Genomic DNA, 115,343 nt, shown 5'->3' with positions numbered 1-115,343 from the left:
AGTCTGTGTTTATGCTTCGCAAGCCAAAGCTCCTGCTTGGGCGCCCCCATGGCGACGAGTAATACCGATGCCCCTGATTCATTTATCTGTTTGATGACCGCATCATTAAGCTTGGGATCATCGATGAAGCCGTGGTGAGTGCCGGCAACCTTGAGTCTTGGAAATCTGCACTGCATTTTATCTGCTGCCGATGCCGCTATTCCCTCTTCCCCCCCTAAGAGAAACAGGGAGAGCCCGTTATCGGCAAGTTGCTGGCACAATAGGGGGAACATGTCGGTACCGTTCAAATTGTCCTTCGGTGCTAAGCCTTTCCACAGGCTTGCCAGTCTGATCCCTGAACCGTCGGCAAAAACCATGTCGCAGGCATTTTGCAGGCAATGTCGGTACTGGCTGTTTTTTATGCTGATGTTCATGCAATCGGCATTAACAAATGCGTATTGAGCCATGGCTGGTTTATTCATCGCTTGTTTATCCACGGCTTGTTTATACATGGGTAGTGCTCTACTTTGTCTTGCTTGACTTGTGATCCTTGTGAGTAACTCAGACATACTCAAGTTGTTCAACTCGATATCAAACAGAGGGATCGTTTTCGTGTGCTTGTTAGCGTCATGGCTCGAGAATAACCAGATGACGAGAGTTCTGGAGATGGCGAGCAGGTAGCTTAGTGCGCTCCGGTGAGCGTTGATTATGGCGTTATCCTGATTTTCGAAACTTAATCCCACCTGTTGATGCATGAGTTTGAAAGAGAGCAGGCCCGGTTTTATCTCCGTCAGATTTGAGAGCTGGTTGGTTGAGAGCTTGTGGGTTAAGGAAGAGGCTGGGTTATGAGCACTGGCCTCTTCAAAAATATAGCTCTGCTCCGTGCCCAGCAGTGAAATGTCACCCTTTAGTAAGTTGAGCAGATGGGGCCATTGACAACAGATCCCCTCTCCGGTGAATTGATACAGAGTTATCTGTGTATTGTCCAAACCGTAGATGTAGACATATTCAATGGCAGAGCCATAACGACATCTTCTATAGATATACTTGAGTATTAATATCGGTGAGGCCACGGCTATCAGTAATACTGCTACCAGGATGTCGATAGCTCTTACCGAAAACGGTTTAATGCCCGTTTGAGTGATATGAGTCTGAGTTGTCATCCTTGCCTGCCTTAAGCCTATATAGCCGTTTGAGTGCGTTAAACCATTTTCATATAAGAGTAATGCATCGTTCGGGCCAAACCTTATTTATCTATAATTTCAGCTGGTTAGTGTGGTTTGTTCGGGTTTATTATTCAGTGGGGGGATTCAGAGTTGCAGTTTGCAATGCATAAAGGGTTTTGACAGTAGGAGCGTGCTTTAGCTGCTGTAGGAGTGTGCTTCAGCCACGAATTTTTAGTAGTGGGATGGGCGGTTCCCGGCTAAAGCCGGTCTTACATCAAAGCCGGTCCTACACGATATGGCAACAGGTCATATCCTCTTTGTAGGAGCGTGCTTCAGCCGCGAAGCTTTTAATCAGTGAATCGAATCAGCCATGAAATGTTCACGAAACCTTTCCCGGCTGAAGCCGGTCTTACACTATAGCTCTCCAATTCCCCTCCTTTGTAGGAGCGTGCTTCAGCCGCGAATTTTGGGCCGTTCTTATCACCTTTCCCGGCTAAAGCCGGTCTTACAAATAACTGAAGCCGGTCCTACATCAAAGCCGGTCTTACAATATTAGCGACGATTTAACGCCATCTCTGCTTATTCGCATCTTTTGGATGTGCCCCATACCAAACTGGCCTATGTTTTCACACACCTTATACAGTGATGATGGGAGCAGCCAGAGCAGATAGGCGGCGGTTAAGGTGACACAGGTTCTGCCTGTTTCATCGAGCATAATCGATGGTGATACGCTTAGCGCCTTGTTAATCAGTTTAATCGCAGCCTTACCTTGCCCATTGCGAATAGATTGGCGAGCCAGGTATCTGAGCTGATAGGCCCTGGCACTCTGCTCATTTTTCTTGAGTAACTTGGGTGCGAATAGTCTGGCCTTATCGATCATCTGCTCCCACGAGGCGAGCTGCTTCATGATATTTGATGAGAGCCCCTCTTGGTTAAGACGGTAGAAGGTCAGTGGCGCCGGGATCCCCTCCATCTTCCAATTCGTTGTCGCTATGATTCGTAACCAGCACTCTATATCTTCTGATTGACGAAATTTCTCATCGAAGTAACAGCTGTAGTGTTCAGCGTGATCCAGTGGCTGGAAACGAATATCGTTGAGTGTTTCCCGGCGGATCACCGGAGCCGAACCGTTACCAACGGGGTTTCTGCATAGTAAATGCGCTGCGGTGATCCCTGTTAATTGTGGCATCTGAAAGAAGTGGATCAGTTTGCCCTTATGGTTCATAAAGCTTGAGCGAGAGAAGCTTATTCCCACTTGCGGTGACTTATTCAGATGCTCGACATGCATCTTAAGCTTGTCGGCATGCCACATATCGTCGGAGTCGATAAAGGCGACGTATCGCCCGATGGCATGGCGAATTCCTGTGTTACGTGCCGCGGCGAGTCCTTTGTTGGTGACGTGATTGACGACACGGATCCTGTGGTCGAGTATTGTGCGACTGATCTCAAGGCTCTTATCGGTTGAGCAATCATTGACGAGAATGAGTTCAAAATCTGTGAAGGTTTGAGCTAACACAGAGTTAATTGCCTGTTTGACAAAGTGTTGAACGTTATAGATAGGCATAACTACAGATACTTTAGGCGTCATGGTGAACCTCCCGGTTAAAACCCTTGAGTTGATCTTGTTTAGCTCCTTTTCGAGAGCTCAGAATGAAGTGATGGATATAGAGATTAAATGCCGGCATTGCAATCAGGTGGATCACTAAGATCCCCAGGGCTATAGCTGTTAAGCCCCACTGGCTGCATACGCTAATGGTGATAGCCAACAGCAAGGTAAAGCCCAGGTTAAATGAGAGGTTCAATCTACTCTCACCTATGCTGATGAGTAATTGACTTGTCGCCTCTCCGATAGGTCTGACGAGCCCGCTTAAGCAAAGTAAAACAAATACAGGAAGTGCGCCTGCTTCTATCCAGTGGCTTCCGTAGACGAAAGGAAGATAGATGGGGGCGAGTATCGATTGCAGCGCGATAACGGGAACCGTGATCTTCAGGATAAGCTTAAGCGAATGGACATAGCGTTTCTGAAGTTCCACTTCCATGCTATCCCAAGCTTGATTACTTTTATCGCATAGGTGCGAATACAGTGCCGTACCATAACTTTGTATGATCCCTAAACTGATCCCTAAGCTGGTATTGAAGGCGAAAAAGTATATCCCCAGCGCCTCGATGCCAAGAAAATAACCGACGAGGAGGTAATCGATATTTTGTCTTAATGTGATACTAAAATCGCTTAAACCGACCTGAGAACCAAAGCGCAGCATCTGTGTGATAGTCCATGCTGAGCGGGGTTTAGCCTGGTCGGGTTTGGTGAGTGATTGAGCTTGAAAGAGCGGGTTGTGATATCTGTGTATGGCAATCCAGACAAAAATAACCAACACCTTAGGCAGAATAATGGCCCAAATTCCAAGCCCTGATAGCGCAAGGATAGCGGTAAGAATGCCATCTGTGATGGTTTGCCACAAAATTGCGCGACCAACGCGTCGCATGTTGTTGGCTCTGAGATTGATAGCGGCGTAGAGCATACCGAAGGGGAGTAAAAGATAGCTTGTTGCCATGAGTATCATAGGCGCGATGAGTGTCGAATCTTGGTTGAAGAAGGCGAGGGGCCAACTGAGTAAGCTCATGGCAACGAAGGCGGTTATAGCGGCAATCCAATTTGTTCTGTTCGCATTGGGGAGTGAAGCGAATAACGAATCATCGTCCATCTTTATCAATGCGGCAGAAGTGATTCGTCTTGTCGGGGTACAGATAAGCTCGAAACAGGCGAGAATAATAGCGACTTGCCCGAAGACCTCTGGCGTCAATAAGCGTGCTAAAATGATGCTGGAAGCTAATCTTACGATGCGCCCAAGAACCTGAGCCGAACCTAACCAGAAAAGACTCATTGAGAAAGTGCTTTTGGCTGGTTGTTCAATATCAGATGATTGCTTGGATGCATTATTCATTAAAGAGACCTTTAGTGTGGTAATAATGAGTGAATAAAAACGCGTTTTAACGGAGATTTAAATAACTCCTTCAAATCTTCTTAAGATAAGCGTTACAGGTTTCATGCCAACTAACAGCTTTCCTTTAGTGTGCTGATTTTATTGCCTATTTTAATTTATTGGTTAGTGTCTAGGTGAGAGGTCAGTTTGCTTGTTTCTGTTCTGCGATAGATTCGCTGCATGCTGGAGTGATCTGTTTGCAAAATGCGAATTGAAAATGGTTTTTGTAGGAGCGCGCTTTAGCCGCGATGCTTTTGCCTGTGTTTGTATCATCCTTCCCGGCTAAAGCCGGTCCTACACAAGAAATAATCCTCTCTGCACCCTCTGTAGGAGCGCGGTTCAGCTGTTGTAGGAGCGTGCTTCAGCCTCGAAGCTTCTGCCTGTGTTTGTATCATCCTTCCCGGCTAAGGCCGGTCCTACACAAGAAATGATCCTCCCTGCACCCAATGTAGGAGCGCGGTTCAGCTGTTGTAGGAACGTGCTTCAGCCGCGAAGCTTTTGCCTGTGTTTGTATCACCCTTCCCGGCTAAAGCCGGTCCTACATAAAAGCCAGTCCTACACAATACGCCCACTCTTATGTGCTATGCCTATCACGATCAACCCTGGCCAGAACAGGTAGGCGAGAATCTCCAGATTCTCTCCGAAGGTGTATAGAAAAAGCTGCAGCAATACGGCCACTGCGGATGCCGCGATGGGGGCTTTTAAAATTGAACCTATCAATGTGATAAAGCTGACAAGAAAAGGTAAAGCCAGCGAGATGGCTCCCACCAACCCTTTGACAAACAGGAGTCCGTACCAGGTATGATGTGAGCCTATCGGCATATATTCCACCAGATGTGGTCCCCTCTCCACTATGCCATGTCCCCATACCAGTGCTTCGCTGGCCCACCGCTCCAGTGCAATATCGGCCAGATGCTTACGTACTCTGGTTGAGCCCGCTCTGGCAGCTTTTATTGCCGTGATGCTCATCTCTATCTTTTCGATCGCCTGTGTACCAAATATGCCACCTAAGAGAGTCATAGGTGTGGCGATAAAGTAGAGCCAGGGTGACTTGTGGTGACGAATAAAGGAAAAATATCCGAGTAGAGTGAAGTAACAGACTAAGGCTAATCGTGATTGTGAAATAAGCACCAGCAGCAGGCTGCCAAGGATCCCATAGGTTTTAAAGCGCTTATCTTTTTCCTGTATGGCGAAGTTTAAGAAGAGGTTTCCCATCATACCCAGTGCCGGGGCCCAAGGGGTAAAGAGTCGCCATCTGGGGGTGCCACTGCCCGGATCGATCTCATACAGGCTGACACTGAAAAATTCGGGGCCAGGGCCACCTATGATACTGAGTGGCGAGACATATAGGGTGCCGGGTAATCCAACTAACCAGGCGATGACGCAAAAAGGAAACAGGAAGAAGGTATGCTTACATACCACACAGGTGGCACGGTAGATGATTTCGGGTCGAATATTGAGTGAACCAATTAAGGGGAATATCGCGAGTAGTGCCCAGCCTTTTGCCCAGCCTATGCTCGATTTTATCAGTTTAGGCAGGCCGAGTTCATGTTCAAAGTGAGCGATGACTAACGCTATCAGCATGATAAACATGCCTACTATCCAGCATAATTGGGCCGTAGTCATGATGAAGTCTTGTCTATCAAAAATAAAACGTTTGAGCATACGTAGGAGCAAGATCCAGCCAATGACAGGTGCGACAAGATACATGGCGCCAAGCAGCCAAAACAGGTAGGTATAGGTAATGCTATACCAGATGAGCTTCTCATCACTGTTTTCTGGCTTGAGAGTATCTCTGCTCATATGCGTTACCCTTTTGTAGAACCTAGAACCTAGAACCTAGAACCTAGAACCTAGAACCTAGAACCTAGAACCTAGAACCTAGAACCTAGAACCTAGAATCTATTTATCAGCGAATCGAATCAGCTATGAAATGTTCACAAAATCTTTCCCGGCTAAAGCCAGTCTTACATCAAAGCCGCTCCTACACGGTATGGTAATAGGCCATACCCTCTACGTAGGAGGGTGCTTTAGCCCCGAATCTTTGTAGGAGCGTGCTTCAGCCGCGAAGCTTTTGCCTGTGTTTGTATCATCCTTCCCGGCTAAAGCCGGTCCTACACAAGAAATAATCCTCTCTGCATCCTCTGTAGGAGCGCGGTTCAGCTGTTGTAGGAGCGTGCTTCAGCCGCGAAGGTTTTAATAACGCAGAGATCTGCTCCCGGCTTAAGCCTCTTTTGCGGTGAACATTTTCAAGTCGTTAAGATCTTCTGCAGTATCGGTTTTCTGATCCACATGATGCTTAAACCCGCTAGTGAAAAAATGGAAGCTACAATTCCGCCCAGTAAGGTTAAAACCCTTGCCATAGTGTTGGCCTTCAATGGCAAACTTGGTGGAGCGAGTAGTTGAAGTAGAGGGTAGGCCGAGTAGATATCGGCTTTTCCTACATCCATTTTAGCTAGCGCCGAGGTAAATACGGCCGTGGCGACCTGATGTTCCCGGTGAAGATCTTCAAGTTTTGCGGCGTCATCATTACTGTCCTCCAGACGAGTGTCCCAGGCGTTTATCTGTTCTGTAAGGGAGCGGAGCTCGTGGCTTAACCCTTCCGCCTCAGTAGTCACAGAGAGCAGTTGTTTCATTAACTGTGCCCGGCCATCGATATCATCGGCAGACAGCATCAACATAAGGGTGTCGTCCTGATAACCTAATAGAATTTTGCAGCGTTTTCTTAATGCGCGAAAAAGTGCTTGTTGTTGCTGAGTTTGGGTCATGATCTGGGGGTGCTTCTTACCATAACGCCCTGAATATTCTGCGAGAGTAGTGGTCGATTCTGTATAAATCACCAGTAGCTGCTGGTACAACTGATCATTCTTCAGCTTGAGCAGATCGGCAGCCTGTTGGGCGTTAAGGGACAGGTGCATTTCCAGCATTTTCTGGCTTGCTATTACGCCCTGTAACTTAGAGACCATATTAACCTTACTGTGTCTGAGCCTCTCTATTGTGAGCGCAAGCTCCTTAAATTGATCCAGTGATACCAGTCCTATCTGAGATTGAAAGTTGAGTATCTTTGCCTGACTCTGGCTCACCTTAGTGGCAAACCCATCGATGCCCATCTTGATCCCATTCTCTCTTTGATTAATCTCATCTTCTCTGAGTTGAGACAGCAGTGCCTGTAAACTGTGGTAGTGCGCCCACGCCTTATCCTGTGCCTCTTGTGCCGTAGTGCTACTGATATTGAACTGCATCAATCCCGTTTGATTTGGCAGCTTTAACTTGGGCTTTCCCATGGCCTGAGGTGTCAGCTTTACGGTTTTGGCGGCGGCATCGAGTAAGATCTGGCTCATCGACAGTGCCTTATAATTCTCTCTGGGGTCGATGGCCGAGCTTAAGTAGGGAGAGCTGCTTGTGCTGGTGGCCTGACCTATACTGTCTAAGCTGACTAATGCTCCTGCTCCGGCGCCCGGCAGGATAAGTGTCCACTTACTGACAAAACGTGCGGGAGTATTCGCTATCGCAATGATCGCTAGTGTCCAGATCAGTGTTAGAGCCGCTAATGCTGTTTTTATATACACCCAGCGACGCGCATTAACAGGCAAGCTGCTGCCCTTAATCGCGGCTCTTTTTAACCAGAGAAGCTGGCTTGGGTGATGTTTGTTTTTCATCTTCTTCATCCTTGGAACCGATATCTATCAAGAGTTAAAGTAGGCCGAGTAAGGTTGCTGGCAGTAATATTTCGGTGAAAGTTTTGGCAATCTCCCGGATATTGGTGATCCCAGAGTCGTAACAGGCGATACCGTCGCCGGGCAGCAAGATAGGGTTCATGTTGGGCTTCCACGAATGAACCATTAAGTTATCCAGTGACCGTTCGACAACATCGATCTGTTTGGTGAGCGGGTTTTTTGTGATCAAAATAACGTGTCGGCTCGCGTTGGTGCTTTGCGCGCCCCCGATACAGTTTGCACCTATGGCGCCGCTGAGCAGGCGAGTTCCGTAGGGAAAGCGGGTGGCTTCAGTATCGACTGCCGATTGTGAGTTACTGCTGGCGGGCTGAGTCAGGTTGGAGATAAATACTCTGATCCCCGGAGCCGTAATTTGTGAAGGTCTCGCCAGCTCATCATTAAACTGATTTAGCTGAGGTACATGAATATGATCACCAGCCATTAACGTCAGGTGAGGAGTCGAGCTACCATAGATGACTCCCGATAGATCCAGGGTGATTGTTTGCTCGCCACGGGTCACTGTAATGGCCTTGATATCGGCGTCCGGACTGATCCCACCCGATGATCTTAAGGCCGAAGCGATACTCCGCCCCGAAGCCTGATCTCCGGTATGGCCGCCATTATCATCGGTGATCTCGGTGTCTGATTTATGGTTGATAAAGTGAGTGCCGGGTTCAAATACCGCACCTGAGACGCTGACTTCGATCGGCGCCCATTTTAGCGGGGTAATGCTTATCCTGATGGCTCCGGCAAGCATTAACTGCTCATCGATCAATAACTGTCTGATACTGACCTTCAATGATTCAATCTTTAATCCCCGTGCCTTGATTGCCGGAATAAAGGGGAGGTAGATAAAGCCATCGGCGTTGACCTCGACTTCACTGCTAAACTCCTCACCGTTTAAGATCTCGATATTGAGTCTGTCGCCACTGGAGAGGTTTAAGACGTTAAATTGCGCTTTTAAGTCGGTTTGTAGACCCGGCCCTTCGTTTTCTAAGGAGTTTGAAGTGGGATCAGACTCCATTTTATTGACGAGAACTGTCGAGTCATCTTGCCATCTTCTTCTCACATAGGGTGTGGAGCTATCGTAATAGTGGCAAGGCTTAGCCTCTACCTTTGTGCTGTTTTTAACTGCACTGTTGTTTACTGCACTCTTGTTTACTGCATTGGCTGGCTGATGACATAGATCGTTTTCTTGAGTCAGCGTAGGAGTGACACATCCTGAAAGCATAAAGCAAAGGCTAAAAATGACTAGTAGGAGGTCTACCTTAAATGGCTGAATAAAATTAGAAAACATATGGTAACTCCTTGTTAAAACTTTTTAAGTTTAGTGCTATCCAGCTCATTAATTAAGGCATTAGGCATTAGGCATTAGGCATCAGGCATCAGGTATTAAGGTATTAGGGTTTCGAACCTGGAAGCTTACAACTCACAGATATGCTCTATTGCGGCGGCTTCGTCCTCATAGATGGTGAATATCTGATGTAGTCGTGTGAGTTCGATCAATGCGCGCACCCCCGCAGATGGAGAGAGAAGAATGATCTCTCCTGCTTTCTTCTGAGTGAGTTTCAGTGCGGAGACTAAAATGGACAGGCCGCTGGAGTCGATATATTCAACCTGATGTAGGTCCAACACGAGTTTATTACAACCCGCTTCAATTTGACGTGTGATTGCGGCCCTGAGAGTGGGAGTCTGTGACATCACCATCTCTTTCGGGAGTGTAATTAAACAGGCATTGTCGAGCGCTAATGGTGAGAATTTCATATTAAGCTCCTTAGAGAGTCGCTGATATTTATCGTGTTTATGCTTACTTACATTTCTAATTATTCGTTCTTTGCTTATATAAGATTTTTACTTATACAAGCTTGATTGCACAACTTAGGCCAATGTTTATTTGTATGAATTTAAAGGGAAAAAATATGATTTGATCAAATTTCATTAGCGTGATGTTTAAAAGTGAAAAGTTAAAATGAAAATTGCGAGGCAGAATGCAAAGGGTATTTTTTCCGTAGGAGCGTGCTTTGGTCGTTGTAGGAGCGTGCTTCAGCCGCGAGCTTCTGGTTGTATTGTTATCATCCTTCCCGGCTGAAGCCGGTCTTACACAAGAGATCCCCCCCAGCCGCTCTTACATCAAAGCCGCTCCTACACTATCGATTAACCATTCGCCCGTCCTACACGGTATCGTAATAGGCCGTAGCCATCTTTCGTAGGAGCGTGCTTCAGCCGCGAAGCTTTTGGCTGTGTTTGTATTATCCTTCCCGGCGAAAGCCGGTCCTACACAAGATATATTCCTCTCTGCACCCTATGTAGGAGCGTGCTTCAGCCGCGAGCTTCTGGCTGTATTGTTATCATCCTTCCCGGCTAAAGCCGGTCTTACACAAGATATATTCCTCTCTGCACCCTATGTAGGAGCGTGCTTCAGCCGCGAGCTTCTGGCTGTATTGTTATCATCCTTCCTGGCTGAAGCCGGTCTTACACAAGAGATAACCCCCCAGCCGGTCTTACATCAAAGCCGCTCCTACACTATCGATTAACCATTCGCCCGTCCTACACGGTATCGTAATAGGCCGTAGCCGTCTTTCGTAGGAGCGTGCTTCAGCCGCGAAGCTTTTAATAACGGGGAGAGCGATTCCCGGCTAAAGCCGGTCTTATATCAAAGCCGGTTCGACACCAAGGAAACCTAACTTCTCAACAGACTTAATCTAAGGTGTGTGCCGGCCACGGATGCCTGAAACCTCACCTGATCCATCCAGTTTTGAATGATCCACAATCCCCGGCCTGAGATAGAGAAGGGAGAGGGGCATTCGATCTGATCGCCGAAAGGCGCGTAGGGAGCATTGTCTAAAAGATCTATGGTTATGCGGTCTTGATTACAATGCATAATGATGACTATGTCTTCGCATTGATTATCCGTATGTTCGAGGACATTTGATAATGCTTCGAGCACACAGGTGATGACTTTAAACCTCTGCTGAATTTGTACGCAGTTTTGTTGCAGAAATTGCTCCAGCTCCTGGCATAGTAGATTACTGTTCCAGACACTTTGAGATAAATTTAATTGAATACTATTCATAAATCCTCCGAGTACCGACTTAATATCTTCTGTTTATTGGTTTTTTAGCTAATAGATTCGCTACTAAATTTATTACCCGGAAACCTGTTCCTTGTTAATTCAGTAACGATAGGTTCACTATCAATCAGTTCACTATCGATCAGAAGCTCATTTTTGAACGGCTGAGGATAATCGGCCGAATCGATATTAATAGGGGCCGAGTTTACTGTGCGTTCCCGATTATTTGTTCCTGAGACTGAGAGCTTTGGTACGGAGAGCAGCATCATAGAGATGTCATCCTGGGGGACTTTTTCTTGCCAAAGATCGATGGCGTGAGCCAGATAATGAAGTAATGATTCTGGTTTAAGTTGGTGTGCCTTGCTGCAACTATTGATTAGTCTTTGCTGTCCAAACTCACCAAAAGAGGGGTGACGACATTCGTATAGACCATCGGAATACAGGAGTAGCTGCTGCTCAGGGCTTAGAAGAAAGGTGTTGAACTCATAATGGTAATGGCTATCTATGCCTAATGGTATGCCGGAAATGAGATCCATTACCTCTGTTTCATCCCCTTTAATCAGTATGGGAAGTGGGTGGCCGGCAATCGTTAACTTAACTTTGCCGCTAGTCGTATTAACAACCCCCAACACTAACGTAGCAAACCTGCCTGAATGTTCAGGATCTTCAAAGTCAGCGTTTAGTTGAGTGACAATGAGCGCGGGATCCAGGCTCGCCCAATCACAGCTATTACAACTTAACCTTTGAGCTAAGGTGAAGCTCTGCATTGAGGCTGCGATCCCATGACCTGTAACATCTAAGAGGTAAAATCCCAGATGAGAGTCATCGATCTCCAGACATTGAAATATATCACCGGCAAGTTCTTGTGCCGGCTGAAATTGAGTGGCAAGTTTCCAGCCGTTCTGTAGTGTGCTTGAAGTCGGAAGCAGCGAGCCTTGCAATTTAGCGGCGCTATCAATATCTTTCTGTATCTGCTGCAGGTAGGCCTGTTCCTTTGTCAGGGATGTATTGAGTTCACTGTTTCTGTTTTCAAGTTGACGCTGCATGTTCACAATGCGCGCGCCGGCTAATACTCTGGCTTTGAGTATGCTTGGGATAAAGGGTTTCGTCAGAAAGTCATCGGCACCGGATTCAATGCCGATAACTGTATGTTTAGTTTGGTTATTGGCTGTCAGTAGAATAATGTAAAGGCTTGGATCAATGTTTTTCAGATATTGACAGAGCTCAGGTCCGGTCATTCCAGGCATCCTCCAGTCACTGATAATCATGTCAGCCTTTTCTTGTTGATATGACTCGATTGCTTCCTCTCCACTGCTACAGCTTGTTACTTTTAATCCCATCATCTCTAATAAGTGTGTGATAAAGCAGCGTTCACTGTGAGTATCTTCAACCACAAGGACGGAGAGGCCTTCTGTTTGCAGCCTAAATGAAGTCGCAGACTCTTCCATAACCATTGTCATAGTTTCCACTCATTAAATAGAGACACGAGGTGAGATAAGCAAAGTACATGCCTCTATTGATGGTTTTTTGTATCGCACTGTATTAAAAAGACAAATAATCATTGCGGAGGACGGTGGTATGTTTTGTAAAAGTGAAAAACTCCCACCTTATTGCAAAATGCAAACACGTCATTCATATTGGTTATCGAGTCTCTCTTAAAAGTTTCAAATTAGAGTCACCTTTAAAAGAGGCTGGCAGTTTCATCTCGAACGTTTGGGTATGTTCTGGTTTTGATTCTACTTTTTCCTGATGATTTATTCCTTGAAAGGAGGAGGTCAGTTAAAGGGACTTAAGACGAAGCTTGAATTGTGTTGTTTTGGCATAAGCTTTGCTCCTGTATAGGAATACCGACTGCTAAGGATATGCAAAATGAAAATTTCACAGTTCAGTGTCCAGGTTTTGTTTCTATCATGTTTGTTGAGTGTCACTGGAAGTGCTTATGGTGAAAATGACAAACATTCACACAATAGCAATGAGTTAGGTGCTCCTCGCACGATAACATTTGGTGTTGTTCCCCAGCAGGCTGCTAGCACACTCGCGCGCTTATGGTCTCCGGTGTTGGCTGAATTGTCGCAAAATGCAAATTTCAATTTGCGATTTGCAACGGCGCCGGACATTCCAACTTTTGAAAAGCGGCTCGCTTCGGGTGAATACGATGTCGCCTATATGAACCCCTACCACTACACGGTATTTCATGAAGCTCCCGGTTATCAAGCCTTGGTCAAGCAGAAAGGTAAGCAGATCAAAGGCATTATTGTGGTTCGCAAAGACTCACCTATCCTCACTATCGATGATTTGAATAATAAAGATGTAGTCTTTCCCGCGCCCGCGGCCTTTGCCGCCAGTGTTCTCCCCAGAGCAAACTTAAAGGTAAGAGGGCTTGAGAATCGGGTTAAATATGTCGGTTCTCATGATTCTGTTTACCTCGCGGTGGCGCAGGGCTTGGTAGATGCCGGAGGGGGAGTAAAAAGAACCTTCAAGACGATGGATAAGGCGACGACAAGCCAACTTAGAGTTTTATGGGAGACCCCGGGTTATACCCCTCATGCCATTGCCGTTCATCCAAGAGTTCCGGCAGGTATTGTTGAGGAACTTAGACAAGGTTTTGTCGAGTTATCATCATCTTCCCAAGGTGCTGAAGTGCTAAATGTATTGGGCCTTAAAAGTTTTGAGGCTGCTAAAAATAGCGATTGGGATGATGTACGCTCGCTGGGTTTAGGTACGTTTGAAAAACCTTTAGAAAACTCCAGTGACATAGCTGATAAGCCGTCAGTGAAAGGAGAGCTGTAGTGTCTTTTCGACTCAAAACGGTACTCGGTATCGCACTTATCGAGGGCGTTTTATTGCTGCTATTGGTTTATACCAGTGTCGATTATTTAAGAAGCTCCAACGAGGCTGAAATTGAGAAACGAGCCGACTCTATAGTGACTCTTTTTGCCGCGGCGACCAAAGATGCGGTGATCAGCACCGATGTTTCGACTCTGCAAGTGTTAGCCAATGAACTGCTGGTAAATACTCAAGTCCTGTATGTCAATATCTATGATAAAAACTCACTCTTAGTTCAGGTAGGTGAGATTCAATCAGATGAATCGCAGAATATCCAATCCAGCCGGGATCAAGGCTTATCTAGTGTCGATGATGGTGTGTTAGATGTCGAAGCCAATATCATGGAGTCAGGTTATGTATTCGGGCGGATTGAACTCGGTGTTAGCGTGAATGAGTTTGATCAGTTTTTGGTGAGTGCGACAACCCGATTTTTTTCCATTGCCGGATTGGAGATGCTGTTAGTTGCACTTTTTTCCTGGTTGTTAGGTCACTATTTGACACGTAATCTAAGTGAACTTAAAACGGCTTCTAAACGTATTTTAAGCGGTGAGACTGGCATACAGATCCCAGTTACAGCTACCGATGAAATCGGTCAAACAACCCGTGCATTTAACCGAATGATTGAGAAGGTTGAGAAAAACAGAAGTGATCTTGAGAGTGCCAATACCCGTTTAAGTACCATTTTAGAGACGGCAGTCGACGGCTTTATTATTGTCGATACCTCTGGAGTTATCACTCAGGTGAACAGTGCGGTTTGTCGTCTGTTTGAGTATGAGCTTGATGAGCTAATTGGTGAAAATGTTTCGATTTTTATGCCGACACATGAACGGCATATGCATGATGGTTTCATGTCTCGGTTTATTCAGTCCGCTCGTGATGCCAGAAAAGGAAGAGAACTTACTGCACAAAACAGGAGTGGCGAACAATTTCCAATTGAGCTGTCTATCTCACGGATGACCATCGAAAATGAAACTATGTTATTGGGGCTGGTAAAAGACCTGAGTGACATAAAGCGTAAGGAGGTGGCAGCGCTTCGCACCGAGACTATCTTGTTGGCAACGCTGGAAGCCAGTCAGGATGCGCTTATCACAATTGATATCACGGGAAGAATTCAAGAGTTTAATGATGCTGCCTGTAAGTTATTCGGGCATAAGCGTGAACAGGCCTTAGGTGAGCTTCTCGAAGACTTGATTTTTGTCGATATAGAGAAGAAAAACTTTAAACAGGGAATACAGCTATTCAGGCAAACGGGTGAGGGGCCAGCCATTAAGAAAAGTATCGAGATGATGTCTGTCAAGCGTGATGGCAGCTCATTCCCTGTCGAGATGAAGATGATCCCGGTACAGCTTGGCGAGGAGATCTTACTGACCGCCTTTGTGCACGATATTTCTAAGAGAATTGAATATGAAACTCAGTTAAAGCAGGCCAAAGATCAAGCCGAGTCGGGCAGTAAGGCCAAGTCGCGATTTCTGGCAACCATGAGTCATGAGATCCGCTCCCCTCTTAATGCGGTATTGGGGAGTGTCGAGCTTATGTTGGACTCAAAATTGAACAAAGAGCAACGCATCTATGCCCATACAGCAAAAGAGGCTGGAACCGCGCTACTCAGCACCATTAATGACATTTTAGACTTTTCGAAAATTGAAGCCGGACAGATGATGTTGGAGAGTGTGAGTTTTTCACCTGCCAAGATAGTGGCTCAAGTGTTGAGAATATTAGCGCCTAATGCCCATGAGAAGGGCATTAATCTTGCGTGTTTTATCAATCGAAATGTGCCTGAACTTGTCAAAGGAGATCCACAACGTTTACGTCAGGTGATACATAACCTGGTTGATAATGCGATAAAGTTTTCTAGTGGAGGTTGTGTTTCGGTAGAGATGTGGATCCCCGATAGCCATCACGAAGAGGTGCAGTTGTATTGTGCCGTCACTGATGAGGGCATTGGGGTAAGCATGGCGGCTCAAAAGAAACTGTTTAAAGAGTTCAGCCAGGTTCACGATCAACATAACACGAACTACAAGGGTAGCGGGCTTGGCTTAGCTATCTGCGCTGAGCTGATTGAGATGATGGGAGGGAAAATTGAACTAAGCAGCCGATTGGGGCATGGAAGCTGCTTTAGATTCGATGTGTTGTTAAGGCTTGAGGAGCGACAATTAACCTCTCTTACTCACTTGCCTGCGCATGCCAGAGTACTATTGGTACATCCCGATAAAACCTTTTCTCATCTGGTCAGAAAGCAGTATAGCCAGTATGGCGTGAGTAGCGTTAATGTCAGCCGGGTTAGCGATATCCTGAGTGCTAAAGAGGTCAAGGGACGCTTTAACTTTATCTTGATCGATGACACCGGTTTATCTGAGTTAAGTTTAAAGCTAATTAGCCTGTTGAAACGTGACTTTCTATTTGAAGGGGGGGGAATCGCAGTGCTAATTTCAGAGTTAAGGCCTGAAATGTCCGGCTTAGTGTCAGAGATAGGGCTGGAACAGGTGATAAATAAGCCATTGAGCCGCGAGATGATGCTAGGTTTACTAAGTGGCGATGACGTTAACCATGAACAGAAGCCTGAAGTGGAACTCTTACTTCCGGAGTTGACACCCAAGAACAGATTACTTCTTCTGGCCGAGGATAGTCCATCGAATCAAATCGTTGCCGGGGCTATGCTAACCAAATCTGGTTTCGAAGTTGAATATGCAAATAATGGGGTTGAGGCCGTTAATATGGCAGCTCAAAAGAATTATGGTTTGATATTGATGGATATGCGAATGCCGGAGATGGACGGCGTTGAAGCTACTAAAAATATTCTACTTCATCAACCTGATACCATTATATTAGCCATGACGGCCAATGTGCAGCCAGAGGATATTGAAAACTGCCTGTCGGCTGGGATGAAAGATTTTGTGCCTAAGCCCGTTAATAAGATTGATTTAGTGCGAGTTATCAATAACTGGTTGCCGGAAATTCGTAGCACCGATAGTGACATACTCGAAGGTACAGCTAAACTTAGCATGGAAAGTTGTGAAGCTGAGGAGCTCGAATTACACTTGGATAACGACGCTTCAAATGGAGTGGTGATGGAACTTAAAACAGAAAGTGATAAGTGTGATAATGGCGCAAACTCCGATGAGCTAAGCTTGGAGTCACTATTTGATGAGTCTGTACTTGCTGAGCTCACCGATGCGTTAGGTGTAGAGTCCATGAAGGGGATGTTTAGTGTCTATCTTCAAGAAACTCACGAAAGATTGGATACACTTAACGCTTTAATGCAGACGATGGATTTTACCGAAATAGATAATCAGGCGCATACCTTAAAAAGCAGTTCCGGCAGTTTTGGCGCTCAGGCTCTGTATGAGGTTGCAAAAAGCCTTGAGAAGAGCGCCCGAGAGCAAGATGAAAAAGACGTTGAGTCATATATGACAGAGGTTCAACAAGTAGGGCAACAAACTATTAAGGCCTTCAAAGCACGTTTTGCAGCTTGATGCAGTGGGCGAAAGAAACCGGCCTTTGAATCAGATTATTTGAATTTTTTAGGATGGCGTTAAATATGGAAATTAGTCAGTCTTTTACCGCTTTACTTGTTGAAGACAGCATGTCATTAGGTGCGCTGTATACCGAGTATCTTCGCTCTGAAGGTGCTAAGGTCACCCATGTCAACCATGGGGAAGATGCACTAACCGAGTTAGCACAATGGCAGCCCGATCTATTAGTGTTAGACATCAAGTTACCCGACATGTCGGGTATGGAAATCCTGCAAAAAGTACAAACCAGCTATCCTGGTATTACGGTTATCATGATAACGGCTCACGGAACGATAGACTTAGCGGTTGAGTCGATGAAGTCCGGGGCGTTCGATTTCCTGGTCAAACCCTTCGATGCCAAGCGACTCTCTATTACGGTTCGAAATGCGTTAAAACAGCGCCAGCTTGTTAATCTGGTGGAAAGGTACGAGCAAAGCCTACCCAAAGAAAATTATATGGGGTTTGTGGGGGAGTCACTCGCCATGCAGACCGTATATAAAACCATAGACTGTGTCGCTAATAGTAAGGCATCAGTTTTCATCGTCGGGGAGAGTGGGACGGGTAAAGAAGTTTGCGCTCATGCGATTCATCATGCGGGGAATCGAAGCGAGAAACCTTTCGTTGCTCTCAATTGTGCCTCTATTCCAAAAGATCTTATCGAGAGTGAAATATTTGGCCACACTAAAGGCGCTTTCACGGGGGCGGTGGCAAATCGAGAGGGAGCGGCGAGTCGCGCCAACCGAGGCACGCTATTTCTCGATGAAATTTGTGAGATGGACCTTGAGTTACAGAGTAAGTTACTGCGATTTATTCAGACCGGCGTCTTTCAAAAGGTCGGCGGAACGAAAGAGGAGAAGGTCGACGTGCGCTTTGTGAGCGCGACAAACAGGATCCCTTGGGAGGAGGTTAAACAGGGACGATTCAGAGAAGATCTCTTCTATCGGCTTCATGTTATTCCTATCGAACTTCCACCACTCCGAATGAGGGGGAAAGATGTTCTGTTACTGGTAAATAAACTACTTAAAGAGTACAACCGTGAGGAGGGGAAGCAGTTTAAAAGTTTCACTGCAGAGGCCAAGAAATTACTTCAAAGCTATGATTGGCCCGGCAATGTACGTCAGTTACAAAATGTGATTAGACAGGTAGTCGTGCTTAACTCCTCCGATATTGTTGAGGCGTCGATGTTACCTGCTCTGTTTAAGTCTGAGCCGGGTAACAGTCAGGCTCAAATTAGGCCCGTTATCGCGATTGCGAGTGCTAATCAGCCTTCGGTACTCAATAACCATGAGTCACCCGCTATCGATGAGCAGGCCGGAAGCCAAAATCTGCAATCAGCGCCCTCAGAAGCAGATAAACCAGAGGCGATCATTCCACTCTGGCTGTCAGAGAAACAGACGATTGAGGCGGCCATTGAGCAATGTGACGGTAATGTACCTAAGGCCGCGGCGCTGCTGGATATCAGTGCCTCGACGATTTATCGAAAGCGTCAAGGCTGGGATGAACTACAAGGCGCGGTTTCTGAAAACTAGGCTAAGTGGCTATAAAGGCGTAGAATCTCAGACTCTGATATTTTCTCTGTAAAAAGATAAGAAGAGTCATTATGAAGTACCTTGTAGACACTCATGCTCACACAATCGCCTCAACTCATGCCTATAGTACGGTTCATGATTACATCGCTGTGGCGAAGCAGAAAGGGCTCAAGTTATTTGCGATAACCGATCATGGTCCGGATATGGCCGACGCCCCCCATTTCTGGCATTTTGTCAATTTAAGAGTGCTGCCCAGAATTGTAGATGGCGTGGGGATATTAAGAGGTATCGAGGCTAACATTAAGAATGATGCGGGAGAAATAGACTACTTCGGGGATTATCTGCAAGAGTTAGATATCGTGCTGGCAGGTTTTCATGAACCCGTTTTCCCACCTTCAGATAAACAGACTCATACCCAGGCACTGATCAATGCCATCGAGAGTGGTAATGTCGATATTATAACTCATCCGGGCAACCCGGCTTACCCTATCGATATCACGGCTGTAGCGGCGGCCGCGGCCAGATGCCATGTGGCACTCGAAATTAATAACTCATCGTTTGAAATGTCCCGAAAAGGCAGTGAGGCTAACTGTGTAGCAATAGCTAAGGCCGTTCGCGATGCGGGAGGGCAGTTAGTGATGGGCTCAGACTCTCATGTCGCATTCAGTTTAGGCGAGTTCTCACAGGCTCTGGCGATCATAGAGGAAGCGGAATTTCCCGAAGAGCGATTGTTGAATAAAAGTCCGGAGGCGCTACTCACATTTCTCTCTAAAAGAGGGCACAAGACGCTGGATGATTTTGCAGAGTTGTAATTTAATAGAAGGTGATAGATTAATTAAGAGCCTAGGAGCTAGCTCCTAGGTTTTATAAAGCTAAGAAGATGGCCTTCGGCCTATCGCTTTGCGGCTAAAGCGCGCTCCTACATTGGGGCGGGGACGGTTCTATCATGTAGGACCGGCTTTAGCCGGGAAAGATTATTAGGAAAAGAGAAAGAGACTGGCACTCGAGCTCAGTCTCAATTTTTTAACCAGCGATGCTGGTGTCAATTAACTCACGCAGTGAGTGTCGTCTTAGCTTATGCAGTCAGCAAAGCTGACGTCGATTAGCTCACGTAGTGAGCGTCTCAGAGCTTAGACTCTCATACAGACTAAAAACTTCTTTCCCAACCCGCGTATACCGTGCCATCCCAGTCGTTGCCACCGGACGTCATATACTTGCTATAGCCCAGGGTGCCACCAAGCTTCAAGGTTCCTTGATAGAAAGGACGGTGATAGCTGGTGTCAAACTGATACATCTGTTCATACTCGCCGTGTGATACCGGATTTCCACCGGGAGATGCGACATCACTACCATCGATATTGAGCTTAAGCCATCTCAGTTTGTTGGTGATGTTCTGACCACCTCCCAGTTGAGTGATCCCACCGATAACTAAAGTACGGGAGTCATTGTCGTAGGTGCTGCCCAGACTCTTACCATAGTAACGATAACCATCTTTGTAGAAACCATGCTCGTACATGCAGTTGTATATCTTATCATTTGGTCCACATGAGGCCGTGGTATCGGCATATTCGATAAACACACGAGTATTGATGTCACTCAACACAAAATCGATACCGCCCATATTGGATGCGTTAATGAGTTTGTGCTTTTCAGTATGATAATCTTCATGAGTACGCTCATAGTAGATCCCATACGGGATCCCGAAAGCGGTATCTGACCAACGGAAATCATAGCCAGCTAACATGTTCTCCTGACCGTTTTCCAGGTCACCTTCGACTCCGCCGCCATTAAACAGACCATCCCACCAGTCGCCTAAGCTATTACCGTAGCCTTCGCCGCCCCACTGCATGGTCCATGAGAAGCCGACCTCGAGTTTAGATATTGGACGCAGGGTTCCGCGAGCGCCCCAATGTTTGGCCTCGGGGACATAGCGGTCACTCTCCATCTGGCTGAAGCTGGTGGTAAAGGTCCAGGGACCTGCCCAGTTAAGCCATGGTGTTTCGAAAGCCTGGCTGTTATTTCGGCTTAGGGTGATACCTGGCATGGGGCGAGCGTTGGTGGTTTGTATTAATCCCGTATCCCAGCCCGGTCCCCAGAATTTTTGTTGTGCACCAGCGCTGACTATCCAGTTGCCTAGCATGACGGCGGCAAAACTATTATCTAATCTTGCGTTGTTACCGTCGATAGGGTCGTAGTGATAGCTGGCCGAGACGCGTCCACTGAACCAATCTTTAGTGACCTCGGCATTGACTGTCGTTTCCGCCTTGTCGCGGTAGTCCTGACCAAAACCAATAAAGCGCGCTGTATCAGTGGCCGCTGCGACCTCTACCTTGCTGTTGAAGCTTTGATGGTCATGCTTGTAGGCGTTCATGACTCTTTCAAATGCCATCGCCTGGTTTTTTGGTAATTGGCTGATATCGGCCTTATCCATGTCTTGCTTTAAACCCGCCCACATCAATGGGTAGGTTGTAATGGGTTGCACGATAACACCTGTATCGGAAAGCAGCTGTATATCGGCTCTCAGTGCTAAGTCATCGGGCTCAACCCACCATGCAGCTTGTACTGAGCTGCAACTTAATAGTAATAATCCGGATAGTATCTTGAATTTCATTGTGATCCCTTATGTCATTGTCCGGCATCTTAAGTGATTTGAGTAGAGGGTAAAAGAGGCGGTCAGTAAATTATCCGAGCATCATGAATTTTACTCCTAGAGTTGCGAGCCTGTATTGAAGTTGTTACAAACAGCCTTGTGTCATACTTTGGTATTGTTGTGTTTTGGTTGTTATTTTGGGCAGGAGGATTTTGGGTGTAGTCGGTAAAAGGTATTGCTATGTTGATAGCGCTGAACTATCGGTTGAGAGCACAAAACTATCGGTTGAGAGCTTCAGCCATTATTATGAAGGGTTAACACTAATGCAGTTCAGTCGAGATTGCTTTAATTACATAGCCTGCTGATTTAATATCTTAAAATTAGAAAATATGAGTGGAGTCGAGCCGATGTTACGAATAGGCGTAGATTTGGGTGGAACAAAAATAGAAGTTGTTGTGTTAGATGGTGAAGGGAAAGAGCTTTTTCGTAAACGGATCCCGACTCCAAGAGAATATATTGCCACACTTGATGCCATCGAAAGTTTAGTGAATGAAGCAGAGTCGACATTAGCTCAGAAGGGAAGCGTTGGTGTGGGTATCCCGGGGGTTATTTCTCCCTTTTCCGGCTTAGTAAAAAACGCCAACTCGACCTGGATAAATGATCAGCCACTCGATATCGATCTGGGTGAGCGGTTAGGGCGAGAGGTCAGGGTTGCCAACGATGCAAACTGTTTTGCCGTCTCCGAAGCGGTTGATGGAGCAGCGGCCGGCAAAGGTGTGGTGTTTGGCGTGATCATTGGAACAGGTTGTGGCGCCGGTGTTGCGATTAATGGCAAGGTGCATGGTGGCGGTAATGGCATAGGTGGTGAGTGGGGCCATAACCCACTGCCGTGGATGACGATGGATGAGTTCAATACGACCTCCTGCTTCTGTGGCAATCAAGACTGTATCGAGACGTTTATCTCGGGAACCGGATTCGTTAGAGACTTTAAGGCCGCGGGCGGAAATGCCGACAGTGGCATTGAGATTGCTTCATTAATGAAAAGTGGTGACATGCTGGCAAAGGCGGCATTCGATCGATACATAGACAGACTGGCACGCTCATTGGCCCATGTTATCAATATACTCGATCCGGACGTCATCGTATTGGGCGGTGGAATCTCTAATATCGAAGCCATCTACCCTATGCTTCCCGAGCTGTTGTCAAAATATGTGTTGGGCAATGAGTGTCACACGCCGGTGGTGCAGAATATCTATGGCGGCTCATCGGGCGTTCGTGGCGCCGCTTGGTTGTGGTAGACTAGCTTGCGATAATCTAAAAATGGACTTTGATTGCGATGTTTTGGCTAAAAAAAATAATTTCTCAGCTCTTTATGCCTGTGCCTCTGTTGGTGCTATTACTGTTATTTGCGCTCTTGATATTACGCAACAGGAAGTTAGTTCGTTCAATCCTGTCAGTTGCTATTGTGTTACTGGTATTTCTCAGTAGTACCCCTGGCAGTAATTTTCTGAGCTCCCCGCTGGAGAGTCAATATCAGGTTAATAGTGCTCCTATTGCCGATGCCTGTTTGGTTATGGTTTTGGGCAGTGGTCATGATGATTCGATATCTGGAACGGCCATTCAGCAGCTTTCATCTACGGCGCTCGCCAGATTAAGTGAAGGGATGCGCCAGTTTAATCTTGGGAGAGACTGTAAGTTAGTATTTAGTGGTTGGAATGGCGGTACCGGATTACATTCTCATGCTGAGGTGATGGCTGCAGCTGCAGTAGAGCTGGGTATCCCTAAAAACCGTATTATCACCTTCCCGCTGGCAAAGGACACCATCGAAGAGGCACAATTTATGAAATGGGAAATCGGTAATGTTCCCTTTAGGTTGGTCACTTCAGCCAGCCATATGCCCAGATCTATGTCGACATTTGCAAATATTGGGTTAACGCCACAAGCGGCTCCGACAGATTTTATAACCAGAGAAGGCTATTGGTGGCGACTGGATGCACATAACTTGTGGTCTTCTCAAAGAGCGATACATGAATACGTTGGCAAGCTTTGGTTTCAGATAAAGCATCACAGAGATATCGAACTGTCTAATTAAAACTCTCAGATAGTCGATCGATAAAAGCAAAGATTTAGGATCACCCTTGAATATACAAGTCGTACAAATTCGCTCGAGTACTAAGCGAAATGCTTTAACCTTAACATTTCTTGGGATGTTGGGGCTGTTTCTCGGGTTTGGTATGTTTCTCTCTTCCTCCGGGTTATTTGCTCCCGGTATGCTCTGTTTTGCTTTGGGGGCGATATCTGCAGTACTGGGGATATCTAAGCTGATCGAGCCCGAGGTAAGTGTAGAGCTGAATCAAGAAGGGCTTTTTTACCATCATAGACGGGGGAGCCTGTTTATTGGTTGGGATAATGTTCAGCGTTTCGATATTCCAAAGGGCGTGGATGGCATAGAGATGATTGAGCTGCCCTTTATCGGAATAAAGCTCAAACAGATCAATCCGGTTTTAGATATTATTCCCGGGCGACTCGCAACCGGGCTGCTTACAGAGCAGAGACCCTTACTCATGTCGGCAGTCACGTTAGATGAGAATCTGGAAGAGTTGGAGTCCTATATGAACTCTGAGTTTACCCCCTTAGTCGTAAACGAAGAGCGTTATCGAGGTGTGCTGGCTATGTTCGGTCATCGCTGTGAAATGCTCAGCAAAAATTTAGGCTACCATATCTACATTCCTGTCGATTGTTTAGACAGAACATCGGATGAGTTTGTTCGCTTACTTCGGGAGTATCTATTGCGGGTTCGGCAGGTTGGGGATTAGATTGAGCCGAGTGTTTTGGGTTAATAGTTTAGGGCATGTTTTGGGTGAATGGTTTAGGAGAATGTTTGAACGTCCTTGTTCGCTGCTTTCTGTTCACAGAATTTTTCTCTGTAAGGCAGAGTAAATAACATTCAAGTGTTTGAATCAGAATGAAGAACGAAGTTAGCCCGTTTGCAATTCACCTTCAATCTCTGCCTGTTGTGAGTCAAAGTTATTGAGTAGTGCAATATCTTCTTTGACCCGAATACCGATAAATTGTCCACCTTCGAAGATCTCCATTGATTCGCAAGCCAATTCACCTTCGACAGTGCCTGTACTGGTGATGTTAAGCTTGCCGCACTTCAGTTTTCCTTTGAAGTGTCCCGCAACTTTTAATTCGTCACAGTTGAGCTCGCCATCCACATAACCATCTATTTCGATCGTGATTTTACCCGTTGAGCTTATCTTACCGAAGACCTCACCACCGATTAACGCCTCTCCGGCAAAATGGCTTTCACCGGATAATTTGGTACCTGGGGCGACAAAGGTGAGCCCTGATGCTTTCTTTTTTCCGAACATATCTTTTTTCCGAATAAAATTGTCTATCGCAGACTTCGAGATATTCAGATAGTAACCCTAATTTAACAATAAAAAAACCACTAATATTTGGCACTTTAATGTCATTATTTTGGCTCTATTTCTTGTGTTATTTCGCTAAAGATCACAGCTTTTTCTTATCAAGTAGGGTAATTGAATGACTGGGACAGGGGGCTACACAGGCACCGCAACCGTTGCAGATATCGGTATCTATCTGTGGTTGAGGGGCTTTACCAATAGCGGGGATAAAACTGATGGCTCGTGGGTCGCACGCATCTTTACAGCTCTGACACCAGATCTCATTAAGGGCGAGACAAGTATCATTAATTGTGGCCGCTATTTGCCATGGGGAGTCATCTGTAGCTGTAAACAATGGCTCGGGGCATGCCTCGACGCACTTCTGGCAAAAGGTGCATTCATCGATGGAGAAGTTGACTTCGGGAAACCCGCCATCGCCCTTGAAAATAATTTTTGTTTCACAGGTCTGAATGCATTTGTCGCAACGGGTGCAGATATCGGTAAATTCGATATCCTGTCTGCTCCACGGGGGCCTGATTGCATTTGATTTTCTTCGGCTAAACAGTCGACGGCGACTCTGGTTTATATCACTCATTTTTTATCTCTTAAAAGAAGGGCCTGGTGCTCCTCAAGCATTCGCGGCTAAAGCCGCTCCTACGTGGATAGCTGTAGACTTCCAGATCCTTTTTTTTAAATCTATAACCTAACTTGTCTTAGCTCGAATACCCATTAGGGTTAGTCGATTGCCATTTCCAGCTACTATTTGCCATATCTTCCAGCGTATGAGTTGCTTGCCAGCCTAATTCGGTTTTCGCTTTTTGAGGCGCTGCGTAACAGGCGGCAATGTCTCCGGGACGGCGCTCGACAATTTGATATGGAATCGACTTTCCGCAGGCTTTCTCGAAAGCCTTGATCATATCGAGAACACTATATCCTTGACCTGTTCCTAAGTTATAGGTGACCAAACCTGGTTTTGTATTGAGTTTTTCAAGGGCTCTCAAATGACCGGTAGCGAGATCGACAACATGAATATAATCACGTACACCCGTGCCATCATGAGTGGGGTAATCTCCACCAAATACGCTCAATTTTTCTCTTTTACCCACGGCCACCTGAGCAATAAAGGGCATCAGGTTATTGGGAATATCGTTAGGGTCTTCGCCGATGCGGCCACTCACATGAGCGCCTACCGGGTTAAAGTAACGCAAGCGTGCAATATTCCAGCTGGGATCGGCATGATTAAGATCATGTAAGATCTGTTCAACCATGAGTTTTGACTGGCCATAAGGGTTAGTTGCGCCCGTAGGGAAATCTTCTGTAATAGGCAAACTTGCAGGATCGCCATAAACGGTAGCCGAAGAGCTGAATACTAAGTTCTTGATGCCGTGTTCGGCCATGACTTCACAGAGCACCAGAGTGCCGGTGACATTATTTTCATAATATTTCAGTGGCTGGGCGACTGATTCACCTACGGCTTTAAGGCCTGCAAAATGGATGACGGAATGGATCTGGTGATCGCTGAATACCTTCTGAAGCAGTGCCTTGTTGAGTACATCTCCCTGATAGAAGGTCACCGACTTTCCGGTGATACTCTCTACTCTATTTAGAGCTTCGATACTCGAATTGACAAGGTTATCGACGATGACAACTTTCTGGCCTGCGTTTAAAAGCTCAACCACCGTATGGCTACCAATATATCCCGCACCACCTGTGACTAATATGGTCATTAATTCATATCCTTATCGAAGTCTTCTACCAGCTTTCTCAGGTAATTTTTGAAATCAGTTCCAATCTCTTTATGACGCAGGGCGTGTTCGACGCTGGCTTGCATATAACCTTGCTTATTACCGCAGTCGTGGCTCTTACCTTTCATGTAGTAGGCATTAACCGTCTTCTTCTCCATCATCATGGCGATGGCATCGGTTAACTGTATCTCATCGCCGGCTCCGGCGGGCGTCTTAGCCAATAGTGGCCAGATATCTGCGGGTAATATGTAACGGCCCACAACGGAAAGGTTTGATGGTGCCTCATCTATACTGGGTTTTTCTACCAGTTGAACCAATGGCTTAGACTCTCCGGGTTGAAGTTCTAGCCCGTTAACATCGGCGATACCATATTGGTTAACCTGATCTTCCGGCACGCCTTCCACCATTATCTGTCCGGTATCTGTTTGCTCAAACAGCTTGACCATCTCTGCCAGATTGTCTCTATTGAGGTTGCAACTGGCTTCATCGACGATGACATCCGGCAGTAACACGGCAAAGGGAGCCTCGCCTACGACGGATTTGGCACATAAAATGGCGTGTCCTAAGCCCTTAGCCTGAGATTGACGCACGCTGATAACCGTAACTCCTTTGGGGCAAATGGATTGAACCTCTGAGAGTAGCTGACGTTTAACACGGCGCTCTAGCTGAGCTTCGAGCTCAAAACTCGTGTCGAAATGGTTTTCTATGGGGTTTTTACTGGCATGGGTAACTAATACTATCTCATTGATACCGGCCGCAATGGCTTCATTAACAACATACTGTATCAAGGGTTTATCGACGACTGGCAGCATCTCTTTGGGAATAGCTTTAGTGGCCGGAAGCATCCTTGTTCCCAGTCCCGCAACGGGGATAACGGCTTTACGAATTCTATGTGATTTCATTCTTTCCCTTTCATACACTTAAAGCTCAATAGACATATTTTAATAAATTAACACGGAAAAGCCATGTTAATAGTGAACTTACCTAAAATTTGAATACTCAGCCAGTTTTCGTCAATAAATGGTGACGAGGTAATTGATTGTTTTTTAAGGTACTTACCATGTTGCCAAAACCACTTGTAAGCAAATTGTTACACTCAAGGGGTTTTAAAGGGCAGAAAATAAACTGTGATGGAGTTAACAAAAACCTCGGTTTGGTCAAGTATGAATATGGGATCCATAAATGATTAAAACATACTATGAGTAAAATAACTGAGTATGTGGCCCGGCAGCCTGATGCAAACGGTCACATTCATTATCCACAAGAAGAGCATGATATCTGGCAAGAGTTGTATTCGAGGCAAGTGGGTAATTTGTCTCAATATGCCTGCGCTGAATACCGTCAGGGGTTGAAAGACCTGGGCTTATCGGGTGATAAGATACCTCAGCTAACCGACATTGATAACGTGCTCTTAGAGACCGGTGGCTGGAAAACGTCTGCAGTGCCGGCACTGATCTCTTTCGAGCGTTTTTTTGAGCTGCTGGCTAACAGGGAGTTCCCCGTTGCGACCTTCATACGCAGCAAAGAGGAGTTCGACTACCTGAGAGAGCCCGATATATTTCATGAAGTATTTGGTCATTGCCCACTGTTGACTAACCCCTCTTTTGCTCGATTTTCTCACGCCTATGGCCAGCTTGGATTGGCGGCCAGTAAAGAGGATAGGGTTTTTCTGGCAAGGTTGTATTGGTTTACCGTAGAGTTTGGACTGCTTCAAGCTAAAGATGGCTCACTGCAGATCTACGGTGGAGGCATTTTAAGCTCACCCGGTGAGACTCAATATGCAATGGGTGATAAGCCACAGATAAGACCCTTTAACCTGATAGATGTTCTGAGGACGCCTTACCGTATCGATATTATGCAGCCTGTCTACTACGCCATAGAGAGCATAGGGTTCCTCGATGAAATCGTTAAGATGGATATCATGGCTGGCGTGCGTGAGGCTAAGAAAATCGGATTATTTGAACCGCTTTTTGAACCTAAGTCTAAAGCGAGCTAATGCTGCTAATAAAACAACAACTAAAACGATAACTAAAGTAAGTTAGTAAAGGAATTAAGATGACAAAATTAGCCGATATGAAGTGTGAAGCCTGTCAGGCTGACGCCCCTAAAGTGACCGATAGTGAACTTGCCGAACTGATCCGTATGATCCCCGATTGGGGCGTTGAAGTGCGTGATGGAGTTATGCAGCTGGAGCGGGTATATAAGTTTAAAAATTTCAAATTGGCGATGGAGTTTACCAATAAACTTGCCGATCTCGCCGAAGCCGATTTTCACCATCCGGGGATCCTAACCGAGTGGGGCAAAGTCACGGTGACATGGTGGTCTCATTCTGTTAAAGGACTTCACCGTAACGACTTCATTATGGCGGCCAAGACCGACCAGTTGTAAACTTAAAGCTTAAACTTTGATTATCAGTAGGTTAACTCTAACAAGCCTGCTGGTAATTTCAACTTAAACCCATTCTGCTGTAAACAAGACTTGCCACAATAATCATAACCTTCTAGGGTATAAGCGCCTGAGTTGCTGTCTTTCTCTTTGCCGTTTTTATTCTTCGCATATGAGAGTTCAGAGTCAGAGCCTAAAAACAATACTCTTAATAAAGGGAAATATTACAGTATGCGTCTTGAAGTATGTTGCTTGGACCGTGTTGGTCTGGCGAAAGATATTTTGATGGTCTTGGAAGGTTATGGCATTAACTTGATTGCTATCGATGCCAGTAATCAGGGGTTTCTCTATCTGCAATTTGCTGAGGTTAATTTCGATACGCTCAGTGAATTGTTGCCCTCGATCAGAAAGGTTGAAGGCGTTCATGATGTCCGTACCGTCTCCTTTATGCCATCGGAGCAAGAGCACTACGCCTTGAAAACACTTTTAAAAACACTGCCAGACTCGGTGTTTTCTATCGATGTGAAAGGGCGCGTTCGGATCGTTAATGAGTCCGCTCTTATGACCGTGGGCATGAGCGAGCATGAAATACTCGATGAGCCACTCAACCATTGGGTTCAGGGCTTCAATTTCAGTCGTTGGCTAAGTGAAACCTTAGTGCTTGCCCAAGCGACGCGCGTCAACATAGGTCAAAATGAATATTTGGCTGAGATGTTGCCTATTTATCTCCCGGATGAGAGTGATAAATCCATTCTTGCCGGCGCCGTCGTCTCACTTAAATCACCCGCCAGGGTCGGTAAGCAGTTTAACGCTTTACAGAGTCAAACAACGGGCTTTGAAAGCGTACTGGCCACCAGTGACAAGATGAAAGAAGTTCTGGTTCAGGCCAGGCGCATGGCGCAACTCGATGCCCCTTTGCTTATTACCGGTGAAACCGGAACGGGGAAAGAGCTGATGGCACGAGCGTGTCATGATGCCAGCATGCGTAGAGAACACCCCTTCATTGCGATTAATTGCGCCGCCTTACCAGACAGCGCCGCAGAGGAGGAGCTCTTTGGCTTTGTTAGCAACGGAGAGATAGTCAAGAGGGGCTTCTTCGAGGAGGGCAAAGGCGGAACGGTTTTTCTCGATGAGATTGCCGAGATGTCAAAATCTGCCCAGGTAAAGTTACTGCGTTTACTGCAGGATGGCACCTTCAGACGCTTGGGAGAGGATAGAGAGGTTAGGGCCGATGTCAGGATCATCTGTTCGACTCAGAAAAACCTCGCCGAACTGTGCCAAACGGGAGAGTTCAGAGAAGATCTCTACTATCGTATTCATGTATTGAGCTTCCATCTGCCATCGCTTCGGGAACGAAAAGTCGATGTCATCCCCTTAACCGAAATGTTTTTAGAACATTACAGTCAACAACTGTCGATCCCAATCAGACGTATTTCGGCCCAGTGTCGTGAACATCTGCTCAACTATGCCTGGCCCGGTAATGTCAGGCAGCTTAAAAATGCCATCTTTCGGGCGGTATCCATGTGGGATGGATCTGCCGAGTTATCTGTGGAGCAGCTGAAGCTTCCCTCCTACGCCGAAGGATTCGGTTATTTCGATCACCAATTCGAAGGAAGCTTAGATCAAGCCATGAAGCAGTTCGAATCGAGCCTGCTGAGAAGGCTGTATCCGGCTTACCCAAGTACACGTCAGTTAGCCAAGAAGCTAGGCGTATCCCATACGGCGATTGCCAATAAATTGCGAGAATATAAGATCAGCAAGCAAAAATAGATGTAAAAGCTTGTTGCCACAACAATGCCGGGTTTTTCATCAGTTTCAGTGTGAAAAGCCCAAGTTTGAGCCGCATAGATAGAGTGTAACTGTTTATTTACGTTTTAGTGCTTCATGGAGTCGAGCGTGATTCATGTCACACTATTCCTATCTGTCTATGCTTAATGTATTTCTATACCGATACCACCAGCAGAGAGATAAAAATTGTTGTCTGGTGAGATTTTGGACAGGAGCAGGTATGAAGTTAGCCAGTTATAACAATGGTCGTCGCGACGGTCAGTTGATGTTAGTGAGTAAAGATCTATCTAAAGCTGTGGCTGTCCCCGCCATTGCCCATACCATGCAGCAGTTGCTCGATACATGGGAGCTGCTTCAGCCACAACTGCAAGAGTTGTATGAAGCGTTAAATGACGGTTTGATTGACAGTGCTGTCGATTTTGATGAAGCGAAGTGTTTGTCTCCTCTGCCGCGCGCCTATCAATGGGCTGACGGTAGTGCCTATGTCAATCACGTCGAACTCGTACGTAAGGCCAGGGGCGCACAGATGCCAGAGACATTCTGGACCGATCCTTTAGTTTATCAAGGTGGCTCCGACTGTTTTATCGCGCCTAAGGCCGATATCCCATTGGCGAGTGAAGAGTGGGGCATCGATTTTGAGTCTGAAATCGCGGTGGTCACCGATGATGTGCCTATGGGCGTTACAACGCAGAATGCCGAAAAGCACATTAAACTGTTAATGCTTGTCAATGATGTTTCGCTGCGTAACCTAATTCCGGGTGAGTTAGCGAAAGGGTTTGGTTTCTATCAAGCCAAACCGTCGAGCAGCTTCTCTCCGGTCGCGGTGACACCGGAAGAGCTGGGTGCGCGCTGGGAAGACTCTAAGGTACATCTACCTTTAATCACCCATCTGAATGAGTCCCTCTTCGGTCGCCCTAATGCTGGCGTCGATATGACGTTTAACTTCAGCCAACTAGTCTCTCATGTGGCCAAAACTCGCCCCTTAGGCGCCGGTGCCATCATAGGTTCAGGTACTATCTCCAATTATGACCGCAGTGCCGGTTCAAGTTGTTTAGCCGAAACGCGAATGTTGGAAACGATAGCCGAAGGCAAGCCAACGACCTCATTTATGAAATTTGGCGATCGTGTACGTATTGAGATGCTGGATGATAACCAAAAGACTATTTTTGGCTCCATCGATCAGCAAGTTGTCGAGTATAAAGGGTAACAGCCATCGTAGTTTTAAAGAGGCCAATTCATTGAATTGGCCTTTTTTATACTCATTTATATTTATAAGGAATAATTATGTTGAAGCTCTATGGATATTGGCGTTCGAGTGCGGCCTATCGGGTGAGAGTTGCCCTCAACCATAAAGGGCTCGACGCCGAGCTTTTGTCTGTTCACTTAGTTAAAGATGGCGGCGAACAACATAAAGCCGAATATGCCCAGTTAAACCCTCAGGAGTTGGTGCCGGCGCTTATCGATAGTGATCCAAAGGGAGAGGAACAGGAGGCTTTCGTGTTGTCTCAATCCCTTGCCATCATCGAATACCTTGATGAAAAGTACCCCGAAAATGCACTACTCCCTCAAGATCTTCATGACAAGGCGATAGTTCGCGCTATGGCGATGTCTATAGCTTGCGAAGTGCACCCGCTAAACAACCTCAAGGTACTGCAGTACCTATCGAAAGAGCTCGCTCTCGATGATGAGGCTAAGTCGGCCTGGTATCATCACTGGATAGATGAAGGCTTCAGTGCATTTGAAAAACAGTTGGTTAAATACTCGGGTCGTTACTGCTTCGGTGACAATATTACTCTGGCGGATCTGTGCTTGATCCCCCAAGTGTATAACGCCAACCGCTTTAACGTCGACCTGTCGCCATACCCTAATATTGTGCGCATTGTCGAGAACTGTAATCGACTCGATGCGTTTATCGATGCCGCTCCTGAGAATCAGGCCGACGCCGGCTAACGACTTATCAAGCTGGCTGGTCCGCTGGGGGGACGCATGTCCTCCCACCCATCTTATTTCATATTTTGTCTTTTCGCGGCAATGAGTGGCGCAATAGGCTAGCCCGATACCTGCTTTTGTTGTTGTGGAATGTCCCCATTGATTTGGCATACAAGAAACCCAACGACTCCTTGTTATAAGCTTGGCTCTTCTCCCCAAAGCGCTGAGACTTCTACTTCATATTTCTGATCCAATCACTCTGGTAACGACTCGGCCCGCTGCATCAGAGCACCAGAGGCAGTGTATTTTATAAATAAAAAAACAAACCTTTAATTTAAACTGTTTCGGATAGACCTTTAGTTTGGATTAATTCTTTAACAATCCAGAGTTGAAGAATTAATTTCAGTATGTTGAGTTTTGTTTTGGTTATTTGGCTATTCATTGTTTCTCTGTGCGTTGGTGTTGCAATTCTTTTCTTTGTGGATGTTGTAGAATAATATTGCCTGTCTGGTTTATTTGAGTGGTCACTTTGTTCAAGATTATAAATTATGTATTCAGTTTAACTTTTTAGTTTATTGGTTTTAACCTTTGAGTTTGTTGGTTTTATTGTGTTGAATAACGTGCGCGTCGAGTGGTCGTGGCGGCAGTTCATGACCTTCTTTGTAAGCTGCTGTTTATATTGGTAAAGCCTGTATTTCCTGGTTTAAACTTTAATTCTGAAGATTTTTGTTTGTTTGTTTGTGAGTTAATTATTCTTTAATTTCTCGTTTTTGTGGAATTAAATAGTTTTGGTTTTTTGTTCTGCATATTTTTTATATTTAACTTTCTTTGTTTTTACATTTAATTTGCATTTTTAACTGATGTGGATCACGTTTATGTTTGGTTTTCATTGTTTCCTTTTAAATTGATTAATATATTCGCTATCGAAGTTTTACTGGTATTTGTACTAGTGTGTAAGTTTTGTTTGATGTCTGCTGTTAATAAATAAAAAGATTATAAGGTCGGGATGATGATGCGAATTCGTGTAAGCAATATAGTTTATGGGATAGCAACTTTGGTGCTGTTCTCTTTTTCAATACAGGCGGTCCCTTGGGAGGGGTTAACTTCAGAGCGGCTCAGACTGGAGCTGGAGACTAAATTTTCTGAAGGACAATATTCTAAAAAAGGTGCTGATTCCTGTCTTATGTGTCATAAGAAAAACGCCACTGTTATGGCGCTATTCGATGGCGTACACGGACAAGATAGCCCTGCAAACTCACCTATGGCCGGCCTGCAATGCGAAGCCTGCCATGGTCCCCTAGGGAAACACAACAAAGGTGGCAAAGAGTCGATGATTGCTTTCGGTAAAGAGAGCAAGCTTGATGCTGCCAGCCAAAACAGTACTTGCCTTGGTTGCCATAACGACCCGAAACAGATGGCATGGCACAGCAGCAGTCATAACCTTGATGAAGTGGCCTGCGTCGATTGTCATAAAATCCATACTGCCAAAGACCCTGTGATGGACAAACTGAGTGTCAATGACATTTGTACAAGTTGTCATGCCGAGGTAAAAGCGGCGATGAACAAGCGCTCATCTCACCCCATGCAGTGGGACCAGATGACCTGTATCGATTGTCATAACCCCCACGGCTCCATGGGCGAGAGTGCCCTCAATCAGTTAACCGTTAACGATACTTGCTATCGCTGTCATGCCGAGAAGCGTGGCCCATTTTTATGGGAGCACGAGCCTGTTGTTGAGAATTGTAGTACCTGCCACAACCCTCACGGCAGTATAAATTCAACCCTGCTTAAGTCTCGTGCTCCTCTTTTATGTCAGCAATGTCATATGGATGATGGTCATGCCAGCCGAGTGGTACCACAAGATGGTCAAGACGCCTTCGGTGGTGGCAAGAGTTGCCTTAACTGTCATAGCCAAATTCATGGCTCTAACCATCCCGCCGGCAGCAAGCTGCAGCGCTAATTGAGGAGTAATAACATGAAATATCCATTAAACCTCATCACCCTGGCGCTTATCACTGCTTCTGGCTCCATGATGTCAAGTTCAGCACAGGCAGCAGACTTTAGTGTCAACAAGGCCAATACCAGTAGCGTGAACATGGACAAGTTCGAGTGCAAGCGCTGCCCAGATAACACAGGTTATCGCGGCAGTGTTGAGCCTGGTACTGTCTATAACGATAGTGGTGATATTCACAGTGCTAATGCACTGAACAGTGAAGAGGGCGCCCACGGTGTATTGAACGCGGATCTGCAGTATCGCGGTAAAACCGGTTATCAAGCACAAGTTCAGGCTACTAATCTGGGCCTGTCTAACAGCAGCGCACATCTTGAAGCGGGAAAAACAGGCAGTTATCAAGCCGAGTTCGATTATCGTCAGCTAAGCCAATATAAACACGATAGTGCCAAGAGCAACCTTTGGTATACCGATGGTATGTTAACCCCGAGTAGCGATGTGCAAACCCAAGAGCTGTCCCTTAAGCGTCAGCAGATCGGTATGGGGTTGACTGCCGGTCAGCTGTGGGGCAAGCAAGACTACCAAGTATTTGCCCGTTATAGCCAGGAAGAGAAGACCGGTTACCAGGCATCAAGCTTGGTAAGCCCTCGGCCTACCAACTTTGGGCTTCCCGTCGATGCCACAACTGACAAGCTCAGCTCGGGCCTGAGTATTAGTGGTCAAAATTGGCAGACCTCACTTAACTATCAGTACAGCGAATACGATAATCAAATCGATTCACTCAATCTGCCTTATCTCGCCGATGTCTACGCGCCAGCACCGGATAACAGTGCTTATCAACTCAGCCTTGCGGGGCAATATCTGTTTAACCGTACCGCCATCAGTGCACAGCTTGCGACAGGACGCATGATGCAAGATGAGGCGGTCATTCAGACCTCTGGTAACCCTATCCAAAACTGGGACGGCCAGGTGGACACGACCGACGGCAAGCTGGCTATCACCTCGGTTCTGGATAATCGCCTCCGCCTTGGCGGCAGCGTCAGCTATTCCAAGCGTGATAACAAGAGCTCAACTTGGGAGTTTGCTCAACTGGAGTCCGATGGTATCAGCGGTGCCTTCAAACAAAATACGCTTCTGGATACAGAAAAGCTGAATTACAAAGTCAACGTGAGCTATCGCATCAATAGCGACTATCGCCTACAAGCGGGCTATGACCGTGAAGAGTTAGAGCGTAGCCACAGTGACCGCGATCAAACCGATGAGAGCACCGTCTGGACCAAGCTCGATATCCGCAGCTTTGCCAACAGCAATCTCAAGCTAAAAGCCAGCTTCAGCCAGCGTGATGGCAGTGAATATCAAGCCAGCGAACTGACATCCGACATCGATAATCCACAGCTGCGCAAATTCTACCTTGCCGATCGTGACAGAACGGCTTTTGAAGCCAAATTTAATCATGCCCCGGCAGGTTGGATAAACATCAGCTTTAGCGGCCTCTACGCCGAAGATGACTACAGCGATACCACCTTAGGGCTCACATCATCAGAAGACTATAGCTACAACCTCAATGTCGACATGCAGTTTGATAAGCGGCTATCGGGCTATGGATTTGCAGGTCAGCAGTGGTTCGAGTCAAGGCAAAATGGCAGTCAGAGTTTTAGTGCGTCCGATTGGTCAGTCAACGTTGATGATGAGTTTATCAATCTGGGTGCAGGCTTGAACTACACCGGACTCATGCAAGACAAGCTGAGTCTGGGACTGGACTATCTGTTTGCCAATTCAAGCAGCGATAGGCAGGTGGTTTATACCACCACGCAGCCTCAGGGGGATTACTACTCCTACAACCACAGTGTAGAGATGTATGCCAACTATCTGCTGAGCGATCTGATGGCCGTCAGGCTGGGTTACCGGTACGAACGATACTACGACACCGACAATGCGCAGGTCGATGTCAATGCCATAGATGGATTAACGACTCTGGGCAAACTTAACCATAACTATAACGCGCACCAGGTGATGTTGTCGTTTAGCTACCAGTTGCGCTAGTGCCAGCAGCTAATCATTACTAATGAGGAAAAAAATAATGGAACGCAGAAGTTTCTTAAAAATGAGTGCCGCTATGGGCTGCGCCGCGACGGTGGCAGGCTGTAACTCCAGCTCAAGCGATGTCGACGTTGTGCCACCAACGCCTCCGGTCACCGAAGGTGAAACCATGAACTGGTCCTCCTGTCTGGTGAACTGTGGCTCTAACTGCCCGGTCAGAGTCTACTCAAAAGATGGGGTGATCACCCGCATAGAGTCGCAGTTTACCACCGAAGACACTTATGGTAATCACGATGTGCGCGCCTGTCTGCGTGGACGCTCGTTACGAAAGCGTGTGTATGCGCCAGAGCGGTTAAAATACCCCATGAAGCGGGTCGGTCCCCGCGGCAGCGGTCAATTCGAGCGCATCAGTTGGGATGAGGCTCTGAATACTGTCGCCGAAAGGTTGCAGGGCATTATCGACCAATATGGTAACGAGTCTATCTTTGATATGACGGGGACGGGTACTTTTGGACACTTTAAATCACTCGCCATGGTACACCGCCTGCTAAACGCCATGGGCGGTAGCTTGAAGCGCTATGGTGTGTATAGCTATGCACAGTTGTTCGAAGCGTCAAGATATACCTATGGAACTCCCTTCGTGGGGCTGCAGGGGAGTACCTATTCCGAGATGCAACACTCAGATCTGGTGTTATTTGTAGGCCATAACCCGTCGGAGCTGCGCATGAGTGGCTCGGGGCAAGGTTATGACTTCCTGAATCAGAAACAAACTAATAATTTTAAGACCATCATCATAGATCCGCGTTATACCGATACTGCTGTGGGTAAGGAAGATCAGTGGATCGCCATTCGTCCCGGGACGGATGCAGCGTTGTTCGAGGCGCTGGCTTATGAGTGGATCACTCAGGGGAAAGTCGATCAGGCCTTCCTGAACAAGTATTGTGTTGGCTACGACGAGAAGACCCTACCCGAGGGCGTGGACTATGGGGAGAGCTATAAGTCTTATATTTTGGACAATGCCACTATCGGCGAGCTGACCCCGGGAGATAATGCCAAGACGCCGGCTTGGGCGGCGGGTATCACAGGTATCCCCGAGCACACCATTATTGAATTGGCGAGGGAGTTGGCCGCCGCCAAGGCGCCGTTTATCAAGTTAGGGCTCACATTGAACCGTCATGCGGCAGGTGAAAACAATATGCGCGCCGGTTACATGCTCCCCATCCTGCTGGGGCAACTTGGTTTACCCGGGACCAATAACGGTGGAGATAGCTCGGGAGGCCACTGTGTTGTCCCCCGTATCGCGGAACTAGAAAATCCGGTAAAGAAAGAGATCTCTTTCTTTACCTATTTGCAGGCTGTCGAAGACGGCAAGAATATGACCGTGTTAGCCGATGGCGTTCGAGGTGTCGAACTGGATGAGAATGGCGATGGCAAGCTGGGTACCGATATCAAGGCTATCGTCAACTGGTTCAGCAACTCCATGATTAATCAGCATTCAGATGTGCGAAAGTCTGAAGAGGTGATAAAGGATGAAAGTCTGTGTGAATTTATCCTTACGGTCGATAATATCATGACCCCTAGCGCTAAATTCTCCGACATCATCTTGCCGGATACTACCTGGCTGGAGGATGAAGAGCTGGTCAATCAAAACCATGTACCAGGCGATACAGGGACCGTTATTCAGATGAGTTCGGGTATCGAACCTCTGTTTGAGAGCCGTCACTCCTATGATATCTGCACCGAAATCGCCAAGAGAATGGGCTGTGAACAGGCGTTCACCGAAGGCAAGACGATGCAGCAATGGCTAAATGAGATGTATGCAATGTCACAAGCGGCCAACCCTGGTTTGCCCGATAAAGAGGTGATGTTGAAGCAGGGGATCTATCGTAAGTATCTGCCCCACGGCAGTCAGATTGCGATGAAGGGGTTCCGTGACGATCCTGAGGCCAACCGCCTCTATACGCCATCGGGTAAGATTGAGATCTACTCATCACGTTTGGCCCATAAGGCCAAAACCTGGGAGCTCAGAGAGGGGGACGTGATATCGGCGCTGCCCAAATATACCCCCACCTGGGACGGCTATGAGGACAGTGAAACCCGGGAAAAATATCCACTGCAGCTGACCTGTTATCACACTAAGGGGCGGGTTCACTCCAGTTACCATAATATCCCCTGGCTCAGAGAGGTGGTGCAAGATGCCGTGTGGATGAATCCTATCGATGCTCAGGCGAGAAACCTGAAAACCGGCGACTTGGTGCATGTCTTTAACGATCGCGGCACCCTGGAGGTCGAAGTTAAGGTGACGCCTCGGATCATGATAGGTGTCACCGCACTGGGCCAAGGTGCCTGGTCGAAATTTGAGGATGGCATCGATAAGGGAGGCAATGTGAATACTATTACTTCACAACGCCCCACGCCTTTGTCGAAAGGCAATCCACAGCACACTAACCGGGTCGAGATCCGCAGAGCCTGATAGGAGTTAACAATGAGTAATAATGTTCAGTACGGCTTTTATGTCGATTCAAGTAAGTGTACGGGTTGTAAGACCTGTCAGGTAACGTGCAAAGATCGTAAAGATCTGCCCGTAGGTATCAACTGGCGCCGGGTGTATGAGTATGGTGGCGGTCTGTGGACAGAGAATGCCGATGGCACTGTCAACCAGAATGTTTTCGCCTACTATACCTCTATTGGCTGCAACCACTGTAGTGAGCCCGCCTGTGTCAAGGCTTGCCCTGTGGGAGCCATGCACAAACGCAAGCAAGATGGTTTGGTGCATGTGGCGTCTGACCTATGTATTGGCTGCGAGAGTTGTGCCCGTGCCTGCCCATATGATGCGCCGCAAATTGACAAGGCCCGTAAGGTGATGACCAAGTGCGATGGCTGCTTTGAGCGTCTGGCCGAAGGTAAGAATCCGACCTGTGTCGAGTCATGTCCGATGCGCGCCATCGACTTTGGCACTATGGATGCGCTCAAAGAGAAATACCCGGATGCAGTTAAGCCCAACTTCGCTCCTTTACCCAGCAGCAGTATCACATCGCCGAATCTGTTGATGAAACCGAATCGTCATGCTCGCGCCAGCGGCAGCATAGATGGTGTCGTGTTAAACCATTCAGAGGTCTGATCCGTTAGCGGCGTCCTTTGGGACGCCGCTTGTTAAAATTTGCAACCAAAACAGAGGAACCTATGTCAACTTTGACCAGAGATATTTACCTGGAATATCAGGGGCTCGCTCGTATATTGCACAACGTACTCTTCTTTGATCCCAGCGTCGATCTTATCGGTAGTTTTATTGCGTTTAAGACTATAGAGAGTTGGCCAGAATATGGACTGGATGATAATGAGTCACAGACTAAGCAGTTAATTAACAACTACCTGAAACACTGGAGTCAGGAGCAGAGGCTGTCACTAAAGCTGGATTATGGGCAACTTTTTTATGGACCGGGCGATCCCAGTGCCGCCCCTTGGGGCTCTGTCTATTTGAGTGAGAAGCAACTTCTCAACGGTGAGTCCACCCTGTCTTTGATGAATTTCTACCGGGAGAGGGGCATCAGGTTTGAACTGGAATCGAATCAGCCTATCGATCACCTGGGGTTATTCTTCGCCGTACTGGATCCGATCTTCGGTCAACTGGCCGAGGAGGATAACCCTGAGTTAGTCGGCAGTTGCATCATCTTGCTGCAGCAACATCTACTCCCCTGGTCCGATCGCTGCCTCGAGTTAATGCATCATCACGCCGAGAGTGATTTTTATCGCGGTATTGCTCTGCTGACTAAAAGTTATCTGTTACAGCTGACGAAGTCACTGCAAATTGTGCCTATATCGGCTCAGTTGTTTCGTTAATGCCGTCTGGGAGGACTCATGAACTTTATAAGATCTGTGGGTGAGCAGTGGAAGAAGTCTGAGTTTGCTGAAAAAATTGCTTCAGTACTCGAAACTGAGGTGCGACATCTGTTCTGCGGCGCGACTAATATAATGGCAGTGGCAAACCTTATTGCAGCCATGAGCTACTATGGTCTGGATGACGAGTTCCTTGAGGAGAGCCTCGATGATGCTCATATGCTCATCATCTTATTCGATTGCTTCAGGCTGCTGGTGGTCAAACAGATTGAGCACGACAAGCTCAACCAAGCCGAACACCTGATCATCCAAATTGCTAAACACTATGCCTCTAAAACATATGCCTCAGAAACTGAGCTTGGCTATACGGCTGAACTCAAGTTGTTTCAGGAGCATATTAGTGCTCTCTGTCAAAAGCTTGAAAAGCTGCAAAGCCTGCGACGTAGTCAATATCGTAGCATGGGCAGAAACATTTAATGGCAGATACCGTCATCTGTCATAAGGCTGAATATGATGAACAACAAGCTAATTTTTAAATTCGTGGGGATCCCTCAGGCTCTGACCCCAACTAATAACATGAATAGATAAAATTAATATCAAATGACTAATCAAGCAATTAAGAAAATCAGTGAACTCGACGTATTTTGTTTACAGGTATTTAAAATCATTTTTCAAACCGGTCATGCGAATGCAGCAGCAAAAGAGTTGAAGGTATCTGCGCCTAAAATCAGTCGCTGCCTAAACATTTTACGGGCGACGTTTGATGATCAGCTTTTCTATCGTCGTCAGTTTGGGTTGAAACCAACGCCGTTAGCCGAGCATCTTTTTGAGCCCATATGTCGGTTTTGCTACTCGGTGACTAAAATCGAACAAGTGGCGTTTGAAGTAAACCATCGCGACTCAACTCCCATTCTTAATATCGCGGTGACGCCGGGCATCATGGCGAGTCTCTCTCTGATTTTATCCAATAATTATTCTCTTAATCGCATTGGTAAGATTCGGCTCCACCCTTGGAGTGATGACTCAGCCGAGTTAATTCACAGTGGAAAGTTAGACTTAGGGGTGGCCTTAGATACCTCTTGTCACCATGATCTGAATTTTGAACATTTAGGTACTTTAGACTCCGTTTATCTGGCCGGAAATGTGAGACATCCCATTTGGGCGAGGCTTCCTCACTTTACCTTAAATGAGATTTGTAAATACCCCTTTCTTTATCTGGAATGTAAGGGGGTCAATGACAAGATGGCCCCTCTGGAGGTCTATAGCCACCAATCGGGAATAAAGCCTGTCAGTGTTGAAAAGGTTACAGGTAAAGAGCAGTGGTACAGCAACTTACTGACCATGAGTAGTTTGGCATTTACTCCAGCGGTAGAGGCTGAAATTTATAAAAATATGCCCGGGATCCATGTCGAGCGATTACCCGAAGTTGAGGTAAATAAGCTTCATGGTAATGTGCTACCCCCAAAATACTATTTGATTGAAAAACCAGTTTCTCATCGCCGATACACAGTTGAAAACAGGAGGGTAATAATCAATACCATTAAAGAGCTACTGGCTTCTTCATGATTATTGGCATTGATTCTCTTTATCGAAATAACCTTTTGAATATATTGGAATTAATGTATCTGAATCTTTAATTATCAGTCACAATTTAACCACCTGATTACATCATTTATCTTGGGTTCTTTTATATTGGTTCTACTGCGAATGCAGGAAAAACTTATTTAGGGACTGATGATGAACTTAATACATTTTAGAACAACACGTAAGGCGCTGGTGTTTGCCAGTATGCTAGTAATGCTGTCAGCTTGTGGAGATGATGACACTGAGGTGATTATTGTAGAGGTTCCAGTTGAGACACCAATTGAAACACCTGTTGAAACACCAGTTGAGACAGTGCCCGAAGAGGTTGTATTAGAGTATATTGGAACTGAGAAATGCCTTGCTTGTCATTCAGATAAGAAATCATTCTTAGAGACAGGTCATAACATGATGCTAACGGAGGTTGTTAACGATGAGGAGCCTCTATATCCCTTCACATCTGTAAACGGTGCTGCTGATGTTATTGAGGGTCTTTTCAATACACTTGGTGACCCTGATGGCTGGAAGGATGTAGGGTATGTTCTTGGCGGGACAATAACGGCTAATCTCTTTATTGATAAGAACGGCTACATTATGAACGGTCAAAAGGCGGTTATGTTTCTAAAGCCAAAGGGAACGCAAATCACCTCTGAAATGATGATGCCATACATAAGGAGCACTGAGCCGGACGGTCATCCCTATGGGCCGTGTGGTAGATGTCATACCACAGGCTGGAAAGCTTATACCTCTGCCTCTGGTGACGAAAGAAACTTGCATATGCAGAATGATCTGGATGGAATGCAAGGCACGTTCGCTATGACTGGGATTCAGTGTGAAAGTTGTCACGGTGCAGGTAGTGAGCATATCAAAGGGCCTTCAAAACATAACATTGTTAAAATAGCTGAAGCACGAATTGCAGAGGATTTTCTTGCTGAAGATATGGCGAATGGTAAAGCTGTTTCATGTGTTGAGTGCCATACAACTGAAGATGCGCGAAGACTGTACCCTGATTATGTGACAGAGTATGAGCACGCATTCGGTGAGGGTACTATGAACTCACGTTTACCAGTTGTAGGTGAGTTTGGTCAGCCTGAAGGACGTAAAGATGATGTTAGTGGTGGCGGTAGACATGCGGCGGCAACGCTTAAACGTGTTGACCCTAATACAGGGGTTGCAATGGGTAAGAAGAAAGGCTTTACCTGTTCAACCTGTCACAATCCACACCAATCAGCAGTAAATCATGATAAAGCTGGCCATGAGAACGCGATGGTTAGACAGTGTACAGACTGCCACACCAAAGGGTTTGCAGATGTTCAGGGTAGTGATATTGCATCGGCAGCACATGAGTTTGTAGCTGAGTGTACAGATTGCCATATGCCTAACAACTCACATCTGCTTAAGATTGACCTTGAGGGTGCAAAGGACGACCCAAGACACTTCTCTGCAGACGGTGAGTTTCAAATGCCTTGGCTTCGTGCTTGGGACAGTTGTTCTGGTTGTCATGCGGAAGACTATGATGCAAGAGCGCAGAAGATCGGTAAGATCCATAAGGATGTAGGCTTCTGATAAGTGTATAAAGTAATGCCAGCTAATCAGCCGGCATTACTACCAGTGCAATAAGTGGGGTCTCAATAAGTGGAAGCATGGTGAGCACAGAGAATGCACTCAGAAAGTCTGACATCATCTATAGAAATCTTGAGTCGAACACCTGAACTCAAGCTGTTTCAGGAACATATTTCCAATCTTTGTCTGAAGCTTGAAAAACTGCAGCGCCTGCGACATAGTAAATATCGCAGTATGGCGAGAAACGTGTGAAGGCAGATATCGTCATTTACCTGAAGGATCAATATTAAAAAGCCGGCTATTGTTTTCGACAAAGAAGCCAAAGCATTACCAAAATCACCTCCCTTGCAAACATAAAGGGCTATACTCATGATGTTATAGTTACTTTCTCTATATTTAACAGATCGTTAACTCTTGTATTCTTCGTTGCGGCTGTTTTTGTGGAATTATTTCACTGCCAATTAGTTTGCTCTACTCTTAAAATAATTCTTTAACTGAGGAATAGTGTATGCCCGATAGCAAGAATAAAGTGGGACGTCCCTGCGGAGAGACCCAAAATCGCGATAAACTTATTCAGGCTGCGAGAGCGCTCTTTGTCGAGCGAGACTATTCTCAGGTCACCATTCGTGACGTCGCGGCGATTGCAGGCACAGACCCCGGGCTAATTCGCTACTACTTCGGCTCTAAAGAAAACCTGTTCACCGCTATGCTCCGAGAAACTGCGGCGCCCGTGAAACAACAGCTTTATAAGGTGATTAAAGAGAAAAAAGCGAGCGGCCCGGCTAGCTTCATGCAGACCTACTATCAGGTGATGTCTGAGTACCCTCATTTTCCAAGGTTAATCTTCCGCCTGGCGGGTCTCGATCAGAGCATTCCCGAGAACCAAGAGATAACCAAGGTGTTCAACGAAATCGTCGATCTGGATGACATCATGATGTTCGATAAGCTCAAAGAGAGAGGGCTGCTCCGGGACGATGTCGATAGCCTGTGCGCACAACTGAGTTTTATTTCGATGACTATATTCCCATTTCTTGTACCCGAAGAGTTATTGACCAGACTCGGTGTACAGCTCACACCCGAATTTTTAACTAAACTCGCAGAGCAAAATACAAATCTGCTTGCAAGGGGCTTGATGCCCGCAAAGGACAAGAGTGATGACCAGTAATAAGAAACGTTTCCTGATCCCCGGTATTCTGGCCGGAATACTGATCCTGGTCTTAGCGGTAGTGTTAAAACCATCCCCACCGGTTGTCGAGGGTTATGATAAAGCGAGGGCGGTTGAAGTTCTCACGCTGGAACAAACGGAGCTGGCTCCAAGAATTCAGGGGTTCGGTCGAGTGACCCCTAAACATATATGGCAAGCAGTAGCCGAAGTGGGGGGGAAAGTCATCTATCGTCATCCTCAGCTCGAAACGGGCCGGATGTTACCAGAGGGGACATTGGTGCTTGAAATCGATCCGCTGGAATATGAGCTGAAGCTGGCACAGGCGCAGGCGAGCCTTAATTCTACCCAGGCACAACTGACCAGGCTCGAGCAGCAGGAGCGTAATTATAATAGCAGTCTGGAGATAGAGAAGCTGAAACTGGTCCTCGCTGAGCAGGAATATCAGCGCAAGCTCACCCTTAAAAAGCGGAACCTGGTATCGAGCTCCGAGCTTGAAAGTCAGCATCAGTCTTTGTTGGTTCAAACTAAGCTGGTGGAAGATCTACAAAACTCAATTAAGCTTCTTCCCGATGACAGGAAAGTGACTCAGGCGCAGCAGAGTGTCGATATTGCGCAGTTAGAAGATGCCCGCAGAAGGCTTAAGCAAACCAAGGTCGTGTTGCCTTTCGATGCCAGAGTTTCCGATATCAATATCGAACAAGATCAAGTGGTTGCTATGGGCTCAACCATGCTGGTCGCCCATCAACTGGGTACTGCTGAGATTAAGGCCGAGATATCGCTGCAAGATATGCGTACCTTAGTGAGCAGTATTAAAAGGATCCCGGAAGAACATAGCCTCCCCTCATTCGAGCTTCTGGCACTGCAAGCCAATGTTGAGTTTCAGATAGGAAGCAATCGTTTTATCTGGCCTGCCAAGGTCACAAGGGTGGCAGAAACTGTTAATCCGAATCAGGCAACCATTGGCATATATCTGGAAGTCGAGCAGGATTTTCGTCAGCTGAAGCCATTCATCAGACCACCTCTGACTAAAGGCATGTTTGTGTCTGCGCTGATATACGGTCAGGCAAGGCCTCACTTCATCGTACCAGAGAGAGCATTACGTGGTGACAAGATATATCTGATGAGCCCGGACAATAAGCTGATGATCAAGCCGGTGACCATTTTGTTCCGTAATCAGGACAAGGTTGCTATTCAAGCCGATGTGGCCGTTGGTGATAAAATTGTACTGAACGATCTTATTCCCGCTATCCAGGGGATGTCTTTAAAAGATATCTCATCTGATGCGAGCCCAGATGATGTTGAGCAAACTCAGGTTAACCAACAGGAGGCAGGTCAGTGATTGCCTACATCACCCGTCATCCGACATTAGCTAACCTGTTGATGCTCAGCCTGCTTCTGCTCGGATTATTGAATCTGGGCTCGATAAAGCGGGAGACATTTCCTGAGTTTGCGCCTCCCTACGTTACCGCGACCGTCGTCTACCCCGGCGCATCGCCGATAGAGGTGGAAGAGAGCCTATGCCTGCGTATGGAAGATGCCGTCGATGGACTGGGCAATGTCGAAGAGGTGAAGTGTGATGCGCAGGAAGGCGTAGCGTCCATGACCATTAAGCTGGACGCCAAAGCCGATATAGGGCGTTCTCTGGTAGATGTGCAGACACAGATCAATGCGATTAAAAACTTTCCCTCTCAAATTGAACCTCCTGTTGTTAAAGAGCTCGACTGGGCCGAGCCTGTTGTCGATATCGCCATCTCGGCAGATGCCAGCTGGCCACATCTTAAGAGCTACGCCGAGGAGTTAAAGCGTCGCCTGAAGATCGATGCCGGAGTGAGTCTGGTATCGGTTGCCGGTTTCTCTGACCATCAATTGCGGGTCGAACTCAATCAAATTGATATGCGCCGTCTGGGGCTGACTGCTGCTGACATTGCCGATAAACTGGGTCGGCAAAATGTGAAGGTACCGGCCGGTAATATCGAGCTTAAGGATAAAAACCTGCTGCTCAGATTCGATGAGCGCAAAGTCACGCCTGACGCGTTGAAGCAAACCATCGTGGCCTCAACCAGCGATGGCAGCGTGGTCCGACTCGGAGATATTGCTACCGTGACTGACAGGTTTGAGCTCGATGAGGAGCACATTCTGTTTAACGGCCAGCATGCGGCCATAATCAAGGTTCAAAAGAATAAAGCCGACGATGCGTTAAGAATAAAAGAGAAGGTAAGCAGTTTTATCGAACTGGAGCGTCTACGTGCGCCCGATGGTGTGAGTCTGACTCTGACCAACGATCTCTCTTCACTGCTTAAAGATCGTCTGGATATGATGTTAACCAATGGCTGGCAAGGGATCATCCTGGTCTTCTTCAGCATGTGGTTATTTTTCTCTTTGCGTTACTCTTTTTGGGTATCGGCAGGTCTTCCCGTCGCCTTTCTGGGCGGCATCTATTTGATGAGTCTCTTTGGTGTCTCAATCAACATCATGAGTTTGGTTGGTCTGCTCATGGCTATCGGTATCATGATGGATGATGCCATCGTTATCGCCGAGTCTATCGCCTCTCATGTGGATCGGGGCTTCGCCCCCCATGAAGCTGTGGTTAAGGGAGTGAAGAAAGTGGCGCCGGGGGTTGTCTCCTCATTTCTGACCACCATCTTGATCTTCAGCAGCCTGCTTGGGCTCGATGGTCAGATGGGGGCCGTGCTCTCGGCTATCCCGACAGTGCTGATTATGGTGCTCAGCATCAGTTTGATTGAGGCGTTCCTTATCTTGCCCAATCACCTTAATCACTCGCTGAGCCATGCGCCAAAGAAGGAGGCGAGGGGCGAGCTTAAATTTAAGCGAGATTTCTTAGCTAAATTTGAAGAGTTTCGTAATACTAAACTCGTCAATGCCGTTAGGTTTGTGGTTCATTGGCGCTATGCGAGTGTCGGCATAACCTTAGGTATTCTGCTCTGCTCTGTGGCGCTCGTCGCCGGTGGCGTGTTGAAGTTTGTTCCCTTTCCGGAGCTTGATGGTGATATTGCAGAGGTCAGAATCATCCTGCCGCCGGGGACGCCGTTGAGTAAGACTCAGCAGGTTGTCGAACGGGTGATCCTCAGCGCTAAAGAGACGGGTACTCGCTATACCGAGGAAGTGGAGGAAGGGGTAGAGCTTATTCAAGATATTACCGCTCAGTATAATTTCAATGCCGATGCCGGAGAGAAGGGGCCTCATGTGGCAACGGTCAGGTTAGATCTCTTGTCGGCCGAAACCCGTAATACCTTGATAGAAGATTTTATTCAGGAGTGGCGCGATAATACCGGTGAGCTGGCATCCCCTCTGTCTATGGTGTTTAAGCAGCCAACAATGGGGCCGGCGGGGCGTGATATCGAGGTTCGTCTACAGGGGGACAACCTGGATATGCTCAAGCAGGCGTCTGTGTCGCTTCAATTTTATCTTGCCAGATTCGATGGTATCAACGGTATTCTCGATGATATGCGTCCGGGAAAAGAGGAGATAAAGGTAAGTCTCAGGCCCGGAGCGGAAGCCTTTGGCATAGATGGTCAACTGGTAGCCAACCAGCTGCGCAGCGCGTTCTTTGGCCAGCGAGCCGATGAGATCCAGATAGGCCCGGAGAATATCGAAATTGAGGTCAGACTGAATAAGGTACAAGCCGGCGATCTGCACGCGTTAGCTAACTTCCCCATTATCTTAGCCGATGGTAATCAGCTGCCACTGTCGGCGATTGCCAAACTGGAGCACCAGCGATCGTATGTCCGTATTCAGCGGATCGATAGTCAGCGTTCGGTTACCGTGATGGCAGATGTGGACAACCGCAAGGGAAATGCCACCGAAACCTTAGCTAAGATAAAATCCGACTGGCTGCCGCAAGTCATACAGGATTATCCCGGGGTTAGAGTCGACTTTGAAGGTTCGGCAAAAGAGACGGCTAAGACGGGTGCCTCTCTCGGTAAAGGCTTCATCATAGGTATGTTTGGACTCTTTGCCATACTCAGTTTTCAATTCAGGAGTTACCTGGAGCCCGTGGTTGTCATGTTGGCGATACCGCTGGCATTGATAGGCGTACTTTGGGGACATCTGCTACTCGGCTATAACCTCTCCATGCCATCGATTATGGGCTTCATCTCCCTTGCCGGTATCGTCGTGAATGACTCAATCTTGTTGGTGCAATATATACGTCATCATGTCGATGAGGGAGATAGTGTTCATGAAGCGGTGGTGAGTGCCAGTCGGGAACGATTCAGAGCGGTATTTTTGACTTCGCTGACGACAGCTGCGGGTCTGTTACCCCTGTTACTCGAATCAAGCTTGCAGGCACAAGTTGTGCAGCCCTTGGTTGTCTCAATCGTATTCGGGATCTTTGCCTCTACCTTGATGGTGTTATTTATCATCCCCTGTGCCTACGCGATTTTGGCTGACTTTGGGGTCGTGAGGAAACACCAGAAGATTTAGAACAGAGAAGATAGGCTCTGGTGTGAGCCTATCTGTTCTGCATCAGAAAATCGACAAAGGCTCTGTCGGCCTGACTTATTGGTCTGTCTCTTTTCCATGCGATATGAAGGTCAAGGTAGACCTCAGGGTTAAATGGTTTCGCTAAGATATCATCTCTTTCACTTATCACCATCTCCAGCACACTGGTGATGGCAAAGCCCTGTGAGACCACTTGCTTGATTAAGTTGATAAGATTGGTTTCGAAGGCGATGTTTGCGTTTAGCCCCAATGTTTTCGCTTGTGACAGCATCCACTCCCGATGAAAGTAGCCAGGTTTAAACATCACCAACTCATGCTCGAAAAATTGTTCCAGGCTGATAGCCGTTTCATCGGCCAGTGGGTGTTCGGTTCCCAGAGCGACGACCATCTGCTCTGTGAGCAACAGGTGACTCTCGAATTCAGGGCTGAGATCTTGAGCCGTGATGATAGCGATGTCGACCTCTTCACGTGATAACATTTTCAGTGAATCCCGTGTTCCCCCTTCGAATAGTGACAGCTTAAGATCCGGGTATTGATGGCGAAAGGCCATCAGTCTGGAGGGGAGGTAAAATGATCCCAACATACCGGGTACACCTATCCGAACCTCACCCTTAGTTAAGTTTGCCATCGATTTGATATGGGCTTCGGCTTGTTTGAGTTGTTTGATGATCAATAAGGCGTGTTGATGCAGAGCCGCACCTTCTGCCGTCAGGCTGAGTTTTTTTCCCCGCTTATTGGCCGTGCCCCCTCTGTTAACCAGAGTGACACCCAGTGAGAGCTCTAACCGCTTAATACTCTGGCTAAGGGCGGGTTGAGCCATGTTGAGGCTCTCGGCGGCTTTAGTGAAACTGCCATTTTTAGCCAATGCATCCAGATGTTTTAACTGGCGTATGTCCACAATAAAGTCTCATAACAAAAATCAATGATAATGATTGTTTTAATCTATTATTGTTATGTTATTACCGATGCTAACCTATGTCTATCGAGTGTGGATAATAAAATTGCAGAGACAGATGTCGGTTCAACGAAACATAAGCTTTAACGATACGGGTATGGGAAATCCATGCCTCAGTGATAAAAACCCTTGCGATGAAAGCATAACTAATGAGGTCAGGGAGATCCGTCTTATATGGGGCCTGTCGATCGCCTCTGTGGTTATCTATATCAACCTCTATTTAGTGCAGGGGATCTTGCCCTTAATCGCTGAGACATTCGACGTTGCAACCAGCCATGCGACCTTACTGTTGTCGGTGACCAGTTTCGCGATGGCATTTTCACTGCTGTTTTATGCCATCTTATCCGATAGGGTGGGGCGTAAGGCACCGCTACTCGCCAGCTTATACCTGTTACTACTCTCAGATTTAATGATGCTCTTCGTTGCCGAGTTCAGCCATTTGGTGGTGCTTCGCTTACTTCAGGGAGGATTACTTGCGGCCGTTCCTGCCATTGCTATGGCTTACTTTAAAGATGAGCTGAGCCAAGGAGCGATGCTTAAGGCCGGGGCCATCTATATTGCAGCTAATAGTGTGGGCGGAATAGCCGGCAGACTGATTGGTGGAGGCCTGTCGCTTTACATGAGCTGGCAGGAGCTGATGTCGGTGATTCTACTGCTTTCACTGTTTGGCGTTATCATCGTCCATTACCTGCTACCGACCCGCATAAAACCGCTGGTTTCAGAGTCTGATAAGAAGACGGATGAAATAGCAATTAAATCGCGAAAACTGTTTAGGGTGACGGATTTTAAAGGCTTCTGGCTTCACCTTGGGGATAGTAAATTACGTAATATCTACCTGGTTGGAGGGCTGGCATTTTTGGTGATGGTGAATCAATTTAGCTTTATTCAGCTGCACCTGATGTCATCACCATTCAATTGGGGACGTTTCGAAGTGACGCTCATCTTCCTCTGTTATCTCAGTGGCACATTGGCATCTTACTACTCTGTGCATTGGGTCAAGCGCTACGGTCGTGAGCGGCTGTTTAAGCTGGCGCTGTTATTAATGATCTCGGGCAGTATCGTCACGCTATTTGATACTACCGGCTTTATCTGTATCGGATTTTTATTAACGGCATTTGGTTTTTTCTTTATCCATAGCAGCTGTAATGCCTGGGTAGCACAGAGAGCCAAGTTGCATAGAGCAAAGGCTACAGCGCTATATTTGTGTAGTTACTATCTTGGCGCCGCATTGGGTGGGCCATACCTGATGCCATTTTGGCAGCATTGGGGTTGGAGCGGAGTTGTTATGGGCTCAATTATCGCACTGACCGTGTTAGCCTTGGTGATATTTAAAGTCACCAAAGTAGAGCGATTCGATATCGGTCAGGTGAGTGTATCCTAATAGCCCACTCCGTGTAGGCCTTGGTATCGGTTTAAACTCATCAGCGGTTATTGAATGAAGCGCTTACGGTCTAGTTCATATTTTTGCATCTTGTCATAGAGTGTCTTACGAGGCACTTCCAGTTGTTCCATGGTGAGCTTGATGCTGCCCTTGTTGTGACTCAGCGCCTCTTCAATCAGGAGTCGTTCAAAAAACTCCACCCTTTGTTGCAGCGACATACCACAGTTGAGATTTACAGAGCTGTTTATTGATGTGGCAAAAGCGGCTTCTCCTCCGAGGAGCACATAGCGTTCGGCCAAATTTCTGAGCTCTCTTACATTTCCGGGCCAATCATGTGAGGCCAGTTGAGTCATCTGCTGCGCGTTGAGTGCGATCAGAGCCTTATGGTAACGGGATGAGGCAACGCGAGCGAAATGTAAAAACAGCAGACCGATATCTTCGCGCCTCTCTCGCAGAGCAGGAATAGGCACCGTGACTAAGTTTAATCGGTAAAGCAGGTCCTGCCTGAACTCACCGGTTTTACACAATTGCGCCAAGTCGACCTTAGTGGCGGCAATGACCCGAATATCGAGTTCAATACTCCTGTTTGAACCGAGTCGTTCGACTTTTCTATCTTCCAGGACTCTTAGCAGTTTTATCTGCAATGAGAGCGGCGTGCTTTCAATCTCATCGAGAAAGATGGTTCCACCATTGGCATATTCGAATTTACCGATACGGGTTTTATCGGCACCGGTAAATGCCCCTGATTCAGCCCCGAATAACTCACTTTCTATGATAGTTTCCGGTATCGCCCCGCAGTTTATGGCCACAAAGTTAGCCTGATGACGGACGCTGTGATCGTGCAGGTAGCGTGCGACTAACTCTTTCCCCGTTCCGGTTTCCCCCTCAATGAGCACATCGGCTGGCATATCGATAACCTGATGTATGATGTGCTTCATCTGTTCAATGCCGGGGCTGTGGCCCAATATTCTTGGACCCGGCAGACTCTGTGATTCCAGTTCTCTCTTCAGCTTTCGGTTTTCTAGGGTTAACTCTCTTTTTTCTAAGGCCCGTTTCACCACATCCAGAATATGTTCATTGTTGAATGGTTTTTCCAGAAAATCGTAGGCACCTTGTTTAAGTGCTTGCACTGCCATGGCTATATCGCCGAAGCCTGTGAGTAGTATAATGGGCAGATCTTTATCTTTTGTTTGTAGGTTACGCATCAGGGAGATGCCATCAAGCTGAGGCATATTGACGTCAGTAATGACGACACCGGGCCAATTCAGGTGGATCTGTTCCGGTAAGCTCTTGGGCGTAGAAGTGGCAAATGCTGGAATGCCTTCTAATTCAAATAGCTGCATTAGAGCTGAACCGATTAAAGGCTCATCATCGACGATGAGCACTTTGATGTTATCCAAATTATTGAGGTTCATCGGAAAACTCTCCCTGCTGAGCGTTAGCTGATTTGTGTGATGTCCCATGAAGATAAATGGGTAAGGTGATTTCAAATATGGCACCACTAAGGTGAGCATTGGAAACCGTGATATTGCCTTGCATCGATTCGACAATGCGCCTTGAAATGGATAGACCCAGACCTAAACCTTGGCGTTCGCTGGTGGTATAGTAAGGTTCGAATATCTTTTCCATCTGACTCTCTCGTACGCCCGGGCCGCTGTCTTGAATGCGAATACGCAGCATTGTGCCTTGCTCTGCAGTCACGATTAGTTTTTTATGAATGCAATGCTTCATTGCGACGATGGCATTGCTCATTAGGTTAACGAGTACTTGTTGTAGCCTGATATTGTCTCCCCAGACCTCACATTTGATTTCATTCGATGAGAGAATAAGTTCAATGCCTTGCTTATCAATCTCTGGTTGAATAATGGTGAGCGAATCTTGAATACATTGATTGATGTTAGTTGCGCTGTCCTCTCCCTGACTTTTGCGGGTGAAACTTTTAAATTGGCCGACGATGGCGGCGAGCCTGTCTGTCAGTGAAATAATGGTATTTATATTGTCGGAAACCTGCTCTAGTTGGTTTCTGCTTACCAATGTCTGAGTATTTTGTGCATAGCTTCTTATTGCGGCCAGAGGCTGATTTATCTCGTGGTTTATGCTCGCAGACAAACTGCCTATGACGGTGAGCTTAGCCGCCTGTATTAACTCGTCTTGTGTCTCGTTTAGCTTTTGATTACTGGCTTGTAGGGCTTGTGTTCTGGCCTGTACACGTTGTTCGAGCTGGTCATTGGCCTGCTGTATTCGTAATGAACTCTTACGCTTCTCGAAGGCGAATAAAGCCCCTAATGCCAATAATAGATACACAGTGGCATATAGCATCATAAAAGCAGGTAAGGCGCTATAAGTGGGGGAGAGCGGCGCCATAATATGGATATTCCATCCGGCCTTTACCATCGACTGATGGATCTCCATATAGTCAAATACCCCTTTGTTGGAGTTTATGGCGTATATCCTTTGCGCTGCCGAGGCGTTTTCATCGTAAGAGGGCTTAATCGCTAATTCATTAATGACTCTGTTAGCGTATCGTTTTGATTCATTTATCGCATATTGCCGCTCTTTCCCTATGGGCGATAATGAATTTAACCGCCAGCTATTGATGCTTGAGAGAAAAATAATGTTATCGGGGTCAGTAATGGCAAACTCATAACCACCGGCTCTGGCAATGCCTGTGCTCTGCTGTTCAATTTCAGTTATATCCACTTTGACAACGATTGCGCCTACAATAATCGATTGATTATAGATAGGGTATGAAAAGTAAAAGCCACGCTTATTAGATGAGGTACCCACTGCATAGTAACGACCGAGCCTCCCTGAAATAGCTTCTTGATAATAAGGACGAAAGGAGAAGTCTTTGCCAATAAAAGAGTAACTTTTCTGCCAGTTACTGGCCGATATCGCAACGCCAGAAGCATCAATTAGATAGATGTCCAGAGATTCGGTGATATGTTGGATCTCTTCTAAATAGAGGTTAAGCGTTTGAATGCTACCTGGATTTTCTTGATCTAAAAGTGCATTTTTTAATAATGGATTGGTGGATAATACATGTGGAATGCTCTCATATCGAGACAGAGAACCGTCGAGAAAGTTGACGAGCTCAGTCATCTGCTGCTTAGATTTTTGCGCCGTTTGAGCGTATCCCTTATTAAGATATAACCAATGAGTCGCCTTCAATATAACGGCAAGACCAGTGAGTAAAATGATAGAGATGAGAAGATATTTTTTTGTTTTTATTGTAAATGCCATAAAGCTATACACATCCCGGTGAAAACATAGCGCGCCTAACAGTTCAATAACTATACTACTGCTTAGGCACGCTTGAAACTCTTTATTATTGCTCGCTTAATGGGTTAACGAGTATTTAATATCCATTCAATTTATCTATGTACTCGGGCAAAAATAGTGATATTTGCGGAACATAAGTGATAAGGATCAGGAAGAAGAGCAGGAGTAATAGCCAGGGAACACATGACTGTATCACCCAACCCATACTTTTTCCTGTGATCCCCGCGGTGACAAACAGATTGAGTCCTACTGGTGGCGTCAGCATACCTATCTCCATATTGACAACCATGATAATTCCCAGATGGATCGGGTCTATACCCAGTTGGGTTGCAATGGGAAACAGGATGGGGGCCATGATAAGTAAAATGGCAGATGGTTCCATGAAGTTGCCGGCAGCCAGGAGTAACAGGTTAACGATAACCAGAAATCCCCATGCTGGCAGACCCATGCCGACGATGGCTTCTGCGATGATATGAGGTATACGTTCAGTCGTAAGAACATGGGCAAATAGCATGGCGTTGGCAATAATGAAAAGCAGCATGATACTGACTTTTGCCCCATCCCGGACTACGTGGCGTATCTCTTTGTCGATAGGGGTTTTAACTACCGCGAGTAACATATATCCAATGTTTCGGATTGCCGCACCAACCAAAGATTCTTGTTTATTCTTCCAGGCTACATCTCTTAGGGGGCCGATGTCCCGATATCCAAACACAGCGATAAAATAAGCGTATACACAAGCCACCGCTGCAGCTTCTGTCGGACTAGCCACACCACCATAGATAGAACCGAGAACGATAAGGATGAGCGCTAAACCGCCCATCGCCTTTGAGCTGGATATTGCCAGCACTTTGACTCCAGGAAAAGGTCTGGAGGGTAAGTTCTTTACTCTGGCAACTATGTATATGGCTAGCATAAGCAAAAAGCCCATCATCAACCCGGGAACAAGGCCCGCCATAAACATTCTAGCCGCCGACACCTCGGTCGCCGCAGCGTAAACAAGCATTACAATCGATGGCGGAATTAATATCCCTAAGGTACCTGATGTGGTAATGACCCCTGCTGCAAATTTTTCAGGGTAACCTGCGCGAACCATACCGACAATAACGATAGAGCCAATGGCGGCGACGGTAGCGGGGGATGATCCGGATACGGCCGCGAATAACATACAGGCCATAACGGAGGCCATGGCAAGTCCACCCCGAATGTGTCCAACAGTGTCCATGGCAAAATCGATTATTCTTCTGGCTACACCACCGGTAGATAAAAAGGCTGAAGAAAGAATGAAGAAAGGGATGGCGAGCAAGGTGTAATGTTCTGATGTCGATTCGTAGAGCTTAAGGGCTACGGACGCTAGCGAATCGTCTGAAAATAACAGTATGGTCAGCATGCTTGAAAATCCAAGCGCGATGGCGATTGGCATGCCCAAGATCATACAAACGAGTAGGGTGATGAATAGGGTGGCTATCGTCATTATTTGTCATCCTTTTCATTTTGGCTTTTAGATGAAACATCCATTTTTTTGTTTGTGTCATGGGATGTTGGTGTTACAGATGTCTCTTGCTGTATTGCCTCTTTAACGGCATCGGCTAAGTGCAGGCTCTCTTCGGCTTCATCGGCTAATGTAAATCCGAGTTTTTGGTTCCTTAAAATGGCAACCAAAAGTTCAATAAAGCGGAAACTAAGTAGTCCAAACCCAATTATCAATATACTTTGTGATATCCAAAGGGGGACAGCCGGTTCCTCTACATCGATACGAAGGGTCTCCCATACAAGATCCGGGTCCATATTACTGAACAGCTGGTGAGGGAAGTCTATGTCTTCCATAGGGATCCCGATCTCATACATCTTGTTCAGATAATCCCAACTCCCTTTCAAGAACATCACGCAATAAGCGATGCATATGGTTACGGCCAGCAGAGCTACTATTTTTCTGGCTTGCTTTGGCAGTTTAACGACGAAAGCATCCACACCAATATGGGCGCCGACTTTGACTCCGTAGGACATGCCGAAAAGCACAAACCAGGCACATAAGGTCAGAGTTAGCTCCTGTATCCATAGAAAACCGGTATTAAAGAAAAATCGTGCGATCACTTCGATAAAGACCAAAAAAGTCATGGAGGTGATCAACAGATTGAGAATCCCCTCCTCTAGATGAGAAAATATTCGTTTTATCACCAGCGCTCTCCATCTGAATATATAGTGAGGGCTGAGTGATTTACCTCAGCCCTATTTATTATTGTTATTGTCTTTTTTAAAGCTTATTTGAAGCGACGGCTGCGTCGATAAGGTCTTTCCCTATCTTTGCTTCAAATTGGCGCCAAACAGGTTTCATCGAAGAGACCCACTCCAGACGTTGAGCTGCAGTTAACTGGATTATGTCTGAGCGTTTTGAGGCTTCAATTGTTGCCTTGTCTTTATTGACCTTAGCGGCAGCGATTTGGTTACCGTGGGCTAAAGCTTCGTCCAGAGATGATTTGATCACGACACGCTTGTCTGCTGGCAGGCTTTTCCAGAATGTTGAGGATGTCACGACCATATAATCGAGTACGCCATGATTACTCTCTGTTATATGACTTTGAACTTCGAAGAATTTCTTTGAATAAATATTTGACCAAGTGTTCTCTTGGCCATCGATAGCGCGGGTTTGCAGCAAGGTAAATACTTCAGAAAATGGCTTTTTGACCGGGATAGCATCGACAGCTTGAAACTGTGCGGCTAAAACATCCGATGCCATAATTCTAAATTTCTTCCCGTTAGCATCTGAAGGTAGAATCAAAGGGCTACTGGCTGAGAGTTGTTTCATTCCATTGTGCAGGTATCCGAGTCCTACAATTCCCTTACGTTTCATCGAATTTAACAGTTTTTGCCCTGAGTCACTCTGTTGAAACCTGTCTACAGACTCCATATTTTCAAATAGAAACGGCAGGTCGAAGATCTGCAGTTTTTTGGTATAGCGTTCAAACTTAGAAAGTGAGGGAGCGACAAACTGTACATCGTTAAGCAGAAGTGCCGCGACTTCATTATTGTCACCAAATAACTGAGAGTTAGGGAACACATTCACTTGGTATTCACCCGGTAAACGTTGTTCGACAAGCTCTTTGAATTTTAGCGCCATCTGCCCTTTGGGAGTGTTTTCTGCTACGACGTGAGAAAATTTAATCTGTATTGGCTCAGCGTAAGCTTGAATGCTGCTGGTTAGCAAGCCTGCGAGTACCGTCGCTTTTAAAAGCTTTTTCAGTGGGCGTGTAAGTTCAGAAGTACTTGTAGGTATAAGTTTAGTAGTCATCTTTTTTCCCTTTAATTTCATTTTATTATCACCTGAGTAAATCAGTAAAATTTACCTGGAGTTGGGTTTATTATCATTGGGATACGACCTGGCTTCCCTTAGCTTATTTAACGTGATTTTATGCTTCACTATCTAAATCACTTCATAAGGACATCAGCAAAGAGTAAGCCAACTTTATAAATTCAGGGGGAAATCAAGTGTTGTCATGGTGTTGCGGAAATGTTGCGTGCAATGTGGTCTTCACGGATGAGTGGGAAGTGGCCAAGGGGGGAGAGGTCGATGGGTGGAAACCCACCCATTTAATTATAGTTAACTCTGAAATGGTCTGTGTCGTAGGAGTTGATACCATTTCATTGCAAAACTGACCTTTCAACGTCGGTGAAATCCAGTATGCCTACTTCTCTGGCGTAATATGTTTGATTAACGAATCACTGGGTAATAACTCTAAGTGACCATGTTCGTCGAAATACCATCCCGTAATAAACCCTTTCTGCCTCATAGTCACAAGGTTATGCATGACTTCTTTTGCTTCTTTCAACGCCGCCTGTTCATCACAGTTGTGAGTTAGCTTCAAATAAGCCGCTATGCTGCTCAAAGAGGCGGACTGACTGACATCTGCCATAATATGATTCCGATATGCATTATTATTGAAGAATAGTTGAAATTAGCCGTATTAGTGGAGTCGACAGGGCAATATTGAGAAATGTTATAGAGAGTAGGGATGTTATTCGATTAAGTAAGATTACCGATCTAGTAAGGATAGGTGGCGATAAGGTTGTAACGGATAATATATTTGAAGCAGGAATCTGTTTGTACGAGATTGCTATATGTGTTGTTTAAAGTAGATAGGTATTTAATGAGTAAGTGTAAAATTGTTTAAGATGAAAAATATGAAGGGATAAGAGAAATGGTGGTCGATACTGGGCTCGAACCAGTGACCCCCTCCTTGTAAGGGAGGTGCTCTCCCAGCTGAGCTAATCGACCTGGGGTTTCATAATGTTTTAATTCTTTCTGAAAAGAATGGTGGTCGATACTGGGCTCGAACCAGTGACCCCCTCCTTGTAAGGGAGGTGCTCTCCCAGCTGAGCTAATCGACCTGGGATTTCATAATGTTTTAATTCTTTATGAAAAGAATGGTGGTCGATACTGGGCTCGAACCAGTGACCCCCTCCTTGTAAGGGAGGTGCTCTCCCAGCTGAGCTAATCGACCTGGGATTTCACAATGTTTTAATTCTTTATGAAAAGAATGGTGGTCGATACTGGGCTCGAACCAGTGACCCCCTCCTTGTAAGGGAGGTGCTCTCCCAGCTGAGCTAATCGACCTGGGATTTCACAATGTTTTAATTCTTTATGAAAAGAATGGTGGTCGATACTGGGCTCGAACCAGTGACCCCCTCCTTGTAAGGGAGGTGCTCTCCCAGCTGAGCTAATCGACCTGGGATTTCACAATGTTTTAATTCTTTATGAAAAGAATGGTGGTCGATACTGGGCTCGAACCAGTGACCCCCTCCTTGTAAGGGAGGTGCTCTCCCAGCTGAGCTAATCGACCTGGGATTTCACAATGTTTTAATTCTTTATGAAAAGAATGGTGGTCGATACTGGGCTCGAACCAGTGACCCCCTCCTTGTAAGGGAGGTGCTCTCCCAGCTGAGCTAATCGACCTGGGATTTCATAATGTTTTAATTCTTTATGAAAAGAATGGTGGTCGATACTGGGCTCGAACCAGTGACCCCCTCCTTGTAAGGGAGGTGCTCTCCCAGCTGAGCTAATCGACCTGGGACTTCTATACACAACTAGCTAATAAACTTATAAAATAAGAATATGGTGGTCGATACTGGGCTCGAACCAGTGACCCCCTCCTTGTAAGGGAGGTGCTCTCCCAGCTGAGCTAATCGACCTCGCTGTGTGGGGCCGTATTATAGGGAGGAACGATTTACTGTCAACGCTTTTTTGGATTAAAACAAGAGTACGGCGTAATTTTACACGGATTGATGCATTGTCACTCAACGCCTTGTTGGTTTGGTGTATTTTTGTCCGGCAACAAGGACGCGCAGAGTGAGAATTGAACAATTACAATGTGCAATCCGCTTATCAATACATTTATCACCTACTAATACTACATGACAATTTCCCTAATCCTATTTGGCTGTTAGAATATGCGCCACATTCATTGGTACAGTCTATTATTTAGACTTTCTATATAGGTTAGTGTCCCATTATGACAACTAAGACGCGTTTTGCTCCAAGTCCTACTGGTTTTTTGCATGTCGGTGGCGCTCGTACAGCGCTTTATTCATGGTTATATGCTCGTGCAAATCAAGGTGAATTCGTTTTACGAGTAGAAGATACCGATATTGAGCGTTCGACTCCTGAAGCATGCGAAGCCATTCTAGAAGGAATGCAGTGGTTAGGTCTGAATTGGGATGAAGGGCCTTATTACCAAACCAAGCGTTTTGATCGCTACAATGAAATTATTGCTCAGATGTTAGAGCAGGGCACTGCATATAAGTGTTATTGCTCACGTGAGCGCATAGAAACTATGCGTGATGAGCAGGCTGCTAAAGGTGAACAGCAGAAGTATGATGGTTGTTGTCGAGATAAAGCGCCGCGTGATACAGATGAACCTTTTGTTATTCGTTTCAAAAACCCTACAGAGGGTAGTGTAGTATTTGATGATCACGTTCGTGGTCGTATCGAAATTTCTAATGACCTTCTGGATGATTTGATCATTGCACGTACTGAAGGTACGCCGACTTATAACTTCTGTGTCGTTGTTGATGATTGGGATATGGGGATCACTTGTGTCGTACGAGGTGAAGACCATATCAATAATACGCCCCGCCAGATCAACATACTGAAAGCCTTGGGTGCACCAATACCTGAATATGCACACGTTGCTATGATCTTAGGTGATGATGGGGCAAAGCTTTCTAAGCGTCATGGTGCAGTCGGTGTGATGCAGTATCGTGATGATGGATACCTGCCAGAAGCCCTACTTAACTATCTCGTTCGTCTTGGCTGGTCTCATGGTGATCAAGAAGTGTTCTCTATAGATGAGATGAAGCAGCTATTTAAACTTGATGATATCAATAAAGCGGCTTCAGCATTCAATACCGAAAAACTGAACTGGTTGAACCAACACTATATAAAGGAACTGGATCCTGAGTATGTTGCTAAGCATTTAGAATGGCACATGGCAGATCAAAAAATTGATACGAGTAATGGTCCTGCTTTATCTGCAGTTGTCACAGCTTTATCTGAGCGAGCTAAGACGTTAAAAGAGTTGGCGGCTTCCAGTCGTTATTTCTATGAAGACTTTGCAGAGTTCGACGCTACAGCAGCCAAAAAGCATCTTCGTGGTGTTGCTATGGAGCCTCTTGAGCTAGTTCAGAAGAAATTAGCTGAACTTAGTGAGTGGACTTTAGAAGGAATTCATCAAGCTATTGAAGATACCGCGACCGAGTTAGAGGTTGGTATGGGCAAAGTAGGTATGCCTTTACGCGTAGCTGTTACCGGTGCCGGTATGTCTCCTGCTGTAGATTTAACCTTATTCTTGGTTGGAAAGGCCCGTTGTGAGCAAAGAATCTCCAAAGCGATTGAATTTGTAGCAAATAGAATAAATTCCTAAAAAACGAGTTGACACTTTTGGGTGTGCTGCATAGAATGCGCCACGCACTTGAGACACAACGAAGCAAAAGCTTAGTAGCGTACTCAAAAGTGTTTTGTTAGTGAGGGGCCTTAGCTCAGCTGGGAGAGCGCAACACTGGCAGTGTTGAGGTCAGCGGTTCGATCCCGCTAGGCTCCACCATCTAACGACTCTTCTTAGTAGAGTTTAAACAATAAGAACCTACCCTAGAGTCTAGTGGGAATAGTAGGTAAGTTCGAATCCTTAGCCTTTGGATTTAGAATTATAGACAACTCTTTATTTGTAGAGTTTAAAGAATGAATGTCCGGGTCCCCATCGTCTAGAGGCCTAGGACACCGCCCTTTCACGGCGGTAACAGGGGTTCGAATCCCCTTGGGGATACCACTATTTCAAATAATTAGATTTCGGTCTGGTTATTTAAGCGTTAAACCTTAGCCTACAGGGTTTAATGAGTATTCACTCTTTGCAGAGTCTAATGCAGTCCGGGTCCCCATCGTCTAGAGGCCTAGGACACCGCCCTTTCACGGCGGTAACAGGGGTTCGAATCCCCTTGGGGATACCACTATTTCAAATGATTAGATTTCGGTCTGGTTATTTAAGCGTTAAACCTTAGCCTACAGGGTTTAATGAGTATTCACTCTTTGCAGAGTCTAATGCAGTCCGGGTCCCCATCGTCTAGAGGCCTAGGACACCGCCCTTTCACGGCGGTAACAGGGGTTCGAATCCCCTTGGGGATACCACTATTTCAAATAATTAGATTTCGGTCTGGTTATTTAAGCGTTAAACCTTAGCCTACAGGGTTTGATGAGTATTCACTCTTTGCAGAGTCTAATGCAGTCCGGGTCCCCATCGTCTAGAGGCCTAGGACACCGCCCTTTCACGGCGGTAACAGGGGTTCGAATCCCCTTGGGGATACCACTATTTCAAATAATTAGATTTCGCTCTGGTTATTTAAGCGTTAAGCCTTAGCCTACAGGGTTTAATGAGTATTCACTCTTTGCAGAGTCTAATGCAGTCCGGGTCCCCATCGTCTAGAGGCCTAGGACACCGCCCTTTCACGGCGGTAACAGGGGTTCGAATCCCCTTGGGGATACCACTATTTCAAATAATTAGATTTCGGTCTGGTTATTTAAGCGTTAAACCTTAGCCTACAGGGTTTAATGAGTATTCACTCTTTGCAGAGTCTAATGCAGTCCGGGTCCCCATCGTCTAGAGGCCTAGGACACCGCCCTTTCACGGCGGTAACAGGGGTTCGAATCCCCTTGGGGATACCAAATTTCTTTTTTAACTGATGTTAAGTCGGTTGAATGTGAAAAGACTCTGCTTGAGTCGCCATGTAACGCTTCTGCTCACGCCTTTGAGTCTTAGCCTATAAGCTCTTTATTTTTATAGAGTCTAAACAATAAAAGTCCGGGTCCCCATCGTCTAGAGGCCTAGGACACCGCCCTTTCACGGCGGTAACAGGGGTTCGAATCCCCTTGGGGATACCAAATTTCTTTTTTAACTGATGTTAAGTCGGTTGAATGTGAAAAGACTCAGCTTGAGTCGCCATGTAACGCTACTACTCACGCCTTTGAGTCTTAGCCTATAAGCTCTTTATTTTTATAGAGTCTAAACAATAAAAGTCCGGGTCCCCATCGTCTAGAGGCCTAGGACACCGCCCTTTCACGGCGGTAACAGGGGTTCGAATCCCCTTGGGGATACCAAATTTCTTTTTTAACTGATGTTAAGTCGGTTGAATGTGAAAAGACTCAGCTTGAGTCGCCATGTAACGCTACTACTCACGCCTTTGAGTCTTAGCCTATAAGCTCTTTATTTTTATAGAGTCTAAACAATAAAAGTCCGGGTCCCCATCGTCTAGAGGCCTAGGACACCGCCCTTTCACGGCGGTAACAGGGGTTCGAATCCCCTTGGGGATACCAAATTTCTTTTTTAACTGATGTTGAGTCGGTTGAATGTGAAAAGACTCTGCTTGAGTCGCCATGTAACGCTACTGCTCACGCCTTTGAGTCTTAGCCTATAAGCTCTTTATTTTTATAGAGTCTAAACAATAAAAGTCCGGGTCCCCATCGTCTAGAGGCCTAGGACACCGCCCTTTCACGGCGGTAACAGGGGTTCGAATCCCCTTGGGGATACCATTTTTTAAAATTTCATGCTTATATTCCAGTGCATGAAATGGGGCCTTAGCTCAGCTGGGAGAGCGCAACACTGGCAGTGTTGAGGTCAGCGGTTCGATCCCGCTAGGCTCCACCATTATTCTTATTGTTAGTTTTGTATAAATTAACGAGAGACATGAAACCACCTTAGGGTGGTTTTTTTGTATCTGAAATTTGTGTCCAAACAGAGCGTTCAAAAGAGTCTGATGAGACAGTGCATAGTGTGGGTAATAGATAACATCAACTTTCTAGCTGATATCGTTATGCTTATGGTATTCGTATCAGCATAGTTCATCAGTATATAGAGCTTTAACTTCTGCCTAATGACCCGCCGATTAATTAATACCAATTGGTATAAGTTGATAGTCGAGAAAAAACCACCCTAAAGGTGGTTTTTAGCTTTAAAGATAAATGGCTGATTAATCGACCCCCAAAAAACCTCCAGTTTGATGCGCCCATAGTTGAGCATAGATACCACCGGATTGAATTAACTCATGATGAGAGCCCTGTTCGACAATTTTCCCCTCATCGATGACAATAAGCCTGTCCATTGCTGCAATTGTCGATAAGCGGTGGGCAATAGCAATCACAGTCTTACCTTCCATTAGTTGATACAAACTCTCTTGAATGGCCGCTTCAACTTCTGAATCCAGGGCTGATGTGGCCTCATCGAGCAGGAGAATAGGGGCATTTTTCAGCAAGACACGGGCGATGGCGATACGTTGACGTTGACCGCCGGATAGCTTGACGCCGCGTTCTCCAACTTGTGCATCCAAACCTCGATTACCTTCCGGGTCACTAAGAGTTTGAATAAACTCATAGGCTTGAGCATGTTTTATCGCTTTGAGTAACTCATCTTCACTTGCATCAGGATTGCCGTAAAGAATATTTTCACGAACGGAGCGGTGAAGAAGAGAGGTGTCTTGTGTCACCATGCCTATATGCGCGCGCAAGGAGTCTTGTTGTACGTTTTTAATATCTTGCTTGTCTATTTGAATCGAACCTTGTTCGACATCATAGAAGCGCATTAACAAGTTCACCAGCGTCGACTTTCCTGCTCCGGAGCGACCGACCAGACCAACTTTTTCGCCGGCTTTGATATTCAGGTTGAGATTATCTATGATCCCGCTGCTTTCGCCGTAATGAAAACTTACATCGGCAAAATCGATACATCCTTGGGTAACCGTGATTGGCTTTGCATCGATACAATCTTCAATTTCAGTGGGTTTAGATAAGGTGTTCATACCATCGGTCACGGTGCCGATGTTTTCAAACAATGAGCTGATTTCCCACATGATCCATTGCGACATACCATTTAGACGAAGCGACAGGCTGATTGCGATGGCGATAGCGCCTACGGTAATTGCGCTGCTCGTCCATAACCAAATAGAAACCGCAGCTATAGTAAATGCGAGAAGGTAATTGATTATCTGCACGCTGACATTGATGCCTGTAACCAGTCGCATTTGCCGATAAACAGTATTGAGAAACACTTTCATGCTGCCTCGAGCATATTCAGCTTCTTTTTGTGTGTGGGAAAACAGCTTTACCGTTGTGATATTGGTATAGCTGTCTACAATCCGCCCGGTCATGGTTGAGCGGGCGTCGGCTTGCTCAGTAGAGACCTTCTTTAGCTTAGGTAAAAACATGAATTGCAGGCTTATGTATAACCCCAGCCAGATCAGCATAGGGACCATTAGTCTTAGATCCGCATTCGCAATCATGACGACCATCGAAGTGAAATAAACCAAAATATATACCAGTACATCTAATAGCTTTGTCACGGTTTCCCTGACTGCCAGTGATGTCTGCATGACCTTGGTCGCAATTCTTCCTGCAAAATCATTCTGGTAGAAAGAGACACTCTGTTTGAGCAGATACCTATGCGCTAACCAGCGGATTGACATAGGATAATTGCCAAGCAGTCCTTGATATACAATTAAGGCATGCAGAAGAACCAGAGTGGGGATGATGACTAATACCAAAACAGTCATTCCAATTAGCTTCTGACCTTCTTTCTCAAATAAGGTTTGAGGGTCGTTAGCGATGAGCATATCGACCAACTGTCCCATGAAACCAAATAGTGATACCTCTAAAATGGCTAAAGTCGCGGTTAAAATCGACATGAGGATAAGAGGAAGTTCAAATCCTCGGGTGTAATGCCGACAAAATGCATATATCCCTTTCGGAGGTTGTACCGGTTCTTCATAGGGCAGGGCATTGACCCAAGATTCAAATCGTTTAAACATCTATGTTCTCAATGATTATTATATTTTGCTAACACTGTTGTTAGCATATCTTAAAAATAAAACATTAGGTTAACATTGCTGATTTATATAGAGTTCCGTTTTCCGCTAGTTTAGATAGTCGTTATTAAGTAAAGTAAGGCCTAATTAGTTTCAAAATTACAGATCAGGCTGGCTTAACCATGGACCATCACCTCGAAAACTTAAGCGTTGAATCTTGCCGTAAAGCGAGACTATCAAAAGATCCCCGTTTCGATGGCCAGTTTTTTGTTGGTGTGATCACGACGGGAATTTTTTGTCGGCCTATATGTCCTGCTGTATCGCCACAAGAGAAAAATGTCAGGTATTTTGACTCTGCAATTCGCGCCGTTAATGCTGGATTAAGGCCCTGCCTGCGCTGCCGCCCCGATAGCGCCCCAGATTCATTTGCATGGAAAGGGACACAAACAACAATAGAGCGCGCGTTGAGATTAATTGATGCTGGTGTTATGTCTGGTGATAACGGATTGAGTATAGAGGCTCTGTCTGAAAGATTGGGGATCGGTAGCCGATATTTACGTCAGTTATTCAATAAGCATTTGGGGACATCGCCTAAGCAATATGCGCAATTTCGTCAACTTATGTTTGCAAAGCAATTATTGCATCAAACAGATCTACCTGTGGTTCAAGTCGGCTTGGCTGCAGGCTACACCAGCATCAGGCGTTTTAATGAAGTATTCAAAGATACATTACAGTTAACGCCAACAGAGCTAAGAAAAAAGAGAAGTAATACACAACCACTCGCGGTGAATGATAATGGCTCAGGTAGAGGACTCAGTTTAAGCTTACAATTATCATATCGGCCTCCACTAAATTGGAGTCATCTGTCTGAATTTTATCAATTGAGAATGGTTGATGGAATGGAGTGGCTGAATGACTTAAGCTATGGACGTACTTTTCAATTAGGCTCAGCTAAAGGCTTTTTTGAAGCAGTTCACCATCCAGAAAAGAATAGATTCAAGGTCACTATCCATCTGTCTGATACTCAAGACATAGTACAGCTTAAAGATATTGTCATGCAGATCCGCAGGTTATTAGACCTCGATGCTGATATGAATAAGATACAGAGCTCGCTCGCATCAATCTCTCTTATAAGCAACCAGATAAAAGAGGGGCTCAGGTTACCTGGTACCTGGTCTGCATTCGAAGCTGGCTGTAGGGCGATATTAGGGCAGCAGGTCAGCGTCACTCAAGCCACTAAATTGCTTAATTGCATGGTAAAGGCCAATGGAGAGGAGTTGAGTCTGTCGGGTCGGACGCTTCGTATGTTTCCTACGCCAGATAAGCTTGCAAAAGCCAATTTGGATGAGCTTAAGATGCCTGGCGCAAGGAAAGCCGCGATCAATGCTTTTAGTTTATATGTGGCCACCAACCCGGATGCAGATCTTGATGAATGGTTAACCATTAAAGGGATAGGTCCCTGGACCGTAGCCTATGCCAAAATGCGCGGGTTAAGCGACCCCAACATTTTGTTATGTACCGATCTGATCGTTAAAAAGAAGGTGCTGAAGATGTATGAGTTAGATAGGCTGTCAGTGGACGCTGCGGAAACGGGTAAGCCAGTGAATTATGGTGCATTGACAGAGTCACTTCGTCAGCAGGCAACGCCCTGGGGCAGTTATTTAACCTTTCAACTATGGAACCTGACATGACAATAATAAATAACACCAACACTGGATTGCGCCCAACTCAGAATCACAGTAGCACTCAAGGAGCCGGCTCTTTACTTGTCTCCTTGCCCTGCAAAGATAAAGTTGTGCCGCTAGCATCGAAAACCTTTGCAACTCCGGTCGGTCAATTGCTCATTAAGGCAAATCAGTATGGCTTGAGTCACTTAAGACTGGCTGAGGTCGAGGAGGTATTATGGGTAGATGAGAGTCACCCCTCGCATCTGGAGGCTTTAGGGTACCTGTCCCAAACGGAGCTCGAGCTTGGCGAGTATTTTTCTGGCACACGCGAGACTTTTTCTGTGTCATTAGCGCCTCAAGGTACGGAGTTTCAGAGGCAAGTTTGGCAAGCATTGCTTGAGATCAAACATGGCGAATATTGTAGTTACAGCGATATAGCGCAGCAGATCAATAGACCCAAAGCTGTCAGGGCCGTTGGCGCCGCAAATGGAGCAAATCGTATTGCCATCATTATTCCTTGTCACCGTGTGATTGGAAAAAATGGCAAGCTGACAGGTTATGCCTATGGAATAGAGATGAAGCGACAACTGCTTGGCTTAGAAGGTAATGTTGACCAGAAAACTATTATGTTTTAATCCGGGTCTGCCAATGAACACTTAACGTTTGCTCCGTGTCCCATTCAACCAATCATGATAACAGCAAAATATAAGCTTTATAGGTGAATTTAGCGTAGAATATGCGCCATATTTATTTTATGGCACTCATCCCAAATCTATGACACAAGCTCACTCTTCACAAACATCACAGAACGCCACCTTCGAACAACTAGGATTAATCCCTGAATTACTGGCTCGTTTAACTGAACTTGAGTATGTGACTCCTACACTGGTTCAGACAGGAACTATCGCTGCGGTTTTGGAGGGTAAAGATGTGTTAGCGGGCGCTATCACAGGTTCTGGTAAGACCGCTGCGTTTGCATTGCCATTAATACAAAGACTGTTATCAAAACAATCCACCTCTGTGAAGGGAAACCTGATTGGGACATTAGTGCTTGTTCCTACTCGTGAGCTGGCTCAACAAGTTGCCGAAAGCTTTAAGAGTTATGCGAAACTGATTAAACCGAGAGTAAAGGTAGAGGCTGTGTTCGGTGGTGTTTCAGCCAATACCCAAATGCTTGCGTTGAGAGGCGGGGCGGATGTTCTTGTGGCGACTCCAGGGCGCCTGCTTGACCTAATTTCGAGCAATGCAGTGAAGCTTGGGCAAGTGACCTCTTTAGTGCTCGACGAAGCGGACCGTATGTTAAGTCTGGGCTTCGAAGAAGAGTTAACGGAGATTCTGGCCAAACTACCTAAACATAAGCAAACTTTACTCTTTTCGGCTACCTTTCCCGAAGAAGTTAAGATACTGACTGACAAGTTGTTATCGTCTCCTGTAGAGGTTCAGCTTCAAAGCGAAGAGAAGAGTACACTGACACAACAGGTTTATACGGTTAACCGGAATAGTAAGACAGCTCTGCTGGCACATCTGATTAAAGAGAATGATTGGCGTCAAGTCTTGGTTTTTGCCAGTGCCAAAAATACCTGTAACCGTTTGGAACAAAAGCTGGAAAAACTGGGCATTGCGGCGCAGGTTTTTCATAGCGATAAGGCTCAGGGGGCAAGAACCCGAGTATTAGAAGGATTCAAAAGTGGTGAGATCCGGGTGCTAATCGCCACAGATATTGCCGCGCGTGGTATAGATATTGAAAAGCTTCCGGTTGTGATTAATTACGAGTTGCCGAGAAGTCCTGCCGATTATATGCATCGGATCGGTCGAAGTGGACGTGCCGGAGAGGCGGGTCTGGCGTTATCTTTAATTTCCCATGATGAATACCACCATTTCAAAATCATAGAGAAAAAGAATAAGTTTAGGTTAGAGAGAGAGCAAGTTGTTGGTTTTGAAGCCTCTGAAGAAGCGCCGCTTGATTGCCCATCCAGAGAGATAAAACCTATGGCAGCACCCGAAGGTATGGGTAAGAAAAAGCGAAAAAAAGTCCCTAAGGCCAATGCCGAACTGTGGGCCAAAAAGCCCTGATTTATTTGTTAAATATAGGGTGGCAGCGCCACCTTATATTTGAAATGTTTTTATCAATGTCATTAATAGTCAATTTGTTATAGGTAGAATTTATGCAGCATCTATTTTGGTTAGTTGAAGACAAAATTGCTGGACGCAGTGGGCCTAATAAGGAAGCATGGGATCTGAATGAAATTAAACGTTCAGGTATCGGGGCTATACTCTCTGTAAATGGAGGCGAAGCTTGTGAGCCTGACGCATTTACTCAGGCGGATTTGGCGTATGCGTGTATCCCCTTTTCCAGTAATGTACCGCCTAAAGATGAAGACTTAGGCTTGTGTGTCGAGCAACTGCCTAAGGCGTTGGCTTTTATTCGTGAATGTGAAGCTAACAATACGCCTGTGATGATCCACTGCCGCTCAGGTAAAGACAGAACGGCCTTGTTAATGGCTTACTACCTGATGGAGAATGGGGCTGCGCCTTTGCATGCCGTTAGTCAAGTTCGTGCCGCAAGGGACATTGCTTTTAGCGCCGAAGGTTGGGACCAGTTTGCTTTCGACGTGCTTTATGCTTTACAGGAATAACATTTTTTAACCGCGTCTTCATGGCATAACCTAGGACAAGGATAAGTTAAGACCAATAGGTTTTTAAGGAGTAGGCTTTTGATGGGTAGGATTTTAATTAATAGACTTTTGACTAACTTAATTAATAGACTTTTGACTAACTAGGTATTGAATGAAAAGTAGAGTCATTGCCTGTTGGATCGCTATTTTTTGTCTGGGGTGCTTATCCGCCTGCGGCTCTTTACCCGATTTTGGTGATAAAGAGCCAAGCTATAAATTACCAGTTTCATCAAATGCCAATCTGGTTCAATTTACCGCCCCCCTCATCGTTAACCATCCTGCCCAAACCGGTGTCGCCCCTTTGACTAATGGGCTTGACGCGTTTATAGCAAGACTGGCCATCATTACCGCGGCAAGTACAAGCGTAGACTTACAGTATTATATTTATCGACCGGATGAGACGGGTAAGCTACTCGTTTGGCATCTGCTCGATGCGGCTGAACGAGGGGTCAGAGTCCGTATCTTGCTAGACGACTTGACGACCAAAGAGTTAGATCATGGTTTGATGTTGCTCTCGATGCACCCCAATATTCATATCCGCCTTTTTAACCCTTCATCTTCGAGAGTGTATAGAGGGCTCGAGTTTATTACCGGTTTTTCGCGCATGAATCATCGCATGCATAATAAGTCTTTGACCGTGGATAATTCGGCGACCATTGTCGGTGGACGAAATATTGGCAACGAATATTTCTCTAATAATGAAGATGTTGATTTTGGTGATTTTGATCTGCTTGCGATAGGGGAGGCGGTTGACGAGGTTTCTAATCAGTTCGATCTGTATTGGAATGCCAAGGTCACAGTGCCTATTGAAACGTTATCGGACAAAAGTTTTACCGAAGAGGAGCTGAACGATGCCGATGAGTCCTATCGCGCCGAACGCTTAGCCTTTGAGTCGAGTGAGTATCTGGGGCGTTTGGAGTTGAGCCTCTTTTTAGAAGAGCTCAGGGAACAAAAACTGAAGTGGTACTGGGGCAATGCTGAAGTGGTGTATGACCCACCGCAGAAGGCTCAGAAAAAAGATGAACAGTTGTGGCTACTTTCTGATTTGTCTAAATTTCTAGAAAGTGCAGAAGAGGAGGTGATGATTGTTTCTCCCTACTTTGTGCCAACGGCGCAAGGCACTCAAGATCTGGTCGCGGCATCCCAAGGTGGTTTAACAATCACTGTGGTCACCAATAGTCTGGCGGCTACCGATGTGCTGGCCGTTCACGCCGGGTATCAGGGATACCGCAAGGCACTACTCGATGGTGGGGTTAAAATCTTTGAAGTGAGAGTCGATCCTGAGCATAAGCCCTCTGGATGGATGGGAAGTTCACGCACAAGCCTCCATGCTAAAACCTTTATCTTAGACAGAAAATCAACCTTTGTTGGTTCATTTAACTTCGATCCCAGATCGGCCTGGATAAATACCGAAATGGGGATGATATTTCATCAGACTGAATTTGCTAATGGCGTTGTCACTGGGATCGAGGCAGGCCTCAAAGAGTCTGCATTTAGATTAGATATTGAAGAGGGAGAACTTGTATGGTTTGATGATTTGAAGGGCGTGAAGCTTCATTCTGAACCCGGTGCGGGGTTCTGGCGTAAGTTTATGGCCGATTTCATTTCGCTATTTCCTTTTGAATCACAACTTTAATGACTATTCGCCCAGCCTTTGACCGTCGTCATCTTGTTTTTGCTGTGTTAGGGTTATACTTCAACTAATATTAACATTTTATTTGGTACGAAAATGAAGAGTAAGGCCAACCAATCCCAAGGCTTATTGCTTTTTCGTCTGTCTCAGAGACAACTATTCGCCCTGGGCACGCTAAAGATCCGGGAACTTGTTCCCTATACTCCTTTAAGTGTAATACCTCAGTCTCACCCTACGATCTTAGGGGCTGCGACTATTCGTGGTAATACCATTCCTGTTATCGATATGGCTGCAGCGGTTGGCTATCCTTCTCTTACGAGTGAAGAGTTGAAATCGAGTTATATCGTCATCACCGACTGCCAACGCATGGTTATCGGTTTTTTAGTTCGTGCCATCGATAAAATTATTGAGTGTAACTGGCGAGATATCGAGTCTCCTCCAAATAATTTAGGTCCCAATGCCTATTTGACCGGGGTGACTCGCTTTGATGACCAATTGGTGCAACTACTCGATGTTGAACTACTATTGTCCAAGGTCTTCCCACCAAGTCCTGAGATGAATCGCGCGATTTTGACTGATGTTCAACGTGAGAAACTCAAGCCGCTGAGTATTTTGTTAGTCGATGACTCTAAGGTTGCCCGTAAGCAGCTGTCTGATGCCCTCGATAGTATCAATATTCCTTATCAAGTGACCTCTGATGGACGTGATGCGCTATCAATCATGGAGAAAGCAGCAAGTGAGGGAACGCCTATCGATCTGCTGGTCAGTGATATTGAGATGCCAGGATTAGACGGCTATGAACTCGCTTTCGAAGTAAAAAATACGCCGGCGTTGGACTCAGCTTATATTATCTTGCATACATCACTCTCAAGTGAGATCAGCGTAAGTCAGGCTCATCAGGTTGGTGCGAATGAGGCGTTAACTAAATTTGATGCCCATGAGCTGATTAGTGCTATGTTACGAGGCGCAGAGTCCAAGGAGTAGGAGCTCATTTTTAACTTGCTCCAGCAATCAAAGACTGGAACTTGGGAGTCATGGCTTTTATGGCTAATGACTTCTCGATGCTGGGGCGAGTGACGTGTTGAGGCTCTGATGGGGCCATCTGCCCCGATTATCTATGATCAAAACTGAATATCTGACAGGTTTAGGATTTGTGGTAAAAAGCCTCGTGAGCAGGCTTGGGTATATACCTTGTTATCATTATGCTACAAACTGGTAATTTAGTCGGCTATTTCCACGCTATTACTAGACATCTTAAGTGAGTTTAGTTAAAACATCTTGTTAAGAAATATTAATTATACTTATCTCTTCGATTAGTTTACGGCACCGCTTTGAAGGTGCCAGATGCTAACAAGCAACATATTATAATAATGACAGGCCAATCAATGAATCAAAAACAATCTTTATTAGCCAGACTGGCTAATGGCAGCTTAGTGCTGCAAATCCTATTTGGGATAATCGCTGGTATTTCACTGGCGACAATTTCGAAAGATTCTGCACATAGCGTTGCCTTTTTGGGTGAGCTTTTTGTCGGAGCTTTAAAAGCAATTGCGCCTATCTTAGTGTTTATCTTAGTCGCGGCTTCAATTGCAAATCAGAAAAAAAACGCTAAGACCAATATGCGTCCAATCGTTATCTTATATCTATTTGGTACCTTTGCAGCGGCGATGACCGCTGTACTTCTCAGCTTTACCTTCCCGATCACTCTAGTGCTGGCAACGGGCGCTGAAGGGGCCACGCCACCGGAAGGGATTGGTGAAGTGATTCATACTTTACTCTTCAAGTTAGTCGATAACCCGGTTAATGCGGTTATGACCGGTAACTACATCGGAATTCTGGCTTGGGGCGTGGGCCTTGGTTTGGCTCTTCACCATGCAAGCGACTCAACCAAACAGGTATTTGCCGATGTGAGTCATGGTATTTCACAGATGGTTCGTTTCATCATTCGATTAGCACCTATCGGTATTTTCGGGCTGGTTGCAGCTACATTTGCTAAAACAGGCTTCTCGGCTATCGCAGGTTATGGACAACTGTTAGCGGTTTTACTCGGCGCGATGGCAATTATTGCGCTTGTCGTGAATCCATTAATTGTTTTCCTGAAAATAAGACGAAACCCATATCCGTTAGTATTGACGTGTCTACGTGAGAGTGGTGTTACCGCGTTTTTCACTCGATCCAGTGCGGCAAATATTCCGGTGAATATGGCACTTTGTGAAAAGCTTGAGCTGCATGAAGATACATATTCTGTGTCGATCCCACTAGGCGCAACGATCAACATGGGAGGGGCGGCTATCACGATTACCGTTCTGACTCTCGCGGCTGTCCATACTATGGGAATTCAAGTCGATATTCTCACCGCTATTTTACTCAGTGTCGTTGCAGCTGTATCGGCCTGTGGTGCGTCAGGGGTTGCCGGGGGCTCACTCCTGCTTATTCCTCTTGCGTGTAGTCTATTTGGGATCTCAAACGATGTTGCTATGCAAGTGGTTGCCGTCGGTTTCATTATCGGCGTTATTCAGGACTCTGCCGAAACGGGGCTAAATAGCTCAACAGATGTACTCTTTACCGCCGCAGCTTGTGAAGCGGCAGAAAGAAAAGAGACGATATAATCTTAATAGAAGTTCCCGGAGTATTGGCTCCGGGAACTCTCTTATGCTCCACTGCTTTAAAGACAGCATCACACCATCCTACCTTTGCTTTTCTCAACCAGTACCCTCAGAGATTGACTCATGAGTCGACCTATACATTGGTACTTAGGGGGAGCATATATTGTGTCCCACCTCCTCATAGTTATATCAGTAACAGTGAAAAATTGCTGAAACTCTTTTCAGACTGATAGATCCGACTTAGATGAAGATTTTGGCCATTATCTTTATGCCGATTGGTATAAAAACAGGTCTGAAAATATTCATTGACCTATACTCATCGGATGAATTAGGTAAATTAATTCATATTGTCTAAAGTAATGCATATAAAGTGATTTAGATCGCGTTTTTATTTTATGCATGCGATACACTTTTTAATGAATTGTTTAGCTAAATCGGCATAAATGCGATTTAGTCATTTGTTGCTTAATAGATAGCATCACGGCTCGTAACTGTCACAAATATTTAACAAAACGAATTTCCATGGAGTTGAATTGAAAATGGATTCAATGGCTGAAGTCATACAAGATGAATGTAGTCAAACTGAAAGTAGAGAATTACTCGAGGTGATTAAAATGTCAGTAGTTGAAAAGCGACAACGCTTAAGTTGGCAGGAAAAGGATGTGGTCAGTCGAGAAGTTGTAGGTCGGTGGATAGATGACCGTCATTGTGTGGGAGATAAGATCACACTCTACCGCCAGGGGCAAAAGATTTTTCTGGAGACCTGGTACAGCGATGGTTGCCACAGTTTAGATGAGATGATGAGTACTCAAACTGAGGATGGGCTGAAGTTAGAAGATAAAGGCGGAAATATTTTCGGAGAGTACTTCCTGCTATCGGCAGAAAATCATCTACGATTTTGCAACTCTAGCGAGTGCTTCTATACCGCTAAAGCGGCTTAAACTCACTGTACTTTAGATGCTGCCTTTAAGAGCAGTTATATCCATAAGACCAGCAATGGTACTGTCTGGTCTTATTTGAACCCTCATCTGTGGTGAGATGATGGCAGGTTTGTGACAATTAACTGAAAGGGTGAGCACTATGAAAGGTCATTGCTTTACCCGAATAGGGGTGAGTAATGCTGAGTGACATGGCATGAAGGCAAAGCCTCTTCGATGCCGCGATCACCTTTTCATCGCCGTAAAAATCATCCCCTAAAATAGGGTGACCTATTGCCAGCATATGCAAGCGTAACTGGTGCGTCCGTCCCGTTACCGGCTTTAACTCTACCAATGTACTGTTTTTTCTACGTTCAAGTACCTTGAAATAGGTCTTAGAAGGTTTACCTTCCTCTGCCAATTTTTGTAGTGGAGGCCGTTCAGTATCGGGTTTCATGGCAAGTTCGATAACCCCTTCCTCATCTACGATATGCCCCTGCACCTCTGCTATATAGGTCTTTTTGCTCATCCTGTTTTGAAATTGCGTTTTGATGTTGGACTCGGCTTTCTTGTTTAGTGCAAAAACCATAATACCAGAGGTCGCACAGTCCAATCTGTGAACCAATATCGCCTCAGGGTAACGCTGAAGAAGACGGTTAATTGCACAATCGAAGGTATTTGCAGCCCGGCCTGGATTTGAGAGTAAGCCAGAGGGTTTATTAATGACAATAATGTCTCTGTCTTTATATCGAATATCTAACCAAGGGATAGAAGGGGGGGTATAAGTAAATATCTGCATGAAATCTCCTGTTGCGGCGAATTCTAGCAAAAAGTGATCATATTGAGAACGAGTAAGCGAGGAGTTTTCTCGCTTACTGCTACGAGCCGAGCACTATAAGTATTCTGTTGGTGTGTTTCGTGTCCAGATCCGGCTGTATGCCATTAATTGAGGGTAGAAGGTTCTGAAGGCTATCTCAATTTCGGTATCCAAGGTTTTCACCGCAGCGGTAGCACCTTCAAATATCTCAGGTTTGGATACCCGTTTGGCCACAGACTCGATTGTTTGGTTTAACCCGTCTCGATTCTTATAGGCGACCAGCCAGTTCTCACTTCTTATCCTGGGGGCAAGGCTCTGAAGCTGTTCGGGCAACCCTTCACAATTGTCGATGGCATCATAAGCTTTGAGGGCAAAGTCTTTCAAACTGACATTATGGTATTCATCCCAGTACTTAGCCAACACATGATCAAAAGCTAGATCGATCAGTATGGGAGCGGCTCGTTTGAGCTGTTTAGGGAATTTTGACTCTAACTCTTTCGTGAGTTCATGGGTATCTGTAAGCTGGTCTATCTGTCGGTGTAGCCAGATACCTTGTTGGAGGTGCTTGGGGAATCTCTCTATGCTTCCCTTAGCAAAGTCGCCAGCTAAATTGGCGGCGAGGCTGGTTTTACTATTATCAGCAAGATGTAGATGTGCAAGAAAGTTCATGATGATTTGCTAATTTTCTTGGTTAAAACTCTATTTTCACGTTATCATGTGCATCGATGCTAAGAAAGCCTTTCTCCCACTTTAATTGAGATTGGGGTTATTTCTTAAGGATGTGCATCACTCAATATATTCTCATCAATTATCGGTTTAAGGATCAAGGATGATGTGGAACTGGTTATCTAAATTTTTTGGTAAACAAGAACGATCTCAACGCAAACGTGTACGGATTGATATTCCTTATGAGCAACACAGTTATCGTAAGGAAGATTTTGACATCGATGAGAATAGTGTGACGATGGAAGAAGATAATATCGGGAACTAGTTTATACACCTTGATCTTCTCGGTCTCTGCAAATAGACTAGCGCCCGATTCATGCTAAGTAGAGACTAACCATGCGCGTTACTGATTTTTCATTTGACCTCCCAGACGAGTTAATAGCCCGTTATCCAATGGCAAACCGGACATCTTCGAGATTACTTTCATTAGAGGGTAATACCGGCAAGCTTGCCGATAATCAGTTCACCGATATTTTGAACATGGTTAATCCTGGAGATCTTATGGTGTTTAATAACACTCGGGTGATACCTGCGCGTCTCTTCGGCCAGAAAATAACGGGTGGCAAGCTGGAAATCCTTGTTGAGCGCATGCTTGATGACAAGCGAATTTTGGCTCATGTAAGATGTTCTAAGTCCCCTAAAGCTGATTCGATCATCTGTTTAGATGGCGACTATGAGATGAAAATGCTCGGTCGTCACGATGCATTATTCGAGCTTGAACTTCAATCGGACAAGACTATTCTTGAAGTACTCGAAGAGGTGGGGCATATGCCGCTGCCTCCTTATATCGACAGACCCGATGAAGATGCCGACAAAGAGCGTTATCAGACAGTTTACAATCAAAATCCGGGTGCAGTAGCGGCGCCAACGGCGGGTTTGCATTTCGATGACGCTCTGTTGAAGGCGTTGAGCGATAAAGGTGTGGATACCGCGTTTGTGACTTTGCATGTTGGAGCGGGAACATTTCAACCTGTAAAAGTTGATAACATACTTGAACACAAGATGCATTCTGAATGGGCCGAAGTTTCACAAGAGGTCGTCGCTAAAGTTGCGCAAACTAAAGCGAATGGCAAACGTGTTATTGCCGTTGGTACAACCTCGGTACGTTCTTTAGAGAGTGCAGCGAAAGCGAGTGAAGGTGAGCTCAAAGAGTTTTGCAGCGATACCGATATCTTTATCTACCCGGGATATGAGTTCAAAGTTGTCGACGCTATGGTGACCAATTTTCACCTTCCTGAATCGACATTAATTATGCTACTCAGCGCATTTGCCGGTTTCGATGAGGTAAAAAACGCCTATCAACACGCGATTGCTCAAAAATACCGCTTCTTTAGCTATGGTGATGCCATGTTTGTGACTAAAAAAGCGAACTAACGGCCAAATTTGGTTTAAAATACCCACCCATTAAAGAGGTGGGTTTTTTTTAACTTCTATTTTTTGATAAGGGTTGATACTCGATTGTTTGCCCTTATCTCTAGTTTTAACGATAGCTTTGTACTGTGTACAAACATTTATGGGTCAGACTGTTTCTCTGGCGAGGTATAAAATGAAATTTGAATTAGATACAACTCAAGGTCGCGCTCGTCGTGGCCGTTTAGTCTTTGAGCGAGGCACGGTAGAAACGCCTGCATTTATGCCTGTTGGTACCTACGGTACCGTAAAGGGGATGACGCCTGAAGAGGTTCGTGCAACCGGTGCAGATATCCTTCTGGGGAACACATTCCATTTGTGGCTTCGTCCTGGCGAAGAGATCATGCGTAAACATGGTGATCTTCATGACTTCATGAACTGGCAAAGACCTATTTTGACAGACTCTGGCGGATTCCAGGTATTCAGCCTGGGTGATATTCGAAAAATCACCGAAGAGGGGGTTCATTTCCGCTCGCCGATTAATGGTGAAAAAATCTTTTTAGATCCTGAAAAGTCTATGCAGATCCAGAACTCTCTTGGCTCTGATGTCGTGATGATTTTCGATGAATGTACACCGTATCCAGCGACAGAAGACGAAGCACGTAAATCGATGCAGATGTCTCTTCGTTGGGCACAACGTTCACGCGATGAGTTTGATAAGCTTGAAAACCCTAATTCTCTGTTTGGTATCATTCAGGGTGGGGTTTATGAAGATCTGCGTGATGAAAGTCTTAAAGGGCTTGTCGATATTGGATTTGACGGTTATGCCGTTGGTGGTTTGGCTGTGGGTGAGCCTAAAGCTGACATGCATCGCATTCTTGAGCATACATGTCCTCAAATCCCAACAGATAAACCGCGTTACTTGATGGGGGTCGGTAAGCCGGAAGATTTAGTTGAAGGTGTACGTCGCGGCGTCGACATGTTCGATTGTGTCATGCCTACACGTAATGCTCGAAATGGTCATCTGTTTACCACTGAAGGCGTTATTAAGATACGTAATGCACGTCATCGTGATGACACTTCACCACTCGATGATAAATGTGATTGTTATACCTGTAAGAACTACTCTCGGGCATACCTGTACCATTTAGATCGTTGTAATGAAATTTTAGGTGCTCGTTTAAACACCATTCATAACCTTAGGTATTACCAAAAGTTGATGGAAGGTTTGCGCGGTGCGATCGAGACAGGTACATTAGACGCCTTCGTTGAGGAGTTCTATACCAGTCAAGGACGCGAAGTCCCTGAAGTTCCTGAATTAACCGATTAATTTTTAACTGAAAATAAGAAGAGAACACTATGTTGATTTCAAATGCTTATGCTGCTGATGCTCCTGTAACTGGCGCCGGTGGCACCATGGAACTGATTTTCATGCTAGTTATATTTGGCTTGATATTCTATTTCATGATTTTCCGTCCACAATCAAAGCGTGTTAAAGAGCACAAAAACCTAATGGGCTCATTAGGTAAAGGTGATGAAGTACTCACCAGTGGTGGTATTTTAGGAAAAATTGCAAAAATCAGTGACGAAAATGACTATGTGTTACTGACGATCAGTGAAACAACTGAAATCACGATTAAAAAGGATTACATTTCAGCTGTATTGCCTAAAGGCTCTATTAAGTCACTTTAAGCCAAGAGGGCGATGGTGTGTTAAATAAATATCCAATGTGGAAAAACCTGATGGTGATAATCATTATCGCCGTTGGTTCTTTCTATGCAATTCCAAACCTCTTCGGGGAAGACTATGCGGTTCAGGTAGTGGCTTCTCGTGGTGCAGAGGTTACGGCAACGACACAGTCGACCGTAAATGATGTTCTTGCAAGTAAGAACATTACAGTAAAGCGTTCAGAGCTTGAAAATGGTCAACTATTGGTTCGTGTGGCTAATGGCGATCAGCAACTGTTAGCTAAAGAAGCGATTGCAGAGTCACTAGGTGATAAATACATCGTCGCCTTAAACTTAGCTCCGGCGACACCTGACTGGCTTGAGTCATTGGGTGGAAGCCCAATGAAACTGGGTCTCGATCTTCGTGGTGGTGTGCACTTCCTGATGGAAGTGGATATGGGTGAAGCCGTTCGTAAGATGACAGAAGCTAAAATTTCTGACTTCAGAACCGATCTTCGTGGCGAGAAAATTCGTTATGCCGGTATTCGTAACAGTGCTAAAGGCATTGAGATTAAGTTCCGTGATGCTGAGAATCTAGCGAAGGCTGAACGTTTCCTCAAGACTCGTGGCAACGATATGGTGTTTACCGATATCTCTTCGGGCGACAGCTATTTCTTAATGGCTAACTTGAGCGAAGCTTATCTTAAGCAGATCAAAGAGGAAGCACTACAGCAGAACATCACAACGATCCGTAATCGTGTGAACGAGCTGGGTGTGGCAGAACCTGTTGTACAGCGTCAAGGTGCAGAGCGTATTATCGTCGAGCTTCCTGGTGTTCAGGATACGGCACGTGCAAAAGATATCTTAGGCGCAACGGCCTCTATTGAATTCCACATGGTGGATGAAAAAGCCGACGCGGCTGCCGCTGCAAGTGGTAGAGTCTCGCCAAGTTCTCAAGTATACAATCGCCGTCAGGGCGGACAAGTTGTACTGCATAAGGCTGTAATGTTGACCGGTGATCATATTCAAGGTGCTCAACCGAGCTTCGATGAATACAGTCGTCCACAGGTGAGCATTAACCTTGATTCAAAAGGTGGGTCTATCTTCTCGAATGTAACTAAGGATAACATCGGTAAGCCGATGGCAACCTTGTTCATCGAGTATAAAGACAACGGTGATAAGAATCCTGATGGTAGTGTGAAGATGCAAAAGATCGAGGAAGTTATCTCGGTTGCAACGATTCAAGCCCGTCTTGGTCGTAACTTCGTGATCACTGGCCTTGAGCACTCAGAAGCGCAAAACTTAGCCCTTCTACTTCGTGCGGGTGCCTTGATTGCACCTGTGACTATCGTAGAAGAGCGTACCATTGGTCCAAGCCTTGGTGCTGAAAACATCCAAAATGGTGTTCAAGCGATGATCTGGGGTATGGCTGTTGTACTTATTTTTATGCTGGTTTATTACCGTGGTTTCGGCCTAATTGCCAACTTAGCGTTGACGGCGAACCTTGTGATGGTTGTTGGTGTTATGTCGATGATCCCAGGTGCCGTACTTACGCTTCCAGGTATTGCGGGCATGGTACTGACTGTCGGTATGGCGGTTGATGGTAACGTGCTTATTTACGAGCGTATTCGTGAAGAGTTACGCAACGGCCGCAGCGTACAGCAAGCGATTCATGAAGGTTACGGTAACGCATTTTCAACTATTGCCGATGCGAACATCACTACATTTATGACTGCACTTATCCTGTTTGCTGTAGGTACGGGTGCTGTTAAAGGGTTTGCAGTAACGCTTATGATCGGTATCGCAACCTCTATGTTTACTGCAATCGTGGGTACTCGCTCAATAGTTAACGCTATGTGGGGTGGTAAACGCGTGAAGAAACTGTCTATATAAGGGTCGTTGATTATGTTTCAGATTTTATCAATAAAAGGCACGATCAACTTCCTTCGCCATGCGGTTCCTATCAGTATCCTCTCTTTGGTACTGGTACTTGGTTCACTAACATCGTTAGCGACCAATGGGATTAACTGGGGATTGGATTTTACCGGTGGTACAGTCGTTGAGCTTGAGTTTTCTTCACCTTCAGATTTAGAAGCACTACGTGCTGAACTGAGCAGTGTTGAGACCGACGGTGCAGTGGTACAGAACTTCGGTTCAAGCCGTGATGTACTTGTTCGTCTCCCTGTTAAGGAAGGCGTAGCGACCGATACTCAAGTTAGCCAGGTTATGGATGCTGCACTTAAATTTGATCCACAAGTGGTTCAAAAACGTGTAGAAGTCGTTGGTCCTCAGATAGGTAAAGAGCTGGCAGAACAAGGGGGCTTAGCTGTTTTAGTCGCTCTTATCTGTATCTTGATCTATGTGTCATTCCGATTTGAGTGGCGTTTAGCCTTAGGTTCTGTCGCTGCACTTGCGCATGACGTTATCATTACTCTGGGTGTATTTTCGCTATTGCAGCTCGACTTTGACCTTACGGTACTTGCGGGTGTCTTGACGGTTGTGGGTTACTCACTTAACGATACTATCGTAGTGTTCGACCGAATTCGTGAAAACTTCCTTAAGATACGTAAAGGCGAGCCTGAAGAGATTGTTAACACTTCAATTACTCAAACTATGAGTCGTACTATTATCACTACGGGCACAACATTAGTTGTAGTAGTAGCGTTATTCCTTAAGGGCGGCACTATGATCCATGGCTTTGCGACAGCATTGCTGATGGGAATATTTGTCGGTACTTTCTCATCTATCTATGTCGCGAGTTTCCTTGCTGTTAAGCTTGGAATTAACCGTGAGCATATGATGCCTGTTGAAATTGAAAAAGAGGGCGCAGATCAAGACGCGCTGATGCCTTAAGCTGTTAAATGCTAAATTGAAAAACCACCTTAGGGTGGTTTTTTTATGTCTTGAATTGAATGGCTATGAACTGATCAGTTATTTAGTGAGATTGGTATGATTAGCACTCGACAGGCTTGCCTGTTTGGCAGTAGGATGTTGGCAGTTAGTCGAGGTAACGCCAGAATTTGCCAGAAGAGCAATAGTTGTTGGGAGAATTAAAATGGAAGAGCGTCGTCGTTTAGTCGCCGGTGGAAATCTACTTCAAGCTCATACCTGGAAAGGGCTTTTAGAGAGTTGTGGAGTAGAGGTTGAACTCAGAGGTGAAGCCCTGCTAGGTGGGATCGGGGAGTTACCCGTCGACCTACAAAATGTAGAGTTGTGGGTGTGTGAGTCACAATATGAGCTGGCTAAGACTCAACTTGAGTCACTTAATACCGATGGTCCGCAATGGCAATGTGTAAAATGTCATGAAATGAACGAAGACAGTTTTGAGCTGTGTTGGCATTGCAGTGCGGAGAGATGTGTCCAGCACAATTAACCCCGTTCTTATAGTTAGATATAATTAATCTAAACTTACCTATCTATCGCCTTTCCGGGAGACTGTAACATGCAACATAATTCTGCATTTTTAGCTTTGGTTGAGAGCATCTTACCTCAGATCACAGAGGTGACGGTTGAGGAGTATCAAAATGATGATGTTTGGCAACTTATCGATGTTCGAGAGGACCATGAATGGTTGAAAGATCACCTGCCTGCAGCGGCTCATCTTGGTCGTGGGATCATAGAGCGAGACATCGAAGTTCGTTACCCGGATAAATCGACGGCATTACTCCTCTACTGTGGTGGCGGCTATCGCTCCGCGCTTGCCGCGATGAACCTTCAACTGATGGGGTATACTCGTGTTGCGTCTTTAGCCGGCGGTTATAAAGCTTGGGTACAGAGACAGCTGCCCTTGGTTCAAGATTAAGCGCTTAAGTTAATAAGGAGCAAGGTTTTCAGGTGGCAAGATTTTTAGGACCCAAGGTTTTCAGGAGCTAACGTTTGATGCAGTATTTTCCATTGTTTGTCGATACCTCCCAGTTAAAAGTGTTACTGATAGGTGCCGGTGAGGTCGCGAGCCGTAAGTTAGATCTCTTGGCCAGAACCGAGGCCGATATCTGTGTTATCGCCTCTGAGATCTCAGCCGAAGTTCAAGCCTATGCCGACAAGGGGCGGATTTCACTCTTCCAGCGTTCTGCTAAAGATGATGATATTCAGGGTGTCGATCTGGTCTACCTCGCGACGGCGGACCAAGTCTTGAATACCACATTGGCTAATGTGGCAAAAAATCGAGGGATATGGGTCAATGTCGTCGATAGTCCAAAGTTATGTCGCTTTATCACCCCCTCTATTGTTGATCGCGGGCGTTTACAAATCGCGATCAGTACAGCCGGTGCAGCTCCGGTTTTTGCTCGTGAGCTAAGATCCCGATTGGAGTCCTGGCTACCAGGTTCATTGACTGAACTGTTTGATTTTGTGGCAGATAGAAGACTAGAGGTACAGCAGAAGTTACCCGTATTTAAACAGAGAAAGTTGTTCTGGGAGCACTTTTTCAAAACCAATGGCGACAAGTTTGATGCTCAGACCTCCATTCATTACGACAACGCATTCCAAAATATCTCAACGGGTGGCGAAATTCTGCTATTAGATGATGAGACTCCGGTTTCAATGCTACCTATTGCGGCTATGCCTTTACTGCAACGATTAGATCATATCTTTAGTATCGAAACGCTACCTTTCGAGCTGAATGAGTTAGTGAGGAGGGATGCGAGTCGTGCTCCGTTGCCACCTCTGAGTGAACTTAGCAGCTTGTTTGATCAGGGAAAGCGATGCCTGATAGTGACAGACACTCAAAAACTGGCTCAGTTGAAGGCACATTTCCCTATGGCAAAACATCTTAAAGCGGGGTCGCTCTAATCATCAAAGCCCAGCTTTCAACCCTTTAATTTTATAACCTTTAGCTTCACGCATGAGCAAATAGGGTACACTAGTGCCAATCTAGATTAATGATGTTAATACGATGGCACCTAAAGCAACAGTTTATAAAGTTCACCTTCAAATCGCAGATATGGATCGTGGTTATTATCACGATCACAACCTAACCCTTGCACAGCACCCCTCAGAAACTGATTCTCGTATGATGCTCCGTCTGCTGGCCTTTGCAATGAATGCCAGTGACACGCTTGAATTCAGTAAGGGCCTTTGTGTCGAAGATGAGCCGGAGCTTTGGGAAAAATCACTTATCGGTGATATAGAGCTTTGGATTGAGTTCGGTCAAAGTGATGAGAAGTGGCTTAGAAAGGCGAGTGGTCGTTCAAAGCAGGTACAGCTCTTTGCCTATGGCGGTCGCAGTGTACCTATTTGGTGGAAACAGAACGAACAAACATTTGAGCGTTATAAAAACCTGAAAGTGTGGAATATTCCTGAGGATTCCGTCAAAGAGATGGGAGAATTAGTCAGTCGAAGTATGACGCTTCAATATAATATCAGCGAAGGGCAGATCTGGGTCTCTAATGACATCGGAAGTGTACTCGTTGAGCCTGAGCTCTTAAAAGAATAAATCTCTCGCCGTAGATATAGCAAAAAGCCAGTCTCATGACTGGCTTTTTAACGTTATACCGATCGGTATGAGCTAAATCGTCAAAGGTTAAACCTCTTCGGTTACTCCTTCATCACCTTTGCCCTTAGTCTTGATGATAATCAATGAGGCAATAACGGCAGTAGAGACAAGACCAGCTATGGTTGAAACCGTGATAGGCAGTCCCGCTCCTAGAGTGTGCGAGCTTAGCAGGAAGCTAATCACTACTGTGGTCATGAACATGGCCGGTGCCGTACAGATCCAGTGGAACTTGTTGTGTCGCAGCAGGTATGCCGAGGCAGTCCATAGCATCATTACAGCAGTCGTTTGGTTTGCGACACCGAAGTAACGCCAGATAACACCGAAGTCAACCTGAGTCAGAATAGCACCCATGATAAATAGTGGGATGGCTAACATTAAACGCTTAGGTAATTCAGTTTGTGGCATCTTGAAAAATTCAGACAGAATTAAACGAGCCGAGCGGAAGGCTGTATCGCCTGAGGTAATTGGCAGAACAATAACGCCTAAGATAGCCATAAAGCCGCCTACTGTGCCCAGAAGTCCTGTTGATGCTTCATATACAACGTTTGCCGGGTTACCCGCCATTCCTGCGTTGAGGCCTTCAACACCACCGAAGAAAGATAGGGCAATGGCGCACCAGATAAGCGCTATCACACCTTCACCTATCATAGCCCCAAAGAAAACGAAGCGACCGTTAGTTTCATTTTCTACACAACGAGCCATTAAAGGAGACTGAGTCGCATGGAAGCCGGATACCGCACCACAGGCAATAGTGATAAACAGTGCAGGCCACAAAGGCATATCATTAGGGTTAAGGTTAGTCAGGAAGTCACCGGCTTCGAAGCCTGGTAATAGTGTGTACTCACTCGAGACCATGATGGCAATAGTCAGACCTATTGACATGAAGAGCAGAAGCGCACCGAAGAATGGATAGAGTCTACCGATGATCTTATCGACAGGTACAATGGTGGCGATAAGATAATAAGCAAAGATAAAGCCCAGGAAGATTGATACGTCCCAACCGGTAAGCTTTCCAAGTAGTCCGGCGGGCGCCGAGATAAATACTACACCGACAAGTAATAGCAATATGATGGCAAATACATTCATAAAGTGCTTAGCGCCTTTACCTAAATATTTACCCGCCAGGTTTGGTACTGATTGACCGCCATTACGAACAGATAACATACCGGAGAAGTAATCATGAACCGCACCGGCAAAAATACAGCCGAATACTATCCATAACATGGCCGCCGGGCCATAGAGAGCACCAAGAATAGGACCAAATATGGGGCCCACACCGGCGATATTGAGCAGTTGAATCAGGTAGACCTTGCCCTTGGACATAGGCACGAAATCTACGCCGTCGGTTTTAGTAAATGCCGGAGTTTGGCGTTGAGCACTGATACCGAAGACCTTCTCTACGAAAGTACCATAGACAAAGTATCCACCGATAAGCAGGCCGACACACATTAGAAACCACATCATAATTACTATCTCCTATTTTGAGTTGGCCTCAGTGTAAAGAGATCTGATATTTAGAAAACCGGGAAAAAGGTGAGTGGTCGGATTGAGGGGGTTAACGGTTTCATATCGACCCCGAGTGGTTTTGGTTTGTTACAAGTCTGATAGCTTGTTTGCCGAAATGTTAAGCCGTTTGGCAGCGAAGCTTAAGCTCCGCTGCACTCGTCGCTTTCGTCAAACATCTTATGTCATAAGGCTCGATTAAAAAACGAACAAATTATAAAAAACCAAACATCTGCTTCAGTGGCTTTAAGTAACGCCTCGAAACAGGAACTTTAGCGCCGGAGACTGTGGTGACTTCGGCGCCGGTTTCCTGGACCTCTATTTCAGATATTGCTTCAGGGCTTATCAGGTATTGTCGATGGCATTTGATCAACGAGGTTTTCTCTTCCAGCACTTTCAGGGTTAAGTGGGTATGTGCTTGTTCCCTATTGGTCGCAACATGAACACCACTGAGATCGCTGAATACAAACTCAACCTCTTTAATCGATATCACCTTAAGCTTACTTCCGGTATAGCAGGGGAGGTGAGTTAACTGCTCTGGCGCAATGATGCTGACAGATTTTGGTTGAAAATCTTTTCTGACCCGATTTAATGTCTGTTGAAGCCTTTTTTCATCGATAGGCTTTAACAGATAATCGAAGGCGTAATTATCGAATGCCTTGATGGCAAATTCATCGTAGGCGGTAACGAAAACGATACGCGGCATTATGTCAGGATCCAGCATGCCAATGAGTTCAATACCTGTGATCCTCGGCATCTGGATGTCCAGGAAGATCAACTGAGGCTTAAGTTTTGTGATCATCTGCAATGCTTCGATAGCATTACTGCATTGGCCGATGATCTCTATGTCTGAGCTTTCACTCAGTAGGTCGGCTAACTCTTCTCGAGCAAAAAGCTCATCATCGATAATTAGTGATGTGATCACGACTGGGTTTCCGTATATGGTAGCTTAATGCTGACTCTGGTGTATTCATCTTTGCGGCAATCGACATCGATACCAAATTCAGATCCAAACTGATTTTGAATTCGTTTATGAACCAAATTCATCCCCAGACCCTCCGAATTGTTATCTGACTGGTATAGCCCTGCATTATCAATTACCTCTAATATTAATAAATCATCGCGTACCTTGCCAGTAACTCTTATAAGACCTTGCTCTAACATATGGCTGGTACCATGCTTCACTGCGTTTTCAATGATGGGCTGCAAGGTAAATGCGGGCAGGCGAAAGGTAAGCAGTAGATCAGGGATATCAATCTCAACGTTTAGTTTATCGATAAAACGTGCTTTCTCGATGGTCAGATATGAATCAATATGTTCAAGTTCATCCGAAAGTGTCACGAGTCCTGTGGTGCGTTTGAGGTTAATTCTTAAAAATTGAGATAATTGTTGGATCAGTTGTCTTGCCTTTAAGGGATCTCTTTTTATGATGGCTGCGATGGTATTGAGCGCATTGAAGAGGAAATGAGGGTTAACTTGTGCCTGCAATAACTTTAACTCAGCCTGAGTGAGTAGATTTTGTTGACGTTCGAAGCGACCGAATAAGATCTGGTTCGATAATAATCGACCAATTCCCTCACCCAGCGTTCGGTTTATGTTAAGAAATAGCTTGTTCTTTGGCTCGTAAAGTTTAATTGTTCCAATTACCTCATTTTCACATCGAAGCGGGATCACTAAGCTGGAGCCTAGTCGACATTGTGGGGAGATGGAGCAGGAGTATGCCATGTTGACTCCGTCGGCAAACATGACACAGTTATTATCTATGGCATCTTGAGTTATTTTCGATGATATCGGAGTGCCTGGAATATGATGGTCGGCGCCTGTTCCGATAAAGGCCAACAGATGCTCTCTATCGGTTATCGCAACGGCTCCAACATGGGTTTCTTCGATAATAATCTGGGCAACCTGGGTACTACTTTCTTGATTGAACCCCTTCGATAACACCCCAACGCTGCGTTCGGCAATTTTTAATGCTTGAGTTGAGAATGCGGATGAGAGTTTGTCGAACATGGTTTTTTGATCTCTTACCATACTCATAAACAGGGCTGCACCGATAGAGTTCACTAAGAGCATCGGAAGGGCTATCTGTTTAACCAACGCCCATGCATCGGAAAAAGGCTGGGCGACGAGTAGAATAACCCCCATCTGAAGCATCTCTGCACAGAAGGTCACCAGGCAGACCAACAAAGGGGCGTATATCAGCTCACTCTTATCTTGTCTTCGTAAATAGAGGCTGATCATTCCCGCCGAAAACCCTTCGAGAGTAGTAGAAATAGCACAGGCAACATCGGTGAAGCCTCCCATGCTATATCTGTGTAAGCCTCCTGTGAGACCGACCAGAAAGCCGGTAACGGGCCCGCCTAACAGACCGCCTAAAACGGCCCCCATGGCACGGGTGTTGGCGATGGCATCGTTAGTTTGTTCACCGAAGTAGGTTGCCATGATGCAAAAGCCAGAAAAGATCAGGTAGATGAATATCTTATGAGGCAGGCGAGTCGCGGCTTCTGCAAAAAATTTGAACAAGGGGGTCTTACTGACAAGGTAGACCAGCACTAAGTAGAGGCTCATCTGTTGGGTTAAAAGTAAAATCAAAGACATGAATAAGGATCCCAATGAGTCATGTTGGCATTCAGTAGCAAGAAAAGCAGATTATCAATTCAAATTATGATTGATACCTATCTGTGAGTGTAAGATCAAAGTTTAATTTTCGAAAATTATTTATAAAGGGATAAATAATTTATATCTTATATGAGGCAACCTATGTCGAATTCGGTACATGGCCATCAAGTCATGGAATTAATGTTAACCCTAGGGAAAGCGATTAGCAAAGAGGATCTAAAACTCCTGATGCATGAAAAATTCGGAGAGAACGCTTGTTATCACACCTGTTCAGCAAATGAAATGACTGCTGAAGAGCTGATAGCGTTTCTGGAAAAGAAAGGAAAGTTTACTGAGTCGGAGCAAGGCATAGAGACCGCGGCTGATCGTATCTGCAATCATTAAAGATACAGTTTTACAATCGCAGTGACAGAGGTCACTGCGATTAGCTCAATACTAAGTCGGTTTCAATGGTCGTCGCAGATTGCAATAATCGAATCTTGTTCAACCTTACTTTTATTCGAAAATTCATGAATTAAGATTCTGATCAGCCGTGATTTTGCGATTTTAGACTGGCTCGCAAGCTTATCCAGTATGCCAATCGATTCCTCTGTTAATGAAAACGTCGCATGCTTATAAATTTTTGTGGAGTGTTTATCTAACCCCTTATGTTTGCTAGTGGTGAGCTTTTTTCTGTTGCGACTAACCACACTGGGTTGTCCGAAGGCATAATTATTTGCGTCTTCGATAAAATCCTCGATAGAGACATTTTTACGAGGTGCTGTCTTCTTTCTTCGCTTTAGGTCAGTTAAGCTCATAGCAATTTTCTGGTTCTATAGCAAAAAGTTCATCCGCAATCGCGTGAATTTCCATTGCAGCCTTTCCTCCGGGATCAATCTCAATGACAGAGGAGCCTTGCTCTTCACTATCATCATAGATATTTCTACTGAAAGTGACGGCATTTAATACCCTTAAACCGAAGGATTGCACAACTTCTTTGGCCTCAAGTATTCGTTTAAATTGGCTGGGAAGCGAAGGGCATTGAGTCATCACAATAGTTGCGACCATCTTGGGGTTGACCATCTTACAGGTGCTTAACATATCTTCCATATGAGGAAGGGTCTTAAGATCACGACGCTTAGGCCTTAAAGGTAAAACCACATAAGTCGCTACCGACATGGCGGCTCGCATTGCAAGGTTATCTTGACCACCACAATCGACAATGACATAGTCAAATCTTTCATCTTGGCTCAATAAGTCATTACGAATTTTTCCGTAGAGCTGGATACAGTTAATGGTTGGAAGGTTAGGATCTTCATTACGTGCCTGGATCCAGTCGGATGTTGTGCGCTGGGGATCGCAATCGACCATCAGTACGTTGGCTTGAAATTTTTGAGTAATATGAACAGCCAGATTCTGGGCCATGCAGCTCTTACCTGCCCCCCCTTTTTCGCCACCCACAAGCAATATCATAAAAATATCTCCATATCCTTTCGCACCAATTACCCTTGGTTATTAAGTACGTTAAGTATAGAACAGACTCCCTGATACTGCTGAAAACCAGGAAAGCGTATTATTTATCTGTTGGGATCAGTTGAAGTGCGATATGGAAACTGTTGGGGTTACATTCTGTTGTCCTGCACACTTGACCTTTAACTGTGTGTGCTTTGTCGTTATCAGGGTTGAATGTGATAGTTAATAGTTCACCCATTTCGAAACCCTGTTTATAGTCAATTAGCACACCATGTCTGGCAAGATCGATACAGATCCCTTCGTCAGTGTTCAAAACACCTTCTTTATCATGCCAGGAGAGAACGATTCTTTCGGCTTCCATGTCAAGCCTTAAGGAGGTACGTCGCTCATCCAAGTCTTCAACTATATCACTCATCTAAGATCCCTTCTCATTGAAGTAAAAGTAACCTCTTTAAAAGTAGCATAATATATGTTCAATAAGGCAAAAAAATCAAATAGAGAATGCCACTTTGTTATAGGCAAAAAAACTCAGCCTATTTGGCTGAGTTTTTTAATACCAATATTGGCTACTGATGATCTTCACTCTTTGGGTAAGGTAGTTTTAACTGTCCCCAACGGATCACTATTACCGTAGAAGCTAATATCAGCGTGGATACGGAGATTGCCAGAATTCGCCAGTCGTCCATAGCTTTCATATCTAATATCAGATAACGAGCCAAGGCAACGATGGCAATATAGAGAGGCATACGAACAGGAAGCTTTCCTGATTCGGCATAGTTGGCCACCATGGCCAAGACTTCCAAATAGATAAACAGTAGCAGTAGATCGGCAAGTGCGACTTTTCCTACTTCAAATATATGGTATATCTCTTGTCCGATGGCAACGATCGTCGCGATAGCAATGATGAACAGAACGAAGTGCTCAACCGCTTTAATGCTTTTTGAACCATATTGAATGTATCGTTTCCCCATAAAGACCTCTTTGCGTTTTTTTTGCAATGGTATCAAGTATTCAGAACTGTGCTAACTTATCTGTGTGACGCCATTCACATTAATACTATTATAATGCAGGTAGGTAGGGCTCTTAGGGCCGAATTTTTTGTGATAAAACTGTTATTAATATAGAAGGCATTAGTATTTTAACAAATTGTCACCGGGGGACTGGGATGGAGTTTGTGGTGGATTCAGAATTTTCTTTAAACGAGCTGGGCGCCAATTCTCGACTCTTTTCTAGTAAAAAAATATATTGGCGCCCTGTTTGTTTTTTTGTTTAACCGGGTTTACCGTCCACTCGGGCTCTGAGTAAAATCGGGGTATAGTGATAAATGAATATGGCGAAAGAGAGCACCCAACAAACGATTGCAGCCTCGAGCAACGGAAGGTAGTAACTCATCATTAATCCTGCCAAGATCCTTAATACTGTGGCCAGAATGATGAGTGCAAAAGCAAGTGTTACTATTTTTGGTGGGGTTAAGTTTCTGCCTGTATGGCCTAAAGATACCCTGGCCATCATAGCTAAAATCATCCCTCCTAAGCCACCTAAGGTGATCCCATGCAAGCCTGCGGAGAAATTCTCACCCGTAGCGATAAGTAATAAGCCTAGCGGAATGAAAAAATAGCTCACATGGAGTGACCATAACAGGGGAACGCGTGCAGTGTGTCTTCCTCCCCAGCGTGACCACCTTATCAGTAAGATTATTCCGGCAATGCCTGCGCTTGTCCGGATAACGAGTGGCTGTTGAAATAATACTGCCAGGATAAGAAAAATAAGGCTGATAAAGGTGACGATTTCGAGCCAAACAATATTCGGACTCCGCTGCCATTGTGTTGCTCTTTCGGTAAAAAATGGAATCACTCTACCGCCTATCAGTGCCACGACTGTGACCATGAGCAATATAGCGCAGTGTAGAGCCGTTTGAGATAACGCAGGGTCATTAGTTAGCAGACCGTAATAACTTATTGCGTTGACTAACATCAGCATCAATAAAATTGGCACAAAGACAAAATTTCGCCATTGTTTAACCTTTAATACCGATCTTGCCATCAAGAGTGCGGTTAATGGAGCAAAGGCCAGGTCTATCGCCATGACGACTTCCAGTGATACCCACTCTTTATTAAGCAGTAATACTCTGGGTAATATCCAAACCAAGACCAGGATCATGAGGGATTTACCTTTAACTCCCGGTTGTCCGGTCCAGTTTTGTACAGCCGTTAGCAGAAAGCCTGCAATGATGGCGATAACGAAGCCAAATATCATCTCATGTCCATGCCACCATATTGGATCTCCATGAGGCGAAAACTGAATATGGCCAAAGAAGAAGCCTCCCCAAATGGTGATGGCCATAAGGCTAAACATGGCGCCTAAGAGGAAGAAAGGACGAAAACCTAGTTTAAAAAGTGAAAATTTGGATTGTGTATGAGTCGGTTCATCGATATTTAACATGACACTCTCTAATAACCTAGTAAATATGTCGGGTATTATAAGGTGCATTTAAGATGCAAGTAAATGCCTTTGAATGATTGAGGTGATCTTTTCTATTTAGGGAACTGTTTTTTTAAAGAAATTTTAGTCTTTAAGAAAGAAGAGGTGGCAGGAGTTATGCGGTTTGGTATTAGAAACAAAAAAGCCATCATAGTGATGATGGCTTCTTATTTTACAATCTGTTCCGGGGGGATTAACGTTTAAGTGCTTCGCTTAGTAATGGGCGAGCAGTTTTAACGATTATTGACGTGGCTTTTGGTGAACCCGCAATAATATTACCTGATGTCATATAGTCATGGTTACCGGTGAAATCGGTTACAGTACCGCCAGCTTCACGAACAATAAGCTCGCCTGCTGCAATATCCCAAGGTTTAAGACCAATTTCGAAGAAACCATCTACGCGACCCGCACCAACATAAGCAAGATCGAGTGCGGCAGAACCTGCACGACGAACATCGGCACATTGAGTGAAAATTTCAGTAAAAATTTTCATGTAAGTTTCAGTATGCTGCTTGGCTTTGAAAGGGAAGCCTGTAGCGATAATCGCATCGCTAAGATCATTTTTCTTAGAAACACGCATACGGAAGTCATTGAACTTTGCGCCTTTACCGCGAACGGCAGAAAATAGTTCGTCGCGAATTGGATCATACACAACGGCAACTTCAGTCTTACCTTTGTATTGAACTGCGATAGAAACCGCAAAGTGTGGGATGCCTTTAACAAAATTGTTAGTGCCATCCAGAGGGTCTACAATCCATACGTATTCGCTATTTTCGCCTTTATTCTCACCAGTTTCTTCACCAATGATAGTGTGATCCGGGTAAGACTTACGGATTTGATAAGTAATGGCAGCTTCAGCTTCTTTATCTACGTTAGTCACGTAGTCATTAATACCTTTCGCTGTAACCTCAACTTTGTCGAGTTCTGCGAAGGCACGTATAATCGTTTGGCCGGCAGCGCGGGCAGCGCGCACAGCAATAGTCTGCATCGGATGCATTACAATCCCCTGGATTTTAAAGAACAGATATAAATAATCGGTGCGTATTATACCCCCACTGCCGTAAAGTGCAAGGTCTGTCACCTCGCTAACATCATTGAGTGATCTTGAGCTTCCCGGCATTTGAATTGCTAATTCTAGTATATCCAGATGGCCAGCGAGCCTACATGTTAATGCTTTTCATATCATCAACTGATATGCAGCCGTCTACCGGTAATGGTCAGAGAGGGCTGAGAACCGTCAATGTATGAGTATTGCTTTCAATGCTGAAAAACCCTTAGATGTTTTAACAAAAGGGGGGGTGTGATAATATTGTTCGTTATGTTCTTCTATCAAAGTAAGTAGTTTCATGCTCAGCAATATTCGTGTCGTACTCGTTGGTACATCTCATCCTGGGAACATAGGTTCCACAGCCCGTGCAATGAAAACCATGGGACTCTCTACATTATATCTTGCCGAACCTCGTGTTGCGCCCGATGGGCATTCGGTCGCTTTGGCTGCCGGGGCATCAGATATTCTTAAACATGCGGTTACTGTCGATAGCGTCGCAGAAGCCATTGCGGATTGTAGTCTGGTTATCGCGACCAGTGCACGCAGTCGTACATTAGACTGGCCAATGCTGGAACCGAGAGAGGCCGGCGAAAAGTTAGTTGCTTCTGCTTTAACTGGTCCTGTCGCCATCGTATTTGGTCGTGAAAATAATGGTCTTAGCAATGAAGAGCTGCAGAAATGTAACTATCATGTCGCGATACCGGCAAACCCGGAATATACTTCGCTTAACTTAGCACAAGCGGTACAGATCATCTGTTATGAAGCGCGTGTGGCTCACCTTGCTCAGGTTCAGCGTGATTTTGAAAATGCCAAACCTGAAGGCTATGTTGAGCCGGTGAATGAATATCCTTTTGCAAAAGAGCGTGAAAACTTTTTTAGTCACCTCGAAGAGACACTGCTCAATACCGGCTTCATAGTTAAGCAGCATCCTGGTCAGGTAATGACAAAGTTACGTCGTCTGTTTAGTCGAGCCAGGTTGGAAAGACAAGAGATGAATATCCTGAGAGGGATGTTAACCTCTATCGATAAAAAAGTGGCACCGAAAGACAATAACGAAGCATAAGGAACGAGAATCATATGGGAGTTATCGCTCGACTTAAAGATGATATAGCGTCCATCTATCATCGGGATCCGGCAGCACATGGTACATTTGAGGTGTTATTAAATTACCCGGGAATGCATGCCATCTGGATCCATAGAGTGAGCCATAAGCTATGGAAGCGAAAGTGGCGTTTGACCTCCCGTTGCCTCTCCACATTTGCCCGCTGGATGACTGGAATTGAGATCCACCCCGGTGCGACAATCGGTGATCGGTTTTTTATCGATCATGGTATGGGCGTAGTCATAGGTGAAACCGCTGAGATTGGTCATGATTGTACCCTCTATCACGGCGTCACGTTAGGGGGAACCACTTGGCAGGCAGGTAAACGTCACCCCACATTAGGTAATAATGTTGTCATCGGAGCGGGCGCTAAAATATTGGGGCCTATCACCATGAATGATGGTGCCAGAGTCGGTTCTAATTCTGTAGTTGTCAAAGAGGTCCCTAAAGACACTACGGTCGTCGGCATTCCAGGCCGGGTGGTGTCAACGCCAAATGAAGCCAGCAAAGAAACGTCTAAGCGACGAACTGAGATGGCTAAGAAGTATGGCTTCGATGCCTATGCTGTTTCGCCCGATAATCCAGACCCAGTTGCTAACGCGATTGGTCAGATGTTGGACCATATGCACCTCATGGATTCTAAGGTCCAGGAAGTATGTCAGGCGGTTCAATCTATGGGCGGAAGTGTGTGCACCGATAAGCTTCCTGAACTTGAAGTCGATGATTTCAGTGATGCCGAATTAGCCGCCGCGCAAAAGCGTAAACAGTCAATTGATGAGTTTGATCCCATAATCTGATCTTTTAGTGCGCTAAGTTGTAAACATTCATTGAATCTTTTAATAGAAACAGGTTAAATACCCCACCAAAGTGGCAGGGTATTTTTCTGCTAATCAATACCCATATATACCCTGTCTGGAAATAGACTTAATACTTGAGTAAATTATAAGGTCTAATACTTGACTAAAATAGTCGGGTATGTTTGAATTCCCTTATGCATTTTTGGGAGCTGGTTGCTATGAAACTTACATCGAAAGGTCGTTATGCTGTGACAGCCATGTTAGATGTTGCTATGCATTCTACATCAGGTCCAGTGCCATTGGCCGATATTTCTGAGCGCCAAGGGATCTCTCTTTCTTATCTTGAACAACTTTTCGCAAAACTGAGAAAGCATGGACTGGTTTCAAGTGTTAGGGGCCCGGGTGGTGGTTACCGTCTAGGTGCTGATGCCGGGGAAATTTCAGTTGGTATGGTCGTACGTGCAGTCGATGAATCCGTCGATGCAACACGTTGTCAGGGACAAGGTAACTGTCAAAGTGGTACGCGCTGTCTGACTCACTCCTTGTGGGGTGATTTGAGTAAACAAATTTCTGATTTCTTAAATGGGATCAGTCTTGCTGGCTTAATGAATAAACGTGACGTTCAGTTTATTTCAGTTAAGCAAGATGAATTGCAACAGGAACAAAGAGTAACGGTATAAGTTAACTTTGTTATTATTAAATAATTTTTTGTACTTTGTTGAGCCTTTTTACAGGCTGTAAGTACGGAGTGTGTGATGAAGCTTCCTATCTATTTAGATTATGCTGCGACAACGCCGGTTGATCCTCGTGTTGCAGAAAAAATGATGCAGTGCATGACTATGGACGGCATATTTGGTAACCCTGCGTCTCGTTCTCACCGTTATGGTTGGCAGGCTGAAGAGGCGGTTGATATCGCCCGTAATCAAGTTGCTGAGTTAATCAATGCAGACCCGCGAGAGATCGTATTTACATCGGGTGCAACTGAATCTGACAACTTGGCAATTAAGGGTGTTGCTCATTTCTACCATAAGAAAGGCAAGCACATCATCACCAGCAAGACTGAACATAAAGCGGTACTCGATACTTGTCGCCAGCTTGAGCGTGAAGGGTTCGAAGTGACCTATCTTGCACCTGAGTCTAATGGCCTGATCCCACTTGAAACGATCGAAGCTGCGATGCGTGAAGATACGATTCTTGTCAGTATCATGCACGTAAACAACGAGATCGGTGTTATCCATGATATTTCTGCTATCGGCGAGCTATGTCGTAGCAAGAAAATCATTTTCCATGTAGACGCTGCCCAGAGTGCTGGTAAGTTGCCTATCGACGTTCAGTCGATGAAAGTCGATCTGATCTCTATCTCTGCTCACAAGATGTATGGCCCTAAAGGTATCGGAGCACTCTATGTGCGTCGTAAGCCACGCATTCGTCTTGAAGCGACTATGCACGGTGGTGGTCATGAGCGTGGTATGCGAAGTGGTACCCTTGCGACTCACCAAATTGTTGGTATGGGTGAAGCGGCTGCGATAGCAAAAGCTGATATGACAACAGATAATGCGCGTATCAGAACCTTGCGTGACAGACTTTGGAATGGCGTGAAAGGAATTGAAGAAACCTACATTAATGGTGACTTCGAACAGAGCTATTGCGGTAGCTTAAATGTCAGCTTTAACTTCGTCGAAGGTGAGTCATTGATGATGGCGCTTAAAGACCTCGCAGTCTCCTCCGGCTCGGCATGTACATCGGCAAGCTTAGAACCAAGCTATGTGCTAAGAGCGCTTGGTTTGAATGACGAAATGGCGCATAGCTCAATTCGTTTCTCTATCGGTCGCTTTACGACTGAAGAGGAGATCGATCATGCAATTGAGACTATTAACAAGTCAATTGGCGACTTACGGGAGATGTCTCCACTGTGGGAGATGTTTCAAGATGGTGTAGATCTGGACAAGGTTCAGTGGGCTCACCATTAATCCGGTTAAATCGAATATAGAGATTGGAGCAGTACCATGGCTTATAGCGAAAAAGTACTAGAACATTATGAGAACCCAAGAAACGTAGGTTCTTTCGATAAAAATGATCCATCAGTAGTTACCGGTATGGTCGGCGCACCGGCTTGTGGCGACGTGATGAAGCTACAGCTGAAAATTGACAAAGATGGTATGATTGAAGATGCCAAGTTTAAGACTTATGGCTGTGGAAGTGCAATTGCATCGAGTTCTCTTGTTACCGAATGGGTTAAGGGAAAAACGATTGAAGAAGCAGCAGCAATTAAGAATACCGATATTGCTGAAGAGCTTGCACTGCCACCGGTAAAAATTCATTGCTCAATTTTGGCTGAAGATGCAATTAAAGCAGCCATCGATGATTATAAGTCAAAGCAAACTAAGTAATTTCCGGAGTTAAGATGGCTATAACAATGACTCCCGCGGCAGCAGAACGTGTAAAAAGCTTTCTTGTGAGTCGCGGCAAGGGGATAGGCTTACGCTTAGGACTCAAAACATCGGGTTGCTCTGGTATGGCATACATCCTCGAGTTTGTTGATGATTTGAATGATGATGATGAAGTTTATGAAATCGGTGATGTAAAAATTATTATCGATGCCAAAAGCTTCATCTATCTTCAAGGTATAGAGCTCGACTTCGTAAAAGAGGGGCTCAATGAAGGATTTCAGTTTAACAACCCTAATGCTAAAGGGGAGTGTGGCTGTGGTGAGAGTTTCACAGTCTAACCGTCAAAAGAATTGAGTCATGAACTATTTTGAGCTGTTTAGTTTTACACCTTCCTACGAAATAGACACCGCCTTACTTGCAGAACGCTATCGCGAACTGCAAAGGGCGGTTCACCCCGATAAGTTTGCTAACTCCAGTGAACAAGATAAACGTATTGCCGTTCAGCGTACCGCCCAGGTAAACGACGGCTTTTCGACGTTGAAAAATCCAATAACAAGAGCCGAACATATTCTTGCATTGAATGGATTTGATCTTCTACACGAGTCGACGACTGTCAAAGATACTCATTTTTTAATGCAGCAGATGGAGTGGCGTGAATCCCTCGAAGATATCGCTCACAGTAGTGATCCCGATGAGATGATTGCCGACTTACACGAGTCATTTTCGGTTTATGCTAAGGAGATTGAGCAAGATTTAGCTCAATTGCTTCTAAGTAACTCTGAGGAAGAGCTGTCAAAAGCTGCAGATCTTATTCGAAAATTGAAATTTATGGCTAAGTTACAGATTGAACTTGAGCGTGCGGAAGACGTTCTGTTTGATCAGGCTTAGGCATACTTTTCAGTTTGTTAATTATTTTTTATTTGATTAGCTTTAGCTCCATACTGGCTAATACTTAGGTTGGAATTTTTATGGCTCTTTTGCAAATTGCTGAACCTGGACAGACTGCAGCGCCTCATCAACATAGATTGGCTGTAGGTATTGATTTAGGTACCACAAACTCACTGGTTGCTGCCGTTCGCAGCGGTGTCGCTGATACCCTGCCAGATGAGAATGCTCGACATTCACTGCCATCGATAGTTCGTTATACCGATACTGGCATCGAAGCCGGTTTTGAGGCCGAGGCGCATTCTGCTAAAGACCCACAAAATACTATTGTATCAGTGAAGCGTTTTATGGGCCGAAGTCTTGCTGATATTCAATCGGGTATACAAGATCTGCCTTATCGTTTCCAAGCCAGTGAAAATGGTCTACCTTTGTTCGCTACCGAGCAGGGCACAGTTAATCCCGTTCAAATCTCTTCAGAAATTCTAAAGCCGTTGATTTCCAGAGCCGAAAGCACACTAGGTGGCGATCTTGAAGGTATTGTCATCACGGTTCCCGCTTATTTCGATGATGCTCAACGTCAAGGAACTAAAGATGCTGCAGCCCTGCTAGGGGTGAAAGTATTACGTTTATTAAATGAACCTACTGCAGCCGCAATCGCATATGGATTAGATTCAGGGCAAGAGGGCGTCATTGCTATCTATGATCTTGGTGGCGGTACCTTCGATATTTCAATATTGAGGCTCAATAAAGGGGTGTTTGAAGTGTTAGCTACCGGTGGTGATTCTGCACTGGGTGGTGATGACTTTGATCATCTTCTTCATCATCATCTTCTCCAGGAATGGCAGATAGATGCGCCTTCAGCATCGGTGAGTCGTCAGTTACTGATTGAATCCAGACGGGTGAAAGAAGTGTTGACCGATGAGAGTGAAGTGACTGCGACGCTGTTATTGGACGATGGAACGACACTTACTCATGTCGTAACAAAGTCACTGTTTGACTCTCTTATAACAAGCCTGGTTAAGAAGACTGTCGCAAGTTGTCGTCGTGCCTTACGTGATGCAGGTATCAAAGCGGATGAGGTACTCGAAACTGTCTTGGTTGGTGGCTCGACAAGAGTGCCATTGGTCAGAGAACTGGTTGAAGGCTTCTTTGGCAAAGCGCCATTAACGTCTATTGACCCGGATAGGGTGGTGGCTATCGGTGCCGCAATTCAGGCTGATATTTTAGTGGGTAACAAGCCTGAATCAGATCTCTTATTACTCGATGTTCTCCCTCTGTCACTGGGTATCGAAACCATGGGAGGCTTAGTAGAAAAGGTCGTTTCACGTAACACGACAATTCCCGTGGCTAAAGCGCAAGAATTTACTACCTTTAAAGATGGTCAAACCGCTATGGCATTTCATGTCGTACAGGGAGAGCGGGAATTGGTCGATGACTGCCGCTCGCTGGCGCGTTTTACTTTGAAGGGGATCCCGCCATTGGCAGCGGGCGCTGCACATATTAGAGTCACCTTCCAGGTTGATGCCGATGGTTTATTGAGTGTGACTGCAATGGAGAAGTCTACTGGCGTGCAGTCGAGCATACAGGTTAAGCCCTCTTTCGGCTTAACAGATGAAGAGATCGGGTCCATGTTGAAAGATTCGATGGCGAACGCAAAAGATGACATTGCTCGCCGTATGCTTGCAGAACAGCAAGTCGAAGCTGCAAGGGTACTCGAGACATTAAGTGCCGCATTGGCGAAGGATGGTGAGCTGTTAACGGCTGACGAACGTAATGCGATTGAGCAGAGCATGGCTGTATTGGTTGAAGTCGGTGGTCAGGATGATGCCGATGCGATTGAAAAAGCCATTGAAGCATTAGATGCTAGCACGCAGGATTTTGCGGCTAAGCGTATGGATAATTCAATTAAGCTGGCCCTTAAAGGCCAGTCAGTTGACAGTATTTAGATTAAATAGGTAACCCAATGCCGCAAATTGTATTTTTACCCCATGAAGAACTATGTCCCGATGGGGCCGTTATTGAAGCCAATGTAGGTGAAACGGTTTTAGATGTTGCTCTGAAAAATGGCATTCATATTGAGCATGCTTGTGAGAAAGTTTGTGCATGTACTACCTGTCATGTTGTGGTTCGTGAAGGGTTTGATGAGCTTGAAGAGAGCGATGAGCTCGAAGATGACATGCTGGATAAGGCATGGGGCTTGGAACCTGAAAGTCGTCTTTCGTGCCAGACCAAAGTACCTGACTGTGACTTGGTCGTGGATATTCCCAAGTACACCATCAATATGGTGAGTGAAGGCAACTAGTTAACTGAATAGAGTTTAAAGTAAGGGTGGTAACAGATTGATGTTACCACCCTTTTTTTTCGTTTTAATACAAACGATTTGTCATATGTTGTATGTGATTATTTATTTGTTCCAACATATAGGTTCTTTGTTCGATGAGACGTCTTGCTCCCTTTTTAAGGTAAGTGATGGGAGTAGGCTTGTGTACATTAATCGACTTTTTATTCTCATTAATTCGAATTGGTGCTTATCAATTTATTTGTTTTTGCTCTTCTTAGGTGTGGGGGGACGCATAAGTCTGTTTTGACAGAAATTTTTTCAAGCCTTACTTGCTAAAATAATGAACACTATAGATACTAAGGTGTTCATTATTTTCCGGCCTTAGTTGGTACAAGGTACCAAATTACATATGGTGATACATGAGCTTGCTATTTTTTAGATTTAAGCTGATTCACCATGACAGGTTCACATTGGATACCAAGTCCATACCATAGACAAAATTGTTAATTTGCAAGGCCGTACCTTGAGGAAACAAGTGGTTAAAAAGGATTTTCTCTGTATATAGTAAAAACATCAGAGGTTGATATATGAATTTCATTACCCGGTTTTTTTCTTTTCTGCTTCTTCTATGTATCACAAGCGCATTTTGTAATGCAGAAACTATAAAGGTTGGGTTTGGTTATGGAAAGCCTCCCTTTGTATTTGCATCAACCCCAGAGGGACAATCAGAACCGAGAGGAATAGAGGTTGATATTATGCGTGAAGCACTCGCTTTGCGCGGACATGATTTGGAAGTTCACTACTTCTCTAATAACAATCTTGTTGAACAGTTGCGGCAGGGAAATATTGATGCGGCTACAACTATTCCTTCTGAACAAAATTCATCTGTTTACTATTCTAATCAAGTTATCTACTTCTGGAATTATGCGGTAACGCAACCCGAAGACAGAACCACATTATCTTCTATCGATGAGCTGAAGAGCAGGAAAGTGCTTTCATGGCAAGGTGCCAGTAAAGACCTGGGTAAAAGCTTTGAACAAGCCATTCCACAAATGAACTTTTATCGCGAGGTCGAGGATCAATCAGAGCAAGTATTACTGTTCTTACAAAAAAAGGCTGATACGCTCGTTATTGACTGGAGTATTTTTTCGTATTGGGCGCGGTATTTTGGTTATGAGCCGGAACGCTATAATCAATACAATATTTTTGGCGGTAAGACTTGGTTTTCAGTTGGATTTTCAGATAAATCATTGAGAGATGACTTCAGTCAGGGGCTATCACAATTAAAATCAAATGGGCAATACCAGAAAATTTATGACCGATTATGGTCAGCCAGTAATCTGGAAGATAACAGTAATAAGTCAGTGCTTCATTTGACAGCAGATGAACAAACTTGGTTGGATAACCATCCTAACATCCGTTTGGGTATTGACCAGAACTATCCGCCTTTTGACTTCATTGGAGATAGAGGCAACTATTCCGGGATCTCTGCGGACTACCTTGCGCTGATTAATGAGCGCCTTGGGACTGATATGCGTGTCATTTCTGGCTTGAATTGGACTGATGTCATTGCGGGGGCTCAGAGCGGCGATATTGATGTCATCTCCACAATTGTGGAAACGAAAGAACGAAGTGCTTATCTTAACTTTACTCGCCCCTACATTAGCTTTCCGACTATTTTTTTGACCAGGAAAGATCAAGAGCCAGTGAATGCTTTTCATGATTTGAACCGTGGAAAGCTGGCAATGGTGAAAGATTTTTTTTATGAGGAGATGATCCTTAAAAACTATCCGGAAATAGAGCCATATTTTGTCAACTCTCCTTTAGAAGCAATACGAGCTCTAGATAACGGTAAAGTGGATGCTGCAATTGTTAATTATGCCGTGGCTAACCACCTTATTCTGAAATATGACTTAACCTCGATTAGAGTTGATGCTGAAACGCAACTTGAAAGAACATTTTTTAGTTTCGGTGTTCGTAAAGATTGGCCTGAACTTCTCTCTGTCCTTAATAAGGTGCTCGCTTCTATCGATGAGGAAAAACATAAGCAGATAACAGAACGATGGATCGCTAGACCTTCAACTGTAAGCCAAGTTACTGATGAAATTGACTTAACTGCTAAAGAAAAAGCATGGGTTGCAAGCAATCCTGTTGTACGAGTCTCAGGAGATATTAGTTGGCCACCATTTAATTTTAAAAGGAATGGTGTGACACAAGGGTTCTCTATCGACTATATGAACCTGATAGCGAAAAAGGCAGGGCTATCTATTGAATATGTTGAAGGGCCTACATGGGGGGAATTTCTGCTGATGATGAGAGATGGCTCTCTCGATGTTATGTTAGATATTGTTAAAACCCCTGAGCGTGAAAAATACTTACTTTACACTAAACCCTATGCTGATAACCCCAATGCGATCCTGAGCAAGAAGAGTATGCCTTATCGCTCTTTAGAAGCCTTGTTTGGCAAAACGGTTGCGGTTACTAAGGGATTTTTTTATGAAGAGATTTTGAGTAGAGAATATCCACAAATTAAAATACTTCCTCTTGAGAATACATATCAAACCATGATTGCTGTCAGTGTTGGGGAAGCTGATGCAGCCTTGGGGGAGATGGCAGTACTGAATCACTTTATCTCTGAAAGCCTGATGACCGATGTTTCTGTTTCAAGTGAAATTAAGATTGGCGATCACGAATTGAGCCTGCTCAATATCGCCACGCGCAAGGATCTTCCATTATTGATTTCTATCTTGAGAAAAGGTGTGGAATCTATAAGCCAGAAAGAGCTAAGTTTAATTAAAAATAAGTGGCTTGCTAGTGCTTCAGTTGAACAGAGTGTAGATGCTCCTGTATCGAAACTGTTTAAACAGTATTTTTCGGTATATCCATTGATAATCATTGCAGTATTCACCTTTATAGTTTTGACAGTTACGGCATTCCTGCTTCCGAAACTATTATCTAATGAAGTTATTGCTAAATTTGTGGCTTCTCGGGCTTTTACTTATTCAATGATGCTGCTCACCAGCATCATTGTATTAATCGTCTTACTATTGGTTTGGTATACCCTTGAACAAAACAGGCAATCAACATTAAGCGATACAAAGGAAGATTTGACGTTTATTCTTGAAAGAACTTCAGAAAACCTAGACACCTGGATTAATGATCGAAAGCGATATCTGTCTAGATTAGGAGAGCACCCTGAGTTAGTTGAGCTTACGCAACACTTATTGTCTCTGCCTGCAGAAAAGCGTGTATTGAAAGATGACAATATACAGGGGGATATCCGTTCGTTTTTCGAACGTCATGTAGAGGATTTTGGTCATGTTGGTTTTTTCCTTATTAATAAGGATAGGATTAGCATCGCTTCACGTAGAAACATTAACTTAGGCTCGAAAAACCTGATTGCAATCCATGCGCCGGAGTTGCTCGATCGAGCCTTTAGTGGTGAAACGGTATTTGTGCCACCTATTCCATCCGATGTTAAAGTCGGTGAGTACAGCTCAGGTTTCTCGAACCTGAATGCCTTAAGCATGTTTTTTATCACGCCGGTAAAAGATCATACAGGAAAGGTTTTTGCGGTTCTTACCCAGCGCTTATTACCTAGTGGCCGCTTATCCCAAATCTTGCAACAAGGAAGTATTGGCCGTTCCGGAGAGAGCTATCTAATCAATCGAGACGGTGGAATGGTCACCGAAAGCCGCTTCAAAGACTCACTGGTAGAAATTGGGCTGCAAAGCATAGATTCAGAAGGTGAATCATTTTTAATGCTGAAGGATCCAGGTGGCAACATGACAGAGGGCTACTTGCCAGAACGTTCTTTTACTGAGTTACCTTTCACATTTATGACGCAAGCGATTATCAATCAGGCACAGCAAGCAACCGGAAGGGCAAATATTCAGTCTAATATCGAGGGGTATCGCGACTACCGAGGAGTTGCTGTATTGGGAGTTTGGCGCTGGGATAGCAGACTTGGTTTAGGGGTAACAACTGAGATTGATCTCCAAGAGGCACTTGACGCATTTTATCAAATGCGTATTCACCTGATCACAACGGCAATAGTTGCGCTATTGCTGGCGATTGCCTCTAGTATGCTCACTGTAACTATCGGGCAACGAGCCACTACTTTTATGCGAAGGTCCAATGAGGAGCTTGAAGAGCGGGTTAAAGAGCGGACGATGAGACTACGCAGTATTATCGAGAATGCTGCGGACGGTATAATCGTGATGAATAGTAGAGGAATTGTTCAAAATTTCAGTCCTGCAGCTGAAACAATATTTGGTTTTTGTGCTTCAGAGGTTGTCGGCAACAATATAAAAATGCTTATGCCTGAACCAACACGAAAAGAACATGACGGTTATTTAAAGCACTATATTGATGATGTCAAAACCAAAGTTGTAGGTAAAACAAGAGAAGTTGTCGGCCTGCGTAAAAATGGCGAAACCTTCGACATGGATCTTGCGGTAGGTGAGTTCTTCATAGACGGTGAACACCTATTCACAGGAATGGTTCGTGATATTACCGAACGAAAGCGCATGGATAAGGAGCTACGTTTATCTAAAGAAGATCTTGAAAAAACGCTGTATGAAAAAACGAGCTTGGAGGAGAAACTTAAGCAAAATGTGGCCTATATGACTACTTTGCTTGAGAATTTACCGATAGCCGTTTTTGCCAAGGATGTTAAAAATGACTATCGTTTTACTCTGTGGAATCACGTCGCTGTAGAAATTTTTGGATTTAAATCTGGGCAAATAATTGGCCGCAATGATTATGATCTATTTTCAACTGAAGAAGCTAATCATTTTCGTCGTACAGATGAAGAGATCGTTAAACATCTAGGCATCAAGGATATACAAGAAGAGACAATAACTACTTCTCATGGAGAACGCATTCTTCATACGGTAAAAGTGGCGGTTCCTAACGAAAGCGGTGAATCGAATATCTTATTAGGCATAACCCAAGATATTACTGATCGTAAGCAGGCTGAAGAAGAGCTAATGAGAGCGAAGCGGGTCGCCGAAAATGCAACAAGAGCAAAATCCGACTTCCTGGCTAATATGTCTCATGAGATCCGAACTCCAATGAATGCCATTATTGGTATGAGTCATTTAGCTCTTCAAACCGGGCTAGACCGTAAACAGCGTGACTATATCAATAAAATTCAAAGTGCTTCTGAATCCTTACTTGCTCTTATCAATGACATCCTCGATTTCTCGAAGGTCGAGGCGGGAAAAATGGAAATTGAGAGAAAGCCGTTTAACTTGAATGATACCTTGGATAAGTTGGCTCAACTCATAACGGTTAAGACTCGTGAAAAGAAATTGGAACTGCTGATAGATACTCATAAAGACGTTCCTTGTGGGCTGATAGGTGATTCGTTACGACTCGGACAAATTCTTATTAATCTGACTAACAATGCCGTTAAATTCACCGAGAAGGGGGAGGTTGTTGTCAGCATTGAGAAGGTATGTGTTGATGATGAACAAGTGACCTTAAAGTTCACTGTTAAGGATACCGGCATTGGTATGACAAAGGAGCAAATGGGTAAATTGTTCCAGTCCTTTAGTCAGGCGGATGCTTCCACGACCCGAAAATATGGTGGTACCGGTTTGGGTCTGACCATCAGCAAAAAACTGACGGAGTTGATGGGAGGGGCAATAAGTGTTGAGAGTACTTTTGGAAAGGGGAGTAGCTTTGTATTTACTGCTAACTTCGGCCTTTCACAAGCAGCAGAAGTCGTCAGCCAGTTACCTAAGCCTGATTTACGGCATCTGCCCATACTTATTGTTGATGACAGCCCTGTTGCTCGGCAGATATTACGTCAAAATGGCGAGGCACTCACGTTTGTTGTTGATGAGGCAAGTAGTGGTGAAGAAGCTATTGAAAAATTACATGACTACGACCAGTTGGGGACTCCTTTTAAAGTCGTCTTCATAGATTGGAAAATGCCGGGCATGGATGGAGTAGAAACTTGCCATCGAATCAAATCTGAAGAAAATATCGAGAGTCCTCCAAATATCGTTATGGTTACAGCCTATGATCGGCATGAGTTGATACATGAAATGGAAGGTATGGAGGTCAGTGGAGTTTTAACTAAGCCAGTAACTCAGTCCAGCATGTTGGATGCCACTATGGTTGCTATGGGATATGAAGAGGCTAAACGAGATGAACAAGCATATGATCTAGGCTTGGATGCGGCGAAGGCAATAAGGGGAACACATGTATTACTTGTTGAAGATAATGACATAAATCAACAGGTTGCTACTGAGTTGCTCGAAATGGCGGGCTTAGTAGTGACAACAGCCTCTGATGGACAAGAAGCATGTGAAAGAGTGAAAACCGAGTTATTCGACGTGATACTCATGGATATTCAAATGCCTGTAATGGATGGTTATACCGCGACACGACATATCCGTAAATTTTCAGGTTATGAAGAACTCCCTGTAATAGCTATGACTGCAAATGCTATGGATGGAGATCGTGAAAAATGCCTGGATGCCGGTATGAATGATCATATAGCTAAGCCAATAGACCCTGCTTCGATGTTTGCCGCGCTGGTTAAGTGGGTAACTCCTCAAGAGGGGGCTGATGAGGTATTTGTTCCGGATGCGAGTGTTAGTGATGCTGAAGTGAAATTGCCAGAGCTGCCCGGTGTGAACCTGGAGTTGGGATTGATGCGAGTAGCCGGAAAACATAAACTTTATCTCGATCTGATGAAGCGGTTTGTGGCCGAACAATCGAATGTCCCTATGCGTATAGAGCAGGCTCTGGCCACTGGTGACATCATGCTTGCTGAGCGCCTTTCCCATACTATCAAAGGTATTTCAGGTACTCTTGGCGCAATAGAGCTGCAGGAGTTGGCTGCGAAATTGGAAACAGCAATTCAGGCAGAAGACGAGAATCAAATCGCAACGGTTATGCCTGCATTCACAGGTGAGTTGGAACGTTTGGTGGAAGCTATAAGAGTCAAGACTGTCGAAAAACAGGAACAGGTAACTCATATTCCACTCACCGCTGAGGAACGTAAGAAGACTCTTGATGTTCTTATTAATATTAGAGATTTACTGTCTAATGATGATGGCGATGCGTTAGATATCTTTTCTGAAAATCACGAACAGTTGTCTATACTGGTAGAGCCAGAGGAGTTGTCTCGATTGGAAAGTACCATTGAAAGTTTTGATTTCCAGGGAGCGATAACTGTTGTAGATGATTTACTCAAAAATGCCGAGGAATAATGTGATGAATGCAAAACCAACGCTTCTGGTTGTTGACGATACCCCTGCCAACATTTCTCTGCTGCGTGAAATTTTGAAAGATCAATATAAGGTAAAAATTGCAACTAATGGAGTTAAAGCTTTGGAAGTGGCTGTAAGTAAGCCAGCTCCCGAGTTAATTTTATTAGACATTATGATGCCGGAAATGGACGGTTATCAGGTGTGTGAACGTCTTAAGGGAGATGAGGCTACTCGGGACATTCCTATTATTTTTTTAACGGCTAAGGCCGAAGTGATTGATGAAACAAAAGGTTTAGCCATGGGAGCTGTGGACTATATCACTAAACCTATCAGTCCTCCGATTGTACTTGAACGAGTAAAGACCCAATTAACTCTGAAAGAAGCCAGGGATTTTTTGAAAAATCAAAATGAACTCCTGGAGCAGAAAGTGCAGGAACGAACCCGAATGATGGAGCAGTTGCAAGATGTAGCTATGGTCGCAATGGGGTCTTTGGCTGAGGCCAGGGATCCCGAGACCGGTAATCATATTCGTCGCACCCAACGTTATGTACAACGATTGGCAATCCAGCTTAAAGAGCACCCTCGTTTTAGCGAGTTTCTTAAACCACAAAATATAACATCTCTTTACAAGTCGGCACCACTTCATGATATTGGAAAGGTGGGAGTTGCAGATCATATTCTTCTCAAGCCTGGAAAGTTAACTGAGGAGGAATTTAACAAGATGAAGCTTCATACTGTTTACGGTCGAGACGCGATTGCTGCTGCAGAAACTGCATTGGATGAAACAGATGACAATTTTCTCGTGTTTGCGAAGGATATTGCATACAGTCACCAAGAAAAGTGGGATGGTTCAGGATACCCGGAAGGATTAAAAGGAGATGAAATTCCTATCTCTGCCCGATTAATGGCAGTTGCCGATGTCTATGATGCCCTTATAAGTCGGCGAGTGTATAAGCCGCCTTTTCCTCACCAAAAGGCTGTTGCGATCATTCAAGAGGGAAGGGGGAGTCATTTCGACCCTGATATGGTTGATGCTTTTCTGGAGGTGGAAGATGACTTTTACTCTATTTCTCAGGAGTTTGCCGATTCCGAAGAGGATTTAAAAGTGAAAGCTGGCTTTTAATCATTCTTAGTTTATTCATGGCACCAAATCAGTGAATTTTAGTTGGGCTATTTTATAAAAGTCTCTTTATAACAGGACAGTCCTAAAGCGAGTACACCATCAATATGGTGAGTGAAGGCAACTAGTTAACTGAACCGGCTTTAAAAAGGGCAATAGCATTCGTATGCTATTGCCCTTTTTATTTTAGTCTACAAAGATGCTGTCTATACTTTCACTAACCCAAGAGAGAATGCAGGAGCTTACTATGTCATTAAAATGGATAGACTCACTGGATATTGCACTGGATCTATTAGAGAAGTACCCGGAAGTGGATCCTGAAACGATCCGTTTTACCGACCTTCGGGAGTGGATCCTGGAGCTGGACGCATTTGAAGATGATCCCGCCCATTGCAATGAGCGTATCTTAGAGGCTGTACAAGCCTGCTGGATAGCAGAAAGTTGATCGAGTAACACTTTCTTGACTAGTTGGAAAACGTGGGCCTATCTACCTTCTGATTCTTGTAACTGCGACTCGAATCGTTTGTCGTAAGGCAGAGTTCTCTGGTGAACAGCTTTGCTATTTTTGTGTACTATCGGTTGTTTTTTGAGTGAAATGTGTCTTCGATCCGCTTACCTCAGGTTTCTCTTTGATGTATGTCTCACAGCTTCAACTTTAAAGGTAGGATTTCCCCGATAAATCTCGTATAATCCGCGCAAATTAAAAACCTGTTTTAAAAAAAGGAAGCTAGACATGGCTATCGAACGTACTTTTTCTATCATCAAGCCTGATGCAGTTGCTAAAAACCACATTGGTGCTATCTACAACCGTTTTGAAACTGCTGGCCTGAAAATCATTGCTTCTAAAATGCTTCACCTGAGCAAAGAGCAAGCTGAAGGTTTCTACGCTGAGCATAGCGAGCGTCCTTTCTTCGGCGCACTGGTTGAGTTCATGACTTCTGGTCCTATCTGTGTTCAGGTTCTTGAAGGCGAGAATGCCGTTCTTGCAAACCGTGAAATAATGGGTGCAACTAACCCAGCTGAAGCTGCACGCGGTACTATCCGTAGTGACTTCGCTGACAGCATCGATGAGAATGCGGTTCACGGTTCAGATGCTGTTGCTTCTGCTGAGCGTGAAATTGCTTACTTCTTCAGCACTGAAGAGTTATGCCCACGCACTCGTTAATTCGAATGTGTGTGAAGAAAAGAAGCCTGATGGCTTCTTTTTTTTGCCTGATGCTGGCCAATGACTCTTTTCTCGCCTTTTTGAAAGCATCAGTGGCTCTGTTGTTTAAATCTATATGCTCTCCATCGTCCAAGCTAGTCCTCTTTCGTCCCTCCTTTCTCATAGCCTCCTGCGCTTATGTCAGATACTTTTGTGCAAGAGCAAGAATATCAATCGGGATATATTCTGATGTAAGAGATTCTGATCTCAGGCCCTTTTGCCTATGCCGAAATTGTTATCAGAAATATCTGCCGCTATTAACCGTAACATCTGTTGTACTGCGAGTGTGATTTACCGGTAGGGGGGATGTGCAGCACTGTATCGCCTGTTAACAGTTAGTGAAATAACGTTTTATTCTGCCTATTAATGATTTCTCATTGTTTTATTTCTCCATAAGGCATTAGTTTGTTTGTATTTGATTTTTTCTTGTGTTTATTGTCGATATATATATCGCGAAGATCTGGTTGATGTAAGCCATTCATTGTTTAACATGTAAATCAAAGCGGATTGGGGTTAACTTTTTTGCCACAACTGTAACCGAGTGTAATATCTGTAAGTGTTTTGTGCTTTATTGTTCTTGATTATTGTGGAACTTAGGTTTGTTATTTTAAGTTGTTGGTTTTGCTTGCTTTATCCGGTCACGCTGGTTGTGGGGGTTCTCCAGTTTTATATTTGTTTGTATCAAATGTTTTCACTAAGGTTGTTTAATTGTGAACTCTGTTGACTTGCTTAGCATATTTAAACAATATTTATAGGGAGCTAGTTAACCTTTGGTTTAAAACCAATAAAAATAAAATAATAACTATTAATAAATTGTTGCCCACTTGTTTTATGGAGTGTTCGATAATAAGGGAGAAAATATGAACTCTTTGACCTTAACAGCAAAAGCCGTACGCACGAGTTTAATCGCTGCAGCTGCAACCAGTGTTGCTTTCTCAGGATTTGCGTTTGCTGAGGAGCAGAGCGATGGCGCTAAAGTTGAAAGAATTGAAGTAACAGGTTCTCGAATCCAAAGAACGGATATGGAAACGGCAAGTCCGGTTACTGTAATCGATGCCAGCGCAATTAAAGCGGCCGGTGCAACTTCAATCGATGAAGTCCTGCAAAAGATGACCGCCACTGGCGGCGCGATGACTAATCCTGGTATCAATAACGGCTCTCAAGGTAATGCCTCTATCAATTTAAGGGGTTTAGGTTCTCAGCGAACCTTAGTATTAGTCAACAACCGCCGTATGGTTAATTCAGGTACCGGTGCGGCTTCTACAGTCGATTTGAATACTATTCCCGTATCTATGATTAAACGTATCGAAGTACTGAAAGATGGTGCTTCATCTGTATATGGGTCCGATGCTGTAGCTGGTGTTGTGAACATCATCCTTAAAGATGACTTCGAAGGTTTAGAGGCTAATGTGCAAACAGGTGTTTCCGGTCAGGGAGACGCAAGTGAAACCAGCTTCGACCTAACCATGGGGGGAAGCTTTGATCGCGGAAATGTCGTTATGGGCCTGCAGTACATGGACCGTGGCGAAGCGAGCATGGCTGACCGCGATGCCACACAGTGTGACTATGCCGAGCGTGTCGGTGCCGATGGTAATTTAGAGCTGTATTGTGGCGGTAGTTCATATACCCCAGGTGGTCATATTTGGGGACCTGATGGACGTGATTCTTTACAAGGTAGTCTTGATGGAACTTGGCATGAATTTACCGACGATGATAAGTATAATTACAATGCGTCGAGTTACTTATATACACCAATGCAGCGTCTTAACCTGACTGCATTAGGTAACTTTGAACTTACTGATTCGATTAATCTGTTCAGTGAAGCTATGTACTCTAAGCGCTGGTCTGAACAGCAGATGGCACCTCAGCCGATATGGACTGACACATTTACATATACAGAGGCCATGGGAGATAGCCTATTAGAGCACGGCTACGAATATGGTGACGAATTGGACTATGGTCGTCGTATGGCCGATGTCGGAAATCGTGAGTTTTCTCAGGTTGTAGACACGGTTCGAGTAGTCGTTGGACTGGACGGCTTGTTGGATAATGGTTGGGCATGGGATACCTCTGTTAACTACGGGCGAAATGATTCGGTAGACCGTCTGGCAAACCTTATCAATATGGGCTCTGTTAATACAGGTATTGAAGAGGGGACGTTTAATCCACTGGATCAAGCTTCCTGGTCGCAAGAAAATATGAATGAGTATCTGTATACCGAGCTAAATTCCGGTGGTAGTGAGATGTTTATCGTATCTGCTAACCTTTCTGGCGAGGCCTTAGAGTTACCTGCTGGCTATCTGGGGTTCGCAACCGGACTAGAGCGTAGAACAGAAAAAGCCTGGTTTATCCCTGACTCTTTAACATCTCAAGGTATGGCTAATGACCCCAAGGTCGAGCCAACAGGTGGAGAGTATGATGTTACTGAAGCATATTTAGAGTTAGCGATTCCATTATTGTCAGGCGTATTTTTAGCCGAGCAAGTTGATTTGAGTGCCGCAGTTAGATATTTTGATTACAGTACTTTTGGCAGTGATAGCACCTGGAAGCTGGGTTTGACTTGGCGCATGACTGATGACTTTATGCTTCGTAGTGTAGCTTCAACGGCATTTAGAGCACCGTCAGTCGATGAGTTATACTCAGGTAAGTCCCCGTCGTTCGATCAGGTGGAGCATCCAGTCGGTCAAGATCAAGCGGAAGTGACACGCGGTGGTAACCCAAATCTGACACCTGAAGAAGCTGAAACCTTTACTGCAGGTTTTGTCTATTCACCTTCATGGTTTGATGGTTTCTCGGTAACAGCAGATTACTATGATATCTCGATAACCAACTCAATTGCCTTGGTTGATTCGCAGTACATTGTTGACCAGTGTATGGATGCACAGGGTAACCCAATTAATACAGAAACAAGTCTGTGTCAGTCTGCCGATATCAAGATGGGCGGTGGTAATCGCATCATATTTAACAACCAGCTACAGAACATTGGTGCTGAAAACACTTCAGGTATCGACATTAATTTAGCTTATGCCTTCGATGCTGTTGGACTTGCATGGACAACAAGTTTAGATTCGACTATTTTGCTCGAGAACGAATCTATTATCTTAGGTGAGTCAATAGATTATGCGGGCCTTATCACGTCAGGTAGTGGCGGTTTTGCCAAGTATAAAACTAATTTTGACTTAGGTGTGGAAGGGGATAGTTGGGGAGCACACTATCAGGCACGATATATCTCCGGAATGGATAGTTATGCGTGTCAAAGTGAGCCATCTTCTTGTTATGCACCATCGACAGATAGCATTATCTATCACGATGTTTCAGCTACTTACTTCCTTCCTCAAGGATGGACGCTGTCAGCTGGCGTAAATAACTTACTCGACGAAGAGGCACCATATTACACAGGTAATAACGATGCCAACACAGATCCCTACACTTATGATACGTTAGGACGTTACTTCTACTTGCAAGCGAGTGTAAAATTATAATCGAGCTCGTTACCAG

General features: G+C 45.2%; 92 protein-coding genes and 21 tRNA genes (1 of these 113 only partly in view). 71 read left to right on the top strand and 42 right to left on the bottom strand.

Annotation, left to right across the window (positions count from 1 at the left end; all coding sequences use genetic code 11):
• From SSED_RS15500 to SSED_RS15470, 7 genes are all read right to left on the bottom strand, one after another.
• A protein-coding gene (locus SSED_RS15500) for a WecB/TagA/CpsF family glycosyltransferase (protein WP_012143288.1) crosses the window boundary here: on the bottom strand, positions 1-1,142 show its 5' portion. The gene continues 1,009 nt to the left of window position 1, outside the view; 1,142 of the gene's 2,151 nt are visible here — the first part of the coding sequence; its start codon is at positions 1,140-1,142; the stop codon falls past the left edge of the window.
• Positions 1,143-1,689: 547 nt separating this feature from the next.
• Positions 1,690-2,733, bottom strand: coding sequence for a glycosyltransferase family 2 protein (locus SSED_RS15495; protein WP_012143287.1), 1,044 nt, complete (start codon positions 2,731-2,733; stop codon positions 1,690-1,692).
• Positions 2,723-4,090, bottom strand: a complete 1,368-nt coding sequence (locus SSED_RS15490) for an oligosaccharide flippase family protein (RefSeq protein ID WP_012143286.1) — start codon at positions 4,088-4,090, stop codon at positions 2,723-2,725. The genes SSED_RS15495 and SSED_RS15490 overlap by 11 nt, the downstream gene beginning before the upstream one ends.
• Before the next feature lie 594 nt (positions 4,091-4,684).
• Complete coding sequence (locus tag SSED_RS15485; RefSeq protein WP_012143285.1) at positions 4,685-5,932, bottom strand: capsular polysaccharide biosynthesis protein; 1,248 nt, start codon at positions 5,930-5,932, stop codon at positions 4,685-4,687.
• A gap of 446 nt (positions 5,933-6,378) precedes the next feature.
• Complete coding sequence (locus tag SSED_RS15480) at positions 6,379-7,788, bottom strand: GumC domain-containing protein (protein ID WP_012143284.1); 1,410 nt, start codon at positions 7,786-7,788, stop codon at positions 6,379-6,381.
• Between the two features lie 34 nt (positions 7,789-7,822).
• Complete coding sequence (locus SSED_RS15475) at positions 7,823-9,142, bottom strand: polysaccharide biosynthesis/export family protein (protein WP_012143283.1); 1,320 nt, start codon at positions 9,140-9,142, stop codon at positions 7,823-7,825.
• A gap of 125 nt (positions 9,143-9,267) precedes the next feature.
• Complete coding sequence (locus SSED_RS15470) at positions 9,268-9,609, bottom strand: STAS domain-containing protein (RefSeq protein ID WP_012143282.1); 342 nt, start codon at positions 9,607-9,609, stop codon at positions 9,268-9,270.
• A gap of 476 nt (positions 9,610-10,085) precedes the next feature.
• Here SSED_RS15470 and SSED_RS15465 point away from each other — a divergent pair, with 476 nt between their 5' ends.
• A complete protein-coding gene (locus tag SSED_RS15465; RefSeq protein WP_041421727.1) occupies positions 10,086-10,379 on the top strand; it encodes a hypothetical protein in 294 nt (97 codons plus the stop codon).
• Positions 10,380-10,525: 146 nt separating this feature from the next.
• Here the strand turns inward: SSED_RS15465 and SSED_RS15460 are convergent, their stop codons facing one another.
• Together SSED_RS15460 and SSED_RS15455 are read right to left on the bottom strand one after the other, a co-directional pair.
• Positions 10,526-10,918 (bottom strand): ATP-binding protein, encoded by a 393-nt coding sequence (locus tag SSED_RS15460; protein ID WP_012143281.1) that lies wholly within the window; start codon positions 10,916-10,918, stop codon positions 10,526-10,528.
• A 44-nt stretch (positions 10,919-10,962) separates the two neighbouring features.
• A complete protein-coding gene (locus SSED_RS15455) occupies positions 10,963-12,375 on the bottom strand; it encodes a SpoIIE family protein phosphatase (RefSeq protein WP_012143280.1) in 1,413 nt (470 codons plus the stop codon).
• Between the two features lie 409 nt (positions 12,376-12,784).
• Between SSED_RS15455 and SSED_RS15450 the strand changes: the two genes are divergently transcribed.
• From SSED_RS15450 to SSED_RS15435, 4 genes are all read left to right on the top strand, one after another.
• The gene (locus tag SSED_RS15450) at positions 12,785-13,705 is read left to right on the top strand and encodes a phosphate/phosphite/phosphonate ABC transporter substrate-binding protein (protein WP_012143279.1); all 921 of its coding nucleotides are present in this window, start codon (positions 12,785-12,787) and stop codon (positions 13,703-13,705) included.
• The gene (locus tag SSED_RS15445; RefSeq protein WP_012143278.1) at positions 13,705-17,214 is read left to right on the top strand and encodes a PAS domain S-box protein; all 3,510 of its coding nucleotides are present in this window, start codon (positions 13,705-13,707) and stop codon (positions 17,212-17,214) included. Before SSED_RS15450 ends, SSED_RS15445 begins: the two co-directional genes overlap by 1 nt.
• Positions 17,215-17,279: 65 nt before the next feature.
• Entirely contained in the window at positions 17,280-18,782 is a 1,503-nt protein-coding gene (locus SSED_RS15440) for a sigma-54-dependent transcriptional regulator (protein ID WP_012143277.1), read from the top strand.
• A 71-nt stretch (positions 18,783-18,853) separates the two neighbouring features.
• A complete protein-coding gene (locus tag SSED_RS15435) occupies positions 18,854-19,594 on the top strand; it encodes a phosphatase (protein ID WP_012143276.1) in 741 nt (246 codons plus the stop codon).
• Between the two features lie 335 nt (positions 19,595-19,929).
• Here the strand turns inward: SSED_RS15435 and SSED_RS15430 are convergent, their stop codons facing one another.
• Positions 19,930-21,393 (bottom strand): capsule assembly Wzi family protein, encoded by a 1,464-nt coding sequence (locus SSED_RS15430; protein ID WP_012143275.1) that lies wholly within the window; start codon positions 21,391-21,393, stop codon positions 19,930-19,932.
• 386 nt (positions 21,394-21,779) lie between these two features.
• Here SSED_RS15430 and mak point away from each other — a divergent pair, with 386 nt between their 5' ends.
• From mak to SSED_RS15415, 3 genes are read left to right on the top strand one after another with little or no spacing between them, the layout of a single operon-like run.
• Positions 21,780-22,670 (top strand): fructokinase, encoded by an 891-nt coding sequence (mak, locus tag SSED_RS15425; RefSeq protein WP_012143274.1) that lies wholly within the window; start codon positions 21,780-21,782, stop codon positions 22,668-22,670.
• Between the two features lie 38 nt (positions 22,671-22,708).
• Entirely contained in the window at positions 22,709-23,464 is a 756-nt protein-coding gene (locus SSED_RS15420; RefSeq protein ID WP_012143273.1) for a YdcF family protein, read from the top strand.
• Positions 23,465-23,510: 46 nt separating this feature from the next.
• Positions 23,511-24,188 (top strand): DUF2982 domain-containing protein, encoded by a 678-nt coding sequence (locus tag SSED_RS15415; RefSeq protein ID WP_012143272.1) that lies wholly within the window; start codon positions 23,511-23,513, stop codon positions 24,186-24,188.
• A 162-nt stretch (positions 24,189-24,350) separates the two neighbouring features.
• Here the strand turns inward: SSED_RS15415 and SSED_RS15410 are convergent, their stop codons facing one another.
• The 4 genes from SSED_RS15410 to galU all read right to left on the bottom strand — a co-directional run bounded on the left by SSED_RS15410 (position 24,351) and on the right by galU (position 27,429).
• Positions 24,351-24,746: a bactofilin family protein gene (locus SSED_RS15410; protein ID WP_012143271.1), complete on the bottom strand. Its 396-nt coding sequence runs from the start codon at positions 24,744-24,746 to the stop codon at positions 24,351-24,353.
• A gap of 142 nt (positions 24,747-24,888) precedes the next feature.
• Positions 24,889-25,377, bottom strand: coding sequence for a ferredoxin-type protein NapF (gene napF, locus SSED_RS24140; RefSeq protein WP_012143270.1), 489 nt, complete (start codon positions 25,375-25,377; stop codon positions 24,889-24,891).
• Between the two features lie 118 nt (positions 25,378-25,495).
• Positions 25,496-26,509 carry a UDP-glucose 4-epimerase GalE gene (gene galE, locus SSED_RS15400; RefSeq protein WP_012143269.1) on the bottom strand — a complete coding sequence of 338 codons (1,014 nt, stop codon included), beginning with the start codon at positions 26,507-26,509 and terminating at the stop codon, positions 25,496-25,498.
• Positions 26,509-27,429: a UTP--glucose-1-phosphate uridylyltransferase GalU gene (gene galU / locus SSED_RS15395; protein WP_012143268.1), complete on the bottom strand. Its 921-nt coding sequence runs from the start codon at positions 27,427-27,429 to the stop codon at positions 26,509-26,511. Before galU ends, galE begins: the two co-directional genes overlap by 1 nt.
• Positions 27,430-27,725: 296 nt before the next feature.
• Between galU and phhA the strand changes: the two genes are divergently transcribed.
• From phhA to SSED_RS15315, 16 genes are all read left to right on the top strand, one after another.
• A complete protein-coding gene (phhA, locus tag SSED_RS15390) occupies positions 27,726-28,523 on the top strand; it encodes a phenylalanine 4-monooxygenase (protein WP_012143267.1) in 798 nt (265 codons plus the stop codon).
• A 59-nt stretch (positions 28,524-28,582) separates the two neighbouring features.
• Positions 28,583-28,915: a 4a-hydroxytetrahydrobiopterin dehydratase gene (locus tag SSED_RS15385; protein ID WP_012143266.1), complete on the top strand. Its 333-nt coding sequence runs from the start codon at positions 28,583-28,585 to the stop codon at positions 28,913-28,915.
• Positions 28,916-29,143: 228 nt separating this feature from the next.
• Complete coding sequence (gene tyrR / locus SSED_RS15380; protein WP_012143265.1) at positions 29,144-30,682, top strand: transcriptional regulator TyrR; 1,539 nt, start codon at positions 29,144-29,146, stop codon at positions 30,680-30,682.
• 238 nt (positions 30,683-30,920) lie between these two features.
• A complete protein-coding gene (locus tag SSED_RS15375; protein ID WP_012143264.1) occupies positions 30,921-31,907 on the top strand; it encodes a fumarylacetoacetate hydrolase family protein in 987 nt (328 codons plus the stop codon).
• Between the two features lie 80 nt (positions 31,908-31,987).
• On the top strand, positions 31,988-32,650 hold the full coding sequence (gene maiA / locus SSED_RS15370; protein ID WP_041422212.1) for a maleylacetoacetate isomerase: 663 nt from the start codon (positions 31,988-31,990) through the stop codon (positions 32,648-32,650).
• A 991-nt stretch (positions 32,651-33,641) separates the two neighbouring features.
• Entirely contained in the window at positions 33,642-34,589 is a 948-nt protein-coding gene (locus tag SSED_RS15365) for a DmsE family decaheme c-type cytochrome (protein WP_012143262.1), read from the top strand.
• A 15-nt stretch (positions 34,590-34,604) separates the two neighbouring features.
• Positions 34,605-36,623, top strand: a complete 2,019-nt coding sequence (locus tag SSED_RS15360) for an MtrB/PioB family decaheme-associated outer membrane protein (RefSeq protein ID WP_012143261.1) — start codon at positions 34,605-34,607, stop codon at positions 36,621-36,623.
• Positions 36,624-36,660: 37 nt separating this feature from the next.
• Positions 36,661-39,093: a DMSO/selenate family reductase complex A subunit gene (locus SSED_RS15355; protein WP_012143260.1), complete on the top strand. Its 2,433-nt coding sequence runs from the start codon at positions 36,661-36,663 to the stop codon at positions 39,091-39,093.
• A 12-nt stretch (positions 39,094-39,105) separates the two neighbouring features.
• Positions 39,106-39,741, top strand: a complete 636-nt coding sequence (locus tag SSED_RS15350) for a DMSO/selenate family reductase complex B subunit (RefSeq protein ID WP_012143259.1) — start codon at positions 39,106-39,108, stop codon at positions 39,739-39,741.
• A gap of 62 nt (positions 39,742-39,803) precedes the next feature.
• Positions 39,804-40,460, top strand: coding sequence for a TorD/DmsD family molecular chaperone (locus SSED_RS15345; protein ID WP_012143258.1), 657 nt, complete (start codon positions 39,804-39,806; stop codon positions 40,458-40,460).
• 18 nt (positions 40,461-40,478) lie between these two features.
• On the top strand, positions 40,479-40,934 hold the full coding sequence (locus SSED_RS15340; protein WP_012143257.1) for a hypothetical protein: 456 nt from the start codon (positions 40,479-40,481) through the stop codon (positions 40,932-40,934).
• A gap of 123 nt (positions 40,935-41,057) precedes the next feature.
• Positions 41,058-42,023 (top strand): LysR family transcriptional regulator, encoded by a 966-nt coding sequence (locus SSED_RS15335; RefSeq protein WP_012143256.1) that lies wholly within the window; start codon positions 41,058-41,060, stop codon positions 42,021-42,023.
• 222 nt (positions 42,024-42,245) lie between these two features.
• Positions 42,246-43,604: a multiheme c-type cytochrome gene (locus SSED_RS15330; protein WP_190273160.1), complete on the top strand. Its 1,359-nt coding sequence runs from the start codon at positions 42,246-42,248 to the stop codon at positions 43,602-43,604.
• A gap of 505 nt (positions 43,605-44,109) precedes the next feature.
• Positions 44,110-44,766, top strand: a complete 657-nt coding sequence (locus tag SSED_RS15325) for a TetR/AcrR family transcriptional regulator (protein ID WP_012143254.1) — start codon at positions 44,110-44,112, stop codon at positions 44,764-44,766.
• The gene (locus SSED_RS15320) at positions 44,756-46,105 is read left to right on the top strand and encodes an efflux RND transporter periplasmic adaptor subunit (protein ID WP_012143253.1); all 1,350 of its coding nucleotides are present in this window, start codon (positions 44,756-44,758) and stop codon (positions 46,103-46,105) included. The genes SSED_RS15325 and SSED_RS15320 overlap by 11 nt, the downstream gene beginning before the upstream one ends.
• Positions 46,102-49,209 carry an efflux RND transporter permease subunit gene (locus tag SSED_RS15315; RefSeq protein ID WP_012143252.1) on the top strand — a complete coding sequence of 1,036 codons (3,108 nt, stop codon included), beginning with the start codon at positions 46,102-46,104 and terminating at the stop codon, positions 49,207-49,209. Before SSED_RS15320 ends, SSED_RS15315 begins: the two co-directional genes overlap by 4 nt.
• 28 nt (positions 49,210-49,237) lie before the next feature.
• On the opposite strand, the gene SSED_RS15310 is transcribed toward SSED_RS15315, so the two are convergent.
• Positions 49,238-50,125 carry a LysR family transcriptional regulator gene (locus SSED_RS15310; RefSeq protein ID WP_012143251.1) on the bottom strand — a complete coding sequence of 296 codons (888 nt, stop codon included), beginning with the start codon at positions 50,123-50,125 and terminating at the stop codon, positions 49,238-49,240.
• Positions 50,126-50,279: 154 nt separating this feature from the next.
• On the opposite strand from SSED_RS15310, the gene SSED_RS15305 reads away from it, so the two are divergent.
• Positions 50,280-51,563, top strand: coding sequence for an MFS transporter (locus SSED_RS15305; protein WP_012143250.1), 1,284 nt, complete (start codon positions 50,280-50,282; stop codon positions 51,561-51,563).
• Between the two features lie 47 nt (positions 51,564-51,610).
• Here the strand turns inward: SSED_RS15305 and SSED_RS15300 are convergent, their stop codons facing one another.
• The 15 genes from SSED_RS15300 to SSED_RS15230 all read right to left on the bottom strand — a co-directional run bounded on the left by SSED_RS15300 (position 51,611) and on the right by SSED_RS15230 (position 60,032).
• A complete protein-coding gene (locus tag SSED_RS15300) occupies positions 51,611-52,978 on the bottom strand; it encodes a sigma-54-dependent transcriptional regulator (RefSeq protein WP_012143249.1) in 1,368 nt (455 codons plus the stop codon).
• Positions 52,965-54,806, bottom strand: a complete 1,842-nt coding sequence (locus tag SSED_RS15295; protein ID WP_012143248.1) for a sensor histidine kinase — start codon at positions 54,804-54,806, stop codon at positions 52,965-52,967. The genes SSED_RS15300 and SSED_RS15295 overlap by 14 nt, the downstream gene beginning before the upstream one ends.
• A 115-nt stretch (positions 54,807-54,921) precedes the next feature.
• The gene (locus SSED_RS15290) at positions 54,922-56,319 is read right to left on the bottom strand and encodes a TRAP transporter large permease (RefSeq protein WP_012143247.1); all 1,398 of its coding nucleotides are present in this window, start codon (positions 56,317-56,319) and stop codon (positions 54,922-54,924) included.
• Entirely contained in the window at positions 56,319-57,023 is a 705-nt protein-coding gene (locus SSED_RS15285) for a TRAP transporter small permease (RefSeq protein ID WP_012143246.1), read from the bottom strand. Before SSED_RS15285 ends, SSED_RS15290 begins: the two co-directional genes overlap by 1 nt.
• 76 nt (positions 57,024-57,099) lie before the next feature.
• Positions 57,100-58,134 carry a TRAP transporter substrate-binding protein gene (locus SSED_RS15280; protein WP_012143245.1) on the bottom strand — a complete coding sequence of 345 codons (1,035 nt, stop codon included), beginning with the start codon at positions 58,132-58,134 and terminating at the stop codon, positions 57,100-57,102.
• Positions 58,135-58,528: 394 nt separating this feature from the next.
• Positions 58,529-58,756 carry a hypothetical protein gene (locus tag SSED_RS15275; RefSeq protein WP_012143244.1) on the bottom strand — a complete coding sequence of 76 codons (228 nt, stop codon included), beginning with the start codon at positions 58,754-58,756 and terminating at the stop codon, positions 58,529-58,531.
• A gap of 286 nt (positions 58,757-59,042) precedes the next feature.
• Positions 59,043-59,118: transfer RNA gene (locus SSED_RS15270), tRNA-Val, on the bottom strand.
• A gap of 37 nt (positions 59,119-59,155) precedes the next feature.
• Positions 59,156-59,231 (bottom strand) — tRNA-Val (locus SSED_RS15265).
• A gap of 37 nt (positions 59,232-59,268) precedes the next feature.
• Positions 59,269-59,344: transfer RNA gene (locus tag SSED_RS15260), tRNA-Val, on the bottom strand.
• 37 nt (positions 59,345-59,381) lie between these two features.
• A tRNA-Val gene (locus SSED_RS15255) sits at positions 59,382-59,457 on the bottom strand.
• Between the two features lie 37 nt (positions 59,458-59,494).
• A tRNA-Val gene (locus SSED_RS15250) sits at positions 59,495-59,570 on the bottom strand.
• A gap of 37 nt (positions 59,571-59,607) precedes the next feature.
• A tRNA-Val gene (locus tag SSED_RS15245) sits at positions 59,608-59,683 on the bottom strand.
• Between the two features lie 37 nt (positions 59,684-59,720).
• Positions 59,721-59,796 (bottom strand) — tRNA-Val (locus SSED_RS15240).
• 37 nt (positions 59,797-59,833) lie between these two features.
• Positions 59,834-59,909: transfer RNA gene (locus tag SSED_RS15235), tRNA-Val, on the bottom strand.
• Positions 59,910-59,956: 47 nt separating this feature from the next.
• Positions 59,957-60,032 (bottom strand) — tRNA-Val (locus tag SSED_RS15230).
• A 320-nt stretch (positions 60,033-60,352) separates the two neighbouring features.
• Between SSED_RS15230 and gltX the strand changes: the two genes are divergently transcribed.
• The 13 genes from gltX (at position 60,353) to SSED_RS15165 (ending at position 64,033) form a co-directional block, all read left to right on the top strand.
• Positions 60,353-61,762 (top strand): glutamate--tRNA ligase, encoded by a 1,410-nt coding sequence (gltX, locus tag SSED_RS15225; protein ID WP_012143243.1) that lies wholly within the window; start codon positions 60,353-60,355, stop codon positions 61,760-61,762.
• Positions 61,763-61,866: 104 nt separating this feature from the next.
• A tRNA-Ala gene (locus SSED_RS15220) sits at positions 61,867-61,942 on the top strand.
• Between the two features lie 146 nt (positions 61,943-62,088).
• Positions 62,089-62,164: transfer RNA gene (locus tag SSED_RS15215), tRNA-Glu, on the top strand.
• A gap of 102 nt (positions 62,165-62,266) precedes the next feature.
• Positions 62,267-62,342, top strand: a tRNA-Glu gene (locus SSED_RS15210).
• Positions 62,343-62,444: 102 nt separating this feature from the next.
• Positions 62,445-62,520: transfer RNA gene (locus tag SSED_RS15205), tRNA-Glu, on the top strand.
• Positions 62,521-62,622: 102 nt separating this feature from the next.
• A tRNA-Glu gene (locus SSED_RS15200) sits at positions 62,623-62,698 on the top strand.
• Between the two features lie 102 nt (positions 62,699-62,800).
• A tRNA-Glu gene (locus SSED_RS15195) sits at positions 62,801-62,876 on the top strand.
• 102 nt (positions 62,877-62,978) lie between these two features.
• A tRNA-Glu gene (locus tag SSED_RS15190) sits at positions 62,979-63,054 on the top strand.
• Positions 63,055-63,194: 140 nt separating this feature from the next.
• A tRNA-Glu gene (locus SSED_RS15185) sits at positions 63,195-63,270 on the top strand.
• Positions 63,271-63,410: 140 nt separating this feature from the next.
• Positions 63,411-63,486 (top strand) — tRNA-Glu (locus SSED_RS15180).
• A gap of 140 nt (positions 63,487-63,626) precedes the next feature.
• A tRNA-Glu gene (locus SSED_RS15175) sits at positions 63,627-63,702 on the top strand.
• 140 nt (positions 63,703-63,842) lie between these two features.
• Positions 63,843-63,918 (top strand) — tRNA-Glu (locus SSED_RS15170).
• 39 nt (positions 63,919-63,957) lie between these two features.
• Positions 63,958-64,033 (top strand) — tRNA-Ala (locus SSED_RS15165).
• A 322-nt stretch (positions 64,034-64,355) separates the two neighbouring features.
• Here the strand turns inward: SSED_RS15165 and SSED_RS15160 are convergent.
• On the bottom strand, positions 64,356-66,185 hold the full coding sequence (locus SSED_RS15160) for an ABC transporter ATP-binding protein (RefSeq protein ID WP_012143242.1): 1,830 nt from the start codon (positions 66,183-66,185) through the stop codon (positions 64,356-64,358).
• A 179-nt stretch (positions 66,186-66,364) separates the two neighbouring features.
• Between SSED_RS15160 and SSED_RS15155 the strand changes: the two genes are divergently transcribed.
• From SSED_RS15155 to SSED_RS15120, 8 genes are all read left to right on the top strand, one after another.
• Positions 66,365-67,873, top strand: a complete 1,509-nt coding sequence (locus SSED_RS15155) for a DNA-3-methyladenine glycosylase 2 family protein (RefSeq protein ID WP_012143241.1) — start codon at positions 66,365-66,367, stop codon at positions 67,871-67,873.
• Positions 67,870-68,484, top strand: coding sequence for a methylated-DNA--[protein]-cysteine S-methyltransferase (locus SSED_RS15150; RefSeq protein ID WP_012143240.1), 615 nt, complete (start codon positions 67,870-67,872; stop codon positions 68,482-68,484). The genes SSED_RS15155 and SSED_RS15150 overlap by 4 nt, the downstream gene beginning before the upstream one ends.
• 139 nt (positions 68,485-68,623) lie before the next feature.
• Complete coding sequence (locus SSED_RS15145) at positions 68,624-69,922, top strand: DEAD/DEAH box helicase (RefSeq protein ID WP_012143239.1); 1,299 nt, start codon at positions 68,624-68,626, stop codon at positions 69,920-69,922.
• Between the two features lie 92 nt (positions 69,923-70,014).
• Positions 70,015-70,485: a dual specificity protein phosphatase family protein gene (locus SSED_RS15140; protein WP_012143238.1), complete on the top strand. Its 471-nt coding sequence runs from the start codon at positions 70,015-70,017 to the stop codon at positions 70,483-70,485.
• Between the two features lie 151 nt (positions 70,486-70,636).
• Positions 70,637-72,160, top strand: a complete 1,524-nt coding sequence (locus SSED_RS15135) for a phospholipase D family protein (protein ID WP_012143237.1) — start codon at positions 70,637-70,639, stop codon at positions 72,158-72,160.
• Between the two features lie 93 nt (positions 72,161-72,253).
• A complete protein-coding gene (locus SSED_RS15130; protein ID WP_012143236.1) occupies positions 72,254-73,141 on the top strand; it encodes a chemotaxis protein CheV in 888 nt (295 codons plus the stop codon).
• A gap of 401 nt (positions 73,142-73,542) precedes the next feature.
• Entirely contained in the window at positions 73,543-74,766 is a 1,224-nt protein-coding gene (gene sstT, locus SSED_RS15125; protein WP_041422207.1) for a serine/threonine transporter SstT, read from the top strand.
• A gap of 536 nt (positions 74,767-75,302) precedes the next feature.
• Positions 75,303-75,704 (top strand): hypothetical protein, encoded by a 402-nt coding sequence (locus tag SSED_RS15120; RefSeq protein ID WP_012143234.1) that lies wholly within the window; start codon positions 75,303-75,305, stop codon positions 75,702-75,704.
• A 118-nt stretch (positions 75,705-75,822) separates the two neighbouring features.
• Here the strand turns inward: SSED_RS15120 and SSED_RS15115 are convergent, their stop codons facing one another.
• Together SSED_RS15115 and SSED_RS15110 are read right to left on the bottom strand one after the other, a co-directional pair.
• A complete protein-coding gene (locus SSED_RS15115) occupies positions 75,823-76,479 on the bottom strand; it encodes an RluA family pseudouridine synthase (protein ID WP_012143233.1) in 657 nt (218 codons plus the stop codon).
• A 93-nt stretch (positions 76,480-76,572) separates the two neighbouring features.
• Entirely contained in the window at positions 76,573-77,166 is a 594-nt protein-coding gene (locus SSED_RS15110; RefSeq protein ID WP_012143232.1) for an acyl carrier protein phosphodiesterase, read from the bottom strand.
• Positions 77,167-77,326: 160 nt separating this feature from the next.
• Between SSED_RS15110 and SSED_RS24860 the strand changes: the two genes are divergently transcribed.
• The 10 genes from SSED_RS24860 to SSED_RS15065 all read left to right on the top strand — a co-directional run bounded on the left by SSED_RS24860 (position 77,327) and on the right by SSED_RS15065 (position 85,674).
• Positions 77,327-77,488, top strand: coding sequence for a hypothetical protein (locus SSED_RS24860; RefSeq protein ID WP_012143231.1), 162 nt, complete (start codon positions 77,327-77,329; stop codon positions 77,486-77,488).
• Positions 77,489-77,559: 71 nt separating this feature from the next.
• The gene (gene queA / locus SSED_RS15105) at positions 77,560-78,597 is read left to right on the top strand and encodes a tRNA preQ1(34) S-adenosylmethionine ribosyltransferase-isomerase QueA (protein WP_012143230.1); all 1,038 of its coding nucleotides are present in this window, start codon (positions 77,560-77,562) and stop codon (positions 78,595-78,597) included.
• Between the two features lie 172 nt (positions 78,598-78,769).
• A complete protein-coding gene (gene tgt / locus SSED_RS15100) occupies positions 78,770-79,903 on the top strand; it encodes a tRNA guanosine(34) transglycosylase Tgt (protein WP_012143229.1) in 1,134 nt (377 codons plus the stop codon).
• Positions 79,904-79,932: 29 nt separating this feature from the next.
• Positions 79,933-80,265 (top strand): preprotein translocase subunit YajC, encoded by a 333-nt coding sequence (gene yajC / locus SSED_RS15095; RefSeq protein WP_012143228.1) that lies wholly within the window; start codon positions 79,933-79,935, stop codon positions 80,263-80,265.
• Between the two features lie 17 nt (positions 80,266-80,282).
• Positions 80,283-82,133, top strand: coding sequence for a protein translocase subunit SecD (gene secD, locus SSED_RS15090; protein WP_012143227.1), 1,851 nt, complete (start codon positions 80,283-80,285; stop codon positions 82,131-82,133).
• A gap of 12 nt (positions 82,134-82,145) precedes the next feature.
• Entirely contained in the window at positions 82,146-83,093 is a 948-nt protein-coding gene (secF, locus tag SSED_RS15085; protein WP_012143226.1) for a protein translocase subunit SecF, read from the top strand.
• A gap of 202 nt (positions 83,094-83,295) precedes the next feature.
• Positions 83,296-83,613, top strand: a complete 318-nt coding sequence (locus SSED_RS15080; protein WP_012143225.1) for a putative signal transducing protein — start codon at positions 83,296-83,298, stop codon at positions 83,611-83,613.
• Positions 83,614-83,682: 69 nt separating this feature from the next.
• A complete protein-coding gene (locus tag SSED_RS15075) occupies positions 83,683-84,042 on the top strand; it encodes a rhodanese-like domain-containing protein (RefSeq protein ID WP_012143224.1) in 360 nt (119 codons plus the stop codon).
• 77 nt (positions 84,043-84,119) lie between these two features.
• Positions 84,120-85,031, top strand: a complete 912-nt coding sequence (locus SSED_RS15070) for a precorrin-2 dehydrogenase/sirohydrochlorin ferrochelatase family protein (RefSeq protein WP_012143223.1) — start codon at positions 84,120-84,122, stop codon at positions 85,029-85,031.
• Positions 85,032-85,134: 103 nt separating this feature from the next.
• A complete protein-coding gene (locus tag SSED_RS15065) occupies positions 85,135-85,674 on the top strand; it encodes a YaeQ family protein (RefSeq protein ID WP_012143222.1) in 540 nt (179 codons plus the stop codon).
• Positions 85,675-85,761: 87 nt separating this feature from the next.
• On the opposite strand, the gene SSED_RS15060 is transcribed toward SSED_RS15065, so the two are convergent.
• From SSED_RS15060 to SSED_RS15050, 3 genes are all read right to left on the bottom strand, one after another.
• A complete protein-coding gene (locus tag SSED_RS15060; RefSeq protein WP_012143221.1) occupies positions 85,762-87,198 on the bottom strand; it encodes a carbon starvation CstA family protein in 1,437 nt (478 codons plus the stop codon).
• Positions 87,199-87,451: 253 nt separating this feature from the next.
• Complete coding sequence (gene btsR / locus SSED_RS15055) at positions 87,452-88,162, bottom strand: two-component system response regulator BtsR (protein WP_012143220.1); 711 nt, start codon at positions 88,160-88,162, stop codon at positions 87,452-87,454.
• Positions 88,159-89,835, bottom strand: coding sequence for a sensor histidine kinase (locus tag SSED_RS15050; RefSeq protein WP_012143219.1), 1,677 nt, complete (start codon positions 89,833-89,835; stop codon positions 88,159-88,161). Before SSED_RS15050 ends, btsR begins: the two co-directional genes overlap by 4 nt.
• A gap of 162 nt (positions 89,836-89,997) precedes the next feature.
• On the opposite strand from SSED_RS15050, the gene SSED_RS15045 reads away from it, so the two are divergent.
• Positions 89,998-90,240 (top strand): YecH family metal-binding protein, encoded by a 243-nt coding sequence (locus tag SSED_RS15045; protein WP_012143218.1) that lies wholly within the window; start codon positions 89,998-90,000, stop codon positions 90,238-90,240.
• Positions 90,241-90,302: 62 nt separating this feature from the next.
• On the opposite strand, the gene SSED_RS15040 is transcribed toward SSED_RS15045, so the two are convergent.
• The 6 genes from SSED_RS15040 to suhB all read right to left on the bottom strand — a co-directional run bounded on the left by SSED_RS15040 (position 90,303) and on the right by suhB (position 94,786).
• Complete coding sequence (locus SSED_RS15040) at positions 90,303-90,653, bottom strand: hypothetical protein (RefSeq protein ID WP_012143217.1); 351 nt, start codon at positions 90,651-90,653, stop codon at positions 90,303-90,305.
• Complete coding sequence (locus SSED_RS15035; protein WP_012143216.1) at positions 90,640-91,308, bottom strand: AAA family ATPase; 669 nt, start codon at positions 91,306-91,308, stop codon at positions 90,640-90,642. Before SSED_RS15035 ends, SSED_RS15040 begins: the two co-directional genes overlap by 14 nt.
• A gap of 100 nt (positions 91,309-91,408) precedes the next feature.
• The gene (locus SSED_RS15030; protein WP_012143215.1) at positions 91,409-91,723 is read right to left on the bottom strand and encodes a PilZ domain-containing protein; all 315 of its coding nucleotides are present in this window, start codon (positions 91,721-91,723) and stop codon (positions 91,409-91,411) included.
• 151 nt (positions 91,724-91,874) lie between these two features.
• The gene (locus SSED_RS15025) at positions 91,875-92,279 is read right to left on the bottom strand and encodes a phosphate-starvation-inducible protein PsiE (protein WP_012143214.1); all 405 of its coding nucleotides are present in this window, start codon (positions 92,277-92,279) and stop codon (positions 91,875-91,877) included.
• Between the two features lie 298 nt (positions 92,280-92,577).
• Positions 92,578-93,750: an NnrS family protein gene (locus SSED_RS15020; RefSeq protein WP_041421723.1), complete on the bottom strand. Its 1,173-nt coding sequence runs from the start codon at positions 93,748-93,750 to the stop codon at positions 92,578-92,580.
• Between the two features lie 232 nt (positions 93,751-93,982).
• Positions 93,983-94,786 carry an inositol-1-monophosphatase gene (suhB, locus tag SSED_RS15015; protein ID WP_012143212.1) on the bottom strand — a complete coding sequence of 268 codons (804 nt, stop codon included), beginning with the start codon at positions 94,784-94,786 and terminating at the stop codon, positions 93,983-93,985.
• Positions 94,787-95,135: 349 nt separating this feature from the next.
• Here suhB and trmJ point away from each other — a divergent pair, with 349 nt between their 5' ends.
• The 14 genes from trmJ to SSED_RS14945 all read left to right on the top strand — a co-directional run bounded on the left by trmJ (position 95,136) and on the right by SSED_RS14945 (position 115,327).
• On the top strand, positions 95,136-95,900 hold the full coding sequence (gene trmJ, locus SSED_RS15010) for a tRNA (cytosine(32)/uridine(32)-2'-O)-methyltransferase TrmJ (RefSeq protein WP_012143211.1): 765 nt from the start codon (positions 95,136-95,138) through the stop codon (positions 95,898-95,900).
• Between the two features lie 14 nt (positions 95,901-95,914).
• The gene (gene cysE / locus SSED_RS15005; RefSeq protein ID WP_012143210.1) at positions 95,915-96,736 is read left to right on the top strand and encodes a serine O-acetyltransferase; all 822 of its coding nucleotides are present in this window, start codon (positions 95,915-95,917) and stop codon (positions 96,734-96,736) included.
• A gap of 218 nt (positions 96,737-96,954) precedes the next feature.
• Positions 96,955-97,416 (top strand): Fe-S cluster assembly transcriptional regulator IscR, encoded by a 462-nt coding sequence (iscR, locus tag SSED_RS15000; RefSeq protein WP_012143209.1) that lies wholly within the window; start codon positions 96,955-96,957, stop codon positions 97,414-97,416.
• 75 nt (positions 97,417-97,491) lie between these two features.
• Positions 97,492-98,706, top strand: coding sequence for an IscS subfamily cysteine desulfurase (locus SSED_RS14995; protein ID WP_012143208.1), 1,215 nt, complete (start codon positions 97,492-97,494; stop codon positions 98,704-98,706).
• A gap of 36 nt (positions 98,707-98,742) precedes the next feature.
• Entirely contained in the window at positions 98,743-99,126 is a 384-nt protein-coding gene (gene iscU / locus SSED_RS14990) for a Fe-S cluster assembly scaffold IscU (protein WP_012143207.1), read from the top strand.
• Between the two features lie 14 nt (positions 99,127-99,140).
• The gene (iscA, locus tag SSED_RS14985; RefSeq protein WP_012143206.1) at positions 99,141-99,464 is read left to right on the top strand and encodes an iron-sulfur cluster assembly protein IscA; all 324 of its coding nucleotides are present in this window, start codon (positions 99,141-99,143) and stop codon (positions 99,462-99,464) included.
• A gap of 19 nt (positions 99,465-99,483) precedes the next feature.
• Positions 99,484-100,014 (top strand): co-chaperone HscB, encoded by a 531-nt coding sequence (hscB, locus tag SSED_RS14980; RefSeq protein WP_012143205.1) that lies wholly within the window; start codon positions 99,484-99,486, stop codon positions 100,012-100,014.
• 80 nt (positions 100,015-100,094) lie between these two features.
• Positions 100,095-101,957, top strand: a complete 1,863-nt coding sequence (gene hscA / locus SSED_RS14975; protein WP_012143204.1) for a Fe-S protein assembly chaperone HscA — start codon at positions 100,095-100,097, stop codon at positions 101,955-101,957.
• A gap of 17 nt (positions 101,958-101,974) precedes the next feature.
• Entirely contained in the window at positions 101,975-102,313 is a 339-nt protein-coding gene (fdx, locus tag SSED_RS14970; RefSeq protein WP_012143203.1) for an ISC system 2Fe-2S type ferredoxin, read from the top strand.
• 566 nt (positions 102,314-102,879) lie between these two features.
• Entirely contained in the window at positions 102,880-109,521 is a 6,642-nt protein-coding gene (locus SSED_RS23685) for a transporter substrate-binding domain-containing protein (RefSeq protein ID WP_012143202.1), read from the top strand.
• Positions 109,522-109,525: 4 nt separating this feature from the next.
• On the top strand, positions 109,526-110,644 hold the full coding sequence (locus SSED_RS14960; RefSeq protein WP_150104347.1) for an HD-GYP domain-containing protein: 1,119 nt from the start codon (positions 109,526-109,528) through the stop codon (positions 110,642-110,644).
• Positions 110,645-110,888: 244 nt separating this feature from the next.
• Positions 110,889-111,086 carry a Fe-S cluster assembly protein IscX gene (gene iscX / locus SSED_RS14955; protein ID WP_041421721.1) on the top strand — a complete coding sequence of 66 codons (198 nt, stop codon included), beginning with the start codon at positions 110,889-110,891 and terminating at the stop codon, positions 111,084-111,086.
• Positions 111,087-111,374: 288 nt separating this feature from the next.
• Positions 111,375-111,806 carry a nucleoside-diphosphate kinase gene (gene ndk, locus SSED_RS14950; RefSeq protein ID WP_012143199.1) on the top strand — a complete coding sequence of 144 codons (432 nt, stop codon included), beginning with the start codon at positions 111,375-111,377 and terminating at the stop codon, positions 111,804-111,806.
• Between the two features lie 899 nt (positions 111,807-112,705).
• Positions 112,706-115,327 carry a TonB-dependent receptor plug domain-containing protein gene (locus SSED_RS14945; protein WP_012143198.1) on the top strand — a complete coding sequence of 874 codons (2,622 nt, stop codon included), beginning with the start codon at positions 112,706-112,708 and terminating at the stop codon, positions 115,325-115,327.
• The last annotated feature ends 16 nt before the right edge of the window (positions 115,328-115,343 follow it).

Source organism: Shewanella sediminis HAW-EB3 (assembly GCF_000018025.1).
GTDB classification, from domain to species: Bacteria; Pseudomonadota; Gammaproteobacteria; order Enterobacterales; family Shewanellaceae; genus Shewanella; species Shewanella sediminis.
This window is presented reverse-complemented; position numbering and strand designations above follow the sequence as displayed.

Bases quoted from the DNA above. Each gene is read 5' to 3' on its own strand.
- SSED_RS15450 (WP_012143279.1), top strand. From the start codon at position 12,785: ATGAAAATTTCACAGTTCAGTGTCCAGGTTTTGTTTCTATCATGTTTG.
- SSED_RS15385 (WP_012143266.1), top strand. From the start codon at position 28,583: ATGACAAAATTAGCCGATATGAAGTGTGAAGCCTGTCAGGCTGACGCC.
- SSED_RS14945 (WP_012143198.1), top strand. From the start codon at position 112,706: ATGAACTCTTTGACCTTAACAGCAAAAGCCGTACGCACGAGTTTAATC.
- SSED_RS15155 (WP_012143241.1), top strand. From the start codon at position 66,365: ATGGACCATCACCTCGAAAACTTAAGCGTTGAATCTTGCCGTAAAGCG.
- tyrR (WP_012143265.1), top strand. From the start codon at position 29,144: ATGCGTCTTGAAGTATGTTGCTTGGACCGTGTTGGTCTGGCGAAAGAT.
- SSED_RS15480 (WP_012143284.1), bottom strand. From the start codon at position 7,788: ATGAAAAACAAACATCACCCAAGCCAGCTTCTCTGGTTAAAAAGAGCC.
- SSED_RS15135 (WP_012143237.1), top strand. From the start codon at position 70,637: ATGAAAAGTAGAGTCATTGCCTGTTGGATCGCTATTTTTTGTCTGGGG.
- SSED_RS15350 (WP_012143259.1), top strand. From the start codon at position 39,106: ATGAGTAATAATGTTCAGTACGGCTTTTATGTCGATTCAAGTAAGTGT.
- SSED_RS15030 (WP_012143215.1), bottom strand. From the start codon at position 91,723: ATGAGTGATATAGTTGAAGACTTGGATGAGCGACGTACCTCCTTAAGG.
- hscB (WP_012143205.1), top strand. From the start codon at position 99,484: ATGAACTATTTTGAGCTGTTTAGTTTTACACCTTCCTACGAAATAGAC.
- phhA (WP_012143267.1), top strand. From the start codon at position 27,726: ATGAGTAAAATAACTGAGTATGTGGCCCGGCAGCCTGATGCAAACGGT.
- SSED_RS15340 (WP_012143257.1), top strand. From the start codon at position 40,479: ATGAACTTTATAAGATCTGTGGGTGAGCAGTGGAAGAAGTCTGAGTTT.
- secF (WP_012143226.1), top strand. From the start codon at position 82,146: ATGTTTCAGATTTTATCAATAAAAGGCACGATCAACTTCCTTCGCCAT.
- tgt (WP_012143229.1), top strand. From the start codon at position 78,770: ATGAAATTTGAATTAGATACAACTCAAGGTCGCGCTCGTCGTGGCCGT.
- SSED_RS15115 (WP_012143233.1), bottom strand. From the start codon at position 76,479: ATGCAGATATTTACTTATACCCCCCCTTCTATCCCTTGGTTAGATATT.
- SSED_RS15435 (WP_012143276.1), top strand. From the start codon at position 18,854: ATGAAGTACCTTGTAGACACTCATGCTCACACAATCGCCTCAACTCAT.
- SSED_RS15455 (WP_012143280.1), bottom strand. From the start codon at position 12,375: ATGACAATGGTTATGGAAGAGTCTGCGACTTCATTTAGGCTGCAAACA.
- mak (WP_012143274.1), top strand. From the start codon at position 21,780: ATGTTACGAATAGGCGTAGATTTGGGTGGAACAAAAATAGAAGTTGTT.
- SSED_RS15035 (WP_012143216.1), bottom strand. From the start codon at position 91,308: ATGATATTGCTTGTGGGTGGCGAAAAAGGGGGGGCAGGTAAGAGCTGC.
- SSED_RS15440 (WP_012143277.1), top strand. From the start codon at position 17,280: ATGGAAATTAGTCAGTCTTTTACCGCTTTACTTGTTGAAGACAGCATG.
- galE (WP_012143269.1), bottom strand. From the start codon at position 26,509: ATGACCATATTAGTCACAGGTGGTGCGGGATATATTGGTAGCCATACG.
- SSED_RS15045 (WP_012143218.1), top strand. From the start codon at position 89,998: ATGTCGAATTCGGTACATGGCCATCAAGTCATGGAATTAATGTTAACC.
- SSED_RS15475 (WP_012143283.1), bottom strand. From the start codon at position 9,142: ATGTTTTCTAATTTTATTCAGCCATTTAAGGTAGACCTCCTACTAGTC.
- SSED_RS15065 (WP_012143222.1), top strand. From the start codon at position 85,135: ATGGCACCTAAAGCAACAGTTTATAAAGTTCACCTTCAAATCGCAGAT.
- SSED_RS15040 (WP_012143217.1), bottom strand. From the start codon at position 90,653: ATGAGCTTAACTGACCTAAAGCGAAGAAAGAAGACAGCACCTCGTAAA.
- suhB (WP_012143212.1), bottom strand. From the start codon at position 94,786: ATGCATCCGATGCAGACTATTGCTGTGCGCGCTGCCCGCGCTGCCGGC.
- iscX (WP_041421721.1), top strand. From the start codon at position 110,889: ATGTCATTAAAATGGATAGACTCACTGGATATTGCACTGGATCTATTA.
- fdx (WP_012143203.1), top strand. From the start codon at position 101,975: ATGCCGCAAATTGTATTTTTACCCCATGAAGAACTATGTCCCGATGGG.
- yajC (WP_012143228.1), top strand. From the start codon at position 79,933: ATGTTGATTTCAAATGCTTATGCTGCTGATGCTCCTGTAACTGGCGCC.
- SSED_RS15410 (WP_012143271.1), bottom strand. From the start codon at position 24,746: ATGTTCGGAAAAAAGAAAGCATCAGGGCTCACCTTTGTCGCCCCAGGT.
- SSED_RS15305 (WP_012143250.1), top strand. From the start codon at position 50,280: ATGGGAAATCCATGCCTCAGTGATAAAAACCCTTGCGATGAAAGCATA.
- SSED_RS15345 (WP_012143258.1), top strand. From the start codon at position 39,804: ATGTCAACTTTGACCAGAGATATTTACCTGGAATATCAGGGGCTCGCT.
- SSED_RS15075 (WP_012143224.1), top strand. From the start codon at position 83,683: ATGCAACATAATTCTGCATTTTTAGCTTTGGTTGAGAGCATCTTACCT.
- SSED_RS14960 (WP_150104347.1), top strand. From the start codon at position 109,526: ATGAATGCAAAACCAACGCTTCTGGTTGTTGACGATACCCCTGCCAAC.
- SSED_RS15145 (WP_012143239.1), top strand. From the start codon at position 68,624: ATGACACAAGCTCACTCTTCACAAACATCACAGAACGCCACCTTCGAA.
- SSED_RS15070 (WP_012143223.1), top strand. From the start codon at position 84,120: ATGCAGTATTTTCCATTGTTTGTCGATACCTCCCAGTTAAAAGTGTTA.
- cysE (WP_012143210.1), top strand. From the start codon at position 95,915: ATGGGAGTTATCGCTCGACTTAAAGATGATATAGCGTCCATCTATCAT.
- gltX (WP_012143243.1), top strand. From the start codon at position 60,353: ATGACAACTAAGACGCGTTTTGCTCCAAGTCCTACTGGTTTTTTGCAT.
- queA (WP_012143230.1), top strand. From the start codon at position 77,560: ATGCGCGTTACTGATTTTTCATTTGACCTCCCAGACGAGTTAATAGCC.
- SSED_RS15160 (WP_012143242.1), bottom strand. From the start codon at position 66,185: ATGTTTAAACGATTTGAATCTTGGGTCAATGCCCTGCCCTATGAAGAA.
- galU (WP_012143268.1), bottom strand. From the start codon at position 27,429: ATGAAATCACATAGAATTCGTAAAGCCGTTATCCCCGTTGCGGGACTG.
- iscR (WP_012143209.1), top strand. From the start codon at position 96,955: ATGAAACTTACATCGAAAGGTCGTTATGCTGTGACAGCCATGTTAGAT.
- SSED_RS15420 (WP_012143273.1), top strand. From the start codon at position 22,709: ATGTTTTGGCTAAAAAAAATAATTTCTCAGCTCTTTATGCCTGTGCCT.
- napF (WP_012143270.1), bottom strand. From the start codon at position 25,377: ATGAGTGATATAAACCAGAGTCGCCGTCGACTGTTTAGCCGAAGAAAA.
- iscU (WP_012143207.1), top strand. From the start codon at position 98,743: ATGGCTTATAGCGAAAAAGTACTAGAACATTATGAGAACCCAAGAAAC.
- ndk (WP_012143199.1), top strand. From the start codon at position 111,375: ATGGCTATCGAACGTACTTTTTCTATCATCAAGCCTGATGCAGTTGCT.
- hscA (WP_012143204.1), top strand. From the start codon at position 100,095: ATGGCTCTTTTGCAAATTGCTGAACCTGGACAGACTGCAGCGCCTCAT.
- SSED_RS15025 (WP_012143214.1), bottom strand. From the start codon at position 92,279: ATGGGGAAACGATACATTCAATATGGTTCAAAAAGCATTAAAGCGGTT.
- SSED_RS15300 (WP_012143249.1), bottom strand. From the start codon at position 52,978: ATGAACCTCAATAATTTGGATAACATCAAAGTGCTCATCGTCGATGAT.
- SSED_RS15495 (WP_012143287.1), bottom strand. From the start codon at position 2,733: ATGACGCCTAAAGTATCTGTAGTTATGCCTATCTATAACGTTCAACAC.
- SSED_RS15325 (WP_012143254.1), top strand. From the start codon at position 44,110: ATGCCCGATAGCAAGAATAAAGTGGGACGTCCCTGCGGAGAGACCCAA.
- SSED_RS15430 (WP_012143275.1), bottom strand. From the start codon at position 21,393: ATGAAATTCAAGATACTATCCGGATTATTACTATTAAGTTGCAGCTCA.
- SSED_RS15320 (WP_012143253.1), top strand. From the start codon at position 44,756: ATGACCAGTAATAAGAAACGTTTCCTGATCCCCGGTATTCTGGCCGGA.
- SSED_RS15335 (WP_012143256.1), top strand. From the start codon at position 41,058: ATGACTAATCAAGCAATTAAGAAAATCAGTGAACTCGACGTATTTTGT.
- SSED_RS15295 (WP_012143248.1), bottom strand. From the start codon at position 54,806: ATGGCATTTACAATAAAAACAAAAAAATATCTTCTCATCTCTATCATT.
- SSED_RS15470 (WP_012143282.1), bottom strand. From the start codon at position 9,609: ATGAAATTCTCACCATTAGCGCTCGACAATGCCTGTTTAATTACACTC.
- SSED_RS15120 (WP_012143234.1), top strand. From the start codon at position 75,303: ATGGATTCAATGGCTGAAGTCATACAAGATGAATGTAGTCAAACTGAA.
- SSED_RS15360 (WP_012143261.1), top strand. From the start codon at position 34,605: ATGAAATATCCATTAAACCTCATCACCCTGGCGCTTATCACTGCTTCT.
- trmJ (WP_012143211.1), top strand. From the start codon at position 95,136: ATGCTCAGCAATATTCGTGTCGTACTCGTTGGTACATCTCATCCTGGG.
- SSED_RS15050 (WP_012143219.1), bottom strand. From the start codon at position 89,835: ATGTCTTTGATTTTACTTTTAACCCAACAGATGAGCCTCTACTTAGTG.
- SSED_RS15275 (WP_012143244.1), bottom strand. From the start codon at position 58,756: ATGGCAGATGTCAGTCAGTCCGCCTCTTTGAGCAGCATAGCGGCTTAT.
- SSED_RS15490 (WP_012143286.1), bottom strand. From the start codon at position 4,090: ATGAATAATGCATCCAAGCAATCATCTGATATTGAACAACCAGCCAAA.
- SSED_RS15110 (WP_012143232.1), bottom strand. From the start codon at position 77,166: ATGAACTTTCTTGCACATCTACATCTTGCTGATAATAGTAAAACCAGC.
- SSED_RS15130 (WP_012143236.1), top strand. From the start codon at position 72,254: ATGAAGAGTAAGGCCAACCAATCCCAAGGCTTATTGCTTTTTCGTCTG.
- SSED_RS24860 (WP_012143231.1), top strand. From the start codon at position 77,327: ATGATGTGGAACTGGTTATCTAAATTTTTTGGTAAACAAGAACGATCT.
- SSED_RS15080 (WP_012143225.1), top strand. From the start codon at position 83,296: ATGGAAGAGCGTCGTCGTTTAGTCGCCGGTGGAAATCTACTTCAAGCT.
- SSED_RS15460 (WP_012143281.1), bottom strand. From the start codon at position 10,918: ATGAATAGTATTCAATTAAATTTATCTCAAAGTGTCTGGAACAGTAAT.
- SSED_RS15330 (WP_190273160.1), top strand. From the start codon at position 42,246: ATGCTAGTAATGCTGTCAGCTTGTGGAGATGATGACACTGAGGTGATT.
- iscA (WP_012143206.1), top strand. From the start codon at position 99,141: ATGGCTATAACAATGACTCCCGCGGCAGCAGAACGTGTAAAAAGCTTT.
- SSED_RS15485 (WP_012143285.1), bottom strand. From the start codon at position 5,932: ATGAGCAGAGATACTCTCAAGCCAGAAAACAGTGATGAGAAGCTCATC.
- SSED_RS14995 (WP_012143208.1), top strand. From the start codon at position 97,492: ATGAAGCTTCCTATCTATTTAGATTATGCTGCGACAACGCCGGTTGAT.
- SSED_RS15140 (WP_012143238.1), top strand. From the start codon at position 70,015: ATGCAGCATCTATTTTGGTTAGTTGAAGACAAAATTGCTGGACGCAGT.
- SSED_RS15150 (WP_012143240.1), top strand. From the start codon at position 67,870: ATGACAATAATAAATAACACCAACACTGGATTGCGCCCAACTCAGAAT.
- SSED_RS15355 (WP_012143260.1), top strand. From the start codon at position 36,661: ATGGAACGCAGAAGTTTCTTAAAAATGAGTGCCGCTATGGGCTGCGCC.
- sstT (WP_041422207.1), top strand. From the start codon at position 73,543: ATGAATCAAAAACAATCTTTATTAGCCAGACTGGCTAATGGCAGCTTA.
- SSED_RS15365 (WP_012143262.1), top strand. From the start codon at position 33,642: ATGCGAATTCGTGTAAGCAATATAGTTTATGGGATAGCAACTTTGGTG.
- SSED_RS15060 (WP_012143221.1), bottom strand. From the start codon at position 87,198: ATGATGTGGTTTCTAATGTGTGTCGGCCTGCTTATCGGTGGATACTTT.
- SSED_RS15375 (WP_012143264.1), top strand. From the start codon at position 30,921: ATGAAGTTAGCCAGTTATAACAATGGTCGTCGCGACGGTCAGTTGATG.
- SSED_RS15020 (WP_041421723.1), bottom strand. From the start codon at position 93,750: ATGTTAAATATCGATGAACCGACTCATACACAATCCAAATTTTCACTT.
- SSED_RS15290 (WP_012143247.1), bottom strand. From the start codon at position 56,319: ATGACGATAGCCACCCTATTCATCACCCTACTCGTTTGTATGATCTTG.
- SSED_RS23685 (WP_012143202.1), top strand. From the start codon at position 102,880: ATGAATTTCATTACCCGGTTTTTTTCTTTTCTGCTTCTTCTATGTATC.
- SSED_RS15280 (WP_012143245.1), bottom strand. From the start codon at position 58,134: ATGACTACTAAACTTATACCTACAAGTACTTCTGAACTTACACGCCCA.